Below are 112,987 nucleotides of genomic sequence, written 5' to 3'. Positions count from 1 at the left end.
GCTTGATTCCGGTGGATTTCAAACTGGGCTGATCCACTGACGCCTGCAGGGAACGCCGGCCTGGCGTTTCCTTGCAGGCCCCCTGGCCGGCTGCATGAACCGCCGGAGCGGGAAACCACGCAGCTCCACACCGCGCACGTCCGCCTGCCCGGCAGGTCACCGCGGCCAAGGACAGATTCCAAGACGCCAGACACAACATGGGCCGCAACGGCATCGCCGGCGGCCCATGTTCATTCATGCCATTGCAGACCGGCGCAAGCCCGTCAACAACTCCTCAGAAGCACTTCGCCACATCCGCCCCGGTGGCCCCACTGGCGCTGCGCTTGCCGGCCTGGTCAATGCTCAATGTGCCGCACTTGTCCCTGCTAGCCTGCGATCCCTCTGGTATTGCGACGATCGTGAAGCTCGTTGCCTTGGCCGCAGCGTCGAGCTTCACATCGTAGTGGCCGCTCAATTCAGTGTCGCAGGCGGTGTTGTCCGGCGGAACCCCTTTCTCGTAGCTGAGCTTGCCCGCGTAGTAGCGCTCCATGAACTGCGCTTTCTCCAGCATGCAACCTGCTGCTGCCACCCGCCGGCCCTTGACGATGTGGTCGATATAGCTCGGATAGGCAATGCCCGCCAGGATGCCGATGATCGCAACGACGATCATCAGCTCGATCAGGGTGAAGCCCTTTTCATTCGACATGTTCGGTCCCTTCCTTACTGCGCTATGAGTTCACGCCAGCTGATACGGCTGGGCATCCCGCCATTGGGCGGCGGCACCTTGAAGCTCTGGGGGGTATCGCCGTCACCCCGGCCAATGGTTGCAAGGCCTGTGGTCAGGTTGCCATCGGTGGGCATGCCTCCCTCCACTTTCTTCGAACCGACCACGCCGTGATCCCCCTTGCCATCGGGCAGCGCGCTGGAGTCGGCAAAATAACTGCCGGACTTGGGCGCGGTGCCGGTGAACAGGTTGATCGTATTGAAGTAACCACTGCCGGTGGCGCCAGAGCAGTCCGCCCCATCGGCAGGAATTACCGAGGTCAGGAACATGCCCGTCCCCGAAATGGTCGGCGAACCGATCACGCGCTCCGGCGTTGGCAGGTCCACATACCAGCCCTTCTTGTCGGCCGGCAATGCCGAGTATTTCTCAAACCCGCGCGCGTCATTGTTGTCCTCGTCCTTGCCCCAGTAGGGGATCGTGCGCGCCTGCAGCTCGGTCCGGCCATTGACGGTGGTATTGGTGTCAATGATCCCGTACAGGCTCTGGGTCTGCGCCGTGACGCCCTTGCCCGGCACATCGGTGTTGGAGATGAAACGGCCGGTGCCGAAGCCCACCATCACCGTGCCGGAACTATTGCGTCCAACGCCCAGCCCGCCGGTGATGGGTTGCGCATTGCCCGCCGAGTCCTTGGCCTGGAACAGGCGAACCGCCGCCTTGGGCGCAGTGCCGGTGAAGTCCCAGCGCCAGACGTTGCCCTTGAGGTCACCGCCGTAGACCACGTCGACCTTGCCATCCTGGTTCAGGTCGGCCATGCCCAGCGACATCAGGCCATTGCCACTGCCCGGGTCCGCAATCAGCTTGTAGGTCTTGCTGATCCCACCGTTGGCATCCAGCTCGTAGGCAAAGAGCGTGGCCGTACCGTTCGGGCTGTCGATGCCATTGGGGACAAACGCATAGGCCTTGCCGTTGTTGCCCGCGCGGATGCGTACCGCACCCAGCACATACCCCATGTCCTTCTCGGTCGTGCTGTCCTGGGTGGTGTTGTCCCAGAGCACGTTGGCCGCCTTCATGGAACCGGGCTGCGTCACGTCCAGCGCATAAACACCGCGCCCGCCCCGGCCCAACGCTCCGACAAGAATATTCTTGCCATTGCCCTGGCTGACCTGGTTGATCACGTCGATATTGCCGTCGACAAAATAGCGGTGTTCGTATTCGGGGGAGCTCAGCTTGGCAAGCTCAGCAAAGTCGAGACCGCCAGGCACATAGGAGAACAGCACCTTCCCGGTTTCAGAGTCGATGCCATGCATCATGCCGTCGTTGGCACCCACGTATACCGTCTTGGTATCTGCGATATAGGCCGGTGCGGAATCCACGATGTCACCAAAGGGATAGGCCCGCTTGCGCAACGTGCCATTCGCCTGATCGGCTTCCTTGCTGCGGTCCCCGCGCAGGTAATCGATGTTGTCTCCCACCGATACCGTATGCACGTCCGAGGTGATGCCAAACACACCGGCTGATGCCAGCGCGCTGCGGTCAAAGGACTGCGCGAACCCACCAAAACTGGTCAGCACGGGGCGCGAGGTAAAGCGTGTGCCGGCATTCACGCCGCCAGCTTCGAAGGTCTTGGACATGGCCCACTTGGGCTCTTTCGCCACGCCTGTCATCGCATCATTGAAGGGGCTGGCCTTCAACTCACCCAGCCAGCTCACCGAGGTATAGCTTGCACTGAAAGTAAGCGTTTCCGAGTCGGTCTTGGTCGAGCTGGAAGCGATGTTGGAGCCTGACGCGGTGCGCCCGTCGATGGTTCTCAGGGCTTCGGTCAATGCCGAAGCAAACTTGTCCGTATCCGAGGCCACCACGAAACTGCCGCGGCCGTTGACCGAGGCATGCCAAAGGTCATCGATACGGGTTGCGTTCTCGCTCGCATTGGGATTGGGCCAGGTCCGCGGCTCCTGCCCCTTGATCGGGGTCAGGGTACCCTTCAGGCCAATGGAGATACCGAAGGTGGTCATATGTTGCCAGTCGGCCGAATCGGCGGAGCTGGTACGAACGTTGTTGACCAGGTCGGTGCGCAGATCGTTCTGCCAATAGTAGTAAGCAACGTCGGCCAGCGTCGTGCTGTAGCCATCCTGGGTAGCGCTGTCCTGGTAGGGATAGCCCGCCTTGTAGTCCACGTTGCCGTCGCCGTCGCCCGCCGCTTTTCCGTTTGAATACTTTTTGATCTGGCTGGCCTCGAAGCCATCGCTCTTGCTGTTCCAGAAACCGTCCGTGGTCAACAACGCGTAGTTCTGGCGGCAGCTGAGCATGTTGCCGCTGCCATCCTTGTAGGGGTCGGAAGTACCAAAATACCTGCCTGCACGCTGCAATGCGCCGTGCAGCGGCGTACCGCCGTTGGCACCGGCAGATTGCAGGCGGCTGTAGAAGGTCTCGCGGTTGCTGCCGGTGAACAGCCCTTCTTCCGTATTCCACTGGATCGGAAAACTCGGCGTGCTACCGGAGAGGGACTGTTTCCCGCCACGGTTCCAGATGGTGTCGAACCCCACGCGATAGTTCTTGCCCAGGCGCCCGAATGCCTCCGATGCACCGGCCTTGGCCATCTTGTTGCGGGTGCGATGGTATTGGTACCAGTTCGCGAAATTCTGAAGCTCTTCCTTTTGGCCACGGCCCGTGGGAGTAGCGTCCTCCCACTCGTAATCAGCCTTGGCTTCATAGCTGATGTTGGAAACGTTGTTGGTTGAACCCCACCAACCCTGAGGGGCATTGATGCGGAAGCTGATGGTTGAATTGGGCGAATTCACCTTCACCGATTCACTGTTGTTGCTGTTGGTGCTGGTTCTGTCTTCCCAGGTCGATGAGCAGCTGCCGTTCGCATAGACATACAGATCGCCGTTGCCCTTGCCGCCGGACGTCGTCACCGTCACCGACTCGGCCGCTCCCAGGTCAACCCGGAAGCACTGCGACCAACTGCCGCTGCTGATGGACGCAACCGTCCCCTGGCTCAACACCCGGGTTGACCGTGCCTGGCGCTGAACCACGCCACCGTCAACACTGTTGGACGAGCTGGAGCGTGCAATGCGGTACTTCACATAATTGGACGAATTCGTGCCGGGATCTGAAACCCCGGCTTTCGGGACATAGAAATAGGATTCCGAGGAATCCCGCAGATCCCGGCTGCCGTCCAGGCTCGTGGTGCTGCTGGACGCCGCTGTGAAATCCGCATTGCCCAGACGGTCATTCAGATCCGTGCTGGCCGTGCGCCAGGGCCTGTAGTCCCGCTCCGGGTTGTAGTAAAGCGTGTTGTTGACGTACGAACGCCTGGCGGGATTGTCCGAGAGGCTGTCGTAATTGTCCGGCATGCTCAACCATGCCATCGACCCCGAATCGTCGAGGATCAGCATCACGTTTGGCGGAATTGCGTTGCTGCCCGTCAACAACGGGTACTGCGGGAAGGAAGTGGTCGCCGCCTGCGCCGACGCCATGGAAACCAGCATGGTCGCAATCGCGATCTGCAGGCGCGAAGTGAGGGGCGTTCCCCGGAAAGAAGTTCTATTCATGTCTTGCCCCGGCTCAACGGCGGTACAGCGATTGGACGACCACTTCCACCCCGTTGGGGGTCATGGCCTGCGAGGTGATTCGGAAAACACTCTGCTCGGTGGTTTCCGGTGGCGGCTTGGACATGTCAATGCCTTCGCCTGCGCCACCGCCATTGACCGTCGCACCAAAATCCTCAATCACGAAACGTGGGGTGATCGCACCGTCACCCGAACCCACGGTCTTGCCTACCCTGAAAGCACCCTTCGACCAGAAGTCGGCCGCTGCCCACGGTGGGTCGACGTTCGGCTTCGGCATGGCGCACAGACCATCGGCACAACCGGACGGTGGGAAAGAAGGCGCACCGTCACGCGCGATGATTTCGGCCTGGCGCAGGCCCGCTTCGGCTGCCTGGAACGCCTTGCCGCGTGCGATGGTGTTGGCAGCCATACGCTCCTGCATGATGGCGCCCCGCATTGATGCCAGCCCCAGCAGGGTAATGACGATGAGCAGCATCAGGACAACCACCAACGCCGCACCTGACTCTTGTGGACGCGCGCTACGCTGCAGCTTCATAGGATGTTCCCCTGGTGGTTCCTGAGCACGATGACGTCCTCCACCGAACGGGTCAGCGTGTTGCCCTCGGTGTCTTCCACGTCGCCACGGGCCATGCTGCCCTGCACTGCCTCAAAGGTCATGGCAAGGTGCACCGCCGTCACCAGGCCCCACGTATTGCCTGCATCGACCGCACCGGCATCCACGTAACTGGCCGCTTCGCCCACTTTGTAAGTGATGCTCAACCCCGTGACGCCCTCGGCGATCTCGTCCCTGCCTCCCGGCGACGTGCGGTACAGCGAACTGCCACCACGGCCGTTGCCCTCCACGTTCCAGCGCACCGCCGCAGGCTGCACCACAAACGCCGGTGAACGCCCTGCACCCGGCTGGCACTTGGACGCCTCCAGGGCCGTGGGCGGCACGGTTGGATCCCCCCAGAAACAATACGCAGGCCCGGCGAGCGGCTCACTGCACTTGCTCGCATCGGGTTCACGCGTCATGCCCTCGCCACAGTTGGCGCTGACGTCATGCGATATCTCGTTGCCGGAAATTCCCGTCACCGAAAAGACAATGGCTGCATCGTTGTTGCATGCAATCAGGTCCTGCCCCGCCACCAGGCCAACTGCGGAATTGAGCTCAAGCGGATCCCCGGGAGCCTTGTGCTGGACGATCTGCCGCTGCATGTCATTGGCCCGGTAAACGGTGATGGCATCGGTGTCACCGTTTTCGCCGTGGATACCCCCGTTGAAACGCGCCCAGTAGGCAGCGCCGGATGCGCCCGAGCGCAGGCTGACCGGGTGATCGCTGAAGCGGGTGCACGGATTGCCACCGGCCTCGCGGATGTCACGTGCCAGCAGTTCAAATGCGGCGCGTTGATTTTCCTGGATGCGGTTTATCGCCTCGGTGTTGCCATACACGCGGCGATTGGACAGGAAAATACTTCCCGCTGCGGCAACAACCAGCAGCCCAAGCAGCAATGCCACCATCAGTTCGATCAGGGTGAAACCCTGCTGGCGAGCGCCTGATTTCATCTTCATAGCTGACTGGTCTCCTCGACCTGACCACCGACATCATTGCCGCCGGTACCACGCTCGTCATTCCACTTCACACCTACGGTGCAGGTCATCGAATCGGCATTGCAGCGCACCAGCCCCTGGGCATCGGGCGCTACGGTTGCCTTCAGGCCCCACAGCCAGCCCTCCATGGTGCCGGCCTGTGCGCCGTCTTCACCATCGGTGTAGATATTGGTGTTGTAGGTGCCCAGGTTGTCGCGGTCCGCGCGGATGATGTCCATCATCGAATACACCTGTATGGCGGCCTGCGTGCGGCTCGCCGAGCTTCCCGTGTTCTTCAGCGTGATCGCCTGCAACGCCGCGATACCAAGCAGGCCAATGGCCAGGATCAGCACCGCCACCATCACTTCGATCATGCCCACGCCCTGCTGCCTGCGGCGGGCTGTCTGTTTCATTTCCATCAGATGTCTCCCGGAGCACTGCAATCCGTGCCGGCCTCGCGGCGGGCACTGGTGATGCGCCCCACCACTGCGGAAATGTCCACCGCGTTCTGCCCGGTCAGATTGGCCGCGCACAACGAAATGGTGCCGCTGTTTCGTGCCCCCACCTGGACGAAGCCCGATGGCGTGAAGGTGATGCGCGTGTTGGCGCCGGTGATGTTGGCGCTGGTCTTCAAGCTGACCCCGGGGTTGGCCGCCACCGAGCGCAGCTGCACGTTGGCGCCATTCTTGGTCGCAAAGACGATCCACTCGTTGCCCGCCGCGCCCGAACAACTGGCGCCGTCGCTGCTGGGGCAGAACGTGGTCGTCGCCCGGCGCGAAACCGCCTCGGTACGCGCCACCTGCAAAGCCGCAATCATCTCGTTGCTGCTGGCCACCAGCCGATTGTGGCTGATCATCCTGCCGAAGCTGGGCGCCGCAATGGCCGCGACAATGCCCAGCACCGCCACCGTCACCATAAGTTCGACCAGCGTAAAGCCCTTGCCCTGGTGCTTCCCCAGCACCCTTACGCCTCGCGTCGGCATGTTCCCGACCATGCGCAAGCTCCCCAGATTGACTAAGCTGACACGCTAAGCCAGCCCCGCCCGCCCGTCACTACCCCGGCCGATGGGCGGCACTTCGCGCAAGACCAATGGCAAGGCGAACTCCGCACATGTTCGAACCGTCCACCCCAACGCCGCTGGATACCCTGTGGAAAGCGCCGGCGATCATCTGGACCATCCTGGCCGGCGAGGGCCTGGCCATCATTCTTGCGCTGGCACCTGAGCATATCGGCAACCGCTGGGTCCTGTTCGGCGCGCTGTCGCTGATGGTGCAATGGATTTCGCTTTCGGCCCTGGGCGCGCTCTACCTGCTGCGCAAGCCACTGTCGCGCCTGCCGCCCACCTGGATCGCCAATATCACCCTGCTGGTTCTGGTGGTCTGCAACCTGCTGGTCTGCACCGCAAGCTGGTGGGTACTGAAGAACCTGCTGCCGATCTCGTCGGAAAACTGGCTCCCCACCTTGCTGCGCTTCACCGGGATCATCCTCACCTTCGGCCTGCTGGGCCTGGCCGCCTTCCAGAACCACTGGCGCGCGCGCCAGCTTGCCGTTCGCGCAAAGCAGGCCGAGCTGGAAGCCTTGCAGGCCCGGATCCGCCCCCACTTCCTGTTCAACACCCTCAACACTGGCGCCGCGCGGGTGCACCAGCGCCCGGAAGATGCCGAACGCCTGCTGCTGGACCTGGCCGACCTGTTCCGGGCGGCGCTGGCCGGGCCACAGGAAATTCCACTGGCCGAGGAAATCGCACTCTCCAGGCGTTATCTGGAGATCGAAGCACTGCGCTTCGGCGCACGCATGCGCGTCCATTGGCAATTGCCCGCGCCATTGCCGCAGCTACGCGTTCCCACGCTGTCAATCCAGCCGCTGGTCGAGAACGCAATCCACCACGGCATTGAGCCGTCCGCCGACGGCGGCGACATCCACGTCTCAGTAGTGCAGAACCGGCAGCAGATCGTCATCACGGTCGAGAACGACCTGCCTGCCGCGGGCACCCGTCCAATGCGTGCAAGCCACAAGGTCGGGCTGGAATCGACCAAAGCCCGCATCCAGGCCATGACCAGCGGCGAAGGCGACGTCACCACCGGCATCGAGAACGGACGCTACATCGCCACGATCACCCTGCCCGCCTGAAGCCTGCCGGCCATGCCGGGGCTGCGAAAACCGGCCGGCATGCGCACCGTTGGCCGGAAGGGAGCCCCGGCATCGCCGGACGAACCCGGCAGCGTGCCGTTGCGGCGACAATCTGATCACTTCGCGATGCGCACCACCGCCGCACCCGCATATCCCCCCCCCCTTCGCATTGCACGAAGGGGGATGCCAAACCGACTCACATCCGCAAGATCACGCCACCACTTTGTAGCAGGGGTGGTACTCGCCGGAAATCTTCATGCGGCGCTGCTCGACGAAGGCGCGCAGCAGCGCGTCCAACGCCTGCATCATCTCGGTGTCGCCATGGATCTTGAACGGGCCGAACTCCTCGATGCGGCGCATGCTCTCTTCCTTGACGTTACCGGCAACAATGCCGGAGAACGCACGACGCAGGTCGGCCGCCAGGTCCGGCGCCGGGCGCCCCCTGTGCAGATTCAGCCCCGCCATCGCCTCGTGCGTGGGTACGAACGGCTGCTGGTATTCCAACGGAATCTCCACCTGCCAGTTGTAGAAGAACGAGTCACGATGCGCCAGGCGGAACTCACGCACACGCTTGATCCCCTGCGCCATCTTGCGCGCCACGGCTACCGGATCACCGACGATGATCTCGTAGCGCTCGGCTGCCTGGTCACCCAGGGTCAAGCGGATGAAGCGGTCAATCTGCTCGAAGTACGGCGCTGCGATGGCCGGGCCACTGAGGATCAGCGGGAACGGCAGATCCTTGTTTTCCTCGCGCAGCAGGATGCCGAGCAGGTACAGGATTTCCTCAGCCGTACCAACACCGCCCGGGAACACGATGATGCCGTGACCGAGGCGGACAAACGCCTCCAGGCGCTTTTCGATGTCCGGCATGATCACCAGGTGGTTGACGATCGGGTTGGGCGACTCGGCGGCGATGATGCCCGGCTCGGTGATGCCGATATAGCGCGTGTTGTGCTTGCGCTGCTTGGCATGGGCGATGGTGGCGCCCTTCATCGGTCCCTTCATCGCACCCGGGCCACAGCCGGTGCAGATATCCAGGCCGCGCAGCCCCAGCTCGTAACCCACCTGCTTGGTGTACAGGTACTCATCACGCGAGATCGAATGGCCGCCCCAGCACACCACCAGGTTCGGCTCGCTCGGCTGCAGGATGCGCGCATTGCGCAGCACGCCAAATACCGCATTGGTGATGCCGTCGGAAGTCTCCAGGTCCGAAGCGTATTCCGGCCCCAGTTCGATGGCCATGTAGGCCAGGTCGCGCACCACCGAGAACAACAGCTCGGCGATACCGCGGATGATTTCGCCATCGACGAACGCCGCCGCCGGCGCGTTGCTCAGGTCAATGCGGACACCCCGGTCCTGCTGGGTCACCTGCACGTCGAAATCCGGGTATAGATCGCGCGCGGCCCGCGGGTCATCCGAAGCGCTGCCGCTGGTCAACACCGCCAGCGCACAGCGGCGCAGCAGTTCGTGCATGCCGCCACCGGAGGCGTCACGCAGGCGCGCCACTTCCGTCCGCGAAAGTACGTCCAGCCCGCCACGCGGGTAGATACGTGCATCCTGCACCGGCAGCGCCCTCGCTGCCCCTTCATTCTTGGTCATTTCCACTTCCACTCCTTCTCATTGGCGATCGACTTTAGCGCTGCCCCCATGAAAAGGAAAACGGCCGGGTCGCCCCGGCCGTTTTCGGTTTACATCCGATCAATCAAACGATCAGAACTTGTACTTCAGGCTCAGCATCATCGACCAGCGCGACACAGCCGTGTTGCCCTTGTCGTTGTTGTTTTCCTGGATCTGCTCGTTGTCCGTAGAGCCGGTGAAGTTGTAGATGTACTTGCCGGTGGCCGGATCAATACCCGCGTAGTTGGCGATACGACGCGTGGAGTAGAAGCCGTAGTCATCAATCAGGCCCCACTTCTTGTTGAGCAGGTTGCCGACGTTCATGATATCCAGTGCCACTTCGGTCTTGTGGCCCTTGAAGAAGCCCGGCAATTCCTGGCTGATGCGCACGTCGAACGTATTGACCCACTTGGCACGGTGCGAGTTGGCCGGAACGACCTGACCCTTGTAGCCAGCCAGCTCACCGTTGTTGTCCAGCCAGTCGAAGAAGTCCTTCTCCATCGCCGCACCACCCGTCCACAGCACGTCGCCATAACCAGCCGGCACGTAGAACAGGTCATTGGTATTGGCGCCGTCGCCATTGACGTCGTTGTAGAAGATGTAGCTGTACGGACGGCCCGAACGGCCTTCGTAGAACAGGCCCACGCGGGTGGAGTAGTCACCGAAGAAGGCGTGCTTCCATTCCACCGTGCCGGTCACACGGTCCTTGATCGCATAGCGCGAGTCGTAGGCAATGTTGTCGTTGGAATTGAAGTTCAGCGTGTTGTTCCAGTTCGAGGTGTTCTGCGAACTGGTCAGCGAGCTGACTTCCTTGGCCTTGGTGTAGGTGTAGCCCAGCGACCAACCCCAGTTGTCGCTCATCGGCTTGCTCAGCGCGAAGGTGGCCTGCATGCTGCTGCCCTTGTCGGTATTGCGCAGCAGCATCACATCGCCGATATCGCTCGGGCGGTTGCCCTTCACGTCCGGGCACATGCCTGCAGCCGTCTGTGCCGGGGTGCAGTTCTTGCCATTGATCTTGCCCGCTTCAATACCGAAGTTGCCAGCATTGGCCGGGTTGCGACCTGCCTCATTCCAGTAGTTGTCACGGCCGTCCATGGTGCCCGTGAAGGTCGGGTCCATCAGGTCCAGGCGCTCGAAATACAGGGCATCGTTGACCTTGGTGTACAGCAACTCGGCAGAAGCCACGATGCCATACCACGGCAATTCATGATCAAAGGCCAGGTTGGTCTTCCACACCGACGGCAACTTGGTGCCCGGCGCAATGATGTCAACGTTGGCACGCGCAGCGCCTGGGGTCAGGCCAGCGGTGGACGGCGGAACGGTCGGATCGAACGCTGGGGCATCACCACCCTTCAGGTCGTATTCGACGTAGTTCAGGCCGGTGTTCTGGTAGGCACCTGCCAACCAGACGTTCGGAGCAGCGCCGCCAAACAGGCCGATACCACCACGCAGCTGGGTCGGACGCTCGCTGTCGAAGGTGTAGTTGAAGCCAACGCGCGGCTGCACCAGCTTGTCGTCAACCAACTCGGTGTTGTTGTAGCCGTACAGTTCCTGGATACGCGGGTTGTACAGGCGCTGATCGCTGAAGTCCGGCAGGTCCACGCGGACACCGAACATCAGGCTCAGGTTGTAGTTGATCGCCCAGGTGTCCTGCACGAACAGGCCGGTGTTCTTCAGCGTGAACGCAGCCGGGATATCGGCACGGCTACCACCCTCGCGCGGAGCGCGCAGCTGGTAGCGGCTCGGGGTGCCGGCAAGGAACGAGTTCAAGTCGGAGAACTCATACACGCCGTTCAAATTGCGGCCGTAGAAGTTCATCAGGTCGTTGTCGGAGTAATCAAAGCCGAACTTGACAGTGTGATCACCCACGTACCAGGTGGCGGCACCGAAGGCGCTCAGTTCCTTGCTCTCGACCAGGTTCACGTGCGTGTTCTGCTCGGTGCCCAGCAGCAGCGCATCATTCTTCGTGCCGAAACCGTTGATGCGGATCGACGGCAAGTCGACCAGCGCTTCACGATTGGCGCTGTAGTCCTTGTGCGACACCTTGAACTCGGTGGAGAAGTTCTCGCTCCAGTCGGAGAACAGCTCACCCATCCAGGTTTCATAGGTCTTGGGCTGACCGTACCAGTAGTTGCTCAACGAGACAGTGCTGTTGCCCAGGCCCGGGAAACGCATCACGTTCTGTTCCATCTTGTTGTAGCGCAGGGCTGCACGATGGTTTTCGTTGATGTTCCAGTCCAACTTGACCGCGTACTCTTCGATCTCGGTCTTGTTGTCCGGCGCAGACAGGCCGCCCACGTCATAGCCCTTGGCCGACATGAAGTCCTGAACGCGCGCGATGTCGGCATCGGTGATTGTGCCCTTGCCGTACGGACCGTCGCTCAGTGCAACGCCCGGTGCAGAACGCTCGTACTTTTCGTAGTTGGCGAAGAAGAACAGCTTGTCCTTGACGATCGGGCCGCCGAAGGTCATGCCGTAGGTCTTCTCGTCCTCGAAGCCGTTGAAGTCGCCCTTGTCGCCTTCCAGACGGGTGCGAACCATGTCCTTGTCGCGGTACGAGCCATAGACGGTGCCATGGAACTCATTGGTACCCGACTTGGTCACGGCGTTGATCACCGCGCCGGTACCACCGTAGATGGTGGTGTCGTAGTTGGCCAGGTCGATGTTGATTTCCTGGATGGCGTCCATGGACACCGGCTGACGCTCGGTCGGCAGGTTGTTCGACTCCAGGCCGAACGGGTCGCCAGCGCCGATGCCGTCGATGCGGATGGCGTTGAAACGGGTGTTCTGGCCACCGGCAGAAATCGCACCGTCAGCCTTGCTGACCTGCGAGATGCGCGGATCCAGACGGATGTAGTCCTGGATGTTGCGGTTGGCCGACGGCAGCGCTTCCAGCGTTTCGCGGGTCACGTTGGTGCCGGTGCCCATCTTGTTGGCGCTGAAGATTTCCGAACCACCACCAACAGCCAGGACCTGCACGGCCTCCAGGTTGGTCGCGGCCAGGTCGCCAGCCAGCGAGGCATTGACCGTGTTGACCTGGTTCAGGTTCAGGTAGACACCCTCTTCGGTCTTGGTGCCTTCACCGGACTTGTTGATGGTGATGGTGTACGGGCCACCGACGCGCAGACCGCGCGCGTTGTAGCGACCCGAAGCATCGGTGGTCGCACGGCTGACCGTGCCCGACTCGACGTGGGTGATGGTGACTTCGGCGCCGGCAACCGGCTGACCGCCGTTGTTGATGACCTGGCCGCCGACGCCAGCAGAGGTGCTCTGAGCAAAGGCAGGCGCAGCCGTAAGGGCGACAACCAGGCCAAGAGCAAGCTTGGACATCCTGATGCGTGGGTGATTCATGGGTGGGTAGCCTCGAAACGAGTTGGCGATTGAAAAAAACGCGATCCATCAGCCCCGGGGTCAACCGGGCGCCTGATCGGCTTGAATCTGGGGGTCCCTTCCGAAGCGGTTGCAGCCGCAACGGTTAAGATAAGGTTAACACGGTAATGACTGTTTATGACTGGAATAAGACAGTCATGCGGCATCGCAACAAGACAAGACGCGTCAAATCAATCGGTTAACGTATCGATGCGAGGTAGGTAGCGACGCCATCCAGCAGCATCTGCACGGAAATAGCGACAAGCAACATGCCCATCAGCCGCTCCAGCGCAATCAGCGCACGCGAGCCCAGCAGCCGGTAAAGCAAAGGCGCCGACATCAGGATGGCCGCCGTGGCTCCCCAGGCCAGCAGCAACGCCAAGCTCCAGTCCCCCAGCCGATGCGGCTCGTTGCTGCCCATCAGCATGACCGCTGCCATGCCCGAGGGGCCTGCCACCAGCGGGATGGCCATCGGCACGATGAAGGGTTCACCGTCCGGCACCGCGCCCATCAGGCCTTCGGGGCGGGGAAAGATCATGCGGATGCCGATCAGGAACAGGACGATGCCGCCGGCAATGGCTACCGACTCCTGCCGCAGATGCATCAACTCCAGCGCGTAGCGGCCCACCCACAGAAAGGCCATCAACACGAACAGGGCGATCAGCAGCTCCCGGACCAGCACCACCCGTTGCCGCCGGGGTGTCAACGGCTTGAGCAGGCTCAGGAATACCGGGATGTTGCCCAGCGGATCCAGGATCAGGAACAGCATCAAGGCTGCCGACAGGACGGTCACGCCGGCAGTTCCAGCACCTTCCCGCGCCAGGGCGCCCCGTCGACCGCCAGCAATTGCACACAAGCCTGGGCGTAGTTCACCGGGTCGACTGCCGCGGTGTCCTCTTCATGGGTGAATGCACGCGCGCGCAACCCGGTACGCATCGGCCCAGGCTGAATGCCGCTGACCCGGACCGGGCCATTGGCAAGCTCGTGATGCAGGGTGTCCAGCAGCCCACGCAGCCCGTATTGGGCCACGCCGTAGCCGCCCCAGTAGGCTTGGCCGACCCGTTGCGGGTCGTCCAGCGCAAACACCACGGCCGCGTCGTCGCGCTGCCGCAACAGCGGCAGGCAGGCTTGGGTGAGCCAGGCGCGGGCGGTCAGATTCACATGGATGGCACGCGCGAATGCAGCCGGATCCCCGAGCGCGAACGGGGTAAGCCCCGCAAAGTTGGCCGCGCAATGCAGCAGGCCATCCAACCGCCCCAGCTCCGACTCCAGCCGCTCGGCCAGCGCCGCATAGTCATCCGGACCGGCCCCTTCCAGATCCAGCGGATACAACAAGGGCTCCGGTCCGAGCCGGGCGGCGCTGTCGTAAACCCGGTTGAGCTTGGCGACCTTGCGCCCCAGCAGGACCACCGTGGCCCCGGCGGCCGCGCAGGCAGCGACCGCCGCCGCCCCCAGCCCGCCAGCTGCACCTGCCACCAAAACGACTCTGCCACCCAGCTCCGGCATCCCGGCACTTCGTGGCTGCGCACTCACGCTTGCCCGGCCTCGGCGACGATGCGCTTGAGCTCACCGGACTCCAACAGCTCCAGAATGATGTCGCAGCCGCCAATCAACTCCCCATGCATGTAGAACTGGGGAAACGACGGCAGGTTCGAGAAACGCGGCAGATTGGCGCGCACCTCGGGGAATTCCAGCACATTGACCGTACGCAGGTTGATTGCACCGGCGGCCAACAGGGCCTGCACCGCGCGGCTGGAATAACCGCACATCGGGTACTGCGGCGTACCCTTCATGAAAAGCACGAGGGGATGCTGCTCCACCTCCGCCTGGATTTGCTCCATCACCGGCATTCAAATTCTCCCTGCTGCTGCGAAAGAACGGCCTGTCCTGGTCGGATAGACTTTCCGTGGCCGCCAATTGTAAGCCGAGCCAGCCCACTCCCGGCGCCCTCCCCTCGAAAAGAATGCACCATGCCCGTAGAACTGCCCGAACTGCCCTACTCCCGCACCGCGCTGCAACCGCACATTTCGGCCGAAACGCTGGACCTCCACCACGGCCGCCATCATCGCGCCTACGTCGATGCGGTCAATGCACGCATTGCCGGCACGGAGATGGAAGACATGCCGCTGGAGGACATCGTCCGCAACAGCCAAGGCAGTTTGTTTGAAGCTGCCGCACAGGCATGGAACCACGCCTTCTTCTGGCAGTGCCTGCACCCGCGCGCCGGGGGCGACCCGCATGGCGCGCTGGCCGAACGCATCAACCAGCAGTTTGGCGACGTGCAGAAGCTCCGCGATGAATTCAACCGCGCGGCGCTGTCGGTGTTCGGCTCGGGTTGGGCCTGGCTGGTGCAGCACCCGGACGGCAAGCTGGCCATCACCACCACCCGCAATGCCAATACGCCATTGACCAGCGACAGCACGCCGCTGCTGGTCTGCGATGTGTGGGAGCACGCGTATTACACCGACTACCAGAATGACCGCGCCCGCTATCTGCAGGCGTTCTGGAAACTGGTCAACTGGGATTTCGCCAGCGCGCAGTTGCGCTGAGCGCCCCCATGCCGAGCCACACTCGGCATGAGCCTTGTCGCGCACGCCCGGCCCCGCTCAGTCATGCGCGGCCACCGCGTCCAGCACGCGCGCGGAGTACACCATCGCCGCTCCGGCATTCAGTGCGACCGCAACGCCGAGCGCCTCCGCGATTTCTTCGCGGCTGGCGCCCTGTTTCAGCGCTGCATCGACGTGCGTGGTGATGCAGCCATCGCAGCGCGTGGTCACTGCCACGGCCAGCGCAATCAACTCACGGGTCTTGCCGTCCAAATGTGCGGTCTGCGCGCCGGCGCCACTGAGCGTGAGATAGCCCTTGAGCGTATCGGGCGACAACTTCCCCAACTCGCCAATGCGGCCTTTCAGTTCACGGCGGTATTCATTCCAGTCCAACATGGCGCGTCTCCGGTTGAAGTGCCGGAGACGTTACGCCCGAGAACCTTATGGTGATGTAACGACTGCGCCTCAGCGGCGCAGCGTTTCCAGCACCGGCGCCACCTGCGCCGGAACCCCAAGCGCTGCACCCACGCGCTCCAGCGCATCGGCCAACGCCGACGCCGAGTCTTCACGCACATTGGCATGGCCAACCTTGCGACCTTCGCGTGGCTGCTTGCCGTAGTCATGCCAATGACCGCCCGGCTCCGCCAGCACCGGGCCGGCCTCGGGCATCTGCCCGATCCAGTTCAGCATGCAGGCATGGCCCAGCACCCGCGTGTCACCCAGCGGCAAGCCAAGCACCGCCCGCAGGTGATTTTCAAACTGCGAGGTTTCGGCGCCATCACTGGTCCAATGGCCGGAGTTGTGCACGCGCGGCGCCATCTCGTTGGCCAGCAGCTCGTCACCACGGCAGAACAATTCGAGCGCGAACACGCCAACGTAATCCAGGCGCTCGGCCACGCGGCGTGCGTAGTCGATGGCCGTCTGCTGCTGTGCCGATGAAGCCGTTGCCGGGGCCAGACTGGCCGACAACACGCCGTCCACGTGCCAGTTGCCGGTCAGCGGCCAAGCGCGGAATTCACCATCGCGGCCGCGCACGGCAACGACACTGATTTCGCGGTCGAACGCCACAAAACCTTCCAGGATCAGGCCGGTCTTTTCGACCTGCGCCCCCAAGCCCTGCCAAGCCGCGTCGATATCGGCGGTGCTGCGGATGCGGAACTGGCCCTTGCCGTCATAGCCAAGGCGCCGTGTCTTGAGAATGCATGGTGTGCCGAACTCAGCCACCTTGGCAGCCAGTTCCTCGCGGCTGCGGATATCGGCAAACGGCGGCAGCGCAATTCCCAGCTCCTGGAACAGGGTTTTCTCGCTCAGGCGATCCTGCGCCACAGCCAATGCGGCCGGGTTCGGGAACACCGGCTTGCGCTCGGCCAACCAACGCGCGCTGGCTGCCGGTACGTTCTCGAAATCGAAGGTGACCACATCCACCTTGGCCGCAAACGCAGCCAGGGCTTCGGTGTCGTCAAATTCCCCCACCTGCAGCGGTGCAACCTGCCCGGCGCAGGCATCGGCCGCGGGGTCGAACACGACAAAACGCAGGCCCAGCGGGGCGCCGGCCAACACCATCATGCGGGCCAGTTGGCCGCCGCCCAGAATTCCTACGGTGGTCATTGGCGCGGGTCGTCCGCAGCCATCACATCGTCGGTCTGGCGCGTACGGAACGCGTCCAGCGCCTGGCCGATGGCGGGCTGTTCCGGCGCCAGCAGCGCGGCGGCAAACAGCGCGGCATTGGAGGCACCGGCATTGCCGATGGCGAACGTGGCCACCGGAATACCGGCCGGCATCTGCACGATCGACAACAGCGAATCCATGCCGTTCAGCGCCTTGGACTGTACTGGCACACCCAGCACCGGCACCGCGGTCTTGGCGGCCAGCATGCCCGGCAGATGCGCGGCACCACCGGCACCGGCAATGATCGCGCGCAGGCCACGTGGGCCTGCCTGCTCGGCGTAGGTGAACAACACATCCGGCGTACGGTGTGCTGAAACCACCTTCACTTCATAGGGAACACCCAGCGCATCAAGCTTCTGGGCGGCGTGCTGCATGGTTTCCCAATCGGAACGGGAACCCATGACGATGCCGACAAGCGGCACGGAGGGGTTGGGGGTCATTGGCCGTCACCTGCTGCAAAGACGTATTCTAGCCGTCTTCCCCGCCAGACCACGACCTGATGGACCGCAAACTGCTCGACCTGCTTGTTTCCCCGGACACCCGCCAGCCGCTGGCCCAACTGGAAAGCGCCGGCCTGGAAGCCCTGAACCGGGCCATCGCCACCGGCGGCATCAACCGCGCCGACGGCAGCTCCCAGTCCGACGCCCTGCGCGAAGCGCTGGTCACCCGTGACCGCAAACAGGTGTTCCGCGTCGAGGACGGCATCCCGGTGCTGCTGGCCGATGAAGCCATCGACACGGCGCAGATCACCGACTTCCCGGGCAAATAATGCTGCCGCACCCGCCACTTGCTCCGCCGCAGGAGCAGATTGACGCCGATGTCGCCCGCGCCCTGGCCGAGGACATCGGCAGCGGTGATGTCACCGCGGCCCTGCTGCCCGACAGCGCCGACAGCGCCTACCTGCTGTGCAAACAGGATGCAGTGATCGCCGGCCGGCCGTGGTTCGACGCCACCCATCGCGCGCTCGACCCCGACGTGCGAATTCACTGGCAGGTGCTTGAAGGTGACCACGTCAAGGCCGGCACCGTGCTGGCCACCCTGCAGGGCCGCAGCCGCAGCCTGGTCAGCGCCGAGCGCACCTCGTTGAACTTCCTGCAGACGCTGTCCGGCACCGCCACCCTCACCGCGCGCCACGTGGCTGCGGTCGCCGGCACCCGCGCACGCATCCTGGACACCCGCAAAACCCTGCCCGGCCTGCGCCTGGCGCAGAAATACGCGGTGCGCTGCGGCGGCGGCGACAACCACCGCATCGGCCTGTTCGACACGGTAATGCTCAAGGAAAACCACATCCGCGCCGCAGGCTCGCTGAGCGCCGCCGTGCACGCTGCGCGCGCGCAGCAACCGCAGTTGCCGCTGGTGGTGGAAGTGGAAGACCTGCAGCAGCTTGAAGAGGCCCTGGCGGCCGGCTGCGAGCGCATCCTGATCGACGACTTCAGCCCAGCGATGCGTCGCGATGCCGTGCGTATCGCCGCTGGCCGCATTCCGCTGGAGGTGTCGGGCAGCGTTGACCTGGTCGGCCTGCGCGCGATTGCCGAAGACGGCGTGGACTGCATCTCCATCGGCGGCCTGACCAAGCACGTGCAGGCCATCGATCTGTCGCTGAAGCTCGGCCCGCCCCCGGGCTGAGTCTTCAGCGGCCATCGTCGCAGGGCCCCGGCTCACGCCGCCAGCACTCACAACTTCCACACAAGCCCAACTGCAACACTCCCCCTGCATCCCCGCGGAGTCCGACGTGGCGTACCGATATCTGTTGAGTGGCGTTGCCCTGTTCGCCCCGGCCTTTTCCGTCGCCGCCGTCGAGGCCTGCGATATTCCCGCACGCTTCGGTGTGAGTGAGGCCGCCAAGGCCATCGTCCGTACCGCCTGCGACGAGCATCGGCTGTGGTACCGGCCCTTCATCGACCGCGATGGCCGCATCGCCAGCCTCGGCGTGACCGAGGCCGAGACCGAACACCTGGCCGACAATGGCCTGATCGCCTGGCAGCGCGTCGCAGGCTACTGGCGTGAAAGCGGCACGCTATCGGCGATGGGCGCCATCCCCGGCGCCAGCAGTTGCATGCAGCCTGCCGGCAACCGCTATACCGATACCGACTGCCGCGCGTTCCTGATCGACAACCCGTGGTCAGCCGCGTTCATCTCCTGGGTGATGAACCGCGCCAGCGTGCCCGGCTTCAACCGCTCGCCGCGCCATATCGATTACATCCGCGCTGCGTATCAAGGTGGCGGCAACGGCTCGCCGTATCGTTTGGCCGACCCGGGCGCCGAAAAGCCCGCCCCCGGCGACATGCTGTGCTTCCTGCGCAATCGCAGCACCACGCTCAACTACACCGGCCTGATCGAAGCATTGGCCAGCGGCCGTGCCGGCAACTGGAAAACCCATTGCGAGGTGGTGATCGGCGCCAATGTCGGTGGCGACCGCACGCTGTATCTGGTCGGCGGCAACGTCGCCAACACGGTAGCGATGCGCAAGCTCACACTGGACCGTACGGGCATGCTTGAGCTGCCCAAAGCAACCAATGCACAGCCCATGGCATCGGCCATTGAACTGGGCTGCTCGCCGGGCCAGGAAGAAGAGTGCAACCTCAACCGCCAGGACTGGGCAGCCCTGCTGAAACTGACCGTTGTTGCCCCAGCCCCGGCGCCCTCCACCATATTTCAATCAACGGCACCATTGCCTCCGCCGCCCGACGAGCCCATCCCTCCCACGCGCTGACATCCCCCGTTACCGGGCCAGGGTTTGCGACGGGCCAATGTCGCAACATCCGCTGCTTTGGCGGCCGACATCGTTCTACGCGCAGCATCACCGGATGCCCTAAAGTGGCGCCATGCCTACTTTGCTCATTTTGATGATCGTCGGCGCGATTGGTTTCGCGATCTGGGATCGCTCCCGCGCCGCTGCTGACCGCGCCACTGAACTTGGCCGCAATGCCTGCCGCGCCGCTGACGTGCAATGGCTGGATCAGAGCGTGCACGCCACCGGCCTTCGCCTGCGCCGCCTGCCCAATGGCTGGCTCGGCCTGGAGCGCAGTTTCCGCTTCGACTATTCCTACGATGGTGTTGACCGCCATACCGGCCGTCTGGTGCTGCACGGAGGAAAACTGGTCTCCTTTACCGGCCCATCCGCCGCCCAGATCGGCCGCCTCCGCCAGAGCACCGAAGAAGCCGAAGACGTTTGATTTCGGCGTCACCGCAGGAATGGATTCGGCCACAAGGCCAGTCACACCGACGATGCTGCGAAGGCCCGTGATCGGGCACGCCGCAATCGCTGAGCCAACGGCAACACGCAAGCGCCACCCGCTTCACGGTTGAAGCGCCCCGCAGTCGCCGGCCATCCGGCAGGAGCGACTTCAGTCGCGAAACCGGCCATGCCAGCAACGCTGCAAAGACGTGAGATGTCACGTACAGCAACTGGGCATGCGTCGCGGGCGCACAGAACTTCGGCTGCACCGCTGAAGTGGCTCCCGTAGTAGCTCACCATCCCGGCAAGAGTGACTTAAGGCGGGAAACCAGCAATGCAACCGACGCTGCAAAGACCAAAAGCAGGCGCATTGCAGCCACCAACACTGCATGGGCGCATTGCCCCGGCACCGCGGCTTGCACCACTTACCCAAAGAAAACCGCCACCTTTCGGTGGCGGTAGTGAGCAGATTACTTGACCACGCGCAGATGCGGGCGCTTGCCGGCCGGAGGCGGCGGCGGTGCATCGGGGGGCGAGGTATCCGGCGGCAGATCGTCATCGGAGGTCGGCTCGGCACCGGGGATGTCATCTGGCAGCGCCATGCCCTGGCCCGTCTCCCGTGCGTACACCGCCAGCACCGCTTCTATCGGCACATGTACGGGGAAGCTGGTGCCGGAAAAACGCGCGGTAAAGCTCACCGCTTCATTGTCGATATGCAGGCGCATCACCGCCCGCTCGGCAATATTGAGCACGACGCGCTCTTCCTTGATCGCAGTGGACGGCACCTGCACACCCGGCACGCCCGCATCCACCATCAGATGCGGGGTCATGCCGTTGTCGTTGATCCACTCCACCAAGGCCCGCAACAGATACGGGCGATGGCTGCTCATACGGAAAGTTTCTTCAGTCATGCGCCAAGTGTACTTGGCATTGATGCACGAACGCCGCCCCAAGGCGGCGCCCGCCGGCCCCACATACAGCCGGCATCCATGCTGAAAGCGCTGCCGGCTGCGGCTCAACCGACCGCAATACGCCATCAGACAGGCAGTTCCCGCAGCTTCTTCTCCTGCTCGGTCAGGCTGCGGACGAAGCCCGGATGGCGGAAAAGGCGGTTGGCATAGTCGTCAATCGGCTTGCCGTCCTTTGGCAACGGGATGCCCAGCGACTCCAGGCGCCAGATGATGGGCGCAATGGCGCAGTCAGCCAGGCTCATTTCCGGATTGAGGAAGAACTTGCTGGCCTTGAACAGCGGCACCGACTGGGCCACCAGTTCCTTCAAGCGTTTACGGCCGGCCTCGGCCTGTGTCTTGTTGCCCAACTGGATGGCCTGCACCTGCGGCACCCAGTCGTGCTCGATGCGCAGCATCGCCAGACGCAACCGCGCACGCGACAACGGGTCAACCGGCATCAGCGGCGGGTGCGGGTACCGCTCATCAAGGTACTCACTCACCACCGACGCCGCGTACAGCACCAGCTCGCGCTCAACCAGGGTCGGCACCGAGTGATAGGGATTGAGGTCGATCAGATCTTCCGGCGGATTCTGCGCATCAACCGGCACCAGGTCGTAGTTCACGCCCTTGGCCGCCAGCACCAGCCGCACGCGATGGCAGAGCACATCGTCGTTGGCAGAGAACAAAGTCAGGGTATTACGCATACGCACACTCGCCGCCATTAAAGGCTCTCCAACGGCCGGAATCCGCCAGCCTTGCGGCACCACCGGCCCAGTGCCCGTGGCTACCTCGGTTCACCGAGTGTGCCAATCCGCAGGCATGGTTGCCAAGACCCCCGCCCAGCCAGCCCCGGAACCCGCTCAATGGACGTCTTTCCAGTATTCGGCCTTGACCAGATACGCCAGGAAGGTCAGCAGCGCAAGGAACAGCACCACCCATACACCCAGGCTCTGTCGCTTCAGCGCCGCAGGTTCGCCGGCATAGGCCAGGAAGTTGGTGATGTCGCGCACCGTCCGGTCGTACTCGCGCGGATCCACATTGCCGGGCTGTCCCATCTTGAAGCCCACTACCGGCGGCTCCAGGCCTTCCTGCTCCGGCTTGCCATGGATGGCGTGCTGAATGCCCTGCAGCTCCCAGAGTGGGTTGGGCATGGAGGCATTGGGGAACACCGCGTTGTTCCAGCCCAGCGGCCGGGACTCGTCGATATAGAACGACTTGAGGTAGCTGTAGACCCAATCGGTGCCACGCACACGGGCAATCAAGCTCAGGTCCGGCGGCATCTTGCCGAACCATTTGGTTGCCTCGTCGTGCGGCATCGCCACCTGGATCTGCTCGCCGAAGGCCGCGCCGGTGAAGTTGAGGTTGCCCATCACCTGCTCTTCGGTCAGGCCCAGGTCCTCCGCCATGCGCGAATAGCGCAGGTACTTGAGCGAATGGCAGGCCGAGCAATAGCTCATGTAGGCCTGTGCACCGCGCTGCAGCGATGCCTGGTCGCCCAGATCATTGCCTGCCTGCTGCAGCTTGGCGCCCTCTGCGGCGGAAACCGACGCGCAGAACAACATCGCGGTGGCCATCACCAACCGCACAATCCATTTGTCAGTCATGCGTCGTCACCCGTTCCGGTACCGGCTTGCTGCGGTCGAGTTTGGTCCATAGCGGCATGGTGATGAAGAAGGCGAAGTACAGGAAGGTCAGCACGCGGCCCACCCAGGTTTCCCAGATCGCCGTACCCGGGCCGGAGCCAATAACACCCAGCCACACGAAGCACACCACCAGCACGCCCAGCATCACCTTGGTGATCGGGCCACGGTAGCGGACCGACTTGACCTTGGCCTTGTCCAGCCACGGCACCAGGAACAGGATGGCGATGGCCGAGAACATCACCAGCACGCCTCCCAGCTTGTTGGGCACCACGCGCAACATTGCGTAGTACGGCGTGTAATACCAGACCGGCTTGATGTGCTCCGGCGTCACCAGGCGATTGGCCTCGGTGAAATTGTCGTGTTCCAGGAACAGGCCACCGAAGCCCGGCGCAAAGAAAATGATGAACGCGGCAAGCGTGAGCAGGAAGCCGACGCCGACCAGATCCTTGACCGTGTAATACGGGTGGAACGGGATGCCATCGGCCGGTGCATTCGACGACCAGCGGTTACCCTTTGGCCCCTTCTTAATTTCCACTCCATCGGGGTTGTTGGAGCCCACCTCGTGCAGCGCCCCCAGGTGCAGCACCACCAGCAGCAACAGCACCAGCGGCAGGGCGATGACATGCAGGGCGAAGAAGCGGTTGAGCGTGGCGTCGCCGGGCAGGTAGTCACCCATGATCCACTCGGTCAGGCCATTGCCGATCACCGGAATGGCGCCGAACAGCGAGATGATGACCTTGGCACCCCAGAACGACATCTGGCCCCACGGCAGCACATAGCCCATGAAGGCTTCGGCCATCAGCACCAGGTAGATCAGCATGCCGAGTATCCACACCAGCTCACGCGGCTTTTTGTAGCTGCCGTACAGCAGCCCCCGGAACATGTGCAGATACACCACGATGAAGAACAGCGAGGCGCCCGTGCTGTGCATGTAGCGGATCAGCCAGCCCCACTCCACGTCGCGCATGATGTACTCGACCGAGGCGAAGGCCTCGGCGGCGCTGGGCTTGAAGTGCATCGTCAGGAAGATGCCGGTGAGGATCTGGTTGACCAGAATCACCATCGCCAGCGAGCCGAAGTAGTACCAGAAGTTGAAATTCTTCGGCGCGTAGTACTCGCTGACATGCTTGCGGTACACCGGCATCAGGCCGGGGGCACGCTCATTGACCCAGTTGGCGACGCCGGTGGCGGTACGAACGAGAATGTTGGCCATGCTCAGGCAGCCCCCTGCGGATCGACGCCGATGACGATGGTGTTGTCATCCGTGTAATGGTGCGGTGGCACCAGCAGGTTGATTGGCGCCGGAACGTCCTGGAACACGCGCCCGGACATGTCGAAACGCGACTTGTGGCAGGGGCAGAAATAGCCGCCTTTCCACTGCGCGTCGTAAGGCTCGGGGCGGATTTCGGCAACCATTTCCGGCGAGCAGCCCAGGTGCGTACACAGGCCGACCAGTACCGAGATGTCCGGCTTGATCGAGCGGTACTCGGGGTTGGCCTTGAGCACGTATTCCGGCTGCTGGTCGGTGTTGCCGGACTTCGGGTCCTTCAAGCGGCCGTCCAGGGTGGGCAGCGCATCGAGGATGGCCTTGGAACGTTTGACGATCCAGATGGGCTGGCCACGCCACTCCAGGATCAGCCGTTGGCCTTCCTGCAGGGCACTGATGTCGGCGGTCACCGGGGCACCGGCCAGTTTGGCCCGTGCGCTGGGATTCCACGATTTGATGAAAGGTACAGCAGCAAAGCCAACGCCAACTGCTCCGACCACGGCCGTGGTCGCCGTCAAAAACCGCCTACGTCCGGTATTGACTGGATCGTTTACCCCATCGTTTGCCATCCGGCACTCCGATATTGATTAGGTAGCTTGAGGCTGCCAGCAGTCTGGTGGGGGCCAGCCCGCTCTGAAACGAATCGTTCGCGAGTGTAGCGGACCGCTTAACGGCCGCACAACGCGATCAAACACCAGTCCGTGCGATTTGTCACGGCCTGTTGCAACAGGAATGCACCAATCACTGCCGTGAGGCCAGCTCACCGCGGTAGCGGTCGGCCAACTGCGCCACCCGCCTGACGTAGTACTGGGTCTCCCTGTAGGGAGGCACGCCGCCATGGCGGTCCACCGCGCCCTCGCCTGCGTTGTAACCGGCCGCAGCCAGGGTCAGGTCACCGTTGAAGCGCCGCAGCAACCAGGACAGGTACTGCACGCCACCGCGGATGTTCTGGCCGGCATCGTAGGAATCGGTCACACCGAAGCGGCGCGCGGTGGCTGGCATCAACTGCATCAACCCCTGCGCCCCGGCCCGGCTGAGTGCGGTGGGATTGAACGCGGATTCGGCATGGATGATGGCGCGCACCACGGCCTCCTCGACCCCGAACTCGCGCGCGGCAGCGGCGATCTCGCTGTTGTAGGCCTGCATGTTCAGGCGCACCGTGCCGAAGTTCACGTTCGATTGCACGCCGCAGGCAAAGCAGCGCTCGATGTAGCTGTAGTTGATGGTGCGGACGTGACCGATGCTGGCCACCTGGGCTGGGCGGGCGCTGGTGTAGTGACGCACGCCGTCCTTCATATAAGAGTAGACCTGCCCGCTGACCACCCGCTGCGCGCGGCCAACCGGGGCTGCCGGTGCCGGAGTCGGTGCAAGTGCAGGCGACGTGCTTGCGGCTGCGACGGCAGTGCGGTTGGCCTCGGAAGCGACCGGGGTGACCGCAGGCACCGGCGTCGGCGCTGCCGGTGCGCGACGCGGCGCCTCGCGGGAAGGCCGATAGCTGCTGACCACGCTGCAGCTGGCGCCACTGACGCGCTTGTTGACGTAATTCGGAATCCCGTCGCTGCCAATGCACTTGTACAGCGTGCCGGCACTGGCCGGCAGAGCGACCAATGCAGCAGCAAGAATGCCGGTGATCCCCAAAATCCCCTTCATGGGCGGGAGTCTCCCAGCTTCCCCGGGGCTTGCCAAGTATTTGACGCAGCCGTTTCGCCGCTGACCGTCCCCGGCCGATACAATAGCCCGCTTCATCGCGGCCCCAGGCCGCCTGCCCGCCCACCCGTCTGGAATAAGCACCATGCCCGGGACGCCAGCCTCTCCCTTGCCGATCACGGCCGGCTCTGCCGCGCCGCCCGTTGAAATGACCACTTCTGAATTGATTCCCCTGCCCGGCCAGCGGCCGACGGTTGCCGGCGGCGTGCGCGGCAAGCTCTACATCAAGACTCACGGTTGCCAGATGAACGAGTACGACTCGGCCAAGATGGCCGACGTGCTGGCTGCTTCCGAAGGCCTGGAGCTGACCGACAACCCCGAAGAAGCCGATGTGGTGCTGGTCAACACCTGCTCCATCCGCGAGAAGGCGCAGGAGAAGGTGTTCAGCCAGCTCGGCCGCTGGAAGGCACTCAAGGCCGGTGGCCGCGACGTCATCATCGGTGTCGGTGGCTGCGTGGCCTCGCAGGAAGGCGAAGCCATCGTCAAGCGTGCGCCCTACGTGGACCTGGTGTTCGGCCCGCAGACCCTGCACCGCCTGCCGGAGCTGATCCGCGCCCGCCGCGAGCAGAACAAGCCGCAGGTGGACATCAGCTTCCCGGAGATCGAGAAGTTCGACCGCCTGCCCGAGCCGCGTGCCGAGGGCCCGTCGGCCTTCGTGTCGATCATGGAAGGCTGCTCCAAATACTGCTCGTTCTGCGTGGTGCCCTACACCCGTGGCACCGAGGTCAGCCGCCCGTTCGAGGACGTGGTGGTGGAATGCGCGCAGCTGGCCGCGCAGGGCGTGCGCGAGATCAACCTGCTTGGCCAGAACGTCAACGCCTACCGAGGCCCCTACGGCGATGGTGAGATTGCCGACCTGGGCCTGCTGATCCGCACCCTGGCCGAGATCGACGGCATCGGCCGCATCCGCTTCACCACCTCGCACCCGCTGGAGTTCAGCGACTCGCTGATCGACGCCTACCGCGACGTGCCACAGCTGGCCAACTACCTGCACCTGCCGGTGCAGGCCGGCAGCGACCGCATCCTCAGCGCGATGAAGCGCGGCTACACCGCGCTGGAGTTCAAGGCCAAGATCCGCAAGCTGCGCGCGGTGCGCCCGGACATCTCGATCAGCTCGGACTTCATCGTCGGCTTCCCCGGCGAAACCGATGCCGATTTCGAGAAGACCATGAAGCTGATCGAGGACGTCGGTTTCGACCAGAGCTTCTCCTTCATCTACTCGCGCCGCCCGGGCACACCGGCCGCCGACCTGGAAGACACCATCAGCGACGCCGAGAAGCATGCGCGCCTGTCGCGCCTGCAGGCGCACATCAACACGCACGCCGCCGGCATCTCGCAGTCGATGGTGGGCAGCGTGCAGTCGGTGCTGGTCGAGGGCCCCTCGCGCAAGGACCCGAACGAGCTGACTGGCAAGACCGAGAACATGCGCTCGGTGAACTTTGCGGGTAATCCGCGCCTGGTTGGCCAGTTCGTGGACGTGCTCATCACCGAAGCGCTGAGCAACTCGCTGCGGGGCCGGGTCGTCACCCCCGACTGAGGCCTCCAGAAACCGGGGCGCGATGCTTCCCCGGGAAACACATGGCGTTCGTGCACACGGGGATTGCGTCCCGGCGTGCACGAACGCATCGCCACATAGGAGCGCCCTCGGGCGCGAAGCTGGCGACATGAAGGTGTTTTGAGGTGGGCGCGGCTTCCTTCCGCGCCGGCGGCATGGGCAGTTTCGCGCCCGAGGGCGCTCCTACGGGATGCGGCCGGTCATATTTTCACCACACTGACGAAAGCCTTGCCAGCACTGGGCTGCGCGCGGTTATCCACACCTTCATGCAGATTCGATCCACACCGGATGTGGACAACCAGCGAGACCATGGCAGTTTTTTGACCAAAGCGTCGGAGGCCTTGCGGCACAAGGGTTGTCGCAGGATATCCACAGCTTCGTCGCGTTCGCATCCACATCGGTTGTGGAGAACTTCGCCGCAGATATCGCTCAGTCCAGCCGCTTGCGGAAGCGCAGGATCGCCCCGCTCATCATCACCGCGCTGAAGGCCAGCAGCGCCAGGGCATCCGGCCACAGTTCCCACAGGCTGGCCCCGCGCAGCATCACCCCGCGGATCAGGCGCAGGAAATGGGTCAGCGGCAGCACCTCGGCCAGCCATTGCACCGCGCGCGGCATGCCGGCGAACGGAAACATGAAACCTGACAGCAGGATCGACGGCAGGAAGATGAAGAAGGTCATCTGCATGGCCTGGAACTGCGAACGCGCGCCGGTCGATATCAGCAGGCCCAGCGCCAGGTTGGCGACAATCAACAAGCCGGCGGCGATGAACACATCCAGCAGTGCGCCGCCCACCGGCACATGGAACAACCAGGTGCCCAGGGCCAGCACCATGCTGGTCTGCACCAGCCCGATGACCACATACGGGATGACCTTGCCGACCATCAGCTCGGCGCTGGTGACCGGCGTGGCAATCAGCAGCTCCATGTTGCCGCGCTCGCGTTCGCGCACGATGGCCACTGCCGTGAACAACACCATGGTCATGGTCAGAATGACCCCGACGAGCCCTGGCACGATGTTGACCGCCGAGCTGCGCTGCGGGTTGTAGAAGGCCACCACGCTGATCGCGCCGCTTGCCAGCGGACTGAAGCCGGCACCGTCGAGCGGCATCCGCGCCAGCTGCGCCGCTGCGCTCTGCACCGCGTTGTCGCTGCCATCGACCAGAATCTGCAGGGCCTCGCGGCCTTCGACACGGCGCTGCTCGTAATCCGGTGGAATGACGATGCCGATGCTGATCTGCCCGCGACGCATCGCCTCGACCAGTTGTTGCGGCGTTTCTGCTTCCAGCACCGGCGCGACCACGCCGCTGGCGACAATGTCACGCGCCAGCGTGCGCGAGGCCGAGGTGCGCGCCTGATCAGCGAAACCGGCCGACAGGTCGCGTAGATTGGTGTTGATGGCGTAGCCGAACAGCAGCAGCTGCATCACCGGGATGCCGATGATCATCGCCAGCGTGATGCGGTCGCGCCGCATCTGCCGCAGCTCCTTGACCATTACACCCAACAAGCGCCGCAGCTTCATGCGCCCTCCTCCGCCGGCCGGTTGCGGGTGGCGGCGACGAATACATCCTCCAGGCTGGCGGGCTGCGAATGGACCTGCGCCGGGATGCCCGCACTGCGCAGCGCATCGGTCAGCGCACTGCCCCCATCAACGTCGTCCAGCAGCACGCGCAGGCTGTTGCCGATCTGCGCCACGCTGATCACGCCGCTGCACGCCGACAACGCGCGCGCGGCCTGGCGCGGCTGCGCCGCCTCCACCACCAGCGTGCGCCCGGCCAGCTTGCCGGTCAGCTCGGCCGGCGTGCCATCGGCCACCAGCACGCCATGATCCAGAATGGCGATGCGGTGGCAGCGCTCGGCCTCGTCCATGTAATGCGTGGATACCAGCAAGGTGGTGCCGGCATCGGCCAGCTCGAACAATTTCTCCCAGAAATCACGGCGCGACTCCGGATCCACCGCGCTGGTCGGTTCGTCCAGGAACAGCAGCTCCGGCTGGTGGATGACCGCTGCCGCCAGCGCCAACCGCTGCTTCTGCCCGCCGCTCATGGTGCCGGCCAGTTGCTTCTGGCGATCCTGGAAGTGGTATTGCTCGACCAGCTCATCAATGCGCTGGCGTGCACGAGCGCGCGGCATGTCGTAAACCGACGCCAGGAATTCGAGGTTCTCGCGCACGCTCAGGTCTTCAAACAGGGAGAACTTCTGCGTCATGTAGCCGATGCGGCTGCGCAGTGCCTCGGCCTGTTGTGGAATCCGCAGGCCCAGCACTTCAATCTCGCCGGCTGTCGGGGTGAGCAGGCCACACAGCATGCGGATGGTGGTGGACTTGCCCGAGCCGTTCGGGCCGAGGAAGCCATAGACCTGCCGGCGCGGCACGTCCAGGTCGAGATGGTCCACCGCCTTCAGCGCACCGAATTGCCGGCTCACGCCACGGGCGCGGATCGCCAGGTCGTCTGCGCGGCTCGCCACAGTTGTGCGCTCACTGCCCGGCATCGGCCAGCACCTTCAACGGCGCCCCCACCGGCAACCCGGCAGCGTCCTTGCCCAGGCGGATCTCGGCCAGATAGCTCAGGCGCTCGGCGTCCTGCCCGGTCAACGCGAAGTACGGTGTGAACACCGGCTCGCTGCGGATCATCCGCACCTGCCCCTGATAGACCTGTGCGGCAGGCTGCCCTTCCAGTTGCACCTGCAGGGCATCGCCGACTTTCAGGCGATTGCGCAGCGCCTGCGGCAGGTAAACGCGCGCGTACGGCGCCTCGCCCACCAGCAGCACCACCAACGGCGCCCCGACTGCGGGCTGGTCGCCCAGCTTGTAGGGAAGGCTGTCCACCCGGCCGGCGCGCGGCGCGGTCAGCGTCAGCTTGTCCAGCAGAACCGTCTGGGTGCTCACGTTGGCCTGTGCAGACGCCAATGCGGCTTCGCCTTGTGCCACCTGTTCCACACGGCTGCCGTGCAAGAGTTCAGCCAGAGCCGCCTCGCTGCGGCGAACGTCGGCCTGTGCGCTCTGCGCAGCCGCGCGGGCGCGGTCCAACTCCGATGCCGCAACCAGTTGCCGGGTGCCCAGGGGCTGCAATCGCGCGTAGTACGCCTGTGATTCGCGCGCCTGCGCCTGCGCTGCCGCCAGTGCGGCGCGGGCCTGGGCGATGTCTTCGCTGCGCGGCCCGTTATGCAGTTCGGTCAGCGCCGCGCCGCTTTGCGCCGCCTGCGCCTGCAGGGCGTCCAGCTGCGAACGGCCATAGGCCTGTTCCAGTTGCATCAACGTTGCACCCGCAGCGACCTGCTGCCCTTCGCGTACGTCGATCTGCACGATTTTTTCCGACGCCGGGGCCGGCAGCGTGACCCGGTCCCATTCCAGCGTGCCCAGCGCCTGCGGCGCTTCACGCGAGCAGGCCGCCAGCGACAGCACCAGCAAAGCCACAAGAGGAATGCGTCGATCATTCATGACTTCAGCTCCAATCCGTGCGTCAACAGTGCCAGCGCATGCCGCCGAATCTCATCACCGCCCAGCTCGCCGGCACCAAACAACTGCTGCCAGATCGGCGCACTGGCCAACGGAAACATCGTCAGGCCCACCAGCGACACCACCATCAATCGTGGATCGAGCTGCGGATTCAACTGCCCACGCTGTTGTGCGGCAGTGAAGCGCTCGGCCAGCACCCGCGGCAGCACCGGGCCGACCCGCTCAATCATCAGCGTACGCAGCGCGCCGCCCTCGCTGAGGATTTCCCGCACCCACAGTGTCGGCAGCCACGGATGCGCCGCCACGGCCTGCACCAAGCCCTCGGTGAAAGCTGTGATCAGCACCCCGATGTCATCCCCCGCATTCAACACCCCGGCATGCACCTGCACCATCACCGGCCACAGGCGTTCCTCGACCACCGCCTGCTGCAGCCGGAGTTTGTCGCCGAAGTAGTAGTGGACCAGCGCCGGTGTCACCCCGGCGCGACGCGCGATGTCACGCAGCGATGTGCCCGCGATGCCCTGGGCGACAAAACAGGCCAGCGCCGCATCGAGCAACTGGGCGCGCAGATCGGCCGCGTCGCGCGTGGATCGCCGCCCGGGCGTCCGCTTGCGCGGCTTGCGGGTGGCCGGCGCCGTTTCAGCTGACGGCGCCTTCGGTGCGCCCGTACCACCCGGGCCCGTTGGAGGAATTCGCTTCATGGTGTCATTTAATTCAACAGTTAATTAAATTTCAAGCGCCATCAAATGCACTGCCGCCGACGCAGTGCCTGGCCGCCACCCGTCGTCCGGGCAAGCGGCCGTCCCAGCGATGCGCGGCGGCCTTGATGTCCCGGCCATCGCCACCATGTTCAGGGGCATGACTGCAATCACTCACCGCGATTTCACCCTCGACCCCATCGACAACGAACGCCTGGCCAACCTGGCCGGGCCGTTTGACGAACACCTGCGCCAGATCGAGCTCAAGCTGGGCGTGGAGATCGCCAACCGCGGGCATGTGTTCCGGGTCAGCGGACCGGGCAGGACCGCCGCCGAGGCCGAAAAGCTGCTGAAGGCGCTGTATTCGGAAGCTGCCGACGCCGTGTTCGATAACCACGGCATCCACCTGCGGCTGAGCCAGGCCAATGTCGAGCAGGTGGTCGATCACGCCTACGAAGCCCAGGAAATCGCGATCAAGGTCAAGCGCGGCACGGTGCGTGGCCGTGGCGCCAACCAGGCCAAGTACCTGCACCAGATTGCCACCCATGACATCAATTTCGGCATCGGCCCGGCCGGTACCGGCAAGACCTTCCTGGCCGTGGCGATGGCAGTGGAAGCCTTGAACGAATCCCGCGTGCAGCGCCTGATTCTGGTGCGCCCGGCGGTGGAGGCCGGCGAGAAGCTCGGCTTCCTGCCCGGCGACCTGACCCAGAAGGTCGACCCCTACCTGCGCCCGCTGTACGACGCCCTGTACGAAATGATGGGCGTGGAAAAGGTCGCCAAGCTGCTGGAAAAGAACGTCATCGAAATCGCGCCACTGGCCTACATGCGCGGGCGCACGCTCAACGATGCCTTCGTGATCCTGGACGAGGCACAGAACACCACCATCGAACAGATGAAGATGTTCCTGACCCGCCTGGGCTTCGGCTCCACGGCCGTGGTGACCGGCGACCTGACCCAGACCGACCTGCCCAAGCACGTCAAATCCGGCCTGCGCGACGCCATCGAGGTGCTGCGTGATGTCGACGGCGTGAGCTTCACCTTCTTCGAAGCCCGCGACGTGGTCCGCCACCCGCTGGTGGCGCGCATCGTCAACGCCTACGACCGGCGCGACCTGCAGCAGGTCAAACCCGGCGCCGAGTAAGGCTTACACTCCCGGCACCCGCCCGCACAGGAGGTGCCATGCTCCGGCCATATCTGCCGCTGTCTCTTGCCGCATTGGTGCTGGCGACGAGCGTTCCTGCCGTCGCCGCGAAGAAAGCCCCGGCTGCGGAAGCACGCCCGTACATCGAAACCAGCTACCTGATCGCACCGAAACAGGTGGGCGATTTCGAGCTGGAGGCCGCCAACTACGACGCCAACCAGAAGTACTCCGGCGCGGGCTTTCGCTATGCGCTCAAGGGCACCAGGAAATCCGCTTCGATGTCTACGTCTACCCTGCCGGACGCCTGGATCCGGCATCTGCCGTGGCCGACGGCATGAAGGGCTTCCGTTACGACATCAGCCAGGCCGTCGAACATAACATCTACACGCAGCTGCAGGAACTGCACGACAGTCCGTTCCCGTTGTCTGCCGCAGCATCCAACGACAGCGTCCCGGCCAACGACACCGATGCCGCCGTGCTGAAGGCCATTGCCGATGCCGAGCGGATCGACGGGTACAAGCTGCAGATGCGCTTCAATCTGCAACCCCGCGACTGGCCCATGTATTCCAGCGGCTATCTTTTCTACAAGCAGCTTTACTACTTCAAGCTGCGCGCCTCCGCCGCACAGGAGCGCATCGATCAGGAAGCGTTTGACCGTCTGACCGACCTTGCCGCGCGCACTTTGATCCCCGCCCTGCAGGTGGCCAACGTGGGTGAATGCGCTGACGCCACCCTCCATCTGAACGTGGGCGACACACCCAAGCAGGCTGCGGTGGAGCTGGTCCGGCAAAGCCGGCAGCACCAGAACCAGAACTGCCATGCATCGGCTGAGCAGGCCGGCATCGCGCAATGGCGTACAACGGCCGACGTTGTCGAAATCAGCTACAGCGCCGACGAATGGAAGTCGCGGTAAAGCGCCTTGCGCGCGATACTGTGCCCTTCTGTATGCCTGAACTGCTGGAACCTGCCATGACCAAGGGCCCCACCCGTCTTGATGTAGCCGTGAGCTACGCCCTTCCCCGTGCCGGCCTGCCGGCGGCGGTGAGCTTCCGCAAATGGGTGGCCGCCGCGCTCAAGGGGCGCATCCGCGAGGCCGACTTGGCCATCCGCGTGGTCGATGCCAAGGAGGGCCAGTCGCTCAACCGCCATTACCGCGGCAAGGACTACGCCACCAATGTGCTCAGCTTTCCGGCCGAACTGCCCGAAGGCCTGCCCAAGGGCGTGAAGTTCCCGCTGCTGGGCGACCTGGTGATCTGCGCGCCAGTGGTTGAACGCGAGGCCGAAGAACAGGCCAAGACGCTCAACGCCCATTACGCCCACCTCACCGTGCATGGCGTGCTGCACCTGCTGGGCTGGGACCACGAGGACGACAAGGAAGCCGAGGCGATGGAGCAGCTGGAACGCGAAATCCTGGCTGAGCTGGGCATCGCCGACCCTTACGCGGGCGAGCGTTGAGTTCCACTCTGTTTTTGCCGGCAACATGCTGCCGGCGCGCTGCATAACGGGAGCACGGCCAAAGCCTGCTAGAGTCGTCCGCCAGCAAGGACAGGAACAGACCATGCAGTCAAACGCCTTTCCAAAGCGGACGCTGTACCTTCTGGCATTCGTCCTGCTCGCACTGGTGAGCGCCGGCCTTCTTTCCCCTGCTCCGCCCGGTTTCACCCTGGGCGCTGCAATCGCCCTGGGCGGCATCGCAGTGCTGGCAGTCGCGCTGATGCCCCCGGTCCGCGACGCACTGAAAAAGCGGCTCGACACGCCGCGCGGCGAGGTCGTCTGCATCACTGCAACCGTGGTGTTCCTCATTGCCCTGGCTACCTGCGTCACGGTGTGGTGGCTGCTGGCTTCGCACGCTGCACAACTGCATCGCCCGGCAACGACGGGCACGCATATGGCCGTGCTCATGGGCTCAGGGTTCGCCATGCTGCTCACCGGCCCCATCGCCTGGCGCTGGCTTGCATTCCGGTTGCTCTCGCGTCCGGTTTCCTCGCTTGGTTTCTTCCACACCTCGTCCAGCGCCATGCGCCTGCTGATCGTACTCAGCCTGGCGTTCCTGCTGCTCGCACCCCGGCTGCACGAAGCCATGCAGCCCTGGATCGAACACCCTTCCCTGCGTTGGCTGGAGAGCTTGCTGGCACTGGTGCACTGGGGTTTGGCGGCCGTGGTTGTACTGGCGTTCCTGTCCGGCCTGAGCCAACTGCTGCAACGCTGCTTCAGCACGCGGCAGAATCCGCACTCCCCGCGCTGAGCCTGACACTGGCCGTTATCATTGGCGGCCACATCCCACCCACGCTGATTGCCTGTGCGCCCGACTTCTCTCCTGCCCCTGTTGTTCGCCCTCGGTGGCACCGCCCAGGCCCAGGACATCGACCTGGCCGCACTGATGGAGTGCCGGCAGAGCGTCAGCGAGTTCGCCGCGCTGGCGCCGATTGCCGCAGACCCGCTCAAGGCCGTTTCCCTGGGCTGGCGGCCACTGCCACAGGGCAACCTGTTCATGAACGAGTACATGCTGAACACGCCGGTCACCGTGTTCGGACGCCGCGCCGAGCACATCGCCATGGCCGGCGGCACCATCGTTGCCCTGTTCGACATGCCCGACCCACGGCCGCTGGCCAAGGAGCTGGAACTGGAAGTCGGCTACGACGCACCGGAAAAGTTCATGGCCGGGCGCGAGCTGGTCAGCCGCGATGTCATTGATGCCAGAACCGGCGAGGCGCTGATCGAGTCGGTGATCCTGAGCGTGTCCAACGTCAAATCACACCCGGGCAAGACCCTGGCCGGCTGCACCTACAGCCTAGACCAGCCGGCCGAAGGCGAAGCCCCGCCCAACCCGGCCACCGCCCCGGCGCAGGAGCCCGCCGGGGGCCCCACGACCAGCGACGACACGCCGGCCGGTTGAACGGATGGCGGCAAACATCCTGCTAGACTTCACGGCACCGCCCGGCTCGCCGGGTGCCGTCAAACCAAGAGATGTCTGAAGACGACAGTAGTACCTCGCCGGAAAACGGCGAGAAGAAACGCAGCTGGCTGGAGCGCCTGAGTTCGGCGTTCTCCAGCGAACCCCACACCCGCGACGAGCTGGTGACGATCCTGCAGACCGCACAGCAGGATGGCCTCATCGCCGCCGACACCCTGCGCATGATGGAAGGCGCCATTTCGGTGGCCGAGTTGACCGTCGGCGACGTGATGGTGCCGCGCTCGCACATGGTGTCGCTGCAGGTGGAATCCCCCTTCCTGGAACTGATGAAGCAGGTGGTCGAATCCGGCCATTCGCGCTTCCCGGTGCATGGCGAGAACAAGGATGACGTGCTCGGCATCCTGCTGGCCAAGGACCTGCTGCGCGGCGTGGTGGCCGACAACACCCATGCCACCATCCGCGAGCTGTTGCGTCCGGCGGTGCTGATCCCCGAGTCCAAGAAGCTCAACGTGCTGCTCAAGGAGTTCCGGCTCTCGCGCAACCACATGGCCATTGTGGTGGACGAATACGGCGGCGTTGCCGGCGTGGTCACCATCGAGGACGTACTGGAGCAGATCGTCGGCGACATCGACGACGAGCACGACGAGACCGAGGACCACACCGCGCAGATCGCCATCCTGGCCGATGGCCGCTACGTGGTGGACGCACTGACCACCATCGGCGATTTCAACGAGCGTTTTGGCGCTGATTTCTCCGATGACGACTACGACACCATCGGCGGTCTGGTCACCGAGGCCATTGGCCACCTGCCGGAAAACGGCGACGAGCTGACGCTGGACCGCTTCGTGTTCCGCGTGGCACGTGCCGACGCGCGCCGCGTGCAGGCCTTCCACGTCACCGTGCTCCCCCCTGAAAGCCAGGACGACGCTTGATCACCTTCCGGTTGCCGCGGTGGCTGCTGCCCGCGTTCGCATTGCTGTTTCTGCTGCTGAACGCCGGCATGGCGGCCGCACAATCCCTCCCCGCCGATGCGCAGGCCCCCGCGCCGCGCATCGGCGTGGTGACGATGCAACCGGGCGAGGTGTTCTTCGAGCGCTTCGGCCACGATGCGCTGGTGGTGGCCGACCCGCTGACGGGCCAGGCCACCTCCTACAACTTTGGCTTCTTTGATCCGTCCGAGCCGGATTTCATCGGCAACTTCGTGCGCGGGCGGATGATGTACTACCTGGTGGCGCTGCCACTGGAGCAGGACCTGGCCCAGTACAGCGACGCCGGCCGTGGTGCCAGCATCCAGTGGCTGGACCTGCCGCAAGCACAGGCGCGTGCGCTGGCCGACGGCCTGGCCGAGCGGGCCAAGCCGGAGAACGCGCGTTACCGCTACGACTACTTCACCGCCAACTGCGCCACGATGGTGCGCGACGCGCTGGACCAGGCCATGGGCGGCGGCCTGCAGTCACAACTGGCCGGCCGCTCACGCGGCAATACCTACCGCAGTGAATCGGTGCGCCTGGCCTCCCCCTCGCCGTGGATGTGGCTGGGTTTTGACCTTGGCCTTGGCCCCAATGCCGACCAGCCGCTGTCGCGCTGGGAAGAAGCCTTCGTGCCGATGCGCCTGGCCGACAGCCTGCGTGAAGCACGCAACAGCGAAGGTCGGCCGCTGGTACAGGCCGAACAGGTGATGCTGCCGCAGCGGTTGGCGCCGGAACCCAGGGAACAGCTGCGCCGCTGGTGGCCCTGGCTGCTGGTCGGCCTGGCGGTTGCCGCTGCGCTCATCGCCGCGCGCCGTCGTCCACGGCTGATCGCCGCGTTCGCATTGCCGTTCTGGCTGTTCTGCGGCGTCGCCGGGGCCTTGCTCGCCTATCTGTGGGGCTTCAGCGAGCACCACGCCGCCTGGGCCAACCGCAACCTGCTGCTGCTCAACCCACTGGCGCTGCTGCTCATTCCCGGCGCCTGGACCTTGCTGCGCGGGCGTTCGCCACGGCGCTGGTTCAACGCCGTGCTGTGGCTGGTGACCGTCCTGGCAGCAGTCTCCCTGCCGGTGCACTGGCTGTCGCTGCAGGCACAGTTCAATACGCAGTGGATCGTGTTGCTGCTGCCCATCCATCTGGCATTGGCGGTGGTATTGGCAAAGCGTAGCTTGGCGGCCCGGCCGCGCTGAGGCACGATGCCGGGCATGGAATCCACTACGTCATCCCTGCCCCGCAACCCCGCCTGTGTCATCAGCTGCACCTGGTACGACGAAGACGGCAAGCCCCGCGCACTGGACCTGGACAGCATCAGCGACATGCTGCAGAGCGGTGCCAAGGGTTTCGCCTGGGTCGGCCTGTACGAGCCAGGCGACGACGTCCTGGACAAGGTGCAGGAAGAATTTGATCTGCATCCGCTGGCGATCGAGGACACACGCAAGGCACACCAGCGGCCCAAGATCGAAACCTACGGCAACTCGTTGTTCGTGGTCGTGCATACCGCACAGGTAGTGGACGAGCGCATCCGCTACGGCGAAACCCATGCCTTCCTCGGCCCACGCTTTCTGCTGACCGTGCGCCATGGCGCGTCGCTGTCCTACGCGCCGGTGCGTGCCCGGCTGGAGCAGGAGCCGGAGTTGCTGGCCATGGGCCCGTCGTTCTGCCTGTACTCCATCCTTGATTCGGTGGTGGACAACTACTCGCCCATCACCGACAGCTTCCGCGACACGCTGGACACGCTGGAAAAAGACATCTTTGCCGACACCTACAAGCGCCGCACGGTCATCCGCCTGTACGAGCTCAAGCGCGAGCTCAACAAGATGCGGCTGGCGGTGGCACCGTTGCAGGATGCACTGGCACAACTGCAGCGCAGCCAGGCGCAGTTGATCAGCGAGGAAGTGCGGCTGTACCTGCGCGACGTGCAGGACCACGCCGCACGCGTCAACGACGCCATCGACACCCTGCGCGAAATGCTGGGCACCGCACTGAGCGTGAACCTGTCGCTGGTAACGCTGGCGCAGGGCGAGACGGTCAAACAGCTCGGCGCATGGGCCGCATTGTTGGCCGCGCCGACCTTGGTCACCAGCTGGTACGGCATGAACTTCGCGCACATGCCCGAACTGGCCGGCCGCTTTGCGTATCCGCTGTTGATGCTTGGCGTCGGCGCGGTATGCGTGGTGCTGTACCGCCTGTTCAAGCGCTCAGGCTGGCTGTAGGAGCGGCTTCAGCCGCGAAGCTGGGAATGTTTCGGCGTGGCCGCCTGCAATCTGCAATTGCAGGTGTTCAGTTGCCGGCAACAGCCTTAGCTTCGCGACCAAGGTCGCTCCTACCGCTGCAAATGCCCGGCTGGTTGCAGGAGCGGCTTCAGCCGCGAAGCTGGGAATGTTTCGGCGTGGCCGCCTGCAATCTGCAATTGCAGGTGTTCCGTTGCCGGCAACGACGCCGGCTTCGCGACCAAGGTCGCTCCTACGGCTGCAAATGCCCGGCTGGTTGTAGGAGCGGCTTCAGCCGCGAAGCTGATGGGCTGGCGGCGATGGTAAAACCAACCCCTCCTCAACCCTCCCCTTCGCCTGCGGCGAAAGGGAGGGCGCAGAAACCCTTCCAGCGTCAGGCCACGTAGATGGTCTTGATGTTCATGAACTCATGGATGCCGTGCTCGGCCAGTTCGCGGCCGAAGCCGGAACGCTTGGTGCCGCCGAAGGGCAGACGCGCGTCGCTCTTGACCACCGCGTTGACGAAGGCCGCGCCACATTGCAGCTGGGCGGCAACGCGCTCACCACGTTCGGCAACGCGGCTCCACACACTGCCGCCGAGGCCGAAACTGGTGTCGTTGGCCACGCGTACGGCTTCGGCTTCGTCTTTCACCCGCAGAATCGCCGCCACCGGCCCGAACAATTCCTGCTCGTAAGCCGGCATGCCCGGCATGACGTGATCGAGAATGGAGGCCGGATAACCGGCATTGCTCCCGACAATCGGTTCGCAACCCAGCAACACCCTGGCGCCCTTGGTGATGCTGTCCTGTACCTGTCGATGCAGTTCATCGCGCAGGTCAGCGCGCGCCATCGGCGCCAGCGTGCTGGCATCGTCCTGCGGATCGCCGTACACGCGCGCCTTGGCCGCCTCGACAAAGCGCTGCACGAAGGCATCGGCAATGGACTCCACCAGCACAAAGCGCTTGGCGGCGATGCAGGTCTGGCCGGCATTGTCGAAGCGTGATTTCACCGCTGCGGCAACGGCCAGCTCAAGATCGGCATCCTCCAGCACCACGAAGGCATCGCTGCCGCCCAGTTCCATCACGCACTTCTTCAACTGGTCGCCGGCATTGGCGGCGATGGAACGCCCTGCCCGCTCGCTGCCGGTCAGGGTGACCGCTTTGACCCTGCGGTCACGCAGCACCTCGGCGGCCTGGTCGTTGTCGATATGCAGCACGTCGAACACGCCGTCCGGAATACCTGCAGCCGCCGCCACTTCACGCAGCAAATCAGCACAACCGGGGACGTTACTGGCGTGCTTGAGCAGTGCCACATTGCCCGCCATCAGCCCCGGCGCGAGGAAACGAATCACCTGCCAGAGTGGGAAATTCCACGGCATCACCGCCAACACGCAGCCAATGGGCTGGTAGACCACGTAACTGCGCTGCGCCTCGGTGGCGATCAGCTGCGGCTTGAGGTAGCCGGCGGCGTGCTCGGCGTAGTACTCGCAGGCAGCGGCACTCTTTTCGATCTCAGCCAGGGCTTCACGCCGCAGCTTGCCCATCTCGGCGGTCATGGTCCGCTGGATGTCATCGCGCCGTTCGCGCAGGCCCGCCGCCATCTTGCGCAGATGATTGCCGCGCTGCTCCAGTGACAAGGCCGACCATGCCGGGAAGGCGGCTTCGGCTGCGGCCAGGCGCTGCTCGACAGCCGCCGCGCTCATCAGCTCGACCGTGCGCACGGCCTGGCCATTGAAAGGATTGATTGTCTGGTACGACGCCATGGAATCACCTGCATTCAACGAATGCAGGAATGGTAGCGCCGCGAATGTTGCGCGCAGGTAAACCGCGCCACACGCTTCTGTAGCGCCGAGCCATGCTCGGCTGGAGCCTTACCGGGAAAGCCCTGCCGAGCATGGCTCGGCACGACCGAATCGATCTTCCGCGAGCACCGGCCACACCAGCGGCGCTCACCCGTTCTCCTGCAGGGCCAGCTGCATGTCGCGCTGCCGGCGCTTCTCCGAGCGCGCGGATATCCACCAGCCGATCACCGCCACCAGCGACACCGCCAGCACCATCAGCGTTGCCAGTGCGTTGATCTTCGGGCTCACGCCCATGCGCACCGAGGCAAATATCTTCATCGGCAAGGTGGTCGAGCTGGGCCCGGCGACGAAGCTGGCAATCACCACGTCATCCAGCGACAAGGTGAAGGCCAGCAACCAGCCGGACACCAGCGCCGGGAAGATGATCGGCAAGGTGATCAGGAAGAACACCTTGAGCCGGTTTGCACCCAGGTCCATGGCCGCCTCTTCCAGCGAGCGGTCCAGTTCCTGCAGGCGCGAGGACACCACCACCGTCACGAAGGAAATGGTGAAGGTGACGTGCGCGATCCAGATCGCCACAACGCCCTTGGACGGCAGGCCGAACAGGCCGCCCATCGACACCAGCATCAGCAGGATCGACAGGCCGATGATCACCTCCGGCATCACCAGCGGCGCCGTCACCAGCGCACCAAAAAGGGTTTTGCTGGGGAAGCGCTTGAAGCGGGTCATCGCCATCGCCGCCATGGTGCCGATCACCATCGCAGCAGTGGCTGTCCAGAACGCGATCTTGATGCTGATCCACGCCGCCTGCAGCAACTGGCGGTCGCGGAACAGTTCGCCGTACCACTGCGTGGAGAAGCCCGCCCACACTGTCGCCAACCGCGAGGAGTTGAACGAGTACACCATCAGCAACAGGATCGGCAGGTACAGGAAGGCGAAGCCGAGCAGCAGCACGCCCCAACCCAACCAGGAACTACGCCGGGGCATGCTCATGCCAGCTTCCCTTCCAGCTCACGCTGCTGGGAACGGTTGAAGATGATGATCGGCACCAGCAGCAACAGCAGCATCACGATCGCCACCGCCGAAGCCAGCGGCCAGTCACGGTTGTTGAAGAACTCGCCCCACAGCACGCGGCCGATCATCAAGGTGTCCGGGCCGCCGAGCATTTCCGGGATCACGAACTCGCCCACCGCCGGAATCATCACCAGCATGCAGCCGGCAATGATGCCGCTGCGCGACAGCGGCAAGGTGATCTTGAGGAAGGCCTGCCACGGCCGCGCGCCCAGGTCGTAAGCGGCTTCCAGCAGGCGGTTGTCGAGTTTGACCAGGTTGGCGTACAGCGGCAGCACCATGAACGGCAGGTAGCAGTAGACAATGCCGACATAGGCCGCGAACGGGGTGTAGAGCATGCGCAGCGGCTGCTCGATCAGCCCCAGGTCCATCAGCGTGCGGTTGATCAGGCCATTGCTGTCGAGGATGCCGATCCACGCATAGACGCGGATCAGGAACGAGGTCCACGACGGCAGCACCACCAGCATCATCGCGATGTTCCGCGCCGACGGCGACATGCGCGAAATCACATAGGCCATCGGGTAGCCGATCAACAGCGTCAGCAAGGTCGAGATGACCGCGATCTTGATCGAGCTCAGGTAGGCGACCACGTACTGGCTGTCGGTGAACAGCGCCGCGTAGTTGCCCAGGTTGAGGTTCACCGAAAACGCGTTGTCCACGTACGCGACGATGGACGTATACGGCGGCATCGCCACGGCCATCTTCGAGAACGAGATCTTCAGCACGATCAGGAACGGGATGGCGAAGAACAGCAGCAGCCACAGGTAGGGCACGCCGATCACGCCGGCGCGGGTCCCCGGCAGCCAGCGCCGCCAACCGCCTGTGTTGGGGGCGGTCGCGCTCATGAGGTCAGCACCACGCCGTCGTTGTCGTCCCAGGACACCCAGACTTCATCGTTCCAGGTGATGCCGTCGCTATCCCAGCGCTTCATGTTGGCGAAGTTGGAGAGGATCTTGGCGCCGCTGGGCAGGCGCACGTGGTAGACCGAATGGCTGCCGAAGTAGGCAATGTCCTCGACCACGCCGAAGGCCTTGTTGGTGTCGCCTTCCGGCTCTTCCTTGGCGATGTGCACCTTCTCCGGACGCAGCGCGAACGCCACCGGCTGGCCTTCGTAGCCGGTGATGCCGTGGCCGACGTAGATCGGCGCCGGAAAGTCGGCAGTGCGCACGGTGACGTATTCGGGCAGATCTTCGTCGATCACACCCTCGAACAGGTTGACCGAGCCGATGAACCCGGCCACGAAACGGTTGGCCGGCTGCTCGTAGATGTCGTCGGGCTTGCCGATCTGCTGGATCCAGCCCTGGTCCATCACCGCGATGCGGGTGGCCATGGTCATGGCTTCTTCCTGGTCATGGGTGACCATGACGCAGGTGACGCCCAACTGCTCGATGATGTTGACCAGCTCCAGCTGCATCTTCGAGCGCAGCTTCTTGTCCAGCGCGCCCATCGGCTCATCCAGCAGCAGCAGCTTGGGCCCCTTGGCCAGCGAACGCGCCAGCGCCACACGCTGCTGCTGGCCGCCGGACAATTGATGCGGTTTACGCTTGCCCAGCTTCTGCAGTTGCACCAGTTCCAGCATCTCGCCGACGCGACGGGTGATCGCATCCTTCGCCATGCCGTCCTGCTTCAGGCCGAAGGCGATGTTCTGCTCCACCGTCATGTGCGGGAACAGCGCATAGGACTGGAACATCATGTTGATCGGCCGCTCGTACGGCGGCAGCGCGGTGATCGGCTGGCCGTCGAGCAGGATCGTCCCTTTGGTGGGCGTCTCGAAGCCGGCCAGGCAACGCAGCAAGGTGGATTTGCCGCTGCCCGAGCCACCCAGCAGGGCAAAAATCTCGCCCTTGCGTACATCCAGGTTGACGTCATCGACGGCGACGAAGCCATCGAACTCCTTGCGCAGATCGCGGATGGACAGATAGCCGGGCTCGCTGTTCAGGGCGATGGCATCGGTCCTGGTGTCTGGCTTGGCTTCAACGGGCATGCAGGGCTCCGGGAGCAGGCGGTAGGAAAACTGGCGTAGTGTAGCCCCCGAGTTTTGCAGACGACACCGCCGGATATGGCGGTTGACCATGCCGGGACAGTAACCACCGCGCGCGGGACGCGGGGTGAAGGCAGATGTCCCTGCCTGCCAGGCCTGAAACAAGAAAGCCCCCTTGTTGAGCAAGGAGGCCCGGCGCATGGCGGTGATCTCATAGCCCCTCTCCTGCGAAGCGGGAGAGGGGTTGGGGTGAGGGGCGCCTCAGACGTCCACCAGCCGTGACGATGAAGAACGCGTCGCCACGCGCGGTGGAGGCGAACCGTTGAGGGCTTCCCCTCATCCGCCCTCCGCGCACCTTCTCCCGCGTCGCGGGAGAAGGGAGCTGTCAAGCATGGCTTTGCTCTGAATGCCCTTCTCCCGCCAGCGGGAGAAGGGAGTCGTCGAGCATGGCTTTGCTCTGAAGCCCCTCTCCTGCGAAGCGGGAGAGGGGTTGGGGTGAGGGCTGCTTTTGAGCAACAGCCCCGCAACCCATCAACGGCCCGTCTTCACCTCGGTCCACAGACGGGTGTACAGCTTGTCCGTCTCCGGGGTGTTGATCGCATAGGTGAACATCTTGGCCGACGTTTCAGCGGACGGGTAGATGGTCTTGTCGTCACGGATGGCCGCATCCACCAGCGGGGTCGCCGGTGTCACCGGGTTGGCGTAGTGGGTCACGTTGGTGTTGTTGGCGGCCACCTGCGGCTCCAGCAGGTAGTTGATGAACGCATAGGCGTTCTCCGGGTGCTTGGCATCCTTCGGAATGGCCAGCATGTCAAACCACTGCGGGGCGCCTTCCTTCGGGATCGAATAGGCCACTTCCACGCCGTTCTTGGCTTCCTCGGCGCGGTCGCGGGCCTGGATGATGTCACCCGACCAGCCCACCACCAGGCAGGTGCTGCCATTGGCCAGCGAACCCACGTACTGCGAGGAGTGGAAGTTCTGCACATACGGGCGGATCGACTTGAGCAGATCGGCGGCCTTCTGCAGCACGGCCGGGTCGCCGCTGTGCGGGTCTTCGCCCAGGTAATGCAGTGCAATCGGAATCATGTCGGCCGGGGTGTCCAGAATGGTCACGCCGCAGTCCTTCATCTTGGCGATGTTTTCCGGCTTGAACACCAGGTCCCAGCTGTTGGCGATATCGGTGCTGCCACCAAAACGCTCCTTGAGCTTGGCCACGTTGTAGCCGATGCCGGTGGTGCCGATCATGTACGGCACGCCGTACTTGTTCTCCGGGTCCTGCCCGGCAATACGCGCCATCACCGCCGGGTCCAGGTTGGCCAGGTTCGGGATCTTGCTCTTGTCCAGCGGCAGGAACACACCGGCCTGGATCTGACGGCCGAAGAAGTTCAGCGTCGGCACCACGATGTCGTAACCACTGTTGCCGGTCAGCAGCTTGGTCTCGACCATTTCATCGCTGTCGAACACGTCGTAGGTGACCTTGATGCTGGTCGCCTTCTCGAAGTTCGGGATGGTGTCTTCGGCGATGTAGTCCGAGTAGTTGTAGACGTTGAGGACCTTGGCCTCGCCGCCTTCGGGCGTCTTGCCACCCTCGTCCTTGCCGCCACAGGCAGCAAGCAGGGAAATGGCGATGCCGGCGGTCAGGATGCGCAGATTCATGGGTTCTCCAGTGGGATGCGGGAGCGATGTGGGGGAACCGGCGAGGCCGGCGGGTGGCGTATTGTCCCATCTGCGGAAGGCATCGCGCCAATCGATGCCCCGTAGGAGCGCCTTCAGGCGCGAAACCAGCGTATTGGGCGGCGTGGTGAAGCTGGCATGCGGATGGTTTGCCGGCTTCGCGCCTGAAGGCGCTCCTACGGGTTTGACCTGTCTGTAGGAGCGCCCTTGGGCGCGAGGCCAGCAGTGGTACCGGCTGTATGGCGCTGGCGGGGGTCATCGGCTTCGCGCCCAAGGGCGCTCCTGCCGATATCCCGGACATTTCGGCGCGGCGGCGAGTGCTCAGACGTTGAGCAGCAGGAACTCACGCTCCCACGAGCTGATCACCCGGAAGAAGGTCTCGTACTCCTTGCGCTTGACCGAGATGTAGGCGCGGCAGAAACGCTTGCCCAGCAGTTCCTGCAGTGGCTCGCAGCCCTCCAGCCCGTCCAGTGCTTCGCCCAGTGAGCGCGGCAATTCGTAACCCAGCTCCTTGGCATTGCCGGTGATCGGCTGGGTCGGCCGCAGTTTCTCGCGGATGCCCAGCAGGCCGCAGGCCAGGGTCGCGGCCATGGCCAGGTACGGGTTGGCATCGGAGCCGGCAAAGCGGCTTTCCACGCGACTGTTTTCCAGGCTGTCGATGGGCACGCGCAGGCCGCAGGTGCGGTTGTCGAAGCCCCACTCCACATTGCTGGGCGATACCTCGCCAAACACCAGGCGGCGGTAGGAATTGACGTTGGGCGCAAAGAACGCCATCGCCATCGGCACGTACTTCTGCAGGCCGGCCAGGTAGTTGTCGAAGGTCTCGCTGTACTGGCCCGGGCTGACACCGGCAAACACGTTGACCCCGTCGGACATGCGCACCAGGCTCTGGTGGATATGCATGGCACTGCCCGGCTCGGTTTCCATCGGCTTGGCCAGGAAGGTGGCGTACACGCCGTGGCGCATGGCCGCCTCGCGCATGGTGCGCTTGAACAGGAACACCTGGTCGGCCAGCGACATCGCGTCGTCGTGGGTGAAGTTCACTTCCAGCTGCGCGGCGCCGGATTCGTGGATCAGCGTATCCACGTCCAGCTTCAACGCATCGCAGTAGTCGTACATCAGGTCCAGGATGGGATCGAATTCGTTGACCGCGTCAATCGAATACGACTGGCGGGCCGTCTCCGGGCGGCCGGAGCGCCCGGCCGGCGGCAGCAACGGGAAGTCCGGGTCGGTGTTCTTCTGCACCAGGAAGAATTCCACCTCCGGCGCCACCACCGGCTTGAGCCCCAGCGCTTCATAGCCGGCCAGCACCCGCCGCAGCACGTTGCGCGGCGCGAGTTCGTGCGGCTCGCCGTTCTTGGTATAGCAGTCGTGGATGATCTGCGCGGTGGGATCGGCTGCCCACGGCACCATGCGCACGGTGTCCGGGTCCGGGCGCAGGATCATGTCCGCATCCGCCGGCGAGGTCAGCTCGTAGTAGTCGTCCGGAAAATCACCCGTGACGGTGGTGGCGAAAATGCCCTCGGGCAGGCGCGTACCGTAATCGTGGCGGAACTTGTCGGCCGGGATGATCTTGCCGCGGGCATTGCCGGTGATATCCGGCACCAGGCATTCCACCTCGGTGATGTGCCGCTCTTTGAGCCAGCGCAGCAGCGAGCTTTCTTCCTGCACGTTGGCAACGGTCTTGCGGGTACGGGGGCGCGAAGTCATGGCGGATCAGCTTTGTTGTTTTTGCATCTGGTAACGGCGACAGGCCTCGCCGAAGGCTTGGAAAATGCCCAGGTAAAACGGGTTTTCACGCACCCGCCACTCTGGATGGAACTGCACTCCGAGCAGAAAACCCGGGCCGGGGCCGCGGAAGGCCTCAATCAGCCCATCGGGGGCGCGGGCTTCAACCTGCAGCCCCTCACCCAGGCGCGCAACGCCCTGCCCATGCACGGTGTTGACGCTCACCCGGGTGCCGCCGGCAATGCCGGCCAACAGCCCACCCGGCACCAGTTTCAGTGCGTGGGCCGGGCCATATTGCACGTCCAGCGGTGAATCCGGGTCTTCACGATGATCGGCCAGCCCTGCGACCTCGTGCACTTTCGGGTGCAGGCTGCCACCGAAAGCGACGTTGACCTCCTGGAAGCCCCGGCAGATGGCCAGCACCGGCAGGCCCATCGCCAGCGCCTGCGGCAGCAGCCCGAACACATTGGCATCGCGCGCCGGATCATGCGGATTGCCCGGCCAACTGGCGCCGCCCGCGTAATGGTGCGGCTCGATATTGCTGGTGGCGCCGGTCAGCAGTAGGCCATCCAGTTGTCGCAACCAGGCCGCGGCCGGAAGCGGCGGCTGCAGCAGCGGCAGTATCAATGGCGTCGCGTTGGCGGCCTCAACCACGGCCCGCACATATTTTTCACCGACCACGAGGAACGGGTGCGATCCAATCGGTTTGCTGTCGGTAGGCAGGCCGACCAGCGGCAGGGTGGTCATGCGTCAAGCTCGGAAGACGTGCAGGCACGCTACCCCCGGCCCTGCATTTAGGCAACCGCACGGCATCTGCCATTCAAATGTCACACGACACAATGGCTGCGCTGGTCCAATGTGTGCGCTTGGCGCACACAGCCCGGCCGTTACACTTGCCCCCCCGCCGAACCCATCCACCCGATGTCCGTGGCCACCCCACCGCCTGCCTACCCACCCAGCTGGTACGCCAGCAGCCAGCCGGAACTGCCCGCGCGCGCGCCGCTGCGTGGCCAGGCGCGTGCCGATGTCGCCGTACTCGGCGCCGGCTATACCGGCCTGACCGCTGCACTGGCCCTGGCCGAGAAAGGCTACAAAGTCACCGTACTGGAAGCCGAGCGCGTGGGCTGGGGGGCGTCCGGCCGCAACGGCGGCCAGGCCATCGTCGGCTATGGCTGCGAGCAGGACACGCTGGAAAAGCTGGTCGGCGATGCCGATGCACGCCTGCTGTTTGATTTCTCGCGCGACGGCATGCGGATGCTCAAGCAGCGCATCGCCCGGCACCACATTGACTGCGATTGGCGCGACGGCCACGCCAGCGTGCCGATCCACCCGCGCCAGGAGCGCGCCCTGCGTGCGGACATTGAACGCATGGCACAGCGTTACGACTATCCGCTGGAATGGTGGGACCGCAGCCGCCTGCAGCAGGAACTGGCCAGCGACCGCTACCTCGGTGCGATGTACGACGCCGCCAGTGGTCACCTGCATCCGCTGGCCTATGCACAGGGGCTGGCGCGCGCGGCCGAAGCGGCGGGCGTGACCCTCCACGAGCATTCCCCGGTGACGCGGATGCAGCGCGGCGCGCAACCGGCGCTGATCACCGCGCAGGGCCGCGTGGATGCCGATTTCGTGGTGCTGGCCGGCAACGCCTGGCTGCAGGGCATCGCCCCGGAGCTGGAAACCCGGATGATGCCGGTGGGCACTTATATCGGCGCCACCCAGCCGCTGGGCGCCGGGCGCGCCAGGGCGCTGATCCGCAACGACATGGCCGTGGCCGATGTGAACTGGGCGCTGGACTACTTCCGCCTCAGCCGCGACCACCGCTTGCTGTTTGGCGGCCAGGCCAACTATTCCGCGCTGCCACCGCCCGGCCTGCGCGCCAGCATGACCCGGCGCATGCGTCGCGTCTTTCCGCAGCTGGCCGATGTGGAGCTGGACTATGTGTGGGGTGGCTATATCGACATCACCCGCAACCGCGCCCCGCACTGGGGAAGGCTCACGCCCCAAATCTATTTCGCGCAGGGTTTTTCCGGCCATGGCGTCGCCAGCGCCGGCCTGGCCGGTGAAGTGATTGCCGAGGCCATTGCCGGGCAATCGGCCAGGCTGGATGTGTTCGAGAAAATTCCGCACGGCGTATTCCCCGGCGGCAAGGCGCTGCGCATGCCGCTGCTGGTGGCGGCCATGTCCTGGTACAAGCTGCGCGACCTGCTGGGATGAGGCGGGAATTGGGGATTCGCGGCATCGCAGGCGGGGCTTCCATCCCAGCCTGCGTTTGCGCGGTGGGTTCTGCCGCTAAAGTTTTTTGCCCGCCGGTCGCTACATGTTGCAGATGACCATCAGCCTTACCCCCATGGCCGCACCGTCACAGAGCTTCGACGGTCCGTCGATCGCCCCGCTCCCGCAGCGCATCCTGCTGGTGGAGAACTCCCGCACGTTCACCACGATGCTGCGCGAGGCCATCGAGCAGCGCCTGGAATTGCCCGTGAGCGTGGCCTTCAGCCTGGCCGAGGCCGGAGAGTTGCTGGATCGTGAGGATGGCTGGTTCCTGGTACTGACCGGGCTGGTGCTGGCCGATGGCGACCGCGACCAGGTGGTGGACTATTTCGTCGGCCGTGGCCTGCCGACCATCGTGGTCAGCGGTGTTTACGACGAAGACCTGCGCAAGCGCGTGCTGCAGCAGCAGATCATCGACTACGTGCTGAAAAACACCCCCGGCAGCATCGACTACCTGGTGTGGCTGGTGCAGCGGATGGAGCGCAACCGCCGTATTTCGGCATTGGTGGTGGACGATTCCCCCTCGGCCCGCTCCTACGCCGCTGCATTGCTGGGCATGTACGGCCACCACGTCAGCGAGGCCGCCGATGGTGCCGCGGCCTTGCGCGCACTGGAGGCCGATCCGGCCATCCGCCTGGTGATCGTGGACCAGGAAATGCCGGGCATGGAGGGCGTGGAGCTCACCCGCCGGCTGCGTGCCCTGCGCGCCCGCGACAAGGTGGCGGTGATCGGCATTTCGGGCAATTCCGATCCGTCGCTGATTCCACGCTTCCTCAAGAACGGTGCCAATGATTTCCTGCGCAAGCCGTTCTCGCGCGAGGAGTTCTTCTGCCGCGTCTCACAGAACGTGGACCAGCTGGAGTTGATCGGCACCTTGCAGGACCTGGCCACCCGCGACTTCCTCACCGGCCTGCCCAACCGCCGCAGCTTCCTGGAAAACAGCCAGCGCCAGCTGGCCCAGGCAGTCGGTGGCAATGAGGTGGCCGTGGCCATGGTGGATATCGACCACTTCAAGCACATCAACGACAGCCTTGGCCATGAAGCCGGCGACCAGGCCATCCGCGCGGTGGCCAGCATCCTGCAGGCACATACGCGCCCGTCCGACATCAGCGCACGCTTTGGTGGCGAGGAGTTCTGCCTGCTGGTCAACGGGCTGGATGAAACCGCCAGCACCCGCCACTTTGAACAACTGCGGCATGCCGTCGAAGCGCTGAGCCTGCAGCTGGGCGACAAGACCCTGACCATGACCGTCAGCATCGGCGTCTGCCGCATGCCCGCACGCCGCGGCAACCTGCACCAGCTCATCACCGAGGCCGACCGCCAGCTCTATCTGGCCAAGGCCGGTGGACGCAACCGCGTGTGCAGCGCAGGCCAAGACTGAGCACTTTCCTGCTTTGATCCAGATCAACGCGCGCCACCGGGCCCACACCTAAAGTGCAATCCAAGCACTTCACAGGGAGGATCTACGATGGCACTACTGGTTTGGCAGGATGATCTCAACACGGGCGTGGAGGTCATCGACCATCAGCACATGCGCATCGTGGAGATGCTCAACCACCTGCATGTGGCCCAGAAGAGCCTGGAACGCATGGCCGTGGCCGAGGTGATCGACGAACTGGTGGACTACACCATGTCGCACTTCGCCTTTGAAGAAGAGCTGATGGAAGAAGCCGGCTACCCGTTCTGCGCTGCCCACAAGCGCGTGCATGAAGTCTTTGGCAAGCGCGTGGCCGAATACCGCCTGCGCTTCCAGGCCGGCGAAGATGTCACCGACGAACTGCGCAACATGCTCTCGCGCTGGCTGTTCAACCACATCCGCGGCGACGACAAGGCCTATGCCGAACAGGTCAAGCGCCACCTCAACCAGTTTGCCCGCGAACACCAGGAAGGCAGCTGGCTGGGCCGCACCCTGAAGCGGATTTTCCGCTGACCCCCTGCGCGGGAACGACGCGGCTGCCCCTCCCCCGGAAAGCACACCGCCGCGCCATTCCTGCCCCCCGCTGCTGCGGGGGCGCCGCAAGCCGGCACCGCCTTCCATCTTTGTGTGGGATGCAGGGCAAGGCGACTTACGGCGCTCCCCCAGCCTCGCGTTTCTGGCGCCGGCCAATGGCCCACAGCGCCCAGGCCGTCACCAGCGCGGTAACGCACAGGTAACCGCCCACCGCGGCAATGCCAAACTTGCCGGCCAACCATGTCGCCGCATACGGCGCGGGCGCCGCACCAAGAATGCCGGCCAGGTTGAAGGACAACGATGACCCGGTATAGCGCACCTGCACCGGGTACAGGCTGGCCAGCATGGTGCCGCACGGGCCGTAGGTCAGGCCCATCAGGAACAGGCCCAGCGACAGGAACAGCAATACCTGCAACGGATGCCCGGCCTGGAACAACGGCTGGAACAACAAGCCGAAAATGAAGATCGCCACGGTAGCCCACAGCATTGCCTTGACCGTGCCGTGGCGGTCGCCGTACAGCGCGGCCAGCGGGATGCCGGCGGCAAAGAACAGGATGCCGATCATCTGCAGCAGCAGGAAATCTTCCCGCGCATAGTGCAGTACCGAGGTGCCATGGCCGAGCGTGAACACCGTCATCAGGTAGAACAACACGAAGGTGGCAAACGCCGCCAGCGTGCCCACCACCACCGCAAAACCATGGTTCACCAGCACCTCGCGCATCGGCAAGCGCACGCGCTTGCCACTGTCCAGCGCCTTCTGGAAATCCGGCGTCTCGTGGATATTGAGCCGCACCCACAGCCCAACAACCACCAGCAATGCGCTGGCGATGAACGGCACGCGCCAGCCCCACGCCAGGAAGCTCGCATCGTCCATCGCCTTGCCCAGCAGCAGGAACGTGCCCGCCGACAGCAAAAAACCCAGCGGCGCCCCCAACTGCGGGAACATGCCGTACCACGCACGCTTGCCCGGCGGCGCATTCTCGGTCGCCAGCAACACCGCCCCGCCCCACTCGCCGCCCAGACCCAGGCCCTGCCCAAACCGGCACAGCGCCAGCAGGATCGGCGCCCACAGGCCGATGTCGGCATGGGTCGGCAACAGGCCGATGGCCACCGTGGACAGGCCCATGGTCAACAGTGCCGCGACCAGGGTGGCCTTGCGGCCAATGCGGTCGCCGTAATGGCCGAACAACGCCGAGCCCACCGGCCGGGCGATGAACGCCACCGCGAACGTTGCCAGCGACTGCAGCAGCGCGGCATTGGCACTGCTTTCCGGGAAAAACAGCGTGGGGAACACCAGCACCGCCGCGGTGGCGTAGATGTAGAAATCGAAGAACTCGATGGTGGTGCCGACCAGACTTGCAGCCAGCACGCGGCGGGGGGAGTTCAAGGGGGCGGGAATGGCAGCAGTCGACATGGTCCGGGCTTGGGGAGCGTTGCCGCCAAGTCTGCCATGCGGCCCCTGCCTGCCACCGCCTGGTTACAGCCGACATCGTTCCTATTGCCCTTGTTGGAGCGCGCGGGCTGGCATTGCAGGGCGTTTGGCAGCGGATCGACTGGCTCGCCCAGAACGACCAGAAGTGAGGCCGATGCACACGTACCGAACGCTTTACTGACGTTGCATTCAGTACGCGTGCACAACGAATAATCCTGGCCAAGCGCGGGGAGGGTGAAAGTGAAGCTGGGCCCGATGCGCGGCAACGTGATTGCCGAGAAGCGGGATTGATCCAGGCGCTGTGATGTACGAAGCCCCTCTCCCCCTGTGGGAGAGGGGTTGGGGAGAGGGGAAGATCAAAGTCGCCGCAAGGAATACGCTGCGGACAAGTTACGAAGCAGGCGCCAGGCTTCCCTGGATGAAAATCAACAGCGCCCCCTCATCCGCCCCTGCGGGGCACCTCGCTCCGCGCCCCGGCCTCGCATAGTGTGCGAGGCGTTCAGTCATGCACGAGCCGGTGGCTCGTAAGCCGCATGCCTTCACCCCGCAAACGGGAGAAGGGAGATCAAGCAGTGCATTCGTCGCGGCTTACGCCACACAGCCACCGTTCCAATCAATCAGCTAGGTTGATCCAGGTCGCTTTCATCTCGGTGTACTTGTCAAAGGCATGCAGGGATTTGTCGCGGCCGTTGCCGGACTGTTTGTAACCGCCGAACGGTGCGCTCATGTCGCCGCCATCCCAGTAATTCACCCAAACACTGCCGGCGCGCAGGCCGCGTGCCACGCGGTGCGCACGCGAGATGTCACGCGTCCACACGCCGGCGGCCAATCCGTACTCGCTGTCATTGGCCAGTTGCAGCGCCTGCTGCTCGCCGTCGAATGCGATCACCGACAACACCGGGCCGAAGATTTCCTCCCGCGCGATGCGGTGCTGCGGCGAAACCTCGTCAAACACCGTCGGCTCGATATAGCAGCCGCCTTCCACCACCTCGGCGCGCTTGCCGCCCAGCAGCAGCCTGGCCCCTTCGGCTATGCCTTCGTCGATGTAACCCAGCACGCGCGCGGCCTGGGTTTCGTCCACCAGCGCGCCCATCGGCGCATCGGGTTCGAAGGGATGCCGCGGCTGCATGTGGCGGCCGTGTTCGACAACCCGCGCGACAAATTCGTCCTTGATCGAGCGCTCCACCAGCAGCCGCGATGCGGCGGTGCAGACCTCGCCCTGGTTGTAGAAAATGCCGCTGGCCGCCGCCGCGGCCGCCTTGTCCAGGTCCGGCGCATCGGCAAACACGATGTTTGGGCTCTTGCCGCCGCATTCCATGTAGGCGCGTTTCATGTTGGACAGGCCGGCGCATTGCAGCAGCCGCTTGCCCACCGCAGTGGAGCCGGTGAACACCAGCCCGTCCACGTCCATGTGCAAGGCCAGTGGTTCGCCCGCGCCCTTGCCACTGCCCGGCACCACGTTGAATACGCCGTCGGGCAGGCCGGCCTCGGCCACCAGTTCGGCAAAGCGCAGGGCACTCAGCGGCGATTTTTCCGAGGGCTTGAGCACCACCGAGTTGCCCGCCGCCAGGGCCGGTGCAATTTTCCATGCGGCCATCAACAACGGGAAATTCCACGGCACGATGGCACCGACCACGCCCAGCGGCTCGCGGGTGATCAGGCCCAGCTCGTTGCTGCCGGTGGGCGCGACTTCGCCGTAGAGCTTGTCCACGGCTTCGGCAGTCCACTGGATACAGCGGATCACCCCGGCGATATCGACCTTGCGCGCTTCGCCCACGGGCTTGCCCATGTCCAGCGTTTCCAGCAGCGCCAGTTCGTCGGCATGCTTTTCCACCAACGCCGCCAAACGCAGCAATACCTGTTTGCGCCGGCCCGGCTTCAGGTTCGCCCAATGGCCGGCCTGGAAGCTGCGCCGCGCCGCGGCCACCGCGTGGTCGATGTCCAGTTGCCCGCAGTCGGCCACCTGCGCCAGCACGCGGCCGTCAATCGGGCTGATGCAGGCAAAGCTCGCGCCAGAGGCTGCATCCACATGGCGACCGTCAATGAATGCGCGGGTACGCAGGGTCAGGCCGGCAGCGAGCGTCTGCCATTGTTCGCGGAGATGGGGGCTGGTCATGGCGAAATCCTGTTGCGCGGCAAGGCGGACGGGCCGCAGACGCGCATGGTACGACGCCGCAGGTGCACACGCGGTATGAATCCAGCCCGCCTCCTGGCCCGGATGGATTGGCCCAGCAGCGCCCTGCATCACTACAATGCCGGCCCACGTTTCAACCGGCAGCCGCATGGACATCATCGTCAACGAAGAACTCAAGGCCTACATCGACCCGCTCACGCAGGACGAGCATGACGCGCTGGAGCGCAGTCTGCTGGCCGAGGGCTGTCGCGACGCGCTGGTGCTGTGGGGCAACGTGCTGATCGACGGCCACAACCGTTACGGCATCTGCAGCAAGCACAACATCCCGTTCAATACGGTGCAGAACACGCGCTTCCAGTCGATGGACGACGTTCACCTGTGGATGATCGAGCAGCACCTGGGCCGGCGCAGCGTGTCCGACTACCAGCGCGGCGTGCTGGCCCTGCGCAAGCGCGACATTCTGGAAGCCCGCCGCCGCAGCGAGCAGGAGCAACTGCGCCGCGAAAGCGAAGGCGAGGCCGCACCCGGCGCTGACGCCGACAACGACAGCCCGCCGTGGGAACCAGCACCGAAGCTGTCCAAGGCCGACCTGGCCCGCGAGGCCAAGCTCAGCCCCAGCCAGGTGACGATGATCGAGAAGATCCATGAGCACGCCACCGCCGAGGTGATCGAAGCGATGCGCGTGGGGGCGATCTCGCTCAGTGCTGCCGCCACGGTCGCCAGCCTGCCCGAGGAAGAACAGCGTGCGGCGGCACGCGGCGGCAAGGACGAGCTGAAGCAGGCCGCCAAGCGCGTGCGCGATGCCAAGCGCAAGCCCAGGCCCGCGCGCGAAGACAACGATGAAACGCAGCCACTGAGCGCGACCGAAACCGACGGCCTCGATCGCACCAGCGACAGCGCCGAAGTGCAGGCACTGCGCCAGCGCGTGGCCTCGCTCACCGCCGAAAACCAGGCCCTGCGCATGGAACTGGATGCCCTGCGCGCACGCCTGGTGCCTGCTGAATCGGCCGAGTTCAGCGAAACCGCCGACGCTTGATCCCCCTTCGCCCACGCCCTACCCTGCCGCCACGCCCTGCAAGGAATGAGCGATGGCCTCAGCATCACCGGAACTGGAACTCTTCGTCCGCGAAGCATTGATGCGCGGACACAGCCGCCAACAGGTCAGCACCGCGCTGTTGGCCGCCGGCTGGAGCGAGCAGCAGATACACGGCGTGCTGGAGGGCTGGGCGCAGGTGGATTTCGCCCTGCCGGTGCCGCGCCCGCGTGCCTCGCTGTCCGCGCGCGAAGCGTTTCTTTATCTGGTGCTGTTCAGCACGCTGTATTTCTTCGCCTGGAACCTGGGCAGCCTGCTGTTCCAGCTGATCGAGTACGCCCTGCCGGACCCGGCCGATCCGGATTGGCGCCTGACACGCCTGGGCAGCGGCATCCGCTGGGCGATTTCGGCACTGGTGATCGCCTTCCCGGTGTTTGCCTTTGTTGCCGGCCATGTCAACGGTGAAGTAAAGCGCAATCCGATCAAACGCCTGTCCCCGGTGCGCCGCTGGCTGACCTACCTGACCCTGTTCGTCGCCGCGGCCGTGTTGATCGGCGACCTCACCGCACTGGTCTTCAACCTGCTCGGCGGCGACCTGAGCCTGCGCTTCGTGCTCAAGGTGCTGGTGGTCGGCGCCATTGCCGGCACGGTGTTCGGTTACTACCTGTGGGACCTGCGCAAAGAGGAGGTCAACGCATGAACCCTACTGCCTGGGGCACCCGCGTACTCTGGGTCACCGGCCTGGTTACCGCTGCGGCGATTGCGGCCGGCATCTGGGTCATCGACTCTCCCTCGCAGCAGCGGCTCAAGCGCCTGGATGGCGCACGCCTGTCGCACCTGCAGACGCTGGAGATTGCCGCCAACAATTACTGGCGCGAGAACGATGCCCTGCCGCCCAACCTCCTGGCCCTTGTCGCGCAACCGGGCATGTTGCTCACCTACAAGGATCCCTCCGGCGGCCCGGACTATGTCTACCGCGCGCTTGATGCCACGCACTACGAGTTGTGCGCGCAGTTCGATACCAGCAGCGCCCACGAAACACCGCGCGGCCTGGCCAGCGAATGGGCCCATCCGGCGGGCAACCATTGCTTCCGCCGCAGCGTGAGCGCCAAGGACAACGAGTAACCGCTGCCATGCAGGACGATGATCCCCGCCGTGCGCAACTGCGCCGCCTGAAGCTGTACGCGCTGGCAATGCTGCTGGCCATGCTGGCCGGTTTCATCGTCAGCCACCTCAATGGCGAGCGCGGCATCTGGGCCTGGGTGGGCGCGTTCTGCGAGGCCGCAACGGTCGGCGCCCTGGCCGACTGGTTTGCCGTGGTGGCGCTGTTCCGGCGCCCGCTCAACCTGCCGATTCCGCATACGGCCATCATCCCGCGCAACAAGGCGCGCATTGCCGACAGCCTGGCCGTGTTCGTGCGCGACCACTTCCTGGAACCGGAAGCACTGCTGGCCAAGCTCAAGGTGTTCGACCCGGCCGCACGCCTGGGTGAGTGGCTGGCAAAGCCGCAGCAGGCACACATGCTGGCAACCATGGCACGCGGCTGGGCGGTACAGGCGCTGGACCTGCTGGACGAGGCCGCCGTGCGCCGGGCCATCCAGGGGTTTGTGGTCGAACAACTGCGGCAATGGAATGCAGCGGCCACCGCGGGCGACCTGCTGGGCCTGCTCACTGCCGACAACCGCCATCAGCGCGTGCTCGACGAAGGGCTCAAACGTGTTGCCGGTTGGCTGGACAAGGAGAGCGTGCGTCAACACGCCTCGGCATTGATCGTGCGCTACATCCGCAAGGAATGGCCCAAGCTGGCCAGCACCGTGGATTGGGTCAAACCGATTGATGAGATTGGCGACACCCTGGCCGATCGCCTGGCGCGCGCCGGCCTGGAAGAACTGCAGGCGGTGCTGTCCGAACCCGAACACCCGCTGCGACAGGACTACGCACGCTGGCTGGGCGACTACATGCAGCGCCTGCGCGGCGATCCGGCCTTGGCTGCGCGGGTGGATGCGCTCAAGCAACAGGTCATCGATCACCCCGCCGTGCAGGATTACGTGCAAGGCCTGTGGCAGCGCGTGCACGACTACCTGCGCGCTGATCTATCCAGCGAAAACTCGGTGCTTGCCGGCCACCTTGAACGCAGCTTCGGCAAGCTGGGGGCGGCCATCGGCAACGACCCGGCACTGCGCGACGCCCTCAACCAGCACATGCTGGCGGGGGCGGAAAAACTCACCAACCGCCTGCGCAACGGCGTCACGACGCACATCGCCCAGACGGTGAAGGCGTGGGACGAAGAAAAACTGGTCGAGCAACTGGAGCTGAGCGTCGGCCGCGACCTGCAGTACATCCGCTTCAACGGCACCCTGGTCGGCGGGCTGATTGGCCTGCTGCTGCATGCGATTACGGGTTGGCTGAAGTTCTGAGGTTGAGGTTGGTGCATGTGCTTTGCATCCCCCCTCTCCCCAACCCCTCTCCCGCAAGGGGAGAGGGGCTTCACAGCTGCAGTTGCCAGGAATGCTTCAACTCGAAGTGACGCTAGCCCCTCTCCCCTTGCGGGGTGAAAAGGTGGTGCTTACGAACCATTGGTTCGTACCTCCTTTGAACGCCCTTGCGTCAGCGCAAGGGCCGGGGCGCGGAGCGGGGGTTGGGGAGAGGGGAGAATGCTCCCGCCAATCATGAGCAACACACACCACAGCCCCCGACGCACCCATTCCAAAAAGTTCAAGACAGCGCGATGACAATTTAGCTTGCCCTCACAAATAAGAATGGTTATCGTTACGAACTAGGCCGTACGCCCAGCCTCTCGCGGCATGGATGCCCTGCATCCCCGCACAGCCCCGTGTACCCCCGACGACATATCAGCGCAGCGCGAAGATGCCCAGAGCAGTCGCGCCGTGCATGCGGGCAGTACACGGGAACCCTACCCCGGCAATGCGCACGTTTGGCGTGCGGCGAAGCCGTGGGCATTCCTCAGCGCTGGCCCGTTTCATTTCGCCACCTGAGGAAACGCCCATGCATCGCCCCCGCACCACGTCTGCGCTCAAACTCACGCTGTTGTCCACTGCGTTGACCATTGCGCTTGTCAGCAATGCGCATGCCGAAGCCGCACCCGCCAACAGTGCCACCACGCTGGATACGGTCAAGGTCATCGCCGATGGCGATGTCCCCACCTCCTACACCGTCAAGCAGGCACGCACGGCAACCAAGCTGGATATGTCACTGCGCCACACGCCGCAGTCGGTCACCGTGCTCACCCGCCAGCGCCTGGATGACATGGGCCTGTACGCCATGTCGGACGTGATGGGCCAGGTCACGGGTGTGCATGTGTCCGTCACCGACAGCGAGCGCATCAACTTCGTGTCGCGTGGCTACAACATCAGCAATTTCCAGGTCGATGGCATGCTCAATACCTTCGGCGGCTACATCAAGACCAACAACGACAGCGTCATCTACGACCGCATCGAAGTCGTCCGCGGCGCCACCGGCCTGACCACCGGCGCCGGCGATCCGTCGGGCACCATCAACTACGTGCGCAAGCGCCCCACCGACGAATTCGCAATGAGCGCCAACCTGGTGCTTGGCCGCTGGGGCAACCAGCGTCTGGAAGCGGACATCGGCGGCCCGGTCGCATTGGACGGCCGCGTGCGTGCGCGCCTTGTCGCCGCCAAGCAGCAGAGTGATTCCTTCCGTGATGTGTACCGCCTCGACAAGAACGTGTTCTACGGCATCGTCCAGGCCGACCTGAGCGACAGCACGTTGTTTGAGGTGGGCTACGAATACCAGTCGCCGGAAACCTCCGGCGTCACCTGGGGCGTGGTGCCGTACTGGGGAGCCGACGGCAAACCGGCCAACCTGCCGCGCTCGACCAACCTGTCGGCGCGCTGGAGCCAGTGGCCCATCGTCGAGAAAAGTGCCTTTGCACGGATCGAGCAGAGCCTGGGCCACGACTGGGCAATCAAGGCCAGCTACACCCGCTCCAAGCGCGAGACCGAAGGTGAAGTCTGGTACGGCGCATCGGGCTACCCGCGCGCGGACGGCACCGGCGTGAAAGCCTTCATCGGCGCATTCGGTGAACGCGGCGACATGCAGGTGTTCGACGTGAATGCCGGCGGCCCGTTCAAGCTGTTCGGCCGCGAGCATGAGCTGGTGGTTGGCGTCGGCCAGTCCGTGCGCAAGGGCGAAGTGCCAGGCTCGGACTTTGACTACGCCGATGGCTACGAGCTGGTACCGGACTGGCGCCACTGGACCGGCAACGTGCCGCCGCTGCAGATCAACCGTTACAACTGGCTGTCCTCGCGGGATGAACTCAAGCAGCGCGCTGCCTACGTTGCCGCACGCCTGCAATTGGCCGACCCGCTGATGGCGGTGCTGGGCGCACGTTATGGCAGCTGGGAAACCCGCGACTGGAGCTACGAGCGCGATGCCTCCGGCAAACTGCTGGGCACCGAGCGCGGTGGCTACAAGCCGGAGGATTCGCTGACGCCCTACGCCGGCCTGATCTACGACTTCAACAAATCCTTCAGCGCCTACGCCAGCTACACCGACATCTTCCAGCCGCAGAATTACCGCGACAAGAACAACAGCTACCTGGAGCCGGTGGTCGGCGACATGTGGGAAGCCGGCGTCAAGGCCGAACTGTTCGACGGCCGCCTGAATGCATCGGCTGCGGTATTCAAGGGCGAGAAGGACAACGTTGCCGAAGTGGATGATTCGGTACCCGAAGGCTCGTTGCCGGATGGCTCAACCGCCTACCGTTCCACCGGCAAGGGCAACGAGGTCAAGGGCTGGGAAGTGGAAGCCCAGGGCAGCATCAGCGAGCACTGGAACCTGTCCGCCGGCTACGCGCATACCGTCATCCGCAACCAGCAGGGTGTGCGTCAGAACACCACCACGCCGGTCAACACGTTCCGCCTCAACACGGGCTGGCGTCCGGGTGGCGCATGGAGCCGGTTGTCGCTGGGTGGCGGCGTGACCTGGCAGAGCGAAATCTGGCGCATGAGCAACCGCCCGGCCGACGATTTCCTGACCAGTGGCAAGACCTACAAATCGCGTATCACCCAGGACGCGGTGGTGCTGGTCAACGCCTTTGCCGGCTACCAGTTCAACGACAACTTCTCCGCGCAGTTGAACATCAACAACCTGCTCGACAAGAAGTACTACAGCAACGTTGGCTTCTATGACGGCGTGAACTGGGGCGAACCGCGCAACGTGCGCCTGAGCCTGCGCTGGAAGCTGTAATCCCCTCCAGGGAGACCACTGCCATGCGCAGTGGCGGCCAGGGACGGCCGTTTTTATTCCACGCCACCGGCAGTGCCGGTGGCGTCCGTAGTGATCCAACCATGCAGGTTCCCATGGACAGCACGCCTTTCGCCAGCTCCTGGCACGCCCGTTTCGGCACCTTCCTCGCACGCCCGTGGCTGGGCGTGTTGTCGCGCTCGCTTGCCGCCATCTTCGGTGGCTACGCGCTGGCCGCCACGTGTTCGATGTTCTTCGCCGTTGCCCTGCCCATCCCACGCAGCCAGGCCGTATTGACCGGCATGCTGGTCGCCATCGTGCTGTGTGCATGCGCGGCGCTGTGGGCCTTCGCCACCCGCACCGCATTGCGCGCGTGGGTAGGCATCCTGATGCCCACGGCGCTGTTCTGGCTGGGCACTGAATGGGCAGGAGCACTGTCATGAAGAACGGATTCCGCCAATCCATGGCCTGGCTGCACACCTGGACCGGCCTGCTGGTCGGCTGGCTGCTGCTGTTGATCTTCATGGCCGGCACGGCCAGCTATTACCGCGAGGAGATCAGCCGCTGGATGCGCCCGGAACTGCCGCGCAGCACCGTCAGTGCCGACGCTGCCGCCACACGCGCCATCAGCTTCCTGCAGCACAAGGCGCCGCAGGCCGAGAGCTGGAACGTCACCCTGCCCGATGCGCGCAACCCGGCCATGCGCATGTTCTGGCGCAACCCCGAATCCATGGTCAAACCGCCGGCCGAGGGCGAGAAGCGCCGGCGCCGTGGCGGTGGCCGTTTTGGTGATGCGACTGTTGACCCGAACACCGGCGCCGAAGTCACCGCGCGTGAAACCCGCGGCGGCGACTTCTTCTACCGCGTGCACTTTGACCTGCACTACATCCCGGTGGTGTGGGCACGTTACCTGGTGGGTTTCTGCGCGATGTTCATGCTGGTGGCAATCATCACCGGCGTCATCACCCACAAGAAGATCTTCAAGGACTTTTTCACTTTCCGCCCGCAGAAGGGCCTGCGCTCGTGGCTGGATTTCCACAACGTCAGCGCGGTGATGGCACTGCCGTACCACGCCATGATCACCTACACCGGCATCGTCACGTTGATGTTCATGTACCTGCCGTGGGGCGTGAATGCCGCCTATCCGAAGGACGAGGATGCGTTCTTCAGCGAGGCATTCGCGCGCATGGCTGACGTCGAATCTCCGGGACAAGGCACCGCGGTCGCACAGCCGATCCAACAGTTGATGGACAGCGCACGCAGGCAGTGGAACGGCGCGGAGGTTTCCGGTTTCACGCTGTACCGGCCGGGTGCGGCCAATGCCGTGATCGACATCCACCAGCGCGACGGCAAACGCTTGTCGGTGGATACGCCATCGCTGCGTTACAACGCGGTAAGCGGTGAACTGATCGAGGCCAGCCCCGCTGCCGGTGGTGCCACCGTCACCCGCGGCGTGATGTACGGCCTGCATCTGGCGCGTTTCGCTGATTGGGGGCTGCGTGCCCTGTTCTTCCTGTCCGGCTTGATCGGCTGCCTGATGGTCGCCAGCGGCGTGGTGCTGTGGGCGGTGAAGGAGCGGCCCAAGCACGCCAAATCCGGCAAGACCGGCTTCGGCCTGCGCTTGGTCGATGCCTTGAACATCGGCACCGTTGCCGGCCTGCCGATCGCTTTCGCCGCGTATTTCTGGGGCAATCGTTTGCTGCCGCTGCAGATGAGCGACCGCAGCGCCGCCGAAATCAACGTGTTTTTCTATGCGTGGGCCGCCTCGCTGTTGGCTGCCTTCATCTGGCCCAAGCGGATGATGTGGGCCTGGCAGTTGTACGCGGGTGCGGCGATGTTCGCCCTGATTCCGTTGCTCAACGCTATGACCACGCACGCACACCTGGGCGTGACGTTGCTGCAAGGCGATTGGGTGTTGGCAGGTTTTGACCTGTGCATGCTCGCCTTCGGCGCGATGCTCTGGTATTGCGGCCTGCGCATGCAGCGCTGGCAACCCGCACTGAGTGCGGCGGAAAAGAAACGCCGCCAACAAGCGGCAGCGGAGGCATCGGCATGATGCTGCTATCACTCGCCCTGTCGTATTCGGGCTTCACCGCGCTGTCGCTGGCCATGGACAAGCATCAGCAGGAGTTGCATGGCAAGGCGCAGCACAGTGCCGGGCGCATGCGTGTATGGCGTTGGCTGGGTTGGGTGGTGCTGGCGCTGGCGTTCGGCCTGTGTGTCTGGAACCACGGCTGGGCGCTGGGGCCGGTACTGTGGCTGGGTGCGTTGACCGCCGCTGGCTTGCTGATTGCCTTTGGCCTGTACCCGTACCGACCGCGCTGGATTGTGCCGTTGGCGTTGACGCTGCCGGTGATGGGGGTGATTGCGGCGCTGTTGTAGGGGTGATGTGGGTGTAGGTGTGGCTGGCTTGCGCGCTGTTCCCCCTCTCCCCAACCCCTCTCCCGCGAGGGGAGAGGGACTCGGATCACTTCAAGTTGAAACATTCCCTGCAACTGCAGCTGTGAAGCCCCTCTCCCCTCGCGGGAGAGGGGTTGGGGAGAGGGGGCGCAAAGCCGGAGTTGCGGAGAGGGGGAAAGAAAAACCCCGCCCTACCCCGGAATCAACGAAAACATATGCGCCGGCACCGCCTGTCCATTGATCAGCAGCCGATTGCGCGCTATCCCCTCGCGCTGGGCACCGGATTTGAGCGCCACTCTTTCGCTGGCGGTGTTGCCCACCGCCACGACCACTTCAATGCGCAGCAACGCTTCATTGGCGAAACCATGCGCGGCAAGCGCGCGTACGCAGCGCGGTGCGATGCCCTGCCCTTGCCTGGACTGCCGCACCCAATAGCCGAGGTTGCAAAAGCGCTGCTCGCGGCGGATTTCGTTCAAGCCCGCTCCGCCCAGAAAGACGCCGGTGTCCTGGCAGAAAATCCCGAACTCCAACGCCGTGCCAGCATCACGCTGGGCGCGGCAGGCGGCGAACCATTCCAGCGCCTGCACCGTGCTGTAGTCATGCGACGCCCATGGCATCCAGCGGCGGATGCTCTGCGCCGATTCCCGCACCGCCTCGACAAACACAGCGGCATCGGCATCCTCGAACGGCCGCAACAACAAGCCTTCAAATGCGATGGAAGACGGCTGCATGTGACTCCTTTGCCGCGTTTCAGCCAAGCCGCCGCAGTTCCCACGCACGGTGGATGCGGGCATTGCGCTCGAAATCCGTGCCGATCGTCTGCGCCGAAATCTCCCGGCAATCGGCGAACGCGGCAATCGCCGCTTCATCCAACTTGAACCGACGGAAGTTGTTGGAGAAATACAGCACGCCATCGGAGCTCAAACGATCCACCGCCGCGCTCAACAGGCGCACGTGCTCGCGCTGGATATCAAAATCTTCCGCGCGTGCCGAATTGGAGAATGTCGGCGGGTCGCAGAAGATCACCTCGTAGCGATTCTTCTCCGCTTCCAGCCAGGTGATCGCATCGGCCTGCACCAAGGTGTGCTGGCTGCCGCCCTTGCCATTGAGCGCGAGGTTGTCCGCGCACCACTGCAGGTAGGTGCCGGACAGGTCAACGCTGGTGGTCGAACTGGCACCGGCCACTGCTGCCTGCACGCTGGCCACGCCGGTGTAGCAGAACAGGTTGAGGAAGCGCTTGCCGCGTGCCTGTTCGGCCATGTGCCGGCGCAGCGGGCGGTGGTCCAGGAACAGGCCCGTGTCCAGGTAATCGAACAGATTCACCCGCAGCAGCGCATCGTTCTCGCGCACCAGGATAAATTCGCCACGCTGCTCGAAGCGGCCGTACTTGCTGCCGCCCTTGCCGCGCTCGCGCGACTTCAGCGCGACCTGCTCGGCCGGTACCTGGAACACCTCACGCGCCGCCGACAGCAGCTCATTGCGACGGCGCCGCACATCGGCATCGGGAATGGTGGCCGGCGCTGCATATTCCTGCACATGCAGGAAGGTGCGGCCCTTGCCGCCGTCCTCGCGGTAGACGTCGATGGCCGCCGCGTATTCGGGCAGGTCCGCGTCATAGGCACGGAAGCAGCTGATGCCTTCGCGTGACAGCCAGTTCTTGAACTTCTTCAGGTTCTTGCGCAGGCGGTTGGCCACCATCTGCGCGCCTTCGCTGAGTTCGCGCGGCTGGCCGTCGTTTTCACGCGCCGGCACGGCGATGGGGTCACAGACAATCAACGCGCACTCGATGGCACCGTTGAACAACTGGTAGGTCTTGCGTGCACGCAGGCCGGTGGCAAACGCCAGATCGGCGCTGCCGCACAGCAGGCTTGCGCGCCATTGCGGCACCGCGCGCTTGAGCGCATCGCCCAGCCTGCGGTACAGCACCGTGTCGGCGGCAAGGCGCTCGTCGTAAGGCGGGTTGCAGACCACACAGCCGGTTTCCTGCGGCGGCACCTGCACGTCGGCCACGTCACGCACGCCAAACCAGATGGCCTCGCTGACGCCGGCAACCGCCGCATTTTCCTTGGCCGCACTGATCGCCTTCGGGTCGATGTCGCTGCCGTGGATGACCTGCTTCAGTGCCGCACGACCGGCCGTTTCACGCTCACGCGCCTCGGCCATCAGTTCTTTCCACTGCGCCTGGTCGAAACCGCGCCAGCGGCTCGGCGGCAGGCTGCCGTGGCGCTGCAGGCCCGGTGCCACGTCGGCGGCCATCAAGGCGCCTTCGATCAGCAGCGTGCCGCTGCCGCACATCGGGTCCAGCAGGCCACCGCCCTGCGCGTGGATCTTCGGCCAGTCGGCGCGCAACAGCACGGCGGCGGCAAGGTTTTCCTTCAGCGGTGCATCGTTCTGCGCCATGCGCCAACCGCGCCGGTGCATCGGGCCACCGCCCAGGTCGATGGAGATGGTGGCGCGGCCCTTGCGCAGCGACAGGTTGATGCGCACATCCGGGAATTCGACATTCACCGATGGCCGCTCCATGCCCAGCGCGCGCAGGCTGTCCACCACGCCATCCTTGACCCGCTGCGCGGCAAAGCGCGCGTGGGTGATGGCGGTGCCGGATACATGCGCGTCCACCGACAAAGTCAGTTCCGGCGTGATGTGCTGGTCCCACGGCATGGCCACCACGCCCTGGTACAGCGAGCCCTCGTCCGGACAGTCAAACTCGGTCAGCGGCCACAGCACGCGGCTGGCCAGGCGCGACCACAGCACCACCCGCTGCGCATCGCGCAGTTCACCCTCGGCGTTGACGCCGGCAATGGTGGCGGTGGCCTTGGGCAGGCCCATCGCCAGCAGTTCGTCGGCGAGCAGGTACTCAAGGCCCTTGGCGCAGGAAACAAAGAATTTCACGGGATCGGATCAGCTGTCGGAAAGGAAAGGGATGCCGGCTGGCACGGCAAGCGGCCCCGGGAGCATCCAGGGGCGCCATTGTAGGGAGTTGCCGGTCAAGCTGCCGGGAAAGCCCCGGCCAGCGGCTTCAGAGCGAGCGCAGCAGGGCCTCGAAGGCCTGCGCGGAGGCCTCGACGTGGTTGCTCAGGCGGTGCCCGTCATCAACCATCAGCAGCCGCGCCGAGCGCTCACCGGCCCAGCGGATGACCTCGGCCGCCGGGATCAGCTCATCGCCCCAGGCATGCACCACGCTGGTCGGCACCGGCGCGGCATCCAGCGCCGGCATCGGGCCCATGGTGGTCGGTGGCACCATCAGGAACAAGCCCTTGACCGGCACCTGCAACGAGGTGATCGCCGAAATGTAGGCGCCCAGGCTGGAACCGGCCAGCACCAGCGGGCCACGCGCGGCCATCTCGGTGGCGCGTTCAATCAGCCGCTGCAGGCGTGCCGGCACATCGCCGACTGAGCTGATTTCATGCCGGGCATCGAGGTCGGTGTAATCCGGGCGCTCATGGCTCCAGCCCAGCCGCTGTGCCACCTCGGCCAGCGCCGTGACCTTGGTCGCCTCCGGGCCGCTCTCAAACCCATGGGAAAGAATGCAATGTCCGCGGCTCATGACCGCACGCAGTAATCAGGACTCATGCGCGAATGCTAGCATCAGGCCATGCCACTGCCGCCCCCCATCACCGCCATTCCCCTGCCCTATGAGGGCCAACTGGCCAGCCGAACGCTGTCCGATATCGATCTGGTGGTGATCCACTGCACCGAGCTGCCGGACCTGGCCACCGCCCGCGAATACGGCGAACGCGTGCTTTACGACGCCGGCACAGGCAACAGCGGCCACTACTACATCGACCGCGATGGCAGCATCCTTCAGTACGTCGCGCTGGAGCGGGTGGCGCACCATGTGCGCGGCATCAACCCGCGCTCGGTCGGCATCGAGCTGGTCAACCGCGGCCGTTGGCCGGATTGGTTTGACTCACGCAACCAGCACATGACAGAGCCCTATACCGACGCGCAGATCGCCGCACTGGTGCGGCTGCTGCAGTGGCTGCCCGACGCACTGCCGTCACTGCGCTGGGTCGCCGGTCATGAACAACTGGACACCGCGCTCATGCCGGCCAGCGACGACGCCACGCTTGAGGTGCCACGCAAGCTCGATCCTGGCCCGATGTTCCCGTGGGCGGAGGTGCTCAAGGCCATTCCGCTGCAACCGCTGCCGCTGTGATGCCGGAAAACGCTGGGCTTACTGCACCAGCGCTTGGTATTTCTCGCCTGCCGTCACCGCTACTTCCAGCCGGTTGATGGCCGGTGCAATCGGGCAGACCACATGCGGCGTCAGCGCGCACGGTGGATTCTGGGCCCGGTTGAAATCCAGCACCAGCTTGTCGCCGTGCGGCACGGCGGCATACAGGTAACGCGCGCCACCATAGGTTTCACGGCCGCTGGTGCGGTCGGTGAACGCGAAAAAGAACCGCTGCGAAGCCGGCGCTTCTTCATCCAGCACCGGCTGCAGCCGGTAAACATGGCCATCAATCTCGAACACGGCCTCGCCCGGCACCGTTGCCGGCAGCGGCGTGCCAATGGATGTCAACAACACCGCGCGCCGCGGTTCGGGAAAGGGATGCCACTGCGCCTCCACGCGCCAATGGGTTTCCACCGGGAAATGATCAATGCCCCTGAAATCCCGACGCCGTGCGGAATCCGAATCGCGGTAGCGCCAGCCCAGCATCGCCCCGGTGCGCACAAGATAGAACTCCCCGCTGCCCATCTGGATGCGGCTGGCATCGCGCGCGCCCGCCACTGCCGGGTGCAGGCTGGCATCGCGCAGCGGACTGCCGTCCAGGGTCGCGCCGGTACCCAGCTGGCCACGGATGAACGCCGCACCGTCCGCACCGATATCCAGCACGCCCAGTTGATCCGGCCCGGCCGGCAGCACGATGTCATTGGCCGCCCCACTGCCCACGCGGTAACTGCCGGCCTTGAGCCGACCCGAACCGATGTAACTCAACCAGCCGTCGGGGGCACGCAACTGCGCGATCCGCTGTGCACGCCACTGTTCCACGTCACGGTGGTATTGCCGTGAGTCGAGCACGAAGGGGTTGCCCGCTTGCTTGCAAGCCATCAGCGCAAGCAACAGCAACATCCCAACGGCCCACTTCCTGAAATCCATGTTTCCCCCTGATCAACCCACACGCCCTGCGTACGGCGTTGCGTCAACCCGTTGCCACCGGCCGCCGTGCGTCGCTGGACCAGCCACTCCACGAATCGGCAAACACCTTCACCCCGTGCAGGCCGGCATGTTCAAAGGCCAGCAGCAGATGGCAGGCCGTCACACCCGATCCGCACATCACCACCGCCTGCTCCGGCCGGTGGGACCCGAGCAACGGCGCCAATTCCGTGCGCAGCTCCTGCGCCGGGCGGAAACGGCCGTCACGCAGGTTCATGCCGAGCGGACGGTTCAGTGCGCCCGGCACATGCCCGGCAATGCGATCCAGCGGCTCCACTTCACCGCGATAGCGCTCGGCCGCACGCGCATCCAGCAGCCAGCCAGGTGCCTGCGCAAGGCGCGACTGCACTTCATCGGCGCTGACCACCTGGGTGAGGTCCAACTGCCCGGGGTACGGCGGCACCGCCACCGCAGCGGCTTCACCCGCTTCCAGCACATGGCCGGCGGCTTGCCACGCGGCCAAACCGCCATCGAGCACGGCAACATTCCGGTGCCCGATCAGGCGCAGCAGCCACCACAGGCGCGCGGCCGCCATGCTGCCATCGGCTGCGTCGTAAACCACCACCTGCGTGTCCGGGGTGATGCCCCAGCGCCCCAGCGTCGCGGCGAAGGCCTCGCTGTCCGGCAAGGGGTGGCGGCCATGTCCTTGTCGATCCAGATTGGACAGATCGCGATTCAGGTCGGCATACACCGCCCCGGGAATATGCCCGGCCGCGTACTGAGCGGCGCCCGACTGCACGTCGGCCAACGAGAAACGGGCATCGACCACGCGCAATGCAGTGCTGGCAACCGCGCGGGCATCAACCACGCGCAACTGCTGTTCATTCAATGCCTTGGCAAGGCCCGCCACATCAACGAGCGTGCTCCAGCCCAGCAGTGCTGTATTCATTTGACCAACTCCAGGCGACGGCGCAGGTTGTAGAGAATGGCGGCGGTGGCCCCCCAGATGCGGTGGCCCGGCCATGCATATTCCATGACGTGGCGGATGCGGCCACGGTGTTCCATTTCCACCAGGCGCAGGTTGCCCGGGTCCATCAGGTAATCCAGCGGCACCTCGAACACTTCGGCCACCTCGCCCGGCTCCGGGCGCGCAACAAAGGCTGGGTCGATCACCGCCACCACCGGCGTGACGCGGAAGCCACTGATGGTGATGAACGGATCCAGATAACCCAAGGCCCGCACCTGGCTGGATGGCAAGGCGATTTCCTCGTCGCTCTCGCGCAGTGCAGCCGCCAGTGGGTTGCGATCGCTGCGCTCCATGCGCCCGCCCGGAAAACCCACCTGCCCACCGTGATTGCGCAGCGCTTCGGTACGCCGGGTCAGCAACACCTGCGTGCCGTTGGCGCGTGGCACCAGCCCGGCCAACACCGCCGCCTCGACCGGCGGCCCCGGTGGCAGCAGGTCTTCCAGTTCTTCGCGGTTCCAGCCAACGCCGCCCGGTGCCTTGGCCAGGGGCAGCAGCGCCTGTTGCAGGCGCTCACGGCCTGCCAGTTGCGCTGCGAACGCGGTCGCATCGCCGGAGCGCACAGGCAATACCTGTTCCACCAGATGACGGCGCTCGCGCTCGCTCATGCGCATCCAGCTCCCGATCTCACTGCCCGTACGCCAACACCCCTGGCAGTAACCTTCACTGTCCAGGGTACACAGGCCGATGCAGGGGCTGGGTACTGCATTGCGCGGGGGATCCATCAATTCAGACATCGCACTAGCGTAGCGCGCCGCGATGACAGCGCCCAGCACCCCCATACAAGACCTTGGTAGTGCAGTACGCCGCTGCGTTTTTCGACGTGCCGCACAGATCCGGGCCGAAGATTCCCGCCGTGCCCTGTAACCACCCAACCCCCATTTCACTTTGTGAGGGCCATTCAACCCTGTTGAAACCCCGCATTTGCCCAAGCAGACTCGACCTTGCCTCCAGGGGGGGAGGCAGCCACCGCCCGACACGAACCTCGTTGCTGCCGAGCACAGGTTTCCTCGTTCTCGTGCTCGGCCGGGCGTTTGCCTTTTCGCTTTTTCTCAGCCTGCCATGGAGCTTGAAAATGAAATTGGCCAAACCCGCTTTGCTGTCTTCCCTCGCGCTGGGTGTTTGCCTTGCAGCAAATGCTTCCGACGTCCCAGCGGACACGCAACAGAACCCCGCTTCCACGCAAAGCGGCGTGGTCGCCGGCATTGACGCCGCTACCGGCAAGCTGCGCACGCTGAGCGATGCCGAAATCCGTGCCTTGTCCAGCCAGGCCAACAACATGGCCACCAGCCGCACCACCAACGCGGCCTGGGCAAAAATGCCGCAGACCGAGGCAGACGCCGCCAAGACGTTCCGCAGGCATGCAAACGGCATGAGCTCGGCCGAGTTGCCCCTGTCCGCGATGAACTCATTGACCGTCGAGCGCAGCGTCGATGGTCAGGTCACCATCCTGGAGAACGGTGCCCCGCTGGGCCACGGCCGGCAGGAGGTGTCCAAATGAAGACCTCCCTGCTCTGTGCTGTCGTAGGCGCAAGCCTGCTCGCCGCAACCGCCCATGCCGCGGTCATCACCCCGGTCAACCAGGATCCGGCCAACAAGGGGCTCAACGACCCCACCGCACGCGCGCCCGAAGGTGGCAACCCCGGCAAGACCGTGGGGGAACAGCGTCGGCTGGTCTATCAATTTGCCGCTGACCTGTGGGGCTCGGTATTGCAAAGCGAGGTGGAAACGCGCGTCGGCGCCAGCTTCCAGGACCTTGAATGCACCGCAACCGGCGGCGTGCTCGGCTCGGCGGGCGCCACCTGGGTTGGCGCAAAGGATCCGACAGAAACCGAACTGGGGATGATCGCCCATGGCGCCCTGGCCAATGCCATGGAAGGCGAGCGCATACACACTGTGGCCACCGACATCACCAGCCGCTTCAATGCCAACCTCGGCGGCAGGAACCCGAATGGCACGCCGTGCATGACCGGCTCGGGCTGGTATTACGGCCTGGATGGCAAAACACCCGCCGGGCAGATCAACTTCCTGGACGTGGTGATGCATGAAATCGGCCACGGCCTGGGCTTCTCGGGTTTCGTCGGCTACACCTCCGGCGTGCTCGGCGAGCGCACGGGCCAGCTCCAGTACCGCGGTTATTCGGACGTCTACACACACAATGCGTTCGACAACCTCACCGGCAAGCGTTTCACCGCACCGGGCATGACCAATGCCATGCGCGCGGCCTCCATCCGCACCCGTGGCGGCCCTGCGTGGGACGGTGCCAGCACCAAGGCACAGACGGCCCTGTGGCTGGATCCGGCAATCGTGCTTTCGATCCCGGGCACCACGCCGGCCGTGACCAGCCAGTTCTTTGGCACCGCCTCGTTCGGCCCTGCCGCTACGCCGGCGAACTTCAATGGCCCGGTCGCCATTGCCAACGATGCCACCGGCACCGACACCGCTGATGCCTGCGAGGCACTGCCCGCCGGCAGCCTGAGCGGGAAAATCGCCTTCATCAACCGCGGTACCTGTGCGTTCGAGATCAAGGCCTTCAACGCGCAGGCCGCCGGCGCGGTGGCTGCCATCATCGGCAACGTTGCTTCCTCCGGCGATCCAGGCACCGCTCCGGGCATGGCGGAGGACGCCAGCGTCGAGGCCACCATTCCCACCGTGAGCGTGAACCTGGCCGATGCACAGCGCATCACCACTGCCCTGCAGGCGGGCACCGCCCTCACTGCGTCGCTGGGCAACGTGCCCGGACAGATGGCGGGCGCGGATGCCGCCGGGCGGGCCCTGCTGTATGCACCGGCCACCGTTGCCAGCGGTTCCTCGTTCTCGCACTTTGAGAGCGTGCTGATCCCCGATGCACTGATGGAACCGGCCAACAGCGACAACACCGACTCGGCACGCATCGTTGATCTGTCGCTGGCCGTGTTCGCCGACGAGGGCTGGGTATTGAACAACGGCAATGCCCGTATCGGCACCTGCGATACGGGGGTGAAGCTGTTCAAGAACCCCGGCTTGATTGCCGGTGCCAACGTGCAGGCACAGGACCGGCTATGCCGGGTTACCGCCAAGGGCAACCGTGGCCTCTATCTGCGCTGCATGAACGACACCGCGGCAGAGCTCAAGGCCGTCGGCATGGTCAGCACCATCGAACAGGCCGGCATCCGTTCGTGCGCGGCCAAGGTGACAACACTGTAAGCAGCGGCCAGCTGAAGCCACCCAGCCGGCGCCGCACAGGCGCCGGCACTTCGGCAGCGAAGCAGCCCAGACATCAGCGCAGCCGCACGGTCCACTCCACTTCCAGCAGGTGCGCGCGGTCAAACAGGCGGCTCACCTGCACCCAACTGGCGGCGGGATAACGGGCATCTGCAAAGAATGTCCTACGCTGCGGAATGGCCTTGATCAAGGCATCCATGTCGGTGGTGTAGACGGTCTCCTTCACCACATGACTGCTGTCCACATCGAAGCGCTGCAGGATGTCGCTCAACTGGCGGTAACACGACTGCACCGCAGCGGCCATGTCCTCGCCCGAACAGGCCACGCCGGAAACATGCAGCGTATCGCCGTCACGCACGACACCGCTGTAGCCGATATCTGCCTCCCAGCTTCCCAGCGAATGCCGCTCCAACGCGGCATCGGCGGCGTGGGCGGAGCTGATGAACAGCAGGTTTGAAAGCACCAGGCCAATAAAACGCATGCGTTCCCTCTTCTGTATTGGATTGAAACCGCCAGCGCATGAAGTCCAGACAACATGGCCCGCATCACTGCGGGCCATGCTTCGACACTCAGCTGGCCAGGGCCTGCTCATGCACGCCGGCTACGGCACGGCCGGACGGGTCGGCCATGTTGGCAAAGCTTGCGTCCCAGGCAATCGCCGCAGGTGACGAACAGGCAATCGATTTGCCACCCGGCACCGTCTCCGACGCGGCACGGCTGGGGAAGAACTGCTCGAACAGGTGGCGGTAGTAATACGCCTCCTTGGTCTGCGGCGGGTTGTACGGGAAGCGCTTGTCGGCGGCGGCCAGCACACGGTCACTGACCTGCGCTTCGGCATGCGCCTTCAGGCCATCAATCCAACCGTAGCCAACACCATCGCTGAACTGTTCCTTCTGCCGCCACAGGATTTCCTTCGGCAGATAGCCTTCAAACGCCTCGCGCAGCACCGCCTTCTCGATACGACCGCTGGCCTTGTCCACCATTTTGTGGCGCGCATCCATCTTCATCGCCACGTCCATGAACTCGCGATCCAGGAATGGCACGCGCGGCTCCACGCCCCACGCCATCATCGATTTGTTGGCGCGCAGGCAGTCGTAGTTGTTCAGTGCATCGAGCTTGCGCACCAGCTCCTCGTGGAATTCACGCGCGTTCGGTGCCTTGTGGAAGTACAGGTAGCCGCCGAAGATTTCGTCACTGCCTTCACCGGACAGCACCATCTTCACGCCCATCGCCTTGATGCGACGCGCCAGCAGGAACATCGGCGTGGATGCGCGAATGGTGGTGACGTCGTAGGTCTCCACATGGCGGATGACTTCCGGCAGCGCGTCCAGGCCTTCCTCGAAGGTGTACTCAAAACCATGATGCACGGTGCCCAGCATTTCCGCCGCCACCTGGGCCGCGGCCAGATCCGGCGAGCCCTTCAGGCCGATCGCGAAGCTGTGCAAGCGCGGCCACCAGGCTTCACTCTGGCCACCGTCCTCAATGCGATGACGTGCGTAGCGTGCGGCCACTGCTGCCACCAGCGACGAATCCAGGCCGCCGGAAAGCAGCACGCCGTACGGCACGTCGGTCATCAACTGGCGATGCACCGCGCGCTCGAAGGCTTCGCGCAGCTCGGTCAGCGAGACATCCACACCTTCCACCGCGTCGTAGTCGCGCCACGGGCGTTCGTAGTATTTGGTCAGCGTGTCGGTGCTGCTGTCGTACCAATGGCCCGGCGGGAACTGCGCCACATCGGCGCAGGTGTCCGACAGCGATTTCATCTCAGAGGCCACGCACAGGCGGCCCTGCTTGTCGTGCCCCCAGTACAGCGGCACCACGCCAATCGGGTCGCGGGCGATGATCACGCGGCTCTTGCTTTTGTCCCACAGCGCAAACGCAAAAATACCGTTGAGGCGGTTGAGGTAGGACGACGGTTCGTCCTCCCGGTACAGCGCGTTGATCACTTCACAGTCCGAGCCGGTCTGGAACGCATACGGCTGGGTGAGTTCCTTCTTCAGCTCCTGGTGGTTGTATATCTCGCCGTTGACGGCCAGCGCCAGTTCGCCGTCGTCGGACAGCAGCGGCTGCGAGCCACCGGCCGGGTCAACGATGGCCAGGCGCTCATGCACCAGGATCGCGCCCGCGTCCACATACACGCCGCTCCAGTCCGGGCCGCGATGGCGCTGGCGCTGGGATTGATCAAGCGCCTGCCGACGCAGAGCCTGCAGGTCGTCGCCTTGTTGCAGGCCGAAAATGCCGAAGATGGAACACATGGGGAAAGCTCCTGGGTTGTGTGGGGACAAACATTCGAAGCAACGGCCCGAAGACACTGCAGCCGTCTGGTGTTCCTGCCCGGCCACAAAAAAAACCCGCATCGACCGATGCGGGTTTTCTGGTGTCCTGAGCGTGTTGCCTGTTCTAGCTCTGGTCGCAGTCCCGCAGTGGCCGCGCACGATTATTCGCGCGCAGATTATTGCGGTTGTTGTTATTGACGGCGGTGGCCAGGAACGAGGACATGGCGCTGACCGTATCCCTGTTTGCGTGGCCGCGCAACTGTTGCTTTGGCAACAGATTCAGCGGACGGGCCGTCTGGCTCCCGGATAATCGCCAGCCCCTCGCCCGGACCTCATGGATGATCCCCCTCACGCCCCGCGTGCTGCTGCACGCGCTGTCCCTGTTCACGTTGATGGCCTGCAGCGCGACCACACCGTCCCGGCCGATCAGCGACACCGAGCGCGATTCACTGGCCGCTGCCACGGATGGTCAGTTCGATTCGGCCATGCGCGTGGCCAGGATGTACCAGGGCTGGAATGACCCGCGTGCGCTGGACTGGTACGCCCGCGCCGCGGCCACCACGCCGCGCAACCACCAGACCACCAGTGCCGAAGAACAGCTCGGCAGAATCCTGGAACGCGGCCGTCTGGACAGCAGCGACGCGCCACAGAAGCCCGAAGCCGTGGTGCTCAAACCCTCCCCGCGCAAGGCCTTCCGCTGGTATCACAGCGCGGCGTATCACGGCTCGCCCTATGCGATGCGTGACCTGGAGAACTGGTACGCGCAGCGCGGCGACCTGGCCGGGGCACTGCGCTGGCGCCTGCGCTGGGCGGTGTACCGGCGCGAGCTGTACAAGCTGGACGCATTGCGCACGGCAGCCAGTGGTTCAACGAAGACAAGCAGCCCCGTCGCGCTCGCGCTGTCGTCGAACACGACCATTGCACGCATCCAGCGCCAGGCCGCGCGTGGTGATGCCGAAGCGCAGGTCGACCTCGGCGCACTGCATGAAGCCGGCATCGGCGTGGTTGAAAGCAAGGCCGAAGCATTGCGCTGGTATCAGCGTGCCGGCGAGCAAGGCAATGTCTATGGCCAGTACTTCAGCGGCCTGATGCTGGGCCGGGGCGGCAAGGGCATGGAGAAGGATGTGGACGCAGCGGCCGCGTGGTTTGCGCGCGCCAACGCGCAGGCGTTCTATCTCGCGCAGGAGTCGTATTGGCGCGATGCCATTGCGCCGCCGTTCTTCATCTTCGAATAGCGCCACGGCCGGCGTTGTACACACAACGCCGGCCGCGACAAGACTGCATCATCGCGGGCATGTCGCCCAGAATGACGCGTCAGCCGCCGCAGGTTTCAGCACCATGAGCACTTCCACGTTCCGCGATGAAACCATCAGCCGCGAGCGCATGCAGGCCATCGTCGCCGCGCATCCGCGTGCGGCGGTGTTTGAATCCTGCATCCTGGACGGCGGTGATTTTTCGCGACTGGACATGGACGGCTTCCAGTTCAACCAGTGTTCCTTGGCCGGTGCGCGCTGGCTGGCCGCGTCACTGGAAGAAAGCCAGTGGAACAAATGTCGCGGTGGCCACTGTGATTTCAGCTCGGCACAACTCAGCGATTCGCGCTTTGATCACTGCGACCTCAACAACAGTTACTGGCGGCGCGCCACCTTGTCCTCGGTGCAGTTCAAGGACTGCAAGCTGACCGGCGCCCACCTGCAGGAAGTCACCGGCTGGGCGCTGGAGTTCCGTGATTGCCTGCTGGTCAGCGCCGACCTGCGCGGCTTGTCGTTCCGCAAAGCGCAGCTGGAGGGCATGGATTTCTCCGAAGCGGATTTATCCGGTTGCGACTTCCGCGACGCTGTCTTCAGTGGCGGCAGCCTGCGCAATGCGCAAACCCGGCTGACCCGTTTTGAAGGCGCGGACCTGCGCGACACCGACATCACCGGGCTCAACGTGATGGACGCCAAGCACTTCAAAAAAGCGGTGATATCGCACCGGCAAGCGGCCGCAGCATTGGCGGCGTTCGGCTTGATCGTCGCCTAGCTCGGCAGGGGCTTCTGCAGCCGCTGCGAGGCGACCAATGCGCCGAGCGCCAACAACGTCAACAGCGCCGATAGCGGGGCCAGCATCCGCAAGCCATGGTGATCGGCCATATGGCCACCCAAGGCGGAACCCAGCGAAATGCCGATGAAGATCGACGATGAATTGAGCGCGATGATCATGCCGCGCCAGTCGGGTTCCAGCGAGACCACGCGCCGCAGCTGCGACGGGAAAAACAGGTCCTGCAACAGTGCCCAGGCCAACAACAGGCCCAACGCCAGCACCTGCCGCAGGCCATTGCCGCCCTGCAACCAGCCCAGCAATGCCAGCACCGCAAACAACGGCAGCAGGGTCAGCATGACCGTGCGCAACAGCCCATCGGCCGAATAGCGCAGGGACAAGCGCTGGGCGAGCAGGTTTCCCGCAACGCCCACCACGCCGTAGGCCAGCAGTGCAAAGCCCCCCTGGTCGGCACTGGCACCAAAACGTCCACTCGCCAGCGGCAGGACCAGGGTGTAGGTCGCGAAGAAAGCAGCGGTCTGCAATACCGTCACCGCCAAGCCCGCTGCCGTGCCCGGGCGCAGGGCCAGGCGCAGCAGAAGGGCCGGGGCGATGCGTTCACCGCGGCTGTCGTCTCGCACGGCACATGCCATCCAGATGCCGCTGACCGCGGTCAGTGCGCCGAGGCCAATGAATATCGCGCGCCAGCCCCAGGTCTGCGCGACGAAGGCCATCAGCGGCGCGGCGATCACTGATGACAACGTGACACCCGCAAACACCACCGCCAGCGCGCGGCCACGGCGCTGCAATGGCGTCAGCTCGACACCGATGGCCTGCGCCACGGGCGCGACCGCGCCAGCGGCCAGGCCTGCCAGCACGCGCGTGGCCAGCAACCAGGCAAAACTCGTGACGACAGCCCCCACCAGCGTGGCGCCGGCCAGAGCAGCCACGCCCACCAGCAACAGCCGACGACGCGGCAAATGGCCCAACAGCATCTGCACCAGCGGCGCACCGACGGCGTAGGCGATGGAAAAGGCCGTCAGCAACAGCGCAGCCTGGCCCGGCGTGATCTGCCAGGCACCAGCCAGCACCGGCAGGCCACCAACCAGGCCATACGACATGATGCCGACCGCGAAATTGGCACTGGCCAAGGCCCGCAGCGCGGGGCGTTCGGGTTCATGCGGGGCCATGACACACCTCGTTGCGCACAGAGAGCAGGCACTTTCACAAGCGCATCGATATATTTGAAATCGATTGTTGGTATACGAGCTATCCATATGCGTGATACATGGCCCCATCTTCGAGCGACCGACCTGGCTTTGCTCGGTTCGCTGGATGTACTGCTCGAAGAGAAAAACGTGACCCGCGCCGCCGCCCGGCTGCATGTAAGCCAGCCGGCACTGTCGGCCCAGTTGGCGCGCCTGCGCGAGCTGGTCGGCGACCCCTTGCTTGTGCCTTCCAGGCACGGGCGCGGCATGACACCGACCGCACGCGCCCTGGCAATCCGCGATCCGCTACGTGCCGCCTTGCAGCAGTTGGATGTGGCGTTGGCGCACGGCGCCGCGTTTGATCCCGCCCGGGATGCGCGCACCTTCCAGTTGCTGGCCAGCGACAACGGGACGGTGACGGTCGGCCTGGACCTGCTGCAACGTGTCGCCGCGACAGCACCGTTGGTGCAGATCGGCTTCCAGACGGTGCCCGAGCAGCAGGCCGGGGACTGGCTGGAACGCGGCGCAGCCGATCTGTTGATCGCCGCGGATTTCGCGGTACCGCGCGGCATGCAGGCGCGGCAATTGACGCAGGAGCGTTACGTCATGGCCCAGCGCAAGGGGCACCCGCGGGGAAAGCTTGCACCCGACCTGGACGCCTATTGCGCGCTCGGCCATGTGATCGTATCCAGCGATGGCGGCAATTTTCACGGCTTTGTGGATGACGTGCTGGCACGTCATGGACGTACGCGCCGCGTGCGGGTTTCGGTGCAGCAATACCACCTGGCGCCGCTGGTGCTGGGCGCCACCGACCATGTGTGCGTACTACCCGAGCGCTTCCTGCGCCGCTTCGACCATCTCGACCTGCTGCCGCTGCCGGTGGAAATCGAGGTGGCCGGCTTCGCCATGTATGCGGCCTGGCATCCCCGGCACGAGGCCGATGCAGCGCATCGCTGGTTGCGCGAGACGCTGTTTGCCTGCGCCGCAGCGGAGGCCGATGCGGCGTTGATCGACACACCGCGGCGCGCGCCCTGGGAACCGGGGGAACGATGAGTGCGCGGCCTGTTCCGCCGTAGCCAGCAGCGCCAGCCAGGCACTGCCGAACCGTCGGGCTTCAGGCAAGCAGCTTTTCGATCAATTTCCGATACAGGTCCGGCAATGCTTCCAGGTCGGCCACCCGCACGTTTTCATCCACCTGATGGATGCTGGCGTTGACCGGCCCCACTTCGATGCACTGCGCACCCAGCGGCGCGATGAAGCGGGCGTCGGAAGTGCCGCCGCCGGTGCTTTCTTCCGGCGCTGCGCCTGCGAACTCAGCCAGCACATCGCGCGCGACACTGCGCAGGCGCCCCTCCGGCGTATAGAACGGCTCACCGCTGCGGTGCCACTGCAGCGCGTAATCCAGACCGTGGCGGTCGAACAACGCGGTGATCTCGGCTTCGAGCTTGTCTGCGCTCCAGTGCGGGTTGTAGCGCAGGTTGAACATGACCTGCAGCTCGCCCGGGATCACATTGTTGGCGCCGGTGCCGGCGTTGATGTTGGAGATCTGCAGGCTGGTCGAGGGAAAGCTTTCATAGCCATCGTCCCAGTGCCGTGCGGTGAGTTCGGCCAGCGCCGGCGCGGCCAGGTGGATGGGATTGCGCGCCTTGTCCGGGTACGCCACATGGCCCTGCACGCCCTTGATGCGCAGCTTGGCCGACAGGCTGCCGCGACGGCCCACGCGCAGCAGGTCGCCCAGCCTGGCGGTGGAAGACGGCTCACCCGTGATGCACCAGTCAATGCCCTGCCCGCGCTCGCGGAACAGCCGCGCGACATGGCGCACGCCATCAATGGCATCGCCTTCTTCATCGCTGGTCAGCAACACCGCCAGCGTGCCTGGATGGTTGGGATGCGCGGCGACGAACTGCTCGGCAGCAACTACGAACGCGGCCACGCTGCCCTTCATGTCGGCGGCCCCTCGCCCGTACAGCACGCCATCGCGTACCTGCGGCTGGAACGGATCGCTGGCCCAGGTTTCAACCGGCCCGGTCGGCACCACGTCGGTGTGGCCGAGCAGCACCAGCACCGGCGCACCGCTGCCGTGCGTGGCCCACAGGTTGTCGACCTCGCCCAGCCGCAGGTGTTCGCAGTTGAAGCCGGCAGCGTTGAGGCGCTGGGCGATCAGTTGCTGGCAGCCGGCGTCTTCCGGGGTTACCGAGGGACGGGCGATCAGATCGCAGGTCAGAGCTAGTACGTCGTTCATGGGGGCCTTCTGGATCGGTTGCTTCACGGTTTACGTCGCTCCCACTGGTGCTGGAAGACGGATCAGGCGATGTTGAAGCGTGCCTTGAAGCCGTTGTCACTGAAACCCTGGCTCAGGGTGCCGTCGTCGGTGATCACCAGTGGGCGCTTGATCAGCTGCGGGTATTCGCGCAGCAGCAGTTTCCATTCGGCATCGGATTCGGGCGACTTGCGATTGTCCGGCAGCTGCCGCCAGGTGGTTGAGGATTTGTTGATCATCGCGGCGAAACCACCGGCCTTGCCCGCCCATTCGAGCAGGATTTCCGGGCTGGGCTTGTTGTCGCGGTAGTCGACGAAGGTGTAGGCGATGTTGAAGCGATCCAGCCACTTGGTGGCTTTCTTACAGGTGTCGCAGTTTTTAAGTCCGTAGATCGTGGTCATTCTGAATTCCAAAGCCCGCATGACAAAGCCCCTCTCCCGCTTGCGGGAGAGGGGTTGGGGTGAGGGGAAGCTTCTAGCACGTGGTCAGAGCTTCCAACCCGCAGAGCCAGAGCGAAGCAAAAGCTCCCCTCATCCGCCCTTCGGGCACCTTCTCCCGCAGGCGGGAGAAGGGAACAGCCTCGCTACCGACTGGCTTAGTCAGCCAACCCACGCAGCAGGTCATTCACGCTGGTCTTGCTGCGGGTGCGCGCATCCACCTGCTTGACGATCACCGCGCAGTACAGCGAGTGCGTGCCGTCCTTGGACGGCAGCGAACCGCTGACCACCACGCTGTACGGCGGGACGTAACCGTAGGTGATTTCACCCGTGGCACGGTTGTAGATGCGCGTGCTCTGGCTCAGGAACACGCCCATGCCGATCACGCTGTGATGGCCAACGACCACGCCTTCCACTACTTCCGAACGTGCGCCGATGAAGCAATGGTCTTCGATGATGGTCGGGCTGGCCTGCAACGGCTCCAGCACACCACCAATGCCGGCACCGCCGGACAGGTGGCAATGCTTGCCGATCTGCGCGCACGAACCCACCGTGGCCCAGGTATCGACCATGGTGCCTTCGCCCACGTGCGCACCAATGTTGGTGAAGCTCGGCATCAGCACCACGTCCTTGCCGAAGTGCGTGCCACGACGGGCAATCGCGCCCGGCACCACGCGCACACCGGCCTGGCGGAAGCGGGTTTCGTCGTAACCTTCAAAGCGCGACTCGACCTTGTCCCAGAACGGCGCCGGACTGCCGTCCATGACGGCCATCTCATTGACGCGGAAGTACAACAGCACCGCCTTCTTCAACCACTCATTGACCTTCCAGCCACCGTTGCCATCGGGCTCGGCGACGCGGAATTCACCGGACTCCAGGCCGTCGATCACACGGTTGACCAGCGGCCGGGTGGAACCTTCGATCTCGTCCACGGTGAGCATGGCGCGGCGCTCGAACGCGCTCTCGATGCTGAACTTCATTTCCGCCACGCCCGGTGCCGGCGGCTTGCGCAGGCTGCGCGCGCCCAATGCCTCCGCAACGGCCGGCTTGGCGGCCTTCGGCTTGGCGACGGCCAGCTTCTTCGGCGCGGCCTTGACCGGCCTGGCGGCCGGCTTCGCTGCGGCCTTGCCCGCTGCCGGCGCCTTTTTGGCGACGACCTTTTTCACAACCGGCTTGGCAGCGGCAGGCTTGGCGGTCGTGGTCTTCTTTGCGGCGGGCTTCTTGGCAGCAGGCTTCTTGGTGGCCATCAGTGGGGGTCTCCTGGCGTTCTATCGGGTTCCAGGCAAGTCATCAGCGCGTCGCGCAGTGCCTGCCTGGAGGTTTCGGTAAGGGGTTGGTCGTGGCGATCCGTGAGCTGGAACTGATCCTCGGCGCGTTCGCCAAACGTGGCGATGCGTGCATCCTGCACACGCAGTTGCTGGTCGCGCAGCACATGTGCCACGTCGGCCAGCAAGCCGGGGCGGTCAGGCGCCACCAGGTTCAACACGGTGCGGTCGCGCTGGCTGGATTCAAGGAATTCGATGCGCGGTGCAAAGCGGAAGTGCTTCAGCTGCCGCGGCATCACCCGCCGCGCCGGGCGCAATATCTGCACATTGCCGGCCAATGCCTTGCGCAGGGCAGCTTCCAGCCGTGCGGTGTCGCCATCGGCAAAGCTGCCGACGGGGGTGACTTCAAACGTATCGAAAATGGTGTCGTCCGGGCCGTCCAGCACGCGCGCACGATGGATGCCGTAACCGGCGCGGTCCAGCGTCATCACGATGGCGGCAAACAGGCCATCACGGTCCGGCGAGTGCACGAACACTTCCAGTGCATCACTTTCCGGGGTGATCCGGCGCACCTTCACGAGCGTGCCACCCTTGCGCACTTCCACCAGCGAGGCCGCCTGCCACACCAATTGCTCGGGGCGGAAACGCACGAAGCTTTCGTCAGGCATCGCTGCGAACTGGCGGTCAATCACCGCATCGGCGTAGCCGAGCAGGTTCATCTGCGCGCGCACATTGTCGCGCGCTTCCAGCACACGCTCGGCCTTTGGCAGCGCATGCTCGATGCCTTCGCGCAGCGCGCGGCGGGCAGCGAAGTACAGGTCGGCCAGCAGCCGGTCCTTCCACGCATTCCAGAGCTTGGGGCTGGTGCCGGCGATGTCGGCGCAGGTCAGCAGGTACAGATAGTCCAGACGGTCGCGGTCACCCACCAGCGCGGCAAAACGATGGATCACGTCCGGATCGGTGATGTCCTGCTTCTGTGCCGTCACCGACATGCGCAGGTGCTGCTCCACCAGCCACGCCACCAGTTCGGTATCGGAGCTGCTCACGCCATGCGCGGCACAGAACTCGCGCGCATCCACTGCGCCCAGCTCGGAGTGGTCGCCACCACGGCCCTTGGCGATGTCATGGAACAGGCCGGCCAACAGCAGCAGCTCCGGCTTGCGCAGGCGCGGCCAGACTTCATGGGCAATGGAGAAGCGCTCGTCCGCGCGCCCGGTGGCGAACAGGCCGATGTTCCGCAGCACCATCAGCGTGTGCTGGTCGACGGTATAGACATGGAACAGGTCGAACTGCATGCGCCCGGACACCTGCGCAAACGCCGGAATCCACTGCCCCAGCACCCCCAGGCGGGCCATGCGCGCCAGGGTGTCCACCGCGCGCGGGCCGCGCAGCAGGGCCATGAACTGGTCACGCACGGCATCATCCACCTGCGTGTAGGCGGGGATTTCGTCCAGCATTTCCGCCAGGCCACGCGCGGTCATCGAGTGCAGGCCGCGCACATCCGCGGTCCGCGCCCAGCAGGCGAAAAGCGCGAAGATGCTGCAGATGTCGCCATGCGGCCACAGCGGGTCGTCGGCCGACAGATAGCCGCGCCGCAGCGAGAAACCATCGCCCACCGGCTCCGGCGTCGCTTCGCCGTCGAACTGTTCTTCAAAGCGCTGCAGCAGGCGGTCGCTGATGCGGCGGATCACCGCCGCACTGCGATAGAAGCCCTGCATCATTTTTTCCACGCCCAGGCTTTCGACGTCGTCGCCAAACCCCATGCGTGCGGCCAGGGTCTTCTGGTAGTCGAAACGCAGCCGCTCCTCGGCGCGCTGCGCCACCAGGTGCAGCCCAAAGCGCAGCCGCGCCAGTACCAGCCGCTCGCGCTTGAGCGCGGCGGCTTCGTCCAGGCCCAGGTGGCCCAGGCCAACCAATGCGTCGATGTTGCTCACCCCGAACGCGCGCAGCGCCATCCAGCCCAGGGTGTTGAGATCACGCAGACCGCCCGGGCCATCCTTGATGTCCGGCTCCAGGTTGTCAGCGGTGTCACCGAAACGCTGATGGCGCTGCAGCAGCTCATCGCGTTTGGCCAGGAAAAATTCGCGCGGCGGCCAGATCAGGCTGGGTGAAACAGCGCGCGTCAATCCATGTTGTGCGGTGGCATCGGCGCATAGCGGACGCGCTTCGATCAAGGCGGTCAGCACGGTCTGGTCGGCGGCAGCCTGGGCGCATTGTGCTGCCGAACGCACCGCGTGGCTGGCCGGCAGGCCGGCATCCCACAGCAGCGCGAACAACCGCGCCAACGCGGCTTCGTGCGCCTGCTGCACATCGCTTTCGCCAAGTACCAGCAGATCGATATCCGAACGCGGGAACAACTCACCGCGCCCGTATCCCCCCACGGCAAACAGCGCCAGGCCGGCATCGGCCGGAATGCAGCGCTGCCACGCCTGGCGGATCAGGTGATCGGCAGCACGTGCCCGCACGCCGAGCAGGCGCTCGACGTTGTCGCCCTGCTCAAAGCGCCTGCACAAGCCGGCATCGGTGTGTGCCAGCGATTGCCGCGACTGCGCGGCCCACTGTGCATCACCGGCAGAACCTGCCGGCGCGTCCGGTACGTCATCGACCAGGCCCGCCGGCAGTTGGCTCATGCCTGCGCGGATTCGGCTGGCGACAGCGTCAGCACTTCCACGCCGTCTTCGGTCACCGCGATCATGTGTTCCCACTGCGCCGAGAGCTTGCGGTCCTTGGTCACCACGGTCCAGCCATCGGGCAGCACCTTGGTGTAGCGGGTGCCTTCATTGATCATCGGTTCGATGGTGAAGGTCATGCCCGGCTTCAGCACCAGGCCCTGGCCCGGACGGCCGTAATGCAGCACCTGCGGCTCGTCGTGGTAGACCTTGCCGATGCCGTGGCCGCAGTACTCACGCACCACGGAAAAACGCTCGGATTCGGCGTATTCCTGGATGGCGTGGCCCACGTCGCCCAGGGTCGCACCCGGCTTGACCGCACGGATGCCGCGCCACATTGCTTCCTTGGTGGTTTCCACCAGGCGCTTTGCCATCACCGACGGCGTGCCGACGTAATACATGCGGCTGGTATCGCCGTGCCAACCGTCCTTGATGACGGTCACGTCGATGTTGACGATGTCCCCGTCCTTCAACACCTTGGTTTCGCTGGGGATACCGTGGCAGATGACGTTGTTGACCGAGGCGCACACGGTCTTGGGGAACCCGCGGTAGCCCACGTTGGCCGGAATCGCACCCTGCACATTGATGATGTGGTCATGGCAGATGCGGTCCAGCTCTTCGGTGGTCACACCGGGCTTGACGTGGGGGGCGACGATGTCGAGCACCTCGGCTGCCAGGCGGCCGGCGATGCGCATCTTTTCGATTTCTTCAGGGGTTTTCAGTTGGATTGCCATCTGCCGATTATCGCCCATTTGGAGGGGATCGCTGAACCTTTCACATCATTGAACCCCGGGTTCAGGCCCTGCCCCCGGGCCTCCGGCCTCGGACGCTCCGCCCCGGCCCCGCCGGATCCCCCATCCGCGAATGGCCATCAGGCGATTCCCAAACTGACAGCAGACCTGTCGGATCAGCGCCTTTTTGGCGCACAAACATCACAAAAAAAGCCGATTGAGTCATATCTGATCCGGCGATCCGGTCGCCAGGGGACACACTGAATCCGTACCGGGTGCCGCGTCCCTGCCTTGCCAAGAGGGCTCGCCGACGCAGCACCCGGTGCACTCCCCCACTGTCCAAGGATCGCAATGAACCTTCGCACCACCCCGTTGTTCGCCGGCCTGCTTGCTGCCGCCCTGCTGCCGGGCGCCGCCCATGCCGCCAAAAGCGACACCACCACCTTCCAGGTGAAGATCGTCATCACTGAATCCTGCGACGTACACACGGCCACCGCCTCCGATGTCGATTTCGGCACCCACGCCCGCGCCAGTGAAACAGCCGCGATCGACAGCGAGGGCACCTTGAACCTGACCTGCTCCAAAGGCACGCCGTACCAGATCGGCATGAACCCCGGGCTCAACTCCACCAGCACCACCGCAGGTGCCGACAACCGCCGGATGACCAGCACCGATGGCAACTCCGTGCCCTATGGTTTGTATCGCGACAGCGGCAGGACCGCGTTCTGGGGTGCAACCGGCGGCAACAACATGCTCATCGGCACCGGCACTGCGGCCAGCCAGTCCATTCCGATCTATGGCCGTGTGCTTAGCACCGCTGCTGCCCCTGCCGGCACTTACGTCGACACCGTCACCGCCACCGTCACTTACTGAGCGCGTTTTTCATGCACACACGCCACCCGCCCAGGATGCGGGTGGCGAGCCTGTGCTGGCTCGCCACCGCGTTTTCGTTGTTGTTCGTCACCCCCACCAGCCCTGCCCGCGGCAGCGGCCTGCAGGCCTCCCCCATCCTGCTGGAATTCAGCAATACCCAGAAATCGCAGACCCTCTGGCTGACCAATACCGGCGAACACCCCTTGCGCGCACAGATCCGCGTACGGCAATGGACCCAGCTCGAACAGGAAGATCTGCTGCAACCCTCCAACACGCTGCTTGCCAGTCCAGCGCTGGTCGAAATTGCCCCCGGCCAGAAGCAGCTGGTACGCCTGGTGCAGGCGGCCGCACCAGGAACCAATGTCAATGAAACCGCCTACCGCCTGATCGTTGACGAATTGCCCGGCGGTGCCGGGGCGATGACATCGGGCCTGCAGTTTCTGCTGAGTTATTCCATTCCGGTCTTCGTCCTGCCACCTAGCGCCACACCTCAACTGGAGCGCAGCGGCACGCACGTGCCAACCGACGCACAACTGCTGCAAGGCCACTGGCGCGTGGTGGGCAACAACGCCACGTTGACGCTGCACAACCGCGGCGCCCAGCGCATCCGGATCAGCCAGTTGAGCTGGATGACGACATCGGGCCAACACGTGGACATTGCCCCGGGCCTGTTCGGCTACGTGCTGGCCGGCCAGCAGATGCGCTGGACACACACCCTGCCCTCGCCCCTGCCCGCCAACGGCACCCTGAACGCAAAACTCAATGACGACCCTGAACCACAACCACTGCCGCAGATCAGTGTTGATCCATAGGCTCTGCCAAGGCATCGCGGCGGCAATCGCAGCACTCGTCCTGCCCGAGGCCAGCGGCAACGACGCCGTTGCGCTCGCTGCAGGCGGGCAGGAGCTGTACCTGGAAACCCGCGTCAACCAAGCCAGCACCAGCAGACTGGCGCGCTTCGTACTGCGCGGCGACACCCTGCTGGCCAGTGAAGCAACACTGTGGGAGCTGGGGCTGATATTGCCGGTCGAAGTTGCCGCCCAGCGCCTGGTCGAACTCCCGTCGCTGACCGGCGTCAGCGTGGAATACGACGCCCCCCAGCAGCGCATCAATCTGCAGGTGCCGGTGGACATGCTCGACCGCCCACCGATGCATATGGATCTCTCCCACACCCCGGCCATTCTTCCGGACCCCCGCCAGCGCCTGCCCGGCGCGACGCTCGGCTACGACGTGTACGGCCAGCACGCTGCCGGCCATGGCAATTTGAGCGGCTTCAGCGAACTACGGGTGTTCGGGCTGGGCCGTGGCGTGTGGAGCAACACGCTTTCCAGTGGTTTCAGCACAGGCAATAGCCGCCGCCACGCCCGCAACACCCGGTTGGACAGCAGCTGGCAACTGGACTTCCCCACATCCATGCTCTCCCTGACCGTAGGCGACACCATGACCAGCGCACTGGATTGGTCGCGCGCAACGCGCATCGGCGGCATCCGCCTGTCACGCAACTTCGCCCTGCAGCCCTATCGCACCACCACGCCACTGGCCTCGTTTGCCGGCGAAGCCGTGCTGCCGTCCACCGTTGACCTGTATATCGACGGCATCCGCCAGTCCAGCCAGCCCTTGCCGCCCGGACGCTTCCAACTGGACAGCAGCCCCTCGCTCAGCGGCACCGGCCAGGCACAACTGGTCATCACCGACATCAACGGCCAGAGCCGCACGATCGGCTTCAACCTGTACGGCACGCCACAACTGCTGCAGGCCGGGCTGTCGGACTGGTCGGTGGAGCTGGGCACGATTCGTCGCGACTACGGCATCCGCTCTTTTGAATATGGCAACGAGCCTCTGGCCAGCGCCAGCCTGGGCTACGGCGTTAACAACCACCTCACCCTGCAGACCCACGCCGAAGGCAGCCACGGCATCGGCCAGGCCGGCGCCGGCGCGGTCGTGCTGCTGGGCAAGCGCGGCGGCGTGCTGACCGGCTCGTGGGCCGGCAGTCGTGCCGGCGCACTGGCCGGCAATCAGCATGGGCTGGCCTACCAATGGAATTCCCCCCGGTTTTCCGCCTCGGCCAGTACCCTGCGCCGCAGCGCGGGGTATCGCGATGTCGCGGCAGTACACGAGAACGCCACCCTGCCGCGACGTACCGAGCAGGCCTTCCTTGGCCTCACCACTCCCGTCGGGCACCTGGGGGTGAGTTATGTGGCCCAGCACTACCTGGACTTTCCCCGCAGCCGCTATGCCAGCCTGAACTGGTCGCACTCGCTGGCCGACAACATGCAGCTGAGCCTCAGCTTCAACCGCGACCTTGCCAACAACGACAGCGACAGCGCCTTTCTGTATTGGTCCTTGCCGCTGGACCGGCACCTGACCACCTCCGCCTCCGCGCGCCATGACCGGGCCGGCAACGGCCTGTCCATGGAAGCCAACCGCCTCGCGGACCTGGACCAGGGCGGGCTGGGCTGGCGTGCGCAAGTCACCACCAGCGGCAGCGACCACGTCGGCCTGCGCGCGGAGATCCGCCAACACGGCCGGCACGGCCATCTAAGTGCCGGCATGGAGCGCGACAACGGCAGCCACAGCCGCACACTGACTTATGCCAGCGCCGGCGGCGGCCTGGCCTTGCTGGGCGGCCGCCTGTACTCCACGCCGCGCGTCCACGACGCCTTCGCCCTGGTTTCCACCAGCGGCATTGCCGAGGTGCCGGTGCAGTTGGAGAACCGCACCATCGGTGTCACCGACAAGCGCGGGCAACTGCTGATCAACCACCTCAACGCCTGGCAACGCAACCAACTGTCCATTGATCCGCAGGATCTGCCTGCCGACATGGTGCTGGAAACCACCCAAAAGGATGTCGTGCCGGAAACCCGCAGCGGCGTCCGCGTGGACTTCCCGATGCGCCGCACCCTGGCCATGCAGTTCGGCGTGCGTGACCGGGATGGCCAGTGGCTGCCGGCAGGCAGCCGGGTCACCCTCCAGGCCCCGGGCACCCCGCCGACCACCACCCTGGTCGGTCACGAGGGCAAGGTCTACCTGCTTGATCCACCACCGCAGGCACGCCTGCGTTTTCACTCCGACAACGCCCAATGCAGCGCGCCCCTCCCCGAGAGCCCCGTCCGCGAAGGCCGTATCAACCTGGAGGATGTTGTATGCCAATGAGCTTCCGGCCAGCGTGGGTGCGCACTTGTGGGCGCTGTATACGCGCGCATGCAGCCCTGTTCGTGCTGCTGGCATTGATGGTTGCACCACTGCCTGCGCGCGCGGCCCCCACCTGCAAAGCATATCTATCCACTTCGATGGACTTCGGCCCGGTTCCCGCCGATAGCTTTAGAAATACACACGCCTCGCTCCAATTCGAGTGCTCCGGTGCCACGGGCGTGCTCGCGAACGTGACCCAGTTCAGGGCCTGCCTGTTCATTGAGCAGGGCAGCAACCCTTCCGGCATCCACCCTCGTCGCATGAAGGACAGCCAGGGCAACTACCTGAATTACGACCTCTACGCCAACGCACAGCACACACAGCTGATAAGCCCTCACAGCCCTCGCGCACCCATCTACGGCGTCACGCTCACGGTCATGCCGCGAGATACGTACAGATCCAATTTCATGGTCTATGGACAAGCACGCTCGACACTGAACCAGCCTGCCACGTCCACCTACACAAGCGTGCCAGGGCGCACCTTCATCCGTTACAGCTACAGTACCGGCTACGGGTTCCTGCCAACCGACGATGATTGCTACAACGGCCGTGCCGGATTCGCAGGCGGCGCCGGCGAAACAACACTCAGCTTCAGCAGTGTCCGGGCCACGGTTGAAAACGCCTGCCACATCATCACCGCCACCGACATGGACTTTGGTACCGTCGGCGCTCAGGCTGGCCCACAAGACCAGACCTCACGGATCAGTGTGCAGTGCCCCACCAACGCCGCCTGGACCGTCACCCTGGACAATGGCGCCAACGCAAGTGGCGACAAACGCTTCATGGCCTCGGGCCAGAACCGCCTTGGCTACGAGCTGTACAGCGATGCCGGGCGGCAGAAGCGCTGGGGCAACACCCCGACTACCGGCGTCAAAGGCAGCGGCACCTACAAAGAGCAGAGTCTGGCGGTTTACGGGCGCATCCCCGACCTCTCCGAAGCAGTCCCGGGCAGCTACCAGGACCAGATCACGGTGACCCTGACCTACTGACCCCGGCAATATGCCCGCAAGCCGCGCCCGTCCTGCGATTTGCGGCCCGGGCAGGCTGCCCGCTATACTTCGCCGGCTTTGTCGGGCCAAAGGCCTGCCAATCCCGCCCACACCGGGCGTCATCGGTGAATCCTCACCTGTCGTCCCCATCCGTGCCGGGGTGCCCTGTAACCAGGGTTCGGCCACGGAGGCGCCAGGGAAGCCCAACCCCGGAACCTGCCGCTTCAGTGCGGATTCGCCCCTATTTCATGGCGACAGGTTCCCTGCCAGGAGTTTTGCAATGCCCCAGATCACCATGCGTCAGATGCTGGAAGCCGGCGTCCATTTCGGCCACCAGACCCGCTACTGGAACCCCAAGATGGCTCCGTACATCTTCGGCGCCCGCGGCAAGATCCACATCATCAACCTGGAAAAGACCGTCCCGCTGTTCAACGACGCGATGAACTTCATCTCGTCCGTTGCCCAGAAGCGCGGCACCGTCCTGTTCCTGGGCACCAAGCGCAGCGCACGCGAATCCATCAAGGAAGAAGCCGAGCGTTGCGGCATGCCGTTCATGAACCAGCGTTGGCTGGGCGGCACCCTGACCAACTTCGCCACGGTGAAGAAGTCGGTGGCACGCCTGAAGGAGCTGGAAGCCGGTGAAACCGACGGCACCTTCGACCGCCTGGTCAAGCACGAAGTGCTGGGCCTGCGTCGCGAGCGCGAAAAGCTGGAAGCCTCGCTGGGCGGCATCAAGGAAATGAACCGCCTGCCCGACGCCATCTTCGTCATCGACATCGGTCACGAAGACATCGCCATCAAGGAAGCCAAGAAGCTCGGCATCCCGGTGATCGCCGTGGTTGACACCAACTACAACCCGGAACTGGTCGACTACGCCATCCCGGGCAACGACGACGCCATCCGCGCTGTGCAGCTGTACGCTCGCGCCGCCGCTGACGCCGTGCTGGAAGGCAAGGCTGCTGCTCCGAACGCCGCCTCGGTGCGCGAAGAAGAGTTCGCCGGCGCCGCTGCTGGCGAAGAAGCCAAGCCGGCTCGCCGCGCTCCGGCCAAGAAGGCTGCCGCCAAGTCGGGCGACGAAGCTTCGGCCTGATGTACCGGGCGGGCGCAGCCAGTGCGCCCGCCACCCCTGCACCGGCCCCTCCGGGCGCCGGCCACTGACAGGGCCTCGTAACAAGGGCCGGCAATCATTGCCGGCCTACCCCTTTCTATTCGTGAGGAAATTCCATGGAAATCACTGCTTCCCTGGTCAAGGAACTGCGTGAGCGCACCGGCGCCGGCATGATGGAGTGCAAGAAGGCTCTGTCGGAAACCAATGGCGACATCGACGCAGCAGCAGAAGCCCTGCGCAAGTCCGGCGCCGCCAAGGCCGACAAGAAGTCCGACCGCGTCACCGCTGAAGGCCGCATCGGCGTCGCCGTGAACGGCGGCAAGGCCGTGCTGGTCGAAGTGAACTCGGAAACCGACTTCGTTGCCAACGACGTCAACTTCAAGGCTTTCGTGGACAGCGTCGCCGCTGCCGCCCTGGCCGCTGGCGCTGCTGACGTGGAGGCCCTGAAGTCGGTCAAGCTGGATTCCGGCTCGACCGTCGAGGAAACCCGCGCTGCCGCCATCCAGAAGCTGGGTGAAAACATCCAGATCCGTCGCCTGGTGAAGATCGACGGCAACAACACCGTCGGTGCCTACGTGCACTCCAACGGCAAGATCGGCGTGCTGGTCGACCTGGCCGGCGGCAATGCCGAGCTGGCCAATGGCCTGGCCATGCACGTGGCCGCGATGAACCCGCCGCACAACAAGGCCGCCGACGTGCCGGCCGAGTTCGTTGCCAAGGAAAAGGAAATCGAGCTGGCCAAGATGACCGACAAGGACAAGGCCAAGCCGGCTGAAATCCTGGAGAAGATCATCAGCGGCAAGATCAACAAGATCATCAGCGAAGTGACCCTGTACGGCCAGAGCTACGTCCTGGACGGCGACAAGACCGTCGAGCAGGCCGTCAAGGCCGCCGGTGGCGACGTTGTCAGCTTCCAGCGCCTGGCTGTCGGCGAAGGCATCGAGAAGGTGGTGGAAGACTACGCCGCCGAAGTTGCCAAGGCGATGCAGGTCTGATCCTGCCAGCGCACAGCTAGCAAGCAAAGAAGCCGCGGACATCCGCGGCTTCTTTTTTGTGTCAACGAGGAAAGCGACGGCACCCGAAGCACACTCATTTCAAAGCAAACTGTGACGCCCCTTTTATATTTGGGACGTGCATGTATTCTTGGGCCACTGCCGCCCGCGTCCCCGTCATGTCCCCCGAGCTCACTGCAGCCCTGTCACTCTGCCGCAACCTGCCCTCACCGCCCGCCGTTGCGGTGCGCCTGATTGAACTGGCCCAGGACCCGGAAACGGACATTGCCAGCGCCGCGGACATCATCGCGCTGGATATCGGCCTGAGCGCACGAATGATGCGCATCGCCAATTCCCCGCTCTATGCCAGCCGCAGGCGCATCGAGAACCTCGGCCAGGCACTGACCATGCTCGGGCTGAATGCGACGCTGCAGCTGGCACTGGGTTTCAGCCTGGCCCGCGCACTTCACGACGACAGCAACCATGCGCAGCTGCACGATGCCGTCTGGCGCCGCAGCATCCTCAGCGCCCTGGCTGCACGCTACCTGGGCCTTTCGTGCGGCGTGCGCCGTGTCGAAGAGTTGATGCTGGCCGGCCTGCTGCAGGACATCGGCATCCTCACCCTGCTGCAGATCCGCCCGGACAGCTATCCGCAACTGCTGGCCAGCTGCACCAGCAACGAAGCGCTGCTGGCGCGCGAACGCGACAGCCTGCAGTGCAGCCACGCCGACGTCGGCGCAAACCTGTGCGAACAGTGGGGCCTGCCCCGCTACCTGATCGATTCCATCAGCCACAGCGAGCCACCGGCCGAAGCGGTGGACCTGTTTGAACGTTGTGTCGTCCTTTCCGGGCACCTGGCAGATATTTGGCTGGCCGATGACACCGACAGCGCCCGCAACCACGCCCTGCGCCTGGTGCACGAAACCCTCGGCATGGACAGCGCCCGCTTCGAGCAGGTGCTGCAGCAGATGAGCCAGATGCTGCCGGAGATAAGCGCACTATTTGACATCCCGGTGCCTTGCCCTGCGCGCGTCACCTACCTGCTGGACCACGCCAGTGAACTGATCGCCCTGCGCAACCTGCGCGAGCTGCAGAGCGCATCGGCATGGGAACGCCGCGCGGACCACTACGAACAGAAGGCCCGCCGGCTGGCCGAACAGGCACACCTGGACGCACTGACCGGCGTACTCAACCGGCGCCAGCTGGAAGTGGTGCTCGAACAGGAATTCAGACACGCCAGCAATCCCGACCGCCCGCTCTCGGTCGCCTTCATTGACCTGGATGACTTCAAGAAGATCAACGACCAGCACGGCCACCTGGTCGGCGACCAGGTACTGCAGGCCTTTGCCAGCCAGCTGCAATCGCATCTGCGCGGCTCGGACACCGTGGCCCGTTTCGGTGGCGAGGAGTTCGTGGTGCTGTTCCCAAGCACCAACCAGCAGACTGCGGTGGAGGTCATCCGCCGGGTGCTGGGCGCCATCTCCCAGGTCCCGATGGTCACCGTGGCCGATGCCCCGCTGCACATCACCTTCTCCGCGGGGGTTGCCACCCACGGTGTCTACGAACGCTTTGCCGACATGCGCGACCTGCTCAAGGCCGCCGATGACGTGCTTTACCGCTCCAAGAGCCTGGGCCGCAACCGCGTCATCGCCCGCGCACCGGAATCCCAGCCTACCGCCTGCTGAACGACTGCCGGCCTCACCGCCTTTTGTTGCGGCATTGCAACAAAAGCTCTGACCGGAAACCGCAGCTTCCGTTAGAATTCCCGCGTTTTCCAGCCATAGAGGTCGTCATGTCCAAACTCACCTACCAACGCATCCTTCTGAAACTTTCCGGGGAGGCGCTGATGGGAGATGAGGACTACGGCATCGACCCGAAGATCATCAACCGCCTGGCCCGTGAAGTCATCGAGGCCCAGCAGGCAGGCGCCGAAGTGGCGCTGGTGATCGGCGGCGGCAACATCTTCCGCGGCGCCGGCCTGGCCGCAGGCGGCATGGACCGCGTCACCGGCGACCAGATGGGCATGCTGGCCACGGTCATCAATGCCCTGGCCATGCAGGACGCCCTGGAAAAGCTCGGCGCCAAGGCGCGGGTGATGAGCGCCATCAAGATCAACGACGTGTGCGAGGACTACATCCGCCGCCGCGCCATCCGCCACCTTGAAAAAGGCCGCCTGGTGATCTTCGCCGCCGGCGTGGGCAGCCCGTTCTTCACCACCGACTCCGGTGCCGCCCTGCGCGCCATCGAAATCGGCGCCGACCTGCTGCTCAAGGCCACCAAGGTGGACGGCGTCTACGACAAGGACCCGAACAAGCACAGCGATGCGGTCCGTTACGACAGCCTCACCTACGACCAGGTCATCCAGCAGGGCTTGGAAGTGATGGATACGGCCGCCTTCGCGCTGGCCCGTGACAGCGACCTGCCGATGCGCGTATTCGACATGGGCCAGCCCGGTGAGCTGCTGAAGATCCTGCACGGCGAGAACATCGGCACCCTGGTCCACGGCCGCGACAACCACTGACCTTCGCAGGTTCCGGCCCGGTGGAGAGGGCTCTTCGCCTATAATCGGCCGGTTCCAGCACCATCAAGGATTCCGGCGATGATCAACGACATCAAAAGCAATGCGCAGACGCGCATGGCAAAGAGCCTCGATGCTCTGCGCCACACCCTCACCACCATCCGTACCGGCCGCGCCTCCCCGGCGCTGCTGGACGGCATCAAGGTCAAGGCCTACGGCACTGACACGCCCCTGAACCAGGTGGCCAGCATCAGCGTGTCCGAAGGCCGCTCGCTGGTCATCACCCTGTTCGACAAGAACATGATCAAGGAAGTCGAGAAGGCCATCTATGCCTCCGACATCGGCATCACCCCCACCACCATGGGCACCGTGATCCGCCTGAACCTGCCGCCGCTCACCGAAGAGCGCCGCAAGGAGCTGGCCAAGTCGGTGGGCAAGGAAGGCGAGGAAACCAAGGTCGGCATCCGCAACATCCGTCGCGATGCCAACCAGGAAGTAGCCAAGCTGCTCAAGGACAAGGCCATCACCGAGGATGACGACCGTCGCGGCCAGGATGAAATCCAGAAGCTGACCGACAAGGCGATCAAGGACGTGGACGAGATCGTCAAGCTGAAGGAACAGGAACTGATGGCGGTCTGACGGGTGCCGTCTGCCATGCCCAGCGGCACACCCGCACCGCATCTGCCAGGGCACATTGCCATCATCATGGATGGCAATGGCCGCTGGGCGCAGCAACGCCGGAGGCCGCGGATGATCGGCCACCGTGCGGGCGCGCGTGCGGTCAACCGCTCCATCGATTTCTGCCTGGACCACGGCATTGGCACCCTTACCCTGTTTGCGTTCTCCAGTGAAAACTGGGGCCGGCCGCAGGATGAGGTGGATGCGCTGATGAAGCTGTTCCTCGGCGCACTGGACCGCGAAGTGGACGAACTCCACCGTCGTGGCGTGCGCGTGCGCTTCATCGGCGACCGCTCGCGCTTCAGCCCAGGCATCGTGCAGCGCATGCACAAGGCCGAGCAGCGCACCGGCGACAACAGCAGCATGACCCTGGTCATCGCCGCCAGCTACGGTGGCCGCCAGGATATTGCGCTGGCCGCACGTGCACTGGCCGAACAGGTGGCCGCCGGCACCCTGAAACCGGAGCAGATCGACGAGGAACTGCTCGGCAGCCAGGTCGCCCTGGCCGATCTGCCGGCACCGGACCTGTTCATCCGCACCGGCGGTGACACCCGCATCAGCAATTTTCTGCTGTGGCAGCTGGCCTACACCGAACTGTGGTTCACCGATGTGCTGTGGCCGGACTTCGATGCGGCCATCCTTCAACAGGCACTGGATGACTTTGCCCGACGCGAACGCCGCTTCGGCCTGACCAGCGCCCAGATCGCTGCCCACGCGACCCCGAGCAAATCCCAATGACCAAAATCCGCGTGATTGCCGCGTTGATCATGGCCCCGGTGGCCATCTGCGCGATCCTGTTCCTGCCCACGCCCTGGCTGGCCGCCGCCGCAGCGCTGGTGTTCCTGATCGGCCTGTGGGAATGGCTCAAGCTGACCGGCGTGGACGGCCTGCCGCGCACCGTGCTGCTCGCATTGAACCTGCTGCTGATGGTGCTGATGGTGTGGGCCTCGGGAAGCAGCCTGGTGCTGTTCCAGCTGGCCACCTTGGTCGGTGTCGGCTTCTGGCTGCTGGCGCTGGTGTGGCTGCGCTATTTCAACTTCGGCGCACACGATGAAAACAGCGCGCGCATGCTCAAGCTTGCCGCCGGCACCCTGGCCATCATCCCGGCCTGGGCAGCACTGGTACTGCTGCATGCCGAGGAACCCAACGGCCACCTGTGGCTGCTGACCGCATTGATGCTGGTCTGGGCTGCCGACTCCGGCGCCTACTTCGCCGGCCGCGCCTTCGGCAAACACAAACTGGCCCCGCGCATCAGCCCCAACAAGACCATCGAAGGCGTGCTGGGCGGCCTGGTTGCCGGCCTGGTCGTTGCCGGTGCACTCGGCTGGCTGGCCGGCGTGTCCGCCTCCGGTTTCGGTGGCCTGATGCTGGTTGCCGCGGTCGCGGTGCTGGCCTCGGTACTGGGCGACCTGTTCGAGAGCCTGCTCAAGCGCCATGCCGGCGCCAAGGATTCGGGCAATGTAATCCCGGGCCATGGCGGCGTGCTGGACCGCATCGACGGGGTGCTGGCTGCCCTGCCGGTGTTTGCACTGGGCAAGGAATTCTTCGGTTTCTGACATGCCCACCTCCCCTCGCCTGCGCCAGGTTGCCATCCTCGGCGCCACCGGCTCCATCGGCACCTCCACGCTGGACGTCATCTCCCGCCATCCCGGGCAGATGCGCGCCAGCGTGCTGGCGGCCGGCAGCAATGTGGACGCACTGATTGCGCTGTGCCGCACGCATCGCCCCGACCACGCTGTTATTGCCGAAGATGCCTTGTTCGCCCGCCTGCGCGACGGGCTGACCGACGCCGGACTCAGCACCCAGGCCCATGCCGGCCATGCCGCCATTGATGCTGTGGCCGCCAGTGCGCACTGCGACACCGTCGTGGCCGCCATTGTCGGCGCGGCCGGGCTGTCCTCGACCCTGGCCGCAGCCCGCGCGGGCAAGCGCCTGCTGCTGGCCAACAAGGAATCGCTGGTGCTGGCCGGCGAACTGCTGACCCGCGAAGCGGCGGCCGCAGGCGCCGAAATCATTCCGATCGACAGCGAACACAACGCCATCTTTCAGTGCCTGCGCTCACGTGACGCCCGCCTGGAAGCCGGGGTACGGCGGATCATCCTCACCGCCTCCGGCGGCCCGTTCCGCGGGCGCAGCCGCGCCGAACTGGAAGCGGTGACCGTGGCCCAGGCCGTGGCCCACCCGAAGTGGTCAATGGGCCCGAAGATCTCGGTGGACTCGGCAACGCTGATGAACAAGGGGCTGGAGGTCATCGAGGCCCACCACCTGTTCAACGTGCCCGGCTCGCGCATCGACGTGCTGGTCCACCCACAGAGCCTGGTGCACTCGCTGGTCGAGTTCATCGATGGCTCCACCCTGGCGCAGATGGGCCTGCCGGACATGCGCACCACCCTGGCCGTTGGCCTGGGCTGGCCGCAACGCATTGAATCGGGCGTTTCCGGGCTGGACCTGCTCAGCCAGGGTCGGCTCGATTTTGAAGCCCCGGACCTGGAAGCCTTCCCCTGCCTGCGCCTGGCCTGGCAGGCCATGGAGGCCGGTGGCAGTGCGCCAGCCATCCTGAACGCCGCCAACGAAGTGGCTGTTTCAGCGTTTCTTCAGGGCCGTATAGGCTTCCTGTCGATCCCGGCGCTGGTGGAGCACACCCTGTCCACCCTGCCTCACGCCACGGCCGATACACTGGACGCCCTGCTGGCGGCCGATGAACAGGCCCGCCAGATCACCCAAACCGCCATCGCCCGCCTGCCGCATGCCTGAAGCCGCCCCTCAATTGAGTCCCGCCCATGGCTGATTTCCTGGGTTCTGTGTGGTGGATGATCGTCAGCCTCGGCGTGCTGGTGACGTTCCATGAATTCGGGCATTACTGGGTTGCCCGTCGCTGCGGGGTAAAGGTCCTGCGCTTCTCGGTGGGCTTCGGCAAGCCCCTGTGGAGCCGCCGCGACCGCAACGGCACCGAGTTCGCCATCGCCGCCATCCCCCTGGGTGGCTACGTGAAGATGCTCGACGAACGCGAGGCCGAAGTCCCGGCCGGCGAGCGTTGCCATGCCTTCAACAACAAGACCGTATGGCAGCGCATCGCCATCGTCGCGGCCGGCCCCATCGCCAACCTGGTGCTGTGCATCGCCCTGCTCTGGGCGATGTTCGTCATTGGCCGGCAGGACTATTCCCCCAGCGTCGGCCGCGCGACCGGCATGGCTGCCAGTGCCGGCTTTGCCGCCGGTGACCGCTTGCTGGCGGTGGACGGCCGTGCCGTCGATACCTGGGCCGAGGCCAGCATGGCCCTGACCACCGCGGCCATGGACCGCCAGGATGCGCAGGTCCGGGTCCGCGACGTGCTCGACAACGAGCGCACCCGCGTACTGCCACTGTCGCAGTTGCCCGCCGGTTTCGACGAACGCCAGGTGGCAGTCCAGGCCGGCTTCCTGTGGCAGTTCTGGCTGCAACCGGCGGTGATCGAGAAGGTTTCCAAGGATTCCCCTGCCGCCCACCTGCTCCAGGCTGGCGACCTGATCCTGGCTGTCGATGGCCAGCGCGTGGACAGCGCGGACCGGGTCTACCCGTTGATCCAGGCCCTGGGCCAGCGCGGCGGGCCGGGCATGCTGGAGGTTGAGCGCGCAGGCGAGCGCCTGGCACTGGAAGTCACCCCGCAGCCGGCCACCGGCCCCGACGGCAAACCGCGCTGGCTGATCGGCGTGGAATTCCCCACCGGCGTGGCTGCCGCCTATGACGCCCGCCAGCAATACGGCGTGTTTGCCGCGCTGCCCGCCGCAGTGCGCGAAACCGGCAAACTGGCCTCCGATTCGCTGGGAATGATGCGCCGGATGCTGACCGGCCACGCCTCGCTGAAGAATGTTTCCGGGCCGATCACCATCGCCCGCGTGGCCAATGCCTCGGCTGAACGCGGCGTGGACTGGTTCCTGTATTTCCTGGCCCTGCTGTCGCTGAGCCTGTGCATCATCAATCTTCTGCCCATCCCTGTCTTGGACGGCGGGCACCTGCTGTATTACCTTATCGAGTTGGTCAAGGGCAGCCCGCTCAGCGAGCGCGCCATGGCGACGGGTCAATTCATCGGCCTGGCGCTGTTGGCCGGGTTGATGGGGCTGGCGTTCTATAACGACATTCTTGGCCTGGTCCTGCGATGAACTTTTTTCTGCTGTCGTCGTCTTACGCCGGCACCCACGCAACAATGAAATCGACTCCAACCGGACGTGACATGACGCGACTTCCCAATCGCCGCCTGCTGGCCCTCGCCCTTGCTGCCGGTCTGGCCCTGCCTGCCTTCGCGCAGGCGGCCGAGCCCTTCACCGCCAGCGACATCCGTGTGGACGGCCTGCAGCGCATCTCCTCCGGCACCGTGTTCACCTACCTGCCGGTGGAGCGTGGCGATACGGTCGACGACGCCAAGGTCGGCGACACCATCCGTGCGCTGTACAAGACCGGCTTCTTCGAGGACGTGCAGCTGGATCGCCAGGGCGACATCCTCGTGGTCACGGTCAAGGAACGCCCGGCGATCAACAAGCTGACCGTCACCGGCAACAAGGACATCAAGAGCGAGCAACTGCTCAAGGGCCTGAGCGACATCGGCCTGAGCGAAGGCGGCACGTTCGACCGTTTGAGCCTGGACCGCGTGACCCAGGAGCTGCGCCGCCAGTACAACGACCGTGGCAAGTACAACGTGGAAATCACCCCGACGGTGAGCCCGCTGGACCGCAACCGCGTGGACGTGGCCATTGCCGTGAAGGAAGGCAAGGCCGCCAAGATCCGCCACGTCAACCTGGTCGGCACCGAAAAATTCCCGGCCGAGGACATCCTTGAGCAGTGGGAATCCAAGGAGCACAACTGGGCCTCGTGGTACCGCCGCGACGACCAGTACTCCAAGGAAAAGCTCTCCGGCGATCTGGAAAAGCTCAATTCCTGGTACCTGGACCGCGGCTACGTCGATTTCAGCATCGACTCCACCCAGGTCTCGATCAGCCCTGACAAGCGCGACATGTTCATCACCGCCGGCGTGACCGAAGGTGAGCAGTTCAAGATTTCCGAGATCAAGGTCACCGGCGACACGATCCTGCCGCAGGAAGACGTGGAGAAGATGGTCATCCAGAAATCGGGTGATACGTTCTCGCGCGCCCTGCTGGAATTCAGCGCCGATGGCATCACCAACAGCCTGTCCAACATCGGCTACGCCTTTGCCAAGGTCAATCCCATTCCCACCAGCAACCGCGCCGAGCGCACGGTTGCGGTGAACATGCAGGTCGTGCCGGGCCCGCGCGTGTCGGTGCGCCGCATCGTGTTCCAGGGCAACTCGCGCACCGCCGACGAAGTGCTGCGCCGTGAAATGCGCCAATTCGAGAACAGCTGGTACTCGCAGGCCGCCATCGACCGCTCCAAGATCCGTCTGCAGCGCCTGGGCTACTTCGAGTCGGTTGACGTGGAGACCCAGCCGGTCACCGGCAGCAACGACCAGGTCGACGTGGTCTACAACGTCAAGGAAACCACCTCCGGCAGCTTCGTGTTCGGCCTGGGCTATTCGCAGTCCTACGGCATGACCACCTCCGTGCAGCTGTCGCAGAACAACTTCCTGGGCGGCGGCAACCGCGTATCGGTGGAAGCATCGCGCAGCAGCTACCTGCAGCGTTATGCGTTCTCCTACACCAACCCCTACTTCACCGATGACGGTGTCTCGCTGGGCTACAACCTGTCGCTGCGCGAGCTGGACTACTCGGACTTCAACACCGCCCAGTACAACAGCACCAACGCGGCCGCACAGATGGTGTTCGGCATTCCGATCACCGAGAACGATGCGTTCTCGCTGATGTTCGGCATCGACAGCAACCAGATCAAGGCTTACCAGGGCTACACGCCGAAGTCGATCATCGACTACATCGATGCGGTCGGCCAGAACACCTTCCACTCCTGGCGCACCGAGCTGGGCTGGGCACGCGATACCCGCAACGACTACTTCATGCCAACGCGCGGTACCTACCAGCGCCTGGGCCTGGAAGCCACGCTGCCGGGCTCGACCGTTGAGTACTACAAGCTCAGCTACCAGTTCTCCAAGTACTGGCCGATCATCCCGTCGCTGGTCATCAATACCCGCCTGGAACTGGGTTATGGCGATTCGTATGGCAAAGATATCGTTCGCGACGTCTGCTGGAACGTGATTCCCGGCAAGCCCGGAACGCCTGCCAACGGCACCACACCCGCCGTCCCCGGTACCCCGGATACCACCGAAGTTGTCGATTGCGCCAGCAATCCCACCGCCAACCACCGCCAGCTCAAGGCCTCCGGCCTGCCGTTCTTCGAGAACTTCTACGCCGGCGGTACCAACTCGGTGCGCGGTTTCGAGGACAACACCCTGGGCCCGCGTTCGGAAATCATGGGCGGCTACTACAACGGGCAGCCGCTGGGTGGCTCGCTGAAGACGGTCGGCTCGATTGAAGCCTACTTCCCGAAGCTGTTCGACAGCCCTTCGGCACGTGTGTCGGCATTTATCGACTTCGGTAACGTCTACAACGGCATCGACAACTTCAAGGCCAATGAGCTGCGTGCATCGGCCGGTGTGGCCTTGCTGTGGCGCGCCCCGGTCGGCCCGATCTCGATCAGCTACGCGATTCCGCTGAAGAAGGAAGATGGCGACGAGATCGAGCGCCTGCAGTTCACCTTCGGCGGCCAGTTCTGACGCATTGGCCCGCTTGGTCGGGGCTCCGGCCCCGACCATCCGGTTGTCGGCCGCGGCGTAGACCCGCGCGTGTACTCCGGCCTTCCAAAGCTCCGTGCCGGTCGGTACGCATGCCCCATCCGAAGGTCTTCTTCCAGAACCGCCAACGTGCGGTTCTGGTCGTTTCTGGCATCCAGCACGCGGGCTTCCGTTGGCTGCGGATGCCCGCCCCACGACCGCGGGATGCCTACCTGCGTCTTCATTGACCGGCACCGCGCCCCAGCGCCTGCCGGCCGCGTCGGCCCGGCCGCCCCCATGACCGTCACCTGCGCACCCTGTAAACTCGCCGCGTGAATACTCCTACCTATACCGCTCAGGAACTTGCCGACCGCTTCGGACTGCAGGTGCAAGGTGATCCGGCTGCCGCCATCTCCGGCGTGGCCACGCTCGCCCACGCCGGCCCCGGTCAGCTCACTTTTCTCGCCAATCCCCGCTATCGCGCGCAGTTGGCCGACAGCAAGGCGTCCATCGTGGTGCTGCGCGCCGATGATGCCGAGGCTGCACCCGGTACGGCACTGGTTGCCAAGGATCCGTATACCGCCTTCGCGCGGATCGGCGCCCTGTTCGAGACCGCGCCACTGCGCGAACCCGGCATCCACCCCAGCGCGGTCATTGACCCGAGCGCGACGGTGGCTGCCAGCGCACACATCGGCCCGCACGTGTGCATCGGTGCCCGCTCGGTGATCGGTGAAGCCTGCATCATCGGCCCCGGCAGCATCATCGGCGATGACTGCACCCTGGATGCCGGCTGCGAACTGCTGGCCCGCGTCACCCTGGTGGCCCGGGTCAAGCTGGGCAAGCGCGTGCGCGTCCACCCCGGCGCCGTACTCGGCGGCGAAGGCTTCGGCCTGGCGATGGACGGCGGGCGCTGGATCAAGGTGCCGCAGCTGGGCGGCGTGCGCATTGGCGATGACTGCGAGATCGGCTGCAACAGCTGCGTGGACCGCGGCGCGCTGGAAGACACCGTGCTCGACGAAGACGTGCGCGTGGACAACCTGGTGCAGATCGCCCACAACGTGCAGATCGGCGCGCACAGCGCCATCGCCGGTTCCACCGGCATTGCCGGCAGTGCCAAGATCGGCCGCTACTGCCTGCTGGGTGGCGCGGTCGGTGTGGTTGGCCACCTGGAAATCTGCGACCACGTCGTCATCACCGGCAAATCGGTGGTGCGCAACTCGATTACCGAACCGGGCGAGTACTCGTCCGGCACCCCTTTGACCGACAACCGCACGTGGCGCAAGAACGCCGCGCGCTTCAAGCAGCTCGATGCGCTGGCAAGGCGCATCCTGGCTGTGAGCAAGGAGAAAGAATGAACGCACCGTTGCAGCTGCCCGTGGATGTCACCACGATCCAGACCTTGATCCCGCACCGCTACCCGTTCCTGCTGGTGGACAAGGTGGTCGAGCTCGACGTCGAGGCCAAGCGCATCGTCGCGCACAAGAACGTCACCATCAACGAGCCGTTCTTCCAGGGCCACTTCCCGGGCCAGCCGATCATGCCGGGCGTGCTGATCATCGAAGCCCTGGCGCAGGCCGGCGGCGTGCTGACCCAGCTGAGCCTGGGCCGCGATGCGCAGTCCAAGCTGTTCTACCTGGTCAAGGTCGACAACGTGCGCTTCATGAAACAGGTGGTGCCGGGTGACGTGCTTGAGCTGCATGTGCAGGTCAAGCGCGTGATCCGCAACATGGCCGTCTACTACGGCGAAGCCAAGGTGGATGGTGAAGTGGTCGCACATGCCGAAGTGCTGTGCGCCGGCACCCGCGATTGATCTGGCTGGAGCAACACGATGAGTGACAGCGCCCCCCTGATTCACCCGACTGCAGTCATCGATCCTTCGGCCAAGCTGGGCCAGGGTGTGCGCGTGGGCGCGTTCACCCTGATCGGTGCCGATGTCGAAATTGGTGACGGCACCGAAATCGGTCCGCATTGCAGCATCCATGGCCCGACCCGCATCGGCCGCGACAACCGTTTCATCGGCCATGTCGCCGCTGGTGGCGAACCGCAGGACAAGAAGTTCAACGGCGAACGCACCGAACTGGTGATCGGCGACCGCAACGTGTTCCGCGAGTTCGTCACCCTCAGCCGCGGCACTGCCGGCGGCGGCGGTGTGACCACGATCGGCAACGACAACTGGATGCTGGCCTATACCCACATCGCGCACGACTGCCATGTTGCCGACCACTGCGTGTTCTCCAACAACACCACGCTGGCCGGGCACGTCAGCGTGGGCAACTGGGTGATCATCAGCGGCTTCGCCGGCGCCCACCAGTTCTGCCGCATTGGCGACCATGCCTTCCTTGGCATGGGTTCGCTGGTGACCGGCGACATCCCGCCGTTCACCATGGTTGGCATCGACGGCCACGGCCGTCCGCGCGGCATCAACAGTGAAGGCCTGAAGCGCCGCGGCTTCGACGCCGAGCGCATCACCGCGATCAAGCGTGCCTATCGCACGATCTACGTCGCCGGCCTGCCGCTGGCCGAGGCCAAGCAGCAACTGGCCGAGCAGGCGCGTGACAGCGAAGACGTCAAGCAGTTGCTGGACTTCATCGAAAGCGCCGAGCGCCCGCTGCAGCGATGATGACCGCCGGGGTTCGCGATTCGGAATCAGGCAGCACCCGCAAGCCGCGCATTGCGCTGGTTGCCGGTGAGGCGTCGGGTGACCTGCTCGGCGCTGGCCTGATCAAGGCCCTGCGTGCGCGTTACCCCGATGCCGAGTTTGCCGGCATCGGCGGCGATGCCATGCGCAATGCCGGTTGCGAAACCTGGTTTGATGCCAGCGAGCTGGCGCTGATGGGCCTGGCTGAAATCCTGCGCCATCTGCCGCGCCTGCTGAAGCTGCGCAAGGAATTCCGCCAGCGCGTGCTCGATTGGCAACCGGATGTATTCATCGGCATCGACGCACCGGATTTCAATCTGGGCGTGGAGAAATGGCTCAAGCAGCGCGGCCTGCGCACCGTGCATTACGTCAGCCCGTCGGTCTGGGCGTGGCGTGAAAAACGCGCCGAGAAGATCGGCGCCAGCGCTGACCTGGTGCTGTGCCTGTTCCCGATGGAGCCGCCGATCTACGCGCGTCATGGCATCGATGCGCGTTTTGTCGGCCACCCGATGGCCGATGACATCCCGCTCGAAAATGATCGCCTGCAGGCGCGTGCCGCACTAGATGTCCCCGCACAGGTGCCGGTGCTTGCAGTGCTGCCGGGCAGTCGCCTGGGCGAAGTCAGCCGGCTCGGCCCGCCATTTTTCGCGGCGGCCTGGCAGCTGTGCGAGGACAAGCGCGACCTGCATATCGTGGTGCCTGCGGCCAACGCCAAGTGCAAGGCCTTGATCGTCGAGCAGATGCGTGCCGCCGCGCTGCCCAGCGCACGCGTACACCTGCTGGATGGCCGTGCCCGCGAAGCGATGATCGCCGCCGACGTGGTGATGCTGGCCTCCGGCACCGCCACGCTGGAAACCATGCTGGTCAAGCGGCCGATGGTGGTGGGCTACCGCGTCGCCGAACTCACCTATCGCATCGTCAGCATGCTGGGGCTGATCAAGGTCAACCGCTACGCGCTGCCCAATGTACTTGCAGGCAAGGATCTGGCGCCGGAGTTGATACAGCACGACTGCACGCCGGAAAACCTGACCGCCGCCGTGCGGCATTGGTTCGATCACCCCGAGGCCATCAACGCCCTGCAGGGCGACTACCTGCGCCTGCATCAACAACTGCGCCAGGACGCCTCCGCGCGCGCCGCCGAGGCTGTCGCCGGCCTGCTGGAAGCAACGCCCAACAAAGGCCAACCGTGACCGGCCGCCGCTCCAGCGCCAAGGCAGCGGATGCTTCGCTGTCGCTGTTCGACGATGCCAGCCTGACGGCCCGCCAGAGCCCGCGTCTGGTCGCCGGTGTCGATGAAGCCGGGCGCGGCCCGCTGGCCGGCCCGGTTGCGGTGGCCGCCGTGGTGTTCTGCCCGGACCGGCCGCGCCTCAATGGGCTGGATGATTCCAAGGCACTGACCGCTGCCAAGCGCGAGCTGCTCTACGACCGCATCATCGAACGCGCCCTGGCCTACAACATCGTCATGGTCGATGTCGCCCAGATCGACAGCCTCAATATTTTCCAGGCCACGATGCAGGGCATGCGCCAGGCAGTGGAAGGCGTGGCGCATGTGGCCCAGTTCGCGCGCATCGACGGCAACAAGATTCCCAAGGGGCTGCCCTGCCCGGCCGAGGCACTGGTCGGCGGTGATGCGCTTGACCGCGCGATCATGGCCGCCTCGATCCTGGCCAAGGTCAGCCGCGACCGCTACATGCTGGCGCTGCACCAACAGCACCCGGAATACGGCTTCGACCAGCACAAGGGCTACGGCACGCCGTTCCATATGGCAGCACTGAAGGCGCACGGCCCCTGCCATGAACACCGGCGTTCGTTTGCACCTGTGCGGGCGCTGCTGCCGGAAACATAGTCCACCGCAAGCAGGCGCCGGCATGAGCTCCCCGCCGCGCCCGCCTGGCTGCCCCTGTAGTGCGGCCCCCAGCTGACCCCCGCTTGCTCCCCCGCCCCCCCGTCGTTACCCTGCGTCGGCACACTTCTGGCCCGGCATGTCTACTTCTTCCCGCTTCGTACACCTTCACGTCCACACCGAATTCTCGATGGTGGACTCCACCATCCGTGTCCCGGCCAAGCCGGACCAGGCCGATCCCAAGAAAGCCAAGCAGGCCAACCTGCTCAGTCGCTCGGTGGAGATGCAGGCCCCGGCCCTGGCCGTCACCGACCTGAACAACATGTTCGCGCTGGTGAAGTTCTACAAGGCCGCCGAAGGCGTGGGCATCAAGCCCATCGCCGGTGCCGACCTGCTGATCGCAGAGGAAGGCCAGGACCCGTGGCGGATGACCTTGCTGTGCCGCGACCGCGAGGGCTACCTGAGCCTGTCGCGGCTGCTCACCCGTGCATGGATGGAAGGCCACCGCAACGAAGGCGGCGTCGCGGTGCACCCGCAATGGCTGAAGGACGGTTGCCAGAACCTGTTCGCGCTGGCCGGCCGCCACAGTCTGGCCGGCCGCCTGGCCGGCGAAGGCCGCCACGATCTGGCCGAGCAACAGCTGGCCGACTGGCAGCGTGTGTTCGGCGATGGCCTGCACCTGGAACTGACCCGCACCGGCCGTGATGGTGAAGAGCCGTTCAACCAGTTCGCGCTGATGGCCGCCGGCCAGCGTGGACTGCCGGTGGTCGCCACCAACGACGTGCGCTTCCTGTCGCCGGATGATTTCGACGCGCACGAAGCGCGCGTGTGCATCTCCACCGGCCGCGTGCTGGACGACCCCAAGCGTCCGCGCGAGTACAGCCGCGAGCAGTACCTGAAAACGCCCGAACAGATGTGCGAGCTGTTCGCCGACATCCCCGATGCCATCGACAACACGCTGGCGCTGGCGCAGCGCTGCAATGTCGAAATGCGGCTGGGCACCTACTTCCTGCCCAACTATCCGGTACCCGACGACGAAACCCTGGACACCTGGATCCAGAAGATGTCGCGCGACGGCCTGACCGAGCGCCTGGAGAAGAATCCACTGGCGCCGGGCATGAGCCGCGAGGATTACTTCGAGCGGCTGGAGTTCGAGCTCAACACCATCATCAAGATGGGGTTCCCGGGCTACTTCCTGATCGTTGCCGACTTCATCCAGTGGGGCAAAAACCAAGGCATTCCGATCGGCCCGGGCCGTGGTTCCGGCGCCGGTTCGCTGGTGGCGTGGGCGCTGAAGATCACCGACCTGGATCCGCTGCCGTACAACCTGCTGTTCGAGCGTTTCCTCAACCCCGAACGCGTGTCGATGCCCGACTTCGACATCGACTTCTGCATGGACCGCCGCGATGAGGTGATCGACTACGTCGCGCGCAAGTACGGCCGCGAGCGCGTCAGCCAGATCATCACCTACGGCACCATGGCGGCCAAGGCCGTGGTGCGCGACACCGGCCGTGTGCTGGGCTTCCCGTATGGCCTGGTCGATGGTGTTTCCAAGCTGATCCCCAACATCCTGGGCATCCACCTGAAGGATGCGCTGGGCAAGGGCAAGGACGGCGCGGATTCGGAAATGGCCTCGGCCGAACTGATCCAGCGCTACGAAACCGAGGACGACGTCCGCGACCTGATTGACCTTGCCCTGCAGCTGGAAGACCTCACCCGCAACGCCGGCAAGCACGCCGGTGGCGTGGTGATCGGCCCCGAGCCGCTGAGCGAGTTCTGCCCGCTGTACGCCGAACATGACGAAGGCGGCATCGGCAAGAACCCGGTCACCCAGTTCGACAAGAACGACGTGGAAGAAGTGGGCCTGGTGAAGTTCGACTTCCTTGGCCTGCGCACGCTGACCATCATTGACTGGGCGGTGAAGGCGATCAACCAGCGCCACGAGCGCGCCGGCATTCCGCCGGTGGACATCGCCGCCATCCCGCTTGATGACGCGCCCACCTACAAGGACATCTTCGCCAACGGCAACACCGGCGCGGTGTTCCAGTTTGAATCCTCGGGCATGCGCCGCCTGCTGAAGGACGCGCGCCCGGACCGCTTCGAAGACCTGATCGCGCTGGTGTCGCTGTACCGCCCCGGCCCGATGGACCTGATTCCTTCCTTCAACGCGCGTAAGCACGGCCAGGAAGAAATCATCTATCCCGATCCGCGCACCGAAGCCATCCTGAAAGACACCTACGGCATCATGGTGTACCAGGAGCAGGTGATGCAGATGGCGCAGATCGTCGGCGGCTACTCGCTGGGCGGCGCCGATCTGTTGCGCCGTGCGATGGGCAAGAAGGTGCCGGCGGAAATGGCCAAGCACCGCGAAATTTTCCGCGAAGGTGCGGCCAAGGACGGCGTGGATGAAGCCAAGGCCGACGCCATCTTCGACTTGATGGAAAAGTTTGCCGGCTACGGTTTCAACAAATCGCACGCCGCCGCCTATGCATTGGTCAGTTACCAGACTGCTTGGCTCAAGCGTCATTACCCGGCCGAATTCATGGCCGCGACGCTGTCTTCGGACATGGACAACACCGACAAGGTGGTGGGCTTCCTGGCCGAGGTACGCAACCTCGGGCTGACCGTGCTGCCGCCGCGTGTCAACGAATCGGCCTACATGTTCGAGGCGGCCAACGCCGACACCATCCGCTACGGCCTGGGTGCCATCAAGGGCGTCGGCCAGGGCGCCTGCGAGGCCGTGGTCGAAGAACGACAGCGCAGTGGCGAATACCTCTCGCTGCTGGATTTCTGCACACGCATCGAGTCGGGCAAGCTCAACCGGCGCACGCTTGAAGCGATGATCAACTGTGGCGCGCTCGATGGCCTGGGCAAGAATCGCGCAACCTTGATGCTGCAGTTGCCGGAAGTGCTCAAGGCCACCGAGCAGATGGCGCGCGAAAAAGCGTCGGGCCAGAACTCGCTGTTCGGCGCGCCCGACGCGGCCAGCACGGCGCGCCAGCTGGATCTGCCCGAGAGCAAGGAATGGCAACTGGCACAACTGCTCAACGGCGAGCGCGAAACGCTGGGCTTCTATCTCAGCGGCCACCCGTTCGATCCGTATGCCGAGGACGTCAAGGAACTGGTCGGCACCGACCTGGGCGCCCTGGACAAGCTCATTGCGCCAGCGTTCCCGTCCAAGGACGGTGAAAAGCGCGCGTGGCGGCAGGAGTCGCCGGTGATCCTGGCCGGCATGGTCGTGGGTGTACGCCGCAAGGGCGACAGCCAGGTGTTCATGCAGCTGGAAGACGGCAAGGGCCGTGTGGAGTGCAGCGCCTTCACCGACGGCCTGGCCGAATTCGGCCACCTGATGACCAAGGACCGCATCCTGGTCGTGAAGGGCGGCCTGCGCGAGGATGAATTCAACGGCGGCTATGCATTGCGCATCCGCCAGTGCTGGGATTACGAGCAGTTGTGCGCCGACCATGCCACCGGCATGTTCCTGCGCGTGGACGGCCGCGGCGGCCCAATTTGGCAGCGCATCGACACCCTGCTGGCCAGTGCACGCCCCGGCCGCACCCCGTTGCGGCTGGACCTGCTGCTCAACGGCAAGCCCGACGGCAGCGTGGCCGGCATGCTCGACCTGGGCGGCCCCGGCGCGGTGCGGGTGAGCCCGCAGCTGCTGGATACCCTGCGCGAAGACCCCGCCGTGCGCCGGGTCAAGGTCAAGTACAGCCCGCCCTGGGCCAACTGACCGAACGGACGCGTACGGGTTGATCCGCCGCGTTCGGCTACACTTCCCCTCTTTAAATTCATGACGGTTTCCGATGAATCCGAACTACCTCGACTTCGAGCAACCCATCGCTGATCTGGAATCCAAGATCAAGGACCTGCGCAGCGCCAGCGCCGGGCCGGCGGTCAATGTCGATGCCGAGGTGAAGGCGCTGGAAGACAAGCTGCGCCTGCGTACCGCACAGATCTTCCGCAACCTTTCCTCCTGGCAGGTGCTGCAGGTGGCGCGTCACCCGTCGCGCCCCTATCCGCTGGACTACATCCGCATCTTCTGTGACGAGTTCCAGGAGCTGGCCGGCGACCGCGCCTTTGCCGATGACAAGGCCATTGTTGGCGGCCTGGCCCGTATCGGTGGCCGTTCGGTGATGCTGATCGGCCACCAGAAAGGCCGCGACACCAAGGAAAAGGTGCGCCGCAACTTCGGCATGCCCAAGCCCGAGGGCTACCGCAAGGCACTGCGCCTGATGAAGATGGCCGAGCGTTTCGGCCTGCCGGTGCTGACCCTGATCGACACCGCCGGTGCCTGGCCGGGTATCGACGCCGAAGAGCGTGGCCAGTCCGAGGCCATCGCCCGCAACCTGATGGAGATGGCCGAGCTGAAGGTGCCGGTGATCTGCACGGTGATCGGCGAAGGCGGCTCCGGCGGCGCACTGGCACTGGGCGTGGGCGACCGCACCCTGATGCTGGAATACAGCGTCTACTCGACCATCAGCCCGGAAGGCTGCGCCTCCATTCTTTGGAAGGACGCCGGCAAGGCCAAGGAAGCGGCCGAGCAATTGGGCATGACCGCACCGCGCCTGAAGAGCCTGGGCCTGATCGACAAGGTCATCCGCGAGCCGATCGGCGGCGCCCACCGCAACCCCACGCAGATGGGCAAGCGCTTGAAGGCCGTGCTGCTCAACGAGCTGGACGCGCTGGACAAGCTGAGCGTGGACGCGCTGCTGGAGCAGCGTTACAAGCGCCTGCGCAGCTACGGTGCCTACGAAGCGGCCTGAGCCGCCTCCACCACGGGAACGCACGGATGAGCCCGATCATTCTGCTTTCGCTGATCCTGCAGGTCGCCTGCTGCGTGCATGTGGTGCGCACCGGGCGACCGCTCTACTGGATCTTCATCCTGCTGTTCTTCTCGTACCTGGCCGTGCTGATCTATGTGATCGCCGAGGTCGTGCCCGAGCTGCGCAACAACCCCAGCGCACGTCGCGGCATGCGCAAGGTGCGCAACCAGCTCGATCCGCAGCGTGAAAAACGCGAGGCCGACCAGCGCCTGCGCGTCTCCGATACCGCCGAAAACCGTCGCCAACTGGCCGAACAGCACCTGGCCCACGGCCAGTACGCCGAGGCCGCGACGCTGTTTGAAGGCGCGCTGCGCGGCATCCACCGCGAAGACCCCGACCTGATGCTCGGCCTGGCCAAGGCGCAATACGGTCTGCACCAGGCCGCGCAGGCGCGGAAAACGCTGGAAGCGCTGATTGCCGCCAACCCCGGCTTCCGTTCCCACGAAGGTCATCTGTTGTATGCCCGCACCGTGGAAGACAGCGGCGATCTGCCGGCAGCCCTGCACGAGTACGAAGCACTGGTCGAGGGCTACCCGGGCGAAGAAGCCAGGTTGCGCCACGGCCTGTTGCTACAGCGTGCCGGGCGCCTGCAGGACGCTGACAAACAGTTCCAGGCCGTGCTGGACCGCGCCGACATCTCACCCCGCTATTACCAGCAGGCACAGCGCGAGTGGATTGATGCCGCACGCCGGGAACTGCGGCAACGCGCGCCCAGCGCCTGAGTCATCTGCAAGGCCGGCATTGCCGGCCTTTTTGTTTGGTGCGGGGGATTGCTTCCCCCCCTCTCCCCAACCCCTCTCCCGCAAGGGGAGAGGGGCTCGGTAGGCCGCGAGTTGAGGCAATACGTGCAACTGCAGCTTCAAAGCCCCTCTCCCCTTGCGGGACGAAGAGGAGCGT

General features: G+C 64.8%; 103 protein-coding genes (1 of these 103 only partly in view). 56 read left to right on the top strand and 47 right to left on the bottom strand.

Translation table 11 applies throughout. From position 1 onward, the window contains the following. On the top strand, window positions 1-32 hold the final stretch of the coding sequence (locus ACVOLO_RS04055; RefSeq protein WP_481568996.1) for an energy transducer TonB. 634 nt of this gene lie to the left of the window's left edge; only the last 32 of its 666 coding nucleotides appear in the window; its start codon lies off the left edge, out of view; its stop codon occupies window positions 30-32. A 242-nt stretch (window positions 33-274) separates the two neighbouring features. On the opposite strand, the gene ACVOLO_RS04050 is transcribed toward ACVOLO_RS04055, so the two are convergent. The 6 genes from ACVOLO_RS04050 to ACVOLO_RS04025 are packed head-to-tail and all read right to left on the bottom strand — an operon-like array spanning window position 275 to window position 6,826. After that, window positions 275-685: a type IV pilin protein gene (locus tag ACVOLO_RS04050; RefSeq protein ID WP_481568995.1), complete on the bottom strand. Its 411-nt coding sequence runs from the start codon at window positions 683-685 to the stop codon at window positions 275-277. Window positions 686-699: 14 nt separating this feature from the next. Further along, window positions 700-4,257, bottom strand: a complete 3,558-nt coding sequence (locus ACVOLO_RS04045) for a pilus assembly protein (RefSeq protein ID WP_481568994.1) — start codon at window positions 4,255-4,257, stop codon at window positions 700-702. A 13-nt stretch (window positions 4,258-4,270) separates the two neighbouring features. Then, window positions 4,271-4,810: a pilus assembly PilX family protein gene (locus tag ACVOLO_RS04040; RefSeq protein WP_481568993.1), complete on the bottom strand. Its 540-nt coding sequence runs from the start codon at window positions 4,808-4,810 to the stop codon at window positions 4,271-4,273. Further along, the gene (locus ACVOLO_RS04035) at window positions 4,807-5,826 is read right to left on the bottom strand and encodes a prepilin-type N-terminal cleavage/methylation domain-containing protein (RefSeq protein ID WP_481568992.1); all 1,020 of its coding nucleotides are present in this window, start codon (window positions 5,824-5,826) and stop codon (window positions 4,807-4,809) included. The genes ACVOLO_RS04040 and ACVOLO_RS04035 overlap by 4 nt, the downstream gene beginning before the upstream one ends. Then, window positions 5,823-6,263, bottom strand: a complete 441-nt coding sequence (pilV, locus tag ACVOLO_RS04030) for a type IV pilus modification protein PilV (RefSeq protein ID WP_481568991.1) — start codon at window positions 6,261-6,263, stop codon at window positions 5,823-5,825. The genes ACVOLO_RS04035 and pilV overlap by 4 nt, the downstream gene beginning before the upstream one ends. Further along, complete coding sequence (locus tag ACVOLO_RS04025; RefSeq protein WP_481568990.1) at window positions 6,263-6,826, bottom strand: GspH/FimT family pseudopilin; 564 nt, start codon at window positions 6,824-6,826, stop codon at window positions 6,263-6,265. Before ACVOLO_RS04025 ends, pilV begins: the two co-directional genes overlap by 1 nt. A gap of 128 nt (window positions 6,827-6,954) precedes the next feature. Between ACVOLO_RS04025 and ACVOLO_RS04020 the strand changes: the two genes are divergently transcribed. Next, a complete protein-coding gene (locus tag ACVOLO_RS04020) occupies window positions 6,955-7,974 on the top strand; it encodes a sensor histidine kinase (protein WP_481568989.1) in 1,020 nt (339 codons plus the stop codon). A 210-nt stretch (window positions 7,975-8,184) separates the two neighbouring features. On the opposite strand, the gene ppnN is transcribed toward ACVOLO_RS04020, so the two are convergent. From ppnN to grxD, 5 genes are all read right to left on the bottom strand, one after another. After that, entirely contained in the window at window positions 8,185-9,573 is a 1,389-nt protein-coding gene (gene ppnN, locus ACVOLO_RS04015) for a nucleotide 5'-monophosphate nucleosidase PpnN (RefSeq protein WP_481568988.1), read from the bottom strand. A 111-nt stretch (window positions 9,574-9,684) separates the two neighbouring features. Beyond that, entirely contained in the window at window positions 9,685-12,942 is a 3,258-nt protein-coding gene (locus tag ACVOLO_RS04010) for a TonB-dependent receptor (protein WP_481568987.1), read from the bottom strand. A gap of 217 nt (window positions 12,943-13,159) precedes the next feature. Beyond that, the gene (locus ACVOLO_RS04005) at window positions 13,160-13,753 is read right to left on the bottom strand and encodes a YhgN family NAAT transporter (RefSeq protein WP_481568986.1); all 594 of its coding nucleotides are present in this window, start codon (window positions 13,751-13,753) and stop codon (window positions 13,160-13,162) included. Continuing rightward, on the bottom strand, window positions 13,750-14,466 hold the full coding sequence (locus ACVOLO_RS04000; protein ID WP_481568985.1) for an SDR family NAD(P)-dependent oxidoreductase: 717 nt from the start codon (window positions 14,464-14,466) through the stop codon (window positions 13,750-13,752). The genes ACVOLO_RS04005 and ACVOLO_RS04000 overlap by 4 nt, the downstream gene beginning before the upstream one ends. 23 nt (window positions 14,467-14,489) lie before the next feature. Continuing rightward, window positions 14,490-14,810 carry a Grx4 family monothiol glutaredoxin gene (gene grxD, locus ACVOLO_RS03995; RefSeq protein WP_481568984.1) on the bottom strand — a complete coding sequence of 107 codons (321 nt, stop codon included), beginning with the start codon at window positions 14,808-14,810 and terminating at the stop codon, window positions 14,490-14,492. A gap of 120 nt (window positions 14,811-14,930) precedes the next feature. Between grxD and ACVOLO_RS03990 the strand changes: the two genes are divergently transcribed. Next, a complete protein-coding gene (locus tag ACVOLO_RS03990; RefSeq protein WP_481568983.1) occupies window positions 14,931-15,509 on the top strand; it encodes a superoxide dismutase in 579 nt (192 codons plus the stop codon). Between the two features lie 57 nt (window positions 15,510-15,566). Here the strand turns inward: ACVOLO_RS03990 and ACVOLO_RS03985 are convergent, their stop codons facing one another. The 3 genes from ACVOLO_RS03985 to purE all read right to left on the bottom strand — a co-directional run bounded on the left by ACVOLO_RS03985 (window position 15,567) and on the right by purE (window position 17,614). Next, window positions 15,567-15,902 (bottom strand): carboxymuconolactone decarboxylase family protein, encoded by a 336-nt coding sequence (locus ACVOLO_RS03985; RefSeq protein ID WP_269791485.1) that lies wholly within the window; start codon window positions 15,900-15,902, stop codon window positions 15,567-15,569. Between the two features lie 69 nt (window positions 15,903-15,971). Beyond that, window positions 15,972-17,114 (bottom strand): 5-(carboxyamino)imidazole ribonucleotide synthase, encoded by a 1,143-nt coding sequence (locus tag ACVOLO_RS03980; protein ID WP_481568982.1) that lies wholly within the window; start codon window positions 17,112-17,114, stop codon window positions 15,972-15,974. Next, a complete protein-coding gene (gene purE / locus ACVOLO_RS03975) occupies window positions 17,111-17,614 on the bottom strand; it encodes a 5-(carboxyamino)imidazole ribonucleotide mutase (protein ID WP_481568981.1) in 504 nt (167 codons plus the stop codon). Before purE ends, ACVOLO_RS03980 begins: the two co-directional genes overlap by 4 nt. A gap of 59 nt (window positions 17,615-17,673) precedes the next feature. Between purE and ACVOLO_RS03970 the strand changes: the two genes are divergently transcribed. The 4 genes from ACVOLO_RS03970 to ACVOLO_RS03955 all read left to right on the top strand — a co-directional run bounded on the left by ACVOLO_RS03970 (window position 17,674) and on the right by ACVOLO_RS03955 (window position 20,350). Then, window positions 17,674-17,943: a Trm112 family protein gene (locus tag ACVOLO_RS03970; protein WP_481568980.1), complete on the top strand. Its 270-nt coding sequence runs from the start codon at window positions 17,674-17,676 to the stop codon at window positions 17,941-17,943. Continuing rightward, window positions 17,943-18,800 carry a carboxylating nicotinate-nucleotide diphosphorylase gene (nadC, locus tag ACVOLO_RS03965; RefSeq protein WP_481568979.1) on the top strand — a complete coding sequence of 286 codons (858 nt, stop codon included), beginning with the start codon at window positions 17,943-17,945 and terminating at the stop codon, window positions 18,798-18,800. Before ACVOLO_RS03970 ends, nadC begins: the two co-directional genes overlap by 1 nt. Before the next feature lie 121 nt (window positions 18,801-18,921). After that, a complete protein-coding gene (locus tag ACVOLO_RS03960) occupies window positions 18,922-19,887 on the top strand; it encodes a DUF2272 domain-containing protein (RefSeq protein ID WP_481569036.1) in 966 nt (321 codons plus the stop codon). Window positions 19,888-19,999: 112 nt separating this feature from the next. Beyond that, entirely contained in the window at window positions 20,000-20,350 is a 351-nt protein-coding gene (locus ACVOLO_RS03955) for a DUF3301 domain-containing protein (protein ID WP_481568978.1), read from the top strand. Window positions 20,351-20,822: 472 nt separating this feature from the next. Here the strand turns inward: ACVOLO_RS03955 and ACVOLO_RS03950 are convergent, their stop codons facing one another. From ACVOLO_RS03950 to ACVOLO_RS03925, 6 genes are all read right to left on the bottom strand, one after another. Then, window positions 20,823-21,263 (bottom strand): ClpXP protease specificity-enhancing factor, encoded by a 441-nt coding sequence (locus ACVOLO_RS03950; protein WP_481568977.1) that lies wholly within the window; start codon window positions 21,261-21,263, stop codon window positions 20,823-20,825. A gap of 125 nt (window positions 21,264-21,388) precedes the next feature. After that, the gene (locus tag ACVOLO_RS03945) at window positions 21,389-22,024 is read right to left on the bottom strand and encodes a glutathione S-transferase N-terminal domain-containing protein (protein ID WP_481568976.1); all 636 of its coding nucleotides are present in this window, start codon (window positions 22,022-22,024) and stop codon (window positions 21,389-21,391) included. 138 nt (window positions 22,025-22,162) lie between these two features. Next, entirely contained in the window at window positions 22,163-22,876 is a 714-nt protein-coding gene (locus ACVOLO_RS03940; RefSeq protein WP_481569035.1) for a cytochrome c1, read from the bottom strand. 22 nt (window positions 22,877-22,898) lie between these two features. Continuing rightward, entirely contained in the window at window positions 22,899-24,158 is a 1,260-nt protein-coding gene (locus ACVOLO_RS03935) for a cytochrome b (protein WP_481568975.1), read from the bottom strand. Between the two features lie 2 nt (window positions 24,159-24,160). After that, on the bottom strand, window positions 24,161-24,781 hold the full coding sequence (petA, locus tag ACVOLO_RS03930) for a ubiquinol-cytochrome c reductase iron-sulfur subunit (RefSeq protein ID WP_481568974.1): 621 nt from the start codon (window positions 24,779-24,781) through the stop codon (window positions 24,161-24,163). 172 nt (window positions 24,782-24,953) lie between these two features. After that, window positions 24,954-25,862, bottom strand: coding sequence for a lytic transglycosylase domain-containing protein (locus tag ACVOLO_RS03925; RefSeq protein ID WP_481568973.1), 909 nt, complete (start codon window positions 25,860-25,862; stop codon window positions 24,954-24,956). 142 nt (window positions 25,863-26,004) lie between these two features. Between ACVOLO_RS03925 and miaB the strand changes: the two genes are divergently transcribed. Next, window positions 26,005-27,456, top strand: a complete 1,452-nt coding sequence (miaB, locus tag ACVOLO_RS03920) for a tRNA (N6-isopentenyl adenosine(37)-C2)-methylthiotransferase MiaB (protein ID WP_481568972.1) — start codon at window positions 26,005-26,007, stop codon at window positions 27,454-27,456. 447 nt (window positions 27,457-27,903) lie between these two features. On the opposite strand, the gene ACVOLO_RS03915 is transcribed toward miaB, so the two are convergent. From ACVOLO_RS03915 to ACVOLO_RS03900, 4 genes are read right to left on the bottom strand one after another with little or no spacing between them, the layout of a single operon-like run. After that, window positions 27,904-28,992 (bottom strand): ABC transporter permease, encoded by a 1,089-nt coding sequence (locus ACVOLO_RS03915; protein WP_481568971.1) that lies wholly within the window; start codon window positions 28,990-28,992, stop codon window positions 27,904-27,906. Then, a complete protein-coding gene (locus tag ACVOLO_RS03910) occupies window positions 28,989-29,909 on the bottom strand; it encodes an ABC transporter ATP-binding protein (protein ID WP_481569034.1) in 921 nt (306 codons plus the stop codon). Before ACVOLO_RS03910 ends, ACVOLO_RS03915 begins: the two co-directional genes overlap by 4 nt. A gap of 37 nt (window positions 29,910-29,946) precedes the next feature. Further along, complete coding sequence (locus tag ACVOLO_RS03905; protein ID WP_481568970.1) at window positions 29,947-30,909, bottom strand: HlyD family secretion protein; 963 nt, start codon at window positions 30,907-30,909, stop codon at window positions 29,947-29,949. Next, on the bottom strand, window positions 30,906-31,628 hold the full coding sequence (locus tag ACVOLO_RS03900; RefSeq protein WP_481568969.1) for a TetR/AcrR family transcriptional regulator: 723 nt from the start codon (window positions 31,626-31,628) through the stop codon (window positions 30,906-30,908). Before ACVOLO_RS03900 ends, ACVOLO_RS03905 begins: the two co-directional genes overlap by 4 nt. A gap of 157 nt (window positions 31,629-31,785) precedes the next feature. Here ACVOLO_RS03900 and ACVOLO_RS03895 point away from each other — a divergent pair, with 157 nt between their 5' ends. From ACVOLO_RS03895 to ACVOLO_RS03855, 9 genes are all read left to right on the top strand, one after another. After that, a complete protein-coding gene (locus ACVOLO_RS03895) occupies window positions 31,786-32,769 on the top strand; it encodes a PhoH family protein (protein ID WP_481568968.1) in 984 nt (327 codons plus the stop codon). 38 nt (window positions 32,770-32,807) lie between these two features. Beyond that, complete coding sequence (locus ACVOLO_RS03890; RefSeq protein ID WP_481568967.1) at window positions 32,808-33,107, top strand: hypothetical protein; 300 nt, start codon at window positions 32,808-32,810, stop codon at window positions 33,105-33,107. Next, window positions 33,092-33,682, top strand: a complete 591-nt coding sequence (locus ACVOLO_RS03885; RefSeq protein ID WP_481568966.1) for a hypothetical protein — start codon at window positions 33,092-33,094, stop codon at window positions 33,680-33,682. The genes ACVOLO_RS03890 and ACVOLO_RS03885 overlap by 16 nt, the downstream gene beginning before the upstream one ends. Window positions 33,683-33,738: 56 nt before the next feature. After that, window positions 33,739-34,224 (top strand): rRNA maturation RNase YbeY, encoded by a 486-nt coding sequence (gene ybeY, locus ACVOLO_RS03880; RefSeq protein WP_481568965.1) that lies wholly within the window; start codon window positions 33,739-33,741, stop codon window positions 34,222-34,224. 103 nt (window positions 34,225-34,327) lie between these two features. Then, complete coding sequence (locus ACVOLO_RS03875) at window positions 34,328-35,014, top strand: hypothetical protein (RefSeq protein ID WP_481568964.1); 687 nt, start codon at window positions 34,328-34,330, stop codon at window positions 35,012-35,014. A 48-nt stretch (window positions 35,015-35,062) separates the two neighbouring features. Then, window positions 35,063-35,665: a hypothetical protein gene (locus ACVOLO_RS03870; RefSeq protein ID WP_481568963.1), complete on the top strand. Its 603-nt coding sequence runs from the start codon at window positions 35,063-35,065 to the stop codon at window positions 35,663-35,665. A gap of 71 nt (window positions 35,666-35,736) precedes the next feature. Next, window positions 35,737-36,615 carry an HlyC/CorC family transporter gene (locus ACVOLO_RS03865; protein WP_481568962.1) on the top strand — a complete coding sequence of 293 codons (879 nt, stop codon included), beginning with the start codon at window positions 35,737-35,739 and terminating at the stop codon, window positions 36,613-36,615. Between the two features lie 68 nt (window positions 36,616-36,683). Then, complete coding sequence (locus ACVOLO_RS03860; RefSeq protein WP_481569033.1) at window positions 36,684-37,841, top strand: lipoprotein N-acyltransferase Lnb domain-containing protein; 1,158 nt, start codon at window positions 36,684-36,686, stop codon at window positions 37,839-37,841. Between the two features lie 15 nt (window positions 37,842-37,856). Next, the gene (locus tag ACVOLO_RS03855; RefSeq protein ID WP_481568961.1) at window positions 37,857-38,864 is read left to right on the top strand and encodes a magnesium and cobalt transport protein CorA; all 1,008 of its coding nucleotides are present in this window, start codon (window positions 37,857-37,859) and stop codon (window positions 38,862-38,864) included. Window positions 38,865-39,255: 391 nt separating this feature from the next. Here ACVOLO_RS03855 and ACVOLO_RS03850 read toward each other — a convergent pair whose 3' ends face one another. The 7 genes from ACVOLO_RS03850 to ACVOLO_RS03820 form a co-directional block, all read right to left on the bottom strand. Further along, a complete protein-coding gene (locus ACVOLO_RS03850) occupies window positions 39,256-40,623 on the bottom strand; it encodes an NAD-dependent succinate-semialdehyde dehydrogenase (protein ID WP_481568960.1) in 1,368 nt (455 codons plus the stop codon). 186 nt (window positions 40,624-40,809) lie between these two features. Next, window positions 40,810-41,655, bottom strand: coding sequence for an ABC transporter permease subunit (locus ACVOLO_RS03845; RefSeq protein ID WP_481568959.1), 846 nt, complete (start codon window positions 41,653-41,655; stop codon window positions 40,810-40,812). Beyond that, window positions 41,652-42,578 carry an ABC transporter permease subunit gene (locus ACVOLO_RS03840; protein ID WP_481568958.1) on the bottom strand — a complete coding sequence of 309 codons (927 nt, stop codon included), beginning with the start codon at window positions 42,576-42,578 and terminating at the stop codon, window positions 41,652-41,654. Before ACVOLO_RS03840 ends, ACVOLO_RS03845 begins: the two co-directional genes overlap by 4 nt. Continuing rightward, window positions 42,575-43,717, bottom strand: coding sequence for an ABC transporter ATP-binding protein (locus tag ACVOLO_RS03835; RefSeq protein ID WP_481568957.1), 1,143 nt, complete (start codon window positions 43,715-43,717; stop codon window positions 42,575-42,577). Before ACVOLO_RS03835 ends, ACVOLO_RS03840 begins: the two co-directional genes overlap by 4 nt. A gap of 528 nt (window positions 43,718-44,245) precedes the next feature. Next, window positions 44,246-45,370, bottom strand: coding sequence for a polyamine ABC transporter substrate-binding protein (locus tag ACVOLO_RS03830; RefSeq protein WP_481568956.1), 1,125 nt, complete (start codon window positions 45,368-45,370; stop codon window positions 44,246-44,248). Between the two features lie 339 nt (window positions 45,371-45,709). Further along, entirely contained in the window at window positions 45,710-47,098 is a 1,389-nt protein-coding gene (locus ACVOLO_RS03825; protein WP_481568955.1) for a glutamine synthetase family protein, read from the bottom strand. A gap of 6 nt (window positions 47,099-47,104) precedes the next feature. Beyond that, window positions 47,105-47,863 carry a gamma-glutamyl-gamma-aminobutyrate hydrolase family protein gene (locus ACVOLO_RS03820; RefSeq protein WP_481568954.1) on the bottom strand — a complete coding sequence of 253 codons (759 nt, stop codon included), beginning with the start codon at window positions 47,861-47,863 and terminating at the stop codon, window positions 47,105-47,107. A 174-nt stretch (window positions 47,864-48,037) separates the two neighbouring features. Here ACVOLO_RS03820 and ACVOLO_RS03815 point away from each other — a divergent pair, with 174 nt between their 5' ends. The 3 genes from ACVOLO_RS03815 to ACVOLO_RS03805 all read left to right on the top strand — a co-directional run bounded on the left by ACVOLO_RS03815 (window position 48,038) and on the right by ACVOLO_RS03805 (window position 51,317). Beyond that, window positions 48,038-49,330, top strand: coding sequence for an NAD(P)/FAD-dependent oxidoreductase (locus tag ACVOLO_RS03815; protein ID WP_481568953.1), 1,293 nt, complete (start codon window positions 48,038-48,040; stop codon window positions 49,328-49,330). A gap of 133 nt (window positions 49,331-49,463) precedes the next feature. After that, a complete protein-coding gene (locus ACVOLO_RS03810) occupies window positions 49,464-50,768 on the top strand; it encodes a sensor domain-containing diguanylate cyclase (RefSeq protein ID WP_481569032.1) in 1,305 nt (434 codons plus the stop codon). Window positions 50,769-50,855: 87 nt separating this feature from the next. Then, window positions 50,856-51,317: a bacteriohemerythrin gene (locus ACVOLO_RS03805; protein ID WP_481568952.1), complete on the top strand. Its 462-nt coding sequence runs from the start codon at window positions 50,856-50,858 to the stop codon at window positions 51,315-51,317. 136 nt (window positions 51,318-51,453) lie between these two features. On the opposite strand, the gene ACVOLO_RS03800 is transcribed toward ACVOLO_RS03805, so the two are convergent. Continuing rightward, window positions 51,454-52,752 carry an MFS transporter gene (locus ACVOLO_RS03800; RefSeq protein ID WP_481568951.1) on the bottom strand — a complete coding sequence of 433 codons (1,299 nt, stop codon included), beginning with the start codon at window positions 52,750-52,752 and terminating at the stop codon, window positions 51,454-51,456. 631 nt (window positions 52,753-53,383) lie between these two features. Beyond that, window positions 53,384-54,886, bottom strand: a complete 1,503-nt coding sequence (locus ACVOLO_RS03795; protein ID WP_481568950.1) for an aldehyde dehydrogenase — start codon at window positions 54,884-54,886, stop codon at window positions 53,384-53,386. A 166-nt stretch (window positions 54,887-55,052) separates the two neighbouring features. On the opposite strand from ACVOLO_RS03795, the gene ACVOLO_RS03790 reads away from it, so the two are divergent. From ACVOLO_RS03790 to ACVOLO_RS03755, 8 genes are all read left to right on the top strand, one after another. After that, window positions 55,053-55,940, top strand: a complete 888-nt coding sequence (locus ACVOLO_RS03790; RefSeq protein ID WP_481569031.1) for a ParB N-terminal domain-containing protein — start codon at window positions 55,053-55,055, stop codon at window positions 55,938-55,940. Window positions 55,941-55,992: 52 nt separating this feature from the next. Next, window positions 55,993-56,637: a DUF5671 domain-containing protein gene (locus ACVOLO_RS03785; RefSeq protein ID WP_481568949.1), complete on the top strand. Its 645-nt coding sequence runs from the start codon at window positions 55,993-55,995 to the stop codon at window positions 56,635-56,637. Next, complete coding sequence (locus tag ACVOLO_RS03780; RefSeq protein WP_481568948.1) at window positions 56,634-57,062, top strand: hypothetical protein; 429 nt, start codon at window positions 56,634-56,636, stop codon at window positions 57,060-57,062. The genes ACVOLO_RS03785 and ACVOLO_RS03780 overlap by 4 nt, the downstream gene beginning before the upstream one ends. Before the next feature lie 8 nt (window positions 57,063-57,070). Then, the gene (locus tag ACVOLO_RS03775) at window positions 57,071-58,354 is read left to right on the top strand and encodes a DUF445 domain-containing protein (RefSeq protein ID WP_481568947.1); all 1,284 of its coding nucleotides are present in this window, start codon (window positions 57,071-57,073) and stop codon (window positions 58,352-58,354) included. A gap of 589 nt (window positions 58,355-58,943) precedes the next feature. Beyond that, complete coding sequence (locus ACVOLO_RS03770) at window positions 58,944-61,169, top strand: TonB-dependent siderophore receptor (RefSeq protein ID WP_481568946.1); 2,226 nt, start codon at window positions 58,944-58,946, stop codon at window positions 61,167-61,169. A 113-nt stretch (window positions 61,170-61,282) separates the two neighbouring features. Beyond that, the gene (locus ACVOLO_RS03765) at window positions 61,283-61,609 is read left to right on the top strand and encodes a DUF3649 domain-containing protein (RefSeq protein WP_481569030.1); all 327 of its coding nucleotides are present in this window, start codon (window positions 61,283-61,285) and stop codon (window positions 61,607-61,609) included. Continuing rightward, on the top strand, window positions 61,606-63,222 hold the full coding sequence (locus ACVOLO_RS03760; protein ID WP_481568945.1) for a PepSY-associated TM helix domain-containing protein: 1,617 nt from the start codon (window positions 61,606-61,608) through the stop codon (window positions 63,220-63,222). Before ACVOLO_RS03765 ends, ACVOLO_RS03760 begins: the two co-directional genes overlap by 4 nt. Next, a complete protein-coding gene (locus ACVOLO_RS03755; protein WP_481568944.1) occupies window positions 63,219-63,548 on the top strand; it encodes a DUF3325 domain-containing protein in 330 nt (109 codons plus the stop codon). The genes ACVOLO_RS03760 and ACVOLO_RS03755 overlap by 4 nt, the downstream gene beginning before the upstream one ends. Before the next feature lie 209 nt (window positions 63,549-63,757). Here ACVOLO_RS03755 and ACVOLO_RS03750 read toward each other — a convergent pair whose 3' ends face one another. The 3 genes from ACVOLO_RS03750 to ACVOLO_RS03740 form a co-directional block, all read right to left on the bottom strand. After that, entirely contained in the window at window positions 63,758-64,297 is a 540-nt protein-coding gene (locus ACVOLO_RS03750) for a GNAT family N-acetyltransferase (RefSeq protein ID WP_481568943.1), read from the bottom strand. Window positions 64,298-64,316: 19 nt separating this feature from the next. Then, window positions 64,317-66,458, bottom strand: a complete 2,142-nt coding sequence (gene rlmKL, locus ACVOLO_RS03745; RefSeq protein WP_481568942.1) for a bifunctional 23S rRNA (guanine(2069)-N(7))-methyltransferase RlmK/23S rRNA (guanine(2445)-N(2))-methyltransferase RlmL — start codon at window positions 66,456-66,458, stop codon at window positions 64,317-64,319. Between the two features lie 127 nt (window positions 66,459-66,585). Further along, entirely contained in the window at window positions 66,586-67,113 is a 528-nt protein-coding gene (locus ACVOLO_RS03740; protein ID WP_481568941.1) for a hypothetical protein, read from the bottom strand. A gap of 48 nt (window positions 67,114-67,161) precedes the next feature. Between ACVOLO_RS03740 and ACVOLO_RS03735 the strand changes: the two genes are divergently transcribed. Continuing rightward, window positions 67,162-67,725 (top strand): N-acetylmuramoyl-L-alanine amidase, encoded by a 564-nt coding sequence (locus tag ACVOLO_RS03735; protein WP_481568940.1) that lies wholly within the window; start codon window positions 67,162-67,164, stop codon window positions 67,723-67,725. Between the two features lie 18 nt (window positions 67,726-67,743). Here ACVOLO_RS03735 and ACVOLO_RS03730 read toward each other — a convergent pair whose 3' ends face one another. From ACVOLO_RS03730 to ACVOLO_RS03720, 3 genes are all read right to left on the bottom strand, one after another. Then, window positions 67,744-68,643 carry a DUF1684 domain-containing protein gene (locus ACVOLO_RS03730; RefSeq protein WP_481568939.1) on the bottom strand — a complete coding sequence of 300 codons (900 nt, stop codon included), beginning with the start codon at window positions 68,641-68,643 and terminating at the stop codon, window positions 67,744-67,746. Between the two features lie 70 nt (window positions 68,644-68,713). Then, entirely contained in the window at window positions 68,714-69,616 is a 903-nt protein-coding gene (locus tag ACVOLO_RS03725; protein WP_481568938.1) for a sulfurtransferase, read from the bottom strand. Next, window positions 69,613-70,416 (bottom strand): CoA pyrophosphatase, encoded by an 804-nt coding sequence (locus ACVOLO_RS03720; protein WP_481569029.1) that lies wholly within the window; start codon window positions 70,414-70,416, stop codon window positions 69,613-69,615. The genes ACVOLO_RS03725 and ACVOLO_RS03720 overlap by 4 nt, the downstream gene beginning before the upstream one ends. A gap of 263 nt (window positions 70,417-70,679) precedes the next feature. Between ACVOLO_RS03720 and ACVOLO_RS03715 the strand changes: the two genes are divergently transcribed. Together ACVOLO_RS03715 and ACVOLO_RS03710 are read left to right on the top strand one after the other, a co-directional pair. Next, window positions 70,680-71,192 carry a post-PEP-CTERM-1 domain-containing protein gene (locus ACVOLO_RS03715; RefSeq protein ID WP_481568937.1) on the top strand — a complete coding sequence of 171 codons (513 nt, stop codon included), beginning with the start codon at window positions 70,680-70,682 and terminating at the stop codon, window positions 71,190-71,192. After that, entirely contained in the window at window positions 71,189-72,877 is a 1,689-nt protein-coding gene (locus ACVOLO_RS03710; protein WP_481568936.1) for a PA domain-containing protein, read from the top strand. Before ACVOLO_RS03715 ends, ACVOLO_RS03710 begins: the two co-directional genes overlap by 4 nt. Before the next feature lie 73 nt (window positions 72,878-72,950). Here the strand turns inward: ACVOLO_RS03710 and ACVOLO_RS03705 are convergent, their stop codons facing one another. After that, complete coding sequence (locus ACVOLO_RS03705; protein ID WP_481568935.1) at window positions 72,951-73,376, bottom strand: RidA family protein; 426 nt, start codon at window positions 73,374-73,376, stop codon at window positions 72,951-72,953. Window positions 73,377-73,464: 88 nt separating this feature from the next. Beyond that, entirely contained in the window at window positions 73,465-75,150 is a 1,686-nt protein-coding gene (asnB, locus tag ACVOLO_RS03700) for an asparagine synthase B (protein ID WP_481568934.1), read from the bottom strand. A gap of 359 nt (window positions 75,151-75,509) precedes the next feature. On the opposite strand from asnB, the gene ACVOLO_RS03695 reads away from it, so the two are divergent. Both ACVOLO_RS03695 and ACVOLO_RS03690 read left to right on the top strand, forming a co-directional pair. Then, entirely contained in the window at window positions 75,510-76,406 is an 897-nt protein-coding gene (locus tag ACVOLO_RS03695; protein ID WP_481568933.1) for a tetratricopeptide repeat protein, read from the top strand. A gap of 103 nt (window positions 76,407-76,509) precedes the next feature. After that, window positions 76,510-77,193 carry a pentapeptide repeat-containing protein gene (locus ACVOLO_RS03690; protein WP_481568932.1) on the top strand — a complete coding sequence of 228 codons (684 nt, stop codon included), beginning with the start codon at window positions 76,510-76,512 and terminating at the stop codon, window positions 77,191-77,193. Here the strand turns inward: ACVOLO_RS03690 and ACVOLO_RS03685 are convergent. Beyond that, window positions 77,190-78,380, bottom strand: coding sequence for an MFS transporter (locus tag ACVOLO_RS03685; protein ID WP_481568931.1), 1,191 nt, complete (start codon window positions 78,378-78,380; stop codon window positions 77,190-77,192). The two genes, ACVOLO_RS03690 and ACVOLO_RS03685, sit on opposite strands and share 4 nt — an antisense overlap. 87 nt (window positions 78,381-78,467) lie before the next feature. On the opposite strand from ACVOLO_RS03685, the gene ACVOLO_RS03680 reads away from it, so the two are divergent. After that, a complete protein-coding gene (locus ACVOLO_RS03680) occupies window positions 78,468-79,451 on the top strand; it encodes a LysR family transcriptional regulator (protein WP_481568930.1) in 984 nt (327 codons plus the stop codon). Between the two features lie 61 nt (window positions 79,452-79,512). Here the strand turns inward: ACVOLO_RS03680 and dapE are convergent, their stop codons facing one another. The 5 genes from dapE to map form a co-directional block, all read right to left on the bottom strand. After that, the gene (dapE, locus tag ACVOLO_RS03675) at window positions 79,513-80,640 is read right to left on the bottom strand and encodes a succinyl-diaminopimelate desuccinylase (RefSeq protein ID WP_481568929.1); all 1,128 of its coding nucleotides are present in this window, start codon (window positions 80,638-80,640) and stop codon (window positions 79,513-79,515) included. 62 nt (window positions 80,641-80,702) lie between these two features. Next, complete coding sequence (locus ACVOLO_RS03670; RefSeq protein WP_481568928.1) at window positions 80,703-81,059, bottom strand: Spx/MgsR family RNA polymerase-binding regulatory protein; 357 nt, start codon at window positions 81,057-81,059, stop codon at window positions 80,703-80,705. A 194-nt stretch (window positions 81,060-81,253) separates the two neighbouring features. Next, on the bottom strand, window positions 81,254-82,342 hold the full coding sequence (gene dapD / locus ACVOLO_RS03665; RefSeq protein ID WP_481568927.1) for a 2,3,4,5-tetrahydropyridine-2,6-dicarboxylate N-succinyltransferase: 1,089 nt from the start codon (window positions 82,340-82,342) through the stop codon (window positions 81,254-81,256). Next, window positions 82,342-84,990: a [protein-PII] uridylyltransferase gene (locus ACVOLO_RS03660; protein ID WP_481568926.1), complete on the bottom strand. Its 2,649-nt coding sequence runs from the start codon at window positions 84,988-84,990 to the stop codon at window positions 82,342-82,344. Before ACVOLO_RS03660 ends, dapD begins: the two co-directional genes overlap by 1 nt. Next, window positions 84,987-85,763 (bottom strand): type I methionyl aminopeptidase, encoded by a 777-nt coding sequence (gene map / locus ACVOLO_RS03655; RefSeq protein WP_481568925.1) that lies wholly within the window; start codon window positions 85,761-85,763, stop codon window positions 84,987-84,989. Before map ends, ACVOLO_RS03660 begins: the two co-directional genes overlap by 4 nt. A gap of 348 nt (window positions 85,764-86,111) precedes the next feature. Between map and ACVOLO_RS03650 the strand changes: the two genes are divergently transcribed. The 22 genes from ACVOLO_RS03650 to ACVOLO_RS03545 all read left to right on the top strand — a co-directional run bounded on the left by ACVOLO_RS03650 (window position 86,112) and on the right by ACVOLO_RS03545 (window position 112,812). Next, the gene (locus ACVOLO_RS03650) at window positions 86,112-86,633 is read left to right on the top strand and encodes a Csu type fimbrial protein (protein WP_481568924.1); all 522 of its coding nucleotides are present in this window, start codon (window positions 86,112-86,114) and stop codon (window positions 86,631-86,633) included. A gap of 11 nt (window positions 86,634-86,644) precedes the next feature. Then, on the top strand, window positions 86,645-87,445 hold the full coding sequence (locus ACVOLO_RS03645; protein WP_481568923.1) for a fimbrial biogenesis chaperone: 801 nt from the start codon (window positions 86,645-86,647) through the stop codon (window positions 87,443-87,445). Continuing rightward, window positions 87,396-89,786 (top strand): fimbria/pilus outer membrane usher protein, encoded by a 2,391-nt coding sequence (locus ACVOLO_RS03640; protein ID WP_481568922.1) that lies wholly within the window; start codon window positions 87,396-87,398, stop codon window positions 89,784-89,786. Before ACVOLO_RS03645 ends, ACVOLO_RS03640 begins: the two co-directional genes overlap by 50 nt. Before the next feature lie 62 nt (window positions 89,787-89,848). Beyond that, window positions 89,849-90,814, top strand: coding sequence for a Csu type fimbrial protein (locus ACVOLO_RS03635; protein ID WP_481568921.1), 966 nt, complete (start codon window positions 89,849-89,851; stop codon window positions 90,812-90,814). 280 nt (window positions 90,815-91,094) lie between these two features. Next, window positions 91,095-91,904: a 30S ribosomal protein S2 gene (rpsB, locus tag ACVOLO_RS03630; protein WP_481568920.1), complete on the top strand. Its 810-nt coding sequence runs from the start codon at window positions 91,095-91,097 to the stop codon at window positions 91,902-91,904. 134 nt (window positions 91,905-92,038) lie between these two features. After that, the gene (gene tsf / locus ACVOLO_RS03625; RefSeq protein WP_481568919.1) at window positions 92,039-92,917 is read left to right on the top strand and encodes a translation elongation factor Ts; all 879 of its coding nucleotides are present in this window, start codon (window positions 92,039-92,041) and stop codon (window positions 92,915-92,917) included. 176 nt (window positions 92,918-93,093) lie between these two features. After that, window positions 93,094-94,599 carry an HDOD domain-containing protein gene (locus ACVOLO_RS03620; RefSeq protein WP_481568918.1) on the top strand — a complete coding sequence of 502 codons (1,506 nt, stop codon included), beginning with the start codon at window positions 93,094-93,096 and terminating at the stop codon, window positions 94,597-94,599. 107 nt (window positions 94,600-94,706) lie between these two features. Beyond that, window positions 94,707-95,435: a UMP kinase gene (gene pyrH, locus ACVOLO_RS03615; RefSeq protein WP_481568917.1), complete on the top strand. Its 729-nt coding sequence runs from the start codon at window positions 94,707-94,709 to the stop codon at window positions 95,433-95,435. 78 nt (window positions 95,436-95,513) lie between these two features. Further along, complete coding sequence (gene frr / locus ACVOLO_RS03610) at window positions 95,514-96,071, top strand: ribosome recycling factor (protein WP_481568916.1); 558 nt, start codon at window positions 95,514-95,516, stop codon at window positions 96,069-96,071. Window positions 96,072-96,086: 15 nt separating this feature from the next. Continuing rightward, a complete protein-coding gene (gene uppS, locus ACVOLO_RS03605; protein WP_481568915.1) occupies window positions 96,087-96,848 on the top strand; it encodes a polyprenyl diphosphate synthase in 762 nt (253 codons plus the stop codon). Continuing rightward, entirely contained in the window at window positions 96,845-97,666 is an 822-nt protein-coding gene (locus ACVOLO_RS03600) for a phosphatidate cytidylyltransferase (protein ID WP_481568914.1), read from the top strand. The genes uppS and ACVOLO_RS03600 overlap by 4 nt, the downstream gene beginning before the upstream one ends. 1 nt (window position 97,667) lies before the next feature. Then, the gene (locus ACVOLO_RS03595; protein WP_481568913.1) at window positions 97,668-98,864 is read left to right on the top strand and encodes a 1-deoxy-D-xylulose-5-phosphate reductoisomerase; all 1,197 of its coding nucleotides are present in this window, start codon (window positions 97,668-97,670) and stop codon (window positions 98,862-98,864) included. Window positions 98,865-98,890: 26 nt separating this feature from the next. After that, window positions 98,891-100,249 carry an RIP metalloprotease RseP gene (gene rseP, locus ACVOLO_RS03590; protein WP_481568912.1) on the top strand — a complete coding sequence of 453 codons (1,359 nt, stop codon included), beginning with the start codon at window positions 98,891-98,893 and terminating at the stop codon, window positions 100,247-100,249. Window positions 100,250-100,320: 71 nt separating this feature from the next. Beyond that, window positions 100,321-102,786 carry an outer membrane protein assembly factor BamA gene (bamA, locus tag ACVOLO_RS03585; RefSeq protein ID WP_481568911.1) on the top strand — a complete coding sequence of 822 codons (2,466 nt, stop codon included), beginning with the start codon at window positions 100,321-100,323 and terminating at the stop codon, window positions 102,784-102,786. 329 nt (window positions 102,787-103,115) lie between these two features. Continuing rightward, window positions 103,116-104,138: a UDP-3-O-(3-hydroxymyristoyl)glucosamine N-acyltransferase gene (lpxD, locus tag ACVOLO_RS03580; protein ID WP_481568910.1), complete on the top strand. Its 1,023-nt coding sequence runs from the start codon at window positions 103,116-103,118 to the stop codon at window positions 104,136-104,138. After that, entirely contained in the window at window positions 104,135-104,593 is a 459-nt protein-coding gene (fabZ, locus tag ACVOLO_RS03575; RefSeq protein ID WP_481568909.1) for a 3-hydroxyacyl-ACP dehydratase FabZ, read from the top strand. The genes lpxD and fabZ overlap by 4 nt, the downstream gene beginning before the upstream one ends. A gap of 18 nt (window positions 104,594-104,611) precedes the next feature. After that, on the top strand, window positions 104,612-105,403 hold the full coding sequence (gene lpxA / locus ACVOLO_RS03570; RefSeq protein WP_481568908.1) for an acyl-ACP--UDP-N-acetylglucosamine O-acyltransferase: 792 nt from the start codon (window positions 104,612-104,614) through the stop codon (window positions 105,401-105,403). Next, window positions 105,400-106,611 (top strand): lipid-A-disaccharide synthase, encoded by a 1,212-nt coding sequence (gene lpxB / locus ACVOLO_RS03565; protein ID WP_481568907.1) that lies wholly within the window; start codon window positions 105,400-105,402, stop codon window positions 106,609-106,611. Before lpxA ends, lpxB begins: the two co-directional genes overlap by 4 nt. Continuing rightward, window positions 106,608-107,267, top strand: coding sequence for a ribonuclease HII (locus tag ACVOLO_RS03560; protein ID WP_481568906.1), 660 nt, complete (start codon window positions 106,608-106,610; stop codon window positions 107,265-107,267). Before lpxB ends, ACVOLO_RS03560 begins: the two co-directional genes overlap by 4 nt. Before the next feature lie 136 nt (window positions 107,268-107,403). Beyond that, window positions 107,404-110,997, top strand: a complete 3,594-nt coding sequence (gene dnaE, locus ACVOLO_RS03555) for a DNA polymerase III subunit alpha (protein WP_481568905.1) — start codon at window positions 107,404-107,406, stop codon at window positions 110,995-110,997. 73 nt (window positions 110,998-111,070) lie between these two features. Next, a complete protein-coding gene (locus tag ACVOLO_RS03550; RefSeq protein WP_481568904.1) occupies window positions 111,071-112,030 on the top strand; it encodes an acetyl-CoA carboxylase carboxyltransferase subunit alpha in 960 nt (319 codons plus the stop codon). A gap of 26 nt (window positions 112,031-112,056) precedes the next feature. Beyond that, window positions 112,057-112,812: a tetratricopeptide repeat protein gene (locus ACVOLO_RS03545; protein WP_481568903.1), complete on the top strand. Its 756-nt coding sequence runs from the start codon at window positions 112,057-112,059 to the stop codon at window positions 112,810-112,812. Window positions 112,813-112,987 lie beyond the last annotated feature (175 nt).

This window comes from Stenotrophomonas sp. STEN056, from assembly GCF_056759635.1.
The sequence above is the reverse complement of the archived record's forward strand: the minus strand, read 5'-3'. Positions and strand labels throughout refer to the sequence as shown.

What these genes read in the sequence shown, in the direction of transcription:
- ppnN (WP_481568988.1), bottom strand. Translation starts at nt 9,573, where the DNA reads ATGACCAAGAATGAAGGGGCAGCGAGGGCGCTGCCGGTGCAGGATGCA.
- ACVOLO_RS03810 (WP_481569032.1), top strand. Translation starts at nt 49,464, where the DNA reads ATGGCCGCACCGTCACAGAGCTTCGACGGTCCGTCGATCGCCCCGCTC.
- ACVOLO_RS03780 (WP_481568948.1), top strand. Translation starts at nt 56,634, where the DNA reads ATGAACCCTACTGCCTGGGGCACCCGCGTACTCTGGGTCACCGGCCTG.
- dapD (WP_481568927.1), bottom strand. Translation starts at nt 82,342, where the DNA reads ATGGCCACCAAGAAGCCTGCTGCCAAGAAGCCCGCCGCAAAGAAGACC.
- ACVOLO_RS03695 (WP_481568933.1), top strand. Translation starts at nt 75,510, where the DNA reads ATGATCCCCCTCACGCCCCGCGTGCTGCTGCACGCGCTGTCCCTGTTC.
- ACVOLO_RS03770 (WP_481568946.1), top strand. Translation starts at nt 58,944, where the DNA reads ATGCATCGCCCCCGCACCACGTCTGCGCTCAAACTCACGCTGTTGTCC.
- ACVOLO_RS04010 (WP_481568987.1), bottom strand. Translation starts at nt 12,942, where the DNA reads ATGAATCACCCACGCATCAGGATGTCCAAGCTTGCTCTTGGCCTGGTT.
- dnaE (WP_481568905.1), top strand. Translation starts at nt 107,404, where the DNA reads ATGTCTACTTCTTCCCGCTTCGTACACCTTCACGTCCACACCGAATTC.
- ACVOLO_RS03890 (WP_481568967.1), top strand. Translation starts at nt 32,808, where the DNA reads ATGCTCCGGCCATATCTGCCGCTGTCTCTTGCCGCATTGGTGCTGGCG.
- ACVOLO_RS03845 (WP_481568959.1), bottom strand. Translation starts at nt 41,655, where the DNA reads ATGAGCATGCCCCGGCGTAGTTCCTGGTTGGGTTGGGGCGTGCTGCTG.
- ACVOLO_RS03990 (WP_481568983.1), top strand. Translation starts at nt 14,931, where the DNA reads ATGCCCGTAGAACTGCCCGAACTGCCCTACTCCCGCACCGCGCTGCAA.
- ACVOLO_RS03600 (WP_481568914.1), top strand. Translation starts at nt 96,845, where the DNA reads ATGACCAAAATCCGCGTGATTGCCGCGTTGATCATGGCCCCGGTGGCC.
- ACVOLO_RS03895 (WP_481568968.1), top strand. Translation starts at nt 31,786, where the DNA reads ATGACTGCAATCACTCACCGCGATTTCACCCTCGACCCCATCGACAAC.
- ACVOLO_RS03785 (WP_481568949.1), top strand. Translation starts at nt 55,993, where the DNA reads ATGGCCTCAGCATCACCGGAACTGGAACTCTTCGTCCGCGAAGCATTG.
- ACVOLO_RS03550 (WP_481568904.1), top strand. Translation starts at nt 111,071, where the DNA reads ATGAATCCGAACTACCTCGACTTCGAGCAACCCATCGCTGATCTGGAA.
- lpxA (WP_481568908.1), top strand. Translation starts at nt 104,612, where the DNA reads ATGAGTGACAGCGCCCCCCTGATTCACCCGACTGCAGTCATCGATCCT.
- ACVOLO_RS03840 (WP_481568958.1), bottom strand. Translation starts at nt 42,578, where the DNA reads ATGAGCGCGACCGCCCCCAACACAGGCGGTTGGCGGCGCTGGCTGCCG.
- ACVOLO_RS03645 (WP_481568923.1), top strand. Translation starts at nt 86,645, where the DNA reads ATGCACACACGCCACCCGCCCAGGATGCGGGTGGCGAGCCTGTGCTGG.
- ACVOLO_RS03755 (WP_481568944.1), top strand. Translation starts at nt 63,219, where the DNA reads ATGATGCTGCTATCACTCGCCCTGTCGTATTCGGGCTTCACCGCGCTG.
- ACVOLO_RS03875 (WP_481568964.1), top strand. Translation starts at nt 34,328, where the DNA reads ATGCAGTCAAACGCCTTTCCAAAGCGGACGCTGTACCTTCTGGCATTC.
- ACVOLO_RS03760 (WP_481568945.1), top strand. Translation starts at nt 61,606, where the DNA reads ATGAAGAACGGATTCCGCCAATCCATGGCCTGGCTGCACACCTGGACC.
- ACVOLO_RS03545 (WP_481568903.1), top strand. Translation starts at nt 112,057, where the DNA reads ATGAGCCCGATCATTCTGCTTTCGCTGATCCTGCAGGTCGCCTGCTGC.
- ACVOLO_RS03670 (WP_481568928.1), bottom strand. Translation starts at nt 81,059, where the DNA reads ATGACCACGATCTACGGACTTAAAAACTGCGACACCTGTAAGAAAGCC.
- ACVOLO_RS03985 (WP_269791485.1), bottom strand. Translation starts at nt 15,902, where the DNA reads ATGTTGGACTGGAATGAATACCGCCGTGAACTGAAAGGCCGCATTGGC.
- ACVOLO_RS03935 (WP_481568975.1), bottom strand. Translation starts at nt 24,158, where the DNA reads ATGGCCAACATTCTCGTTCGTACCGCCACCGGCGTCGCCAACTGGGTC.
- ACVOLO_RS03830 (WP_481568956.1), bottom strand. Translation starts at nt 45,370, where the DNA reads ATGAATCTGCGCATCCTGACCGCCGGCATCGCCATTTCCCTGCTTGCT.
- ACVOLO_RS03900 (WP_481568969.1), bottom strand. Translation starts at nt 31,628, where the DNA reads ATGAAGCGAATTCCTCCAACGGGCCCGGGTGGTACGGGCGCACCGAAG.
- lpxB (WP_481568907.1), top strand. Translation starts at nt 105,400, where the DNA reads ATGATGACCGCCGGGGTTCGCGATTCGGAATCAGGCAGCACCCGCAAG.
- ACVOLO_RS04020 (WP_481568989.1), top strand. Translation starts at nt 6,955, where the DNA reads ATGTTCGAACCGTCCACCCCAACGCCGCTGGATACCCTGTGGAAAGCG.
- purE (WP_481568981.1), bottom strand. Translation starts at nt 17,614, where the DNA reads ATGACCCCCAACCCCTCCGTGCCGCTTGTCGGCATCGTCATGGGTTCC.
- ACVOLO_RS03620 (WP_481568918.1), top strand. Translation starts at nt 93,094, where the DNA reads ATGTCCCCCGAGCTCACTGCAGCCCTGTCACTCTGCCGCAACCTGCCC.
- frr (WP_481568916.1), top strand. Translation starts at nt 95,514, where the DNA reads ATGATCAACGACATCAAAAGCAATGCGCAGACGCGCATGGCAAAGAGC.
- ACVOLO_RS03800 (WP_481568951.1), bottom strand. Translation starts at nt 52,752, where the DNA reads ATGTCGACTGCTGCCATTCCCGCCCCCTTGAACTCCCCCCGCCGCGTG.
- ACVOLO_RS03690 (WP_481568932.1), top strand. Translation starts at nt 76,510, where the DNA reads ATGAGCACTTCCACGTTCCGCGATGAAACCATCAGCCGCGAGCGCATG.
- ACVOLO_RS03730 (WP_481568939.1), bottom strand. Translation starts at nt 68,643, where the DNA reads ATGTTGCTGTTGCTTGCGCTGATGGCTTGCAAGCAAGCGGGCAACCCC.
- ACVOLO_RS04040 (WP_481568993.1), bottom strand. Translation starts at nt 4,810, where the DNA reads ATGAAGCTGCAGCGTAGCGCGCGTCCACAAGAGTCAGGTGCGGCGTTG.
- ACVOLO_RS03595 (WP_481568913.1), top strand. Translation starts at nt 97,668, where the DNA reads ATGCCCACCTCCCCTCGCCTGCGCCAGGTTGCCATCCTCGGCGCCACC.
- ACVOLO_RS03925 (WP_481568973.1), bottom strand. Translation starts at nt 25,862, where the DNA reads ATGAAGGGGATTTTGGGGATCACCGGCATTCTTGCTGCTGCATTGGTC.
- ACVOLO_RS03790 (WP_481569031.1), top strand. Translation starts at nt 55,053, where the DNA reads ATGGACATCATCGTCAACGAAGAACTCAAGGCCTACATCGACCCGCTC.
- asnB (WP_481568934.1), bottom strand. Translation starts at nt 75,150, where the DNA reads ATGTGTTCCATCTTCGGCATTTTCGGCCTGCAACAAGGCGACGACCTG.
- pilV (WP_481568991.1), bottom strand. Translation starts at nt 6,263, where the DNA reads ATGGAAATGAAACAGACAGCCCGCCGCAGGCAGCAGGGCGTGGGCATG.
- ACVOLO_RS03725 (WP_481568938.1), bottom strand. Translation starts at nt 69,616, where the DNA reads ATGAATACAGCACTGCTGGGCTGGAGCACGCTCGTTGATGTGGCGGGC.
- ACVOLO_RS03825 (WP_481568955.1), bottom strand. Translation starts at nt 47,098, where the DNA reads ATGACTTCGCGCCCCCGTACCCGCAAGACCGTTGCCAACGTGCAGGAA.
- miaB (WP_481568972.1), top strand. Translation starts at nt 26,005, where the DNA reads ATGCCCGGGACGCCAGCCTCTCCCTTGCCGATCACGGCCGGCTCTGCC.
- ybeY (WP_481568965.1), top strand. Translation starts at nt 33,739, where the DNA reads ATGACCAAGGGCCCCACCCGTCTTGATGTAGCCGTGAGCTACGCCCTT.
- ACVOLO_RS03905 (WP_481568970.1), bottom strand. Translation starts at nt 30,909, where the DNA reads ATGAATGATCGACGCATTCCTCTTGTGGCTTTGCTGGTGCTGTCGCTG.
- ACVOLO_RS03660 (WP_481568926.1), bottom strand. Translation starts at nt 84,990, where the DNA reads ATGAGCCAACTGCCGGCGGGCCTGGTCGATGACGTACCGGACGCGCCG.
- ACVOLO_RS03720 (WP_481569029.1), bottom strand. Translation starts at nt 70,416, where the DNA reads ATGGATCCCCCGCGCAATGCAGTACCCAGCCCCTGCATCGGCCTGTGT.
- ACVOLO_RS03980 (WP_481568982.1), bottom strand. Translation starts at nt 17,114, where the DNA reads ATGACCACCGTAGGAATTCTGGGCGGCGGCCAACTGGCCCGCATGATG.
- ACVOLO_RS03940 (WP_481569035.1), bottom strand. Translation starts at nt 22,876, where the DNA reads ATGGCCACCGCGATGTTGTTCTGCGCGTCGGTTTCCGCCGCAGAGGGC.
- ACVOLO_RS04050 (WP_481568995.1), bottom strand. Translation starts at nt 685, where the DNA reads ATGTCGAATGAAAAGGGCTTCACCCTGATCGAGCTGATGATCGTCGTT.
- ACVOLO_RS03855 (WP_481568961.1), top strand. Translation starts at nt 37,857, where the DNA reads ATGGAATCCACTACGTCATCCCTGCCCCGCAACCCCGCCTGTGTCATC.
- dapE (WP_481568929.1), bottom strand. Translation starts at nt 80,640, where the DNA reads ATGAACGACGTACTAGCTCTGACCTGCGATCTGATCGCCCGTCCCTCG.
- ACVOLO_RS03795 (WP_481568950.1), bottom strand. Translation starts at nt 54,886, where the DNA reads ATGACCAGCCCCCATCTCCGCGAACAATGGCAGACGCTCGCTGCCGGC.
- bamA (WP_481568911.1), top strand. Translation starts at nt 100,321, where the DNA reads ATGACGCGACTTCCCAATCGCCGCCTGCTGGCCCTCGCCCTTGCTGCC.
- ACVOLO_RS03955 (WP_481568978.1), top strand. Translation starts at nt 20,000, where the DNA reads ATGCCTACTTTGCTCATTTTGATGATCGTCGGCGCGATTGGTTTCGCG.
- ACVOLO_RS04045 (WP_481568994.1), bottom strand. Translation starts at nt 4,257, where the DNA reads ATGAATAGAACTTCTTTCCGGGGAACGCCCCTCACTTCGCGCCTGCAG.
- ACVOLO_RS03750 (WP_481568943.1), bottom strand. Translation starts at nt 64,297, where the DNA reads ATGCAGCCGTCTTCCATCGCATTTGAAGGCTTGTTGTTGCGGCCGTTC.
- ACVOLO_RS03865 (WP_481568962.1), top strand. Translation starts at nt 35,737, where the DNA reads ATGTCTGAAGACGACAGTAGTACCTCGCCGGAAAACGGCGAGAAGAAA.
- ACVOLO_RS04000 (WP_481568985.1), bottom strand. Translation starts at nt 14,466, where the DNA reads ATGCCGGAGCTGGGTGGCAGAGTCGTTTTGGTGGCAGGTGCAGCTGGC.
- nadC (WP_481568979.1), top strand. Translation starts at nt 17,943, where the DNA reads ATGCTGCCGCACCCGCCACTTGCTCCGCCGCAGGAGCAGATTGACGCC.
- ACVOLO_RS03805 (WP_481568952.1), top strand. Translation starts at nt 50,856, where the DNA reads ATGGCACTACTGGTTTGGCAGGATGATCTCAACACGGGCGTGGAGGTC.
- ACVOLO_RS03950 (WP_481568977.1), bottom strand. Translation starts at nt 21,263, where the DNA reads ATGACTGAAGAAACTTTCCGTATGAGCAGCCATCGCCCGTATCTGTTG.
- ACVOLO_RS03650 (WP_481568924.1), top strand. Translation starts at nt 86,112, where the DNA reads ATGAACCTTCGCACCACCCCGTTGTTCGCCGGCCTGCTTGCTGCCGCC.
- ACVOLO_RS03915 (WP_481568971.1), bottom strand. Translation starts at nt 28,992, where the DNA reads ATGAAGCTGCGGCGCTTGTTGGGTGTAATGGTCAAGGAGCTGCGGCAG.
- ACVOLO_RS03705 (WP_481568935.1), bottom strand. Translation starts at nt 73,376, where the DNA reads ATGCGTTTTATTGGCCTGGTGCTTTCAAACCTGCTGTTCATCAGCTCC.
- ACVOLO_RS03850 (WP_481568960.1), bottom strand. Translation starts at nt 40,623, where the DNA reads ATGGCGTCGTACCAGACAATCAATCCTTTCAATGGCCAGGCCGTGCGC.
- ACVOLO_RS03710 (WP_481568936.1), top strand. Translation starts at nt 71,189, where the DNA reads ATGAAGACCTCCCTGCTCTGTGCTGTCGTAGGCGCAAGCCTGCTCGCC.
- ACVOLO_RS03820 (WP_481568954.1), bottom strand. Translation starts at nt 47,863, where the DNA reads ATGACCACCCTGCCGCTGGTCGGCCTGCCTACCGACAGCAAACCGATT.
- ACVOLO_RS03815 (WP_481568953.1), top strand. Translation starts at nt 48,038, where the DNA reads ATGTCCGTGGCCACCCCACCGCCTGCCTACCCACCCAGCTGGTACGCC.
- ACVOLO_RS03680 (WP_481568930.1), top strand. Translation starts at nt 78,468, where the DNA reads ATGCGTGATACATGGCCCCATCTTCGAGCGACCGACCTGGCTTTGCTC.
- ACVOLO_RS03945 (WP_481568976.1), bottom strand. Translation starts at nt 22,024, where the DNA reads ATGGCGGCGAGTGTGCGTATGCGTAATACCCTGACTTTGTTCTCTGCC.
- ACVOLO_RS04035 (WP_481568992.1), bottom strand. Translation starts at nt 5,826, where the DNA reads ATGAAGATGAAATCAGGCGCTCGCCAGCAGGGTTTCACCCTGATCGAA.
- ACVOLO_RS03640 (WP_481568922.1), top strand. Translation starts at nt 87,396, where the DNA reads ATGACGACCCTGAACCACAACCACTGCCGCAGATCAGTGTTGATCCAT.
- pyrH (WP_481568917.1), top strand. Translation starts at nt 94,707, where the DNA reads ATGTCCAAACTCACCTACCAACGCATCCTTCTGAAACTTTCCGGGGAG.
- ACVOLO_RS03835 (WP_481568957.1), bottom strand. Translation starts at nt 43,717, where the DNA reads ATGCCCGTTGAAGCCAAGCCAGACACCAGGACCGATGCCATCGCCCTG.
- ACVOLO_RS03970 (WP_481568980.1), top strand. Translation starts at nt 17,674, where the DNA reads ATGGACCGCAAACTGCTCGACCTGCTTGTTTCCCCGGACACCCGCCAG.
- ACVOLO_RS03860 (WP_481569033.1), top strand. Translation starts at nt 36,684, where the DNA reads ATGGCGGCCGCACAATCCCTCCCCGCCGATGCGCAGGCCCCCGCGCCG.
- rseP (WP_481568912.1), top strand. Translation starts at nt 98,891, where the DNA reads ATGGCTGATTTCCTGGGTTCTGTGTGGTGGATGATCGTCAGCCTCGGC.
- tsf (WP_481568919.1), top strand. Translation starts at nt 92,039, where the DNA reads ATGGAAATCACTGCTTCCCTGGTCAAGGAACTGCGTGAGCGCACCGGC.
- grxD (WP_481568984.1), bottom strand. Translation starts at nt 14,810, where the DNA reads ATGCCGGTGATGGAGCAAATCCAGGCGGAGGTGGAGCAGCATCCCCTC.
- uppS (WP_481568915.1), top strand. Translation starts at nt 96,087, where the DNA reads ATGCCCAGCGGCACACCCGCACCGCATCTGCCAGGGCACATTGCCATC.
- petA (WP_481568974.1), bottom strand. Translation starts at nt 24,781, where the DNA reads ATGGCAAACGATGGGGTAAACGATCCAGTCAATACCGGACGTAGGCGG.
- ACVOLO_RS03685 (WP_481568931.1), bottom strand. Translation starts at nt 78,380, where the DNA reads ATGGCCCCGCATGAACCCGAACGCCCCGCGCTGCGGGCCTTGGCCAGT.
- ACVOLO_RS03775 (WP_481568947.1), top strand. Translation starts at nt 57,071, where the DNA reads ATGCAGGACGATGATCCCCGCCGTGCGCAACTGCGCCGCCTGAAGCTG.
- fabZ (WP_481568909.1), top strand. Translation starts at nt 104,135, where the DNA reads ATGAACGCACCGTTGCAGCTGCCCGTGGATGTCACCACGATCCAGACC.
- ACVOLO_RS03740 (WP_481568941.1), bottom strand. Translation starts at nt 67,113, where the DNA reads ATGAGCCGCGGACATTGCATTCTTTCCCATGGGTTTGAGAGCGGCCCG.
- ACVOLO_RS03765 (WP_481569030.1), top strand. Translation starts at nt 61,283, where the DNA reads ATGGACAGCACGCCTTTCGCCAGCTCCTGGCACGCCCGTTTCGGCACC.
- ACVOLO_RS04025 (WP_481568990.1), bottom strand. Translation starts at nt 6,826, where the DNA reads ATGCCGACGCGAGGCGTAAGGGTGCTGGGGAAGCACCAGGGCAAGGGC.
- rpsB (WP_481568920.1), top strand. Translation starts at nt 91,095, where the DNA reads ATGCCCCAGATCACCATGCGTCAGATGCTGGAAGCCGGCGTCCATTTC.
- map (WP_481568925.1), bottom strand. Translation starts at nt 85,763, where the DNA reads ATGGCAATCCAACTGAAAACCCCTGAAGAAATCGAAAAGATGCGCATC.
- ACVOLO_RS03735 (WP_481568940.1), top strand. Translation starts at nt 67,162, where the DNA reads ATGCCACTGCCGCCCCCCATCACCGCCATTCCCCTGCCCTATGAGGGC.